Origin of the sequence: Chelatococcus sambhunathii (genome assembly GCF_001418005.1) — a bacterium.
Lineage (GTDB): Bacteria > Pseudomonadota > Alphaproteobacteria > Rhizobiales > Beijerinckiaceae > Chelatococcus_A > Chelatococcus_A sambhunathii.
This window is the reverse complement of record NZ_LIOL01000004.1, coordinates 222,719-331,574: the sequence shown is the minus strand read 5'-3', so window position 1 is coordinate 331,574 and position 108,856 is coordinate 222,719. Positions and strand designations below refer to the sequence as shown.

Below are 108,856 nucleotides of genomic sequence, written 5' to 3'. Positions count from 1 at the left end.
CGGGTGGAGCGCCCCGGGCGAGGCGACGAGCGGGCTGTGCACCGGGCTCGGCCGGTTGAAGCCGGGGCGCTCGCCCGAGAGGCCGGTCAGCGCCGCACCGACTTCCGACAGGATGAGATCGCTCGCCGCGATGTCCCAGTCGTGGGCGTTGGCGGAGGCGATGCTGACGTCGAGGGTGCCGTCCGCGACCCGCGCGAGGCGAAGTGCCAGCGACGGGATCTTGGGCACCACGTCGATGGCGCCGAAGGAGGGCAGCAGGCGTTTGGTGAGCATGGCCGGGCCGGCGACGCGCATGGGCCCATGCGCTGACGCGGCCGCTGCCCTCAAGGGCAACGGCTCGCCGTTGCGCAGCGCCCCCCGGCCGCGCTGGGCCTCGTAGGTCACGCCGAGCGCCGGCGCGTGCAGGATGGCGGCGAGCGGCGCGCCGTCGCAGAGGAGGGCGATGGAGATCGCCCAGTCCGAGCCGCCCTGCATGAAGGCGCGCGTGCCGTCGATGGGGTCGACGACGAAGACCAAAGATTTCGAAAGCCGAGCCGGGTCGTCCGCAGTCTCCTCCGACAGCCAGCCGGCTTCCGGCATGGCGTCGCGCAACCGCTCGGCGATGAGTCGGTCGAGCGCAATGTCCGCCTCCGTCACCGGCGAACCGCCCGCCTTCGACCACACGTCGGCCCGCGTTGCTTGGCCGGCGCGGAAATAGGCGAGCGCCGCAAGGCCGGCCTCCCGCGCCGTCTCGCGAAGGAGGACGCGCAGCTTGGCAGCCATGTCCGGATGGGAGGCGAGCATCGTCCCCGCAGGCTCTCTTGACGTTCCTGGATGGCCGGTCTTGTAAAGGCCCCCCGCGACCGCTGCAATAGCCGGGCAACTTGATGGTGCAAACGCGCGCATGCCGGGCCGGGGCGCCCTCCGGTTGCGGAAAGGTTTCGTTGAGCATCCGCGCCGAAACGGGGCCGGCAAGAAGGCCTTAACCCAACCCGTTAAGGCCTTTGGGGTCGTGGGTGCGCAATAGTGACGACATAAGGCGCGAGTGCTCCGGACCAAGAGAGCGCCGCGCGGGAGCGTCAGAACAAGAGGCGTCGACATGGCGGCAGGCAAGAACTCGGCCGCCGGGGCGGGTTGCCATGGGCAACCCGCCGCCGGCGAAGCCATTTCCTTCAACGATATCGTGATGAGACTTCCTGGCGTCCGGGCGATCCTCCCCGCTGCCGCGGGTGTCTTCGCGGGGGTGGCGGTGCGCTTCGTGCCGGAGGAGGGTAATGCCGAGATGTTCGAACTCGTCCTCGTCGGCCACGACCGCCGGCGGGATCTTGTCATCGGCCGGTGGGATGACGGCGACATCGCCGCCGTTTGGCGCAGCGTCGCCGCGACCTCGGGTCTGCCGCTGCTGCTCGAGCGCGAGGATGGGGTCATCGTCTGTCCGCGGCCGCAGATCGGGCGGCTGCAACTCGGCCAGATCCGCATCCGCCGCCGTCACGGCCTGTTGAACGGCCGCCGGCCGCGTTTCCTCGTGCGGCGCAAGACCGGCAAGCCGCTGGTGCGCCCGGTACGGGTCCACGGCCGGGACATGATGGCGCGCGACTAACAGAATGCTCAGAGAACGACGCGCAAGAGGGCGTCGGCGGCGAGGCCGAGGGCGAGGATCAGCCCGGCGTCGCGGTTCGACTTGAAGAGCCGCAGGGCTTTATGCGGATTGTCGAGCTCGATCGACCGCACCTGCCAGGCGAGGTGCAGCGCAAAGGCGCCGACCGCGACGAAGGCGATAAGCCCGCCGCCCGCAACATGTGCCGCAAGCCCGACCAGCACCACCGCCACCGCATAGCACACTGCGACGCCTGTCGCCGCCTCGCTGCCGAAGAGCCGTGCCGAGGACTTGATGCCGGCGATCGGATCGTCCTCGATATCCTGCAGGGCGTAGATCGTGTCGTAGCCCACGGTCCAGGCGATGGCCGCCGCATAGGCGAGATAGGCGGGTGCCGCGAGCGTGCCCGTCACCACCGCCCAGCCGATCAGGCCGCCCCAAGCGAAGGCGAGGCCGAGCACGAGCTGCGGCATCGACATGAAGCGCTTCATGAACGGGTAGAAGGCAACCGGGACGAGCGACAGGAAGCCGATGAGGATGGCGAAGCCGTTGAACTGCAGCAACACGGCGAGCCCGACGAGCGCCTGCAGGGCGAGGAAGGCGACCGCCGCCGCGACCTTGACCTGGCCGGAGGGCAAGGGGCGCATCCGCGTGCGGGCCACCTTGGCGTCGAGGTCGCGGTCGACGATGTCGTTGTAGGTCGAGCCGGCTCCGCGCATGGCCACCGCCCCGACGAGGAAAAGCAGGGCGTACCAGAGGCTCGGGACGGTGTTCGTCGCAATGGCCGCGAGCATGAGCGACCACCAGCACGGCAGCAGCAGCAACCACCAGCCGATCGGCCGGTCGATGCGCGCGAGGCGCAGGTAGGGTCTCGATGCAGCCGGCGCGTAGCGGTCCACCCAATTGCCGGTCGCAGCATCGGCGACCGGCTGGTCGAGCGGCTGCGGCGCAGCGGTCATAGGGCGCCTTGGGGAATGCGCATCGGCCCGGTGAGGATATCGCCACCGCCGCCGCCGAGGAGCCCCTGCTCGCGCGCCTGCTTTTCCATCTGGGCCTGCTTGGCCGCGACGCTGCAGGCCTGGCCGCGCACCTTGGTCACGTTGCCGTGATCGGCCTTCAGCCCGTCGATGAAGTTCTGCGGGATCTGGCACCAGTCCTTGTTGGCCTCGACCCACTTCATCGTTTCGTTGCCGTTGTTGGCCAGCCGGCCGAGCAGAGCGCAGGCATCCGCTGCCTTCGGCTGCTTGCCGAGCTTGTTGACGCGCTCGACGATCGACTTGCGTTCGTTGAGGAAGCTCGTGATCTGCTCGCAGCCGGAGGCCTGCGCGGCTGCCGGAGAGGCGCCGAGGCCGATCGTGAGTGGAGCACCGACCACCGCTGCGGCCATCACGCCCATCGTGAGACGCGCCCGAAAGCTGCGTGCCATGACTGTCTTCCTTCCCGCTGACGGCAGGCCGACCGGATAGGCGCCCGCCGCGACACATTCAGCCGCCACCCGGCAGTACGAGCGGACATTGCTGCCGCGTCTTCAGGTCCGCCGCCGGCAGCTTGCCCATAACAGGCAATTGTGGCGGCTTTGCTCGCGGGTGGCGTTCAAGCCGACTTATCACGTATTGCTGGGGCATATCCAGCCGGGGGAGATCAAAATTGTCTGACGTTTCCGCACGTGCGCCGCGCCTGTTCGTCGATTGCCCGCTGGCCGAGGGGCGGATGGTGCCGCTCGACAAGGCTCAGGCCAACTACATCGGCAACGTGCTCAGGCTCGGCGCCAACGCCGACGTCCTCGTCTTCAACGGACGCGAAGGGGAGTGGCATGCGAAGGTCCTCGCCGGCCGGCGCCGGCCGGAAGCGCTCGCGATCGTCACCCGCCTGCGCCCCCAGCCGACGCCGGGCGACCTCCACTATCTCTTCGCGCCCCTGAAGCATGCCCGGCTCGACTACATGGTCCAGAAGGCGGTGGAGATGGGCGCCACGGCCATCCGCCCGGTGATTACGCGCCACACCCAGGTGAGCCGCGTCAACATCGAGCGCATGCGTGCCAACGCCATCGAGGCCGCGGAGCAATGCGGCATTCTCACACTGCCCGAGATCACCGAGGCGCAGCCGCTCGCCGCGGCCATCGCGGGCCTCGAGCCGGAACGGCTCGTCGTCTTCTGCGACGAGGCCGCGCCCCTTGCTGATCCGCTCGCGGCCCTCGCACGCGCTCGGCGCGGGCCGCTTGCCGTCGTCATCGGCCCGGAAGGGGGCTTCGGCGAGGAGGAACGCGCGCTGATGGCGCAACGCGAGAACGTGCTGATCCTGTCGCTGGGGCCGCGGATCCTGAGGGCGGACACGGCTGCGGTCGCGGCGCTCGCGCTCGTTCAGGCCAGCATCGGCGACTGGGGGCCGCGCGCCTGAGGCGGTTTTGTGGGGACAGTGGCGGGCGGCAGCAGCGTGCTCCCGAGTGTTTCCCCATTCCGGACCGATGATGGCGCGATTCGGTGGTCTCGGAAGGATGGGTGGATGGATTGCGGCTACGGCTTCGGCATCGAGGAGGAATATTTCCTGTGCGACGCGCTGTCGCGTCGCCCCCGGCGCAAGTCGGCGCGCGCCTTCCTCGACGAATGCAAGGTCAGGATCGGCGAAGCGGTGCGCACGGAGATGCTGCAGAGCCAGATCGAGGTCGCGACGCCGCCCTCGACCACGATGGGCGAGGCCCGGGCCGCGCTCGCCGGGCTCAGGCAGGAACTTGGCGCGCTCGCCCGCAACCACGGCCTCGTCATCGTGGCTGCCGGCACGCACCCCACGGCCGTCTGGGCTCACCAGCGCCACACGGATGCCGAGCGCTACGACCGGCTGATGCGGGACCTGCAGATGCTGGGCACGCGCAACATGCTGTGCGGCCTGCATGTTCACGTGGCGGTGCCCTGCCCGGAGCGGCGTGTGAACCTCATGGGCCGGCTGTTGCCCTTCGTGCCGCTGCTGCTTGGCCTCTCGACCTCGTCCCCGTTCTGGCAGGGACGGCGCACCGGGCTGCTCGGCTATCGGCTAGCCGCCTATCGCGAATTACCGCGCACCTGGCTGCCGGACCTGTTCGCCGATGCCGCCGACTACCGCCGCTACATCGATGCGCTCGTCGCCGCTGGCGCCATCGCCAACGAGAGTTTCGTCTGGTGGGTGGTGCGGCCGGCGGCCCGGCTCGGCACCCTGGAGCTGCGCGTCAGCGACTGCTGCACCAGCCTCGACGATGCCATCGCCATCGCCGCGCTCTATCGCGCCCTCGTGCGTCATCTCGACCGCAACGTGAATGTCATGGCGGGCCTCTCCGGAGCCGACCGGGCCATCGCCGCGGAGAACTGCTGGCGCGCGCAGCGCTACGGCGTGCACGGCTCGCTCGTCGACGAGGCCGGTGGCGGCGCCCGCAGCTTCGGCGAGGTGCTGGAGGATGTCATCGCGCGCGTCGCGGAGGATGCCGCGGCCCTCGGCTGCGAGACGGAGATCGCCCACACGCGCACCATCGTCAGCCGCGGCACGAGCGCCGACCGGCAACTCGCGCTTTACCTCGACGGCGTCGGCCGCGGGCTTGATAAGCACGCCGCGCTTGTCAGCGTGGTCGATTGGCTGGTGAGCGAAACCGTGAACGTCGCAGCCGCGTGAGATGGCTCCGCCCAGATCTCGCCACGATTGTTGTGCGGGAGCATTGTCGGGGCGGGACGGGCAGCCTATCTAGAGCCGACCTCGAACCCCAGCGCCGCCTCGCCGCGGCGTCTCTTGAGAAAGACAGCGCATGGCTCGCGACGTGTCCGACACAACCCCCATCGGCTCGCGCGACGATCTCGTCGCCTACCTGGAAGCCGGCTGCAAACCCAAGGACGCGTGGCGGATCGGCACGGAACACGAGAAGATTCCCTTCTACACCGCCGATCTGGCGCCGGTGCCCTACGAGGGCGAGCGCGGTGTGCGGCGGCTGCTGGAAGGCATGCAGGGCCTGCTCGGCTGGGAGCCGATCATGGAGGACGACCACCCCATCGGCCTCTACGACGTGACCGGCGGCGGTGCCATCTCGCTCGAGCCCGGCGGGCAGTTCGAGCTCTCCGGCGCGCCGCTCGAGACCGTGCACCAGACCTGCTGCGAGTTGCACGCCCACCTCGCCCAGGTCAAGGAGATCGCGCGCCCGCTTGGCATCGGCTTCCTCGCCCTCGGCATGAGCCCCAAGTGGACACGGGAGGAAACGCCCGTGATGCCGAAGAGCCGCTACGGCATCATGCGCCGCTACATGCCCGAGGTCGGCAGCCTCGGGCTCGACATGATGTTCCGCACCGCCACCGTGCAGGTGAATCTCGATTTCGGGAGCGAGGCGGACATGGTGAAGAAGCTGCGCGTGGCGCTGGCGCTGCAGCCGCTTGCCACCGCGCTCTTCGCCAATTCCCCATTCACCGCGGGTCGGCCCAACGGCTTTCTCTCCATGCGTTCGCATATCTGGCTCGACACCGACCGCGACCGCACGGGCATGCTGCCCTTCGCCTTCGAGGACGGCATGGGCTTCGAGCGCTATGTCGACTGGGCGCTCGACGTCCCCATGTATTTCGTCAAGCGGGACGACACCTACCATGACGTCGCCGGCGCCTCTTTCCGCGACCTTCTCGCCGGCCGGCTGCCGCAGCTGCCCGGCGAGCGGGCGACGATGTCGGACTGGGCGAACCACCTCTCGACGCTCTTTCCCGAGGTGCGCCTCAAGCGCTTCCTCGAGATGCGCGGCTCCGACGGCGGACCGACCGGCATGCTCTGCGCCGAGCCGGCCTTCTGGGTCGGCCTGCTCTATGACGAGGACTGCCTGACGGCCGCGTGGGACGTCGTGAAGGGCTGGAGCGCGGCGGACCGGCAGGCGCTGCGCGAGGCGGCCCCGCGGCTCGGCCTTGCCGCGACGATTGCCGGGCGCAGCCTCGCTGAAATTGGCCGCGAGGTGCTGGCCATCGCCCGCACCGGTCTCGCCCGCCGCGGGCGGCTCAATGCGGACGGGCGCGACGAGACGCATTTCCTCGCCCCGCTCGACAGGATCGCCGGGGAAGGGCGCACGCTCGCCGAGGACCTCCTGGTCCGTTACCACGGGCCTTGGCAGGGTTCGGTCGATCCCGTCTTCTCCGAATACGCCTACTGACCGGGCAGGGCCCCACGGCCTCTCCCGCGGCCCGACCATCAGCGCCGCGCATGGCTTGCATCAGCCCTCCGCATTGGTCGGGCCATGCGGAGGCCGCTAGCATGGGCGGCGCATATGGAGCCAGGCCTTGCCTTCCAGCGAAACGACCATTTCCAGTGTGCCGGCGGGTCGCCAGGGCCTCGCGGGCGGCACGCTTGCGCTCTACGCCCTGCTCGTCTTCTGCTGGGGCACGAGCTGGTATGCCATGAAACTGCAGGTCGGCGTCGTCGCGCCGGAAGTATCGATCGTCTGGCGCTTCCTCATCGCGGCGCCGGTGATGCTGGCCTGGGCTGCCGCGCGCGGCATGCGCCTTCGCTATCCGCTCGCCGACCACGCCCGCTTCGCGCTGATGGGCGTGCTGATGTTCTCCACCAATTTCATCCTCGCCTATTACGGCGCGGGCCTGCTGACGTCGGGTCTCGTGTCGGTGGTGTTCTCGCTCACCTCCATCATCAATCTCATCCTCGGCGCGCTCCTCCTCGGCCAGCCCATCGAGGGGCGGGTGGCGCTCGCGGCGCTGATGGGGGCGGGCGGCGTCGGCCTGATGTTCCTGCCCGACCTTGCCGCCGCGCAGGGCGCGTCCGGTGTGCTCGCCGGCCTCGGCTTCAGCGCCGCGGCGACCTTGTGCTTCTGCCTCGGCAACATGGTCTCGGCCCGTTTGCAGAAGCGGCGCATCGCGGTCCTGCCCGCCTCGGCCTGGGGCATGTTCTACGGCACGGCCTGGGCCGCCGTTGTCGCCGGGATGACCGGGGCGACCTTCACCGTGGAATGGACGGCGCGCTATCTCGGCTCGCTCGTCTTTCTCAGCCTCTCGGCCACGGTGCTGGCCTTCTTCGCCTACCTGACGCTCCTCGGCCGCATCGGCGCGGCGCGCGCGGGCTACGCGACGGTGATGTTTCCGGTTGTCGCGCTCGGCGTCTCCACACTGCTCGAGGACTATGTCTGGTCGCTCGCGGCGCTCGCCGGCCTCGTGCTCGTGCTCGCCGGTAATCTTGCCGTGCTGACGCGCCCGGTCCGCCCGCCCGACGATTAACCCCCGGTTCACCCTGCCGTGACGCCCGCCCCGCCGACCATGCCGGTGTTAACCTCCCGGTGAGGCCGCCCCGCCAAGCTGCAGGGCAAATGGAGGCGGTCATGCTGAAGGCGTTTCTGAAGGACGAGAGCGGTTCGACGGCGGTCGAATACGGCCTCATCGCGCTCTTCGTGATGCTGGGCATCGTCGTCAACGCCTCGCTGATCAGCGACAGCCTGTCGCGGATCTTCGCCGACACCCATTCCGGCCTGATGCAGTAGCGGCCACTATTCCGCCGCCTGCAGGCGGTTGACGTTGAGGTTGTCGAGGCTCTGGATGATGTGTTCGCCGAGCGCATTGGCGAGCGCCGTCGGGTCATGATGGTTGCGAACAAGGCCGATCTTGCACGCCGGCAGCGCCGGCATCCCGTCCGAGGGGCCGAGCACCCGCATGCCGGGCCTGACCGCGCTCTCCGGCAGCACGGAGACGGCGAGGCCCGCGAGCACCGCGGCCCCCACGGCCGTCGAGTTCCAGCTGGAATAGAGCACGCGGAAAGGCCGCCCGGCCTTTTCGAGCGCCTCGGTCGCGCTCTGCCGCCAGTTGCAGTTCGGTCGCCCGAGGGCGAGCGGGACGGGCGTCTCGTCATGCACGCAGTGGCGCGCCGACGTCACCCATAGCAATTGCTCGACGCGGATGATCTCGGCCGAATAGTTCTTGCCGTCGACGTGGGTGATGATGGCAAGGTCGATGTCGCCGGAATTGACCCGTTCGACCAGCATCGGCGTCGGCTCGCAGACGACCGTCACCTCCACCTTCGGGTTGGAGCGCGAGAAACGCGCCAGGATCTCTGGCAGGTAGCGGTCGGCGTAATCGTCCGGCACGCCGAGCCGCACGCGGCCCGCAAGGTCGACGTCGCCGAAGCTCGCGAGACACTCCATGTTCAGCCGCACGATGCGGCGGGCATAATCGAGCAGCCGGTCCCCGTCCTCGGTCAGGCGCGAATAGCGCCCGTCACGCTCGAAGATGGCCCGCCCGAGCCGTTCCTCCAGGCGCTTCATCTGCATCGACACGGCGGACTGCGTCTTGTGCACGAGGTCGGCCGCCTTGGTGAAAGAGCCAGTATCGGCAATGGCGACGAAGGTGCGCAACTGATCGATGTCGAGCATATGGGCCATGGCGTCGCTCCTCCATCCGGGTGAACGATATTCAATCACACCCTGTGATGTTTGCAATCATAAACATTCGTTTCAATGATTGGATGGATTGCGTCATAGTCTCCTCGAGTTCACGCATTCGCAGACTGTTCCGCGTCGGTGGCCGCCCTCGAAGGGGCGGATCCGCGACGGGTCCCTTTTATGGGCCGCGGAGCGGCAGCGTGAGCATTCACTGCTGGAGGATGACGATGAGCGAACTGATGACGCCGAAGGGGACGTTCGCCCCGACGAGTGCCCCGACCCTCGGGACCGCCGGCGCGCGTCGCGCCGATCGGAGCCTCTGGGACAGGGTGAAGGCCGCCGCGCGGGCGCTTCTCCATCGCCGGTCGGTCTACCGCCTCGCCGAGCTCGATGACCGCACGCTGAAGGACATCGGCCTCTTGCGGACGGATATCGACAGCGCCCTGGCGGAGCCCTTCTACCGGGATCCGACAACCCTTCTCGCCGAGAGGGCCTATCATCGACGTGCGCGCGCAAGAACCACGGCTCTGGTGAATCTCGCGCGCGAGCGCTCGGAGCGGGACGCTGAGGACGGCAACGCCATGACGGACGATGCGCCCGAGGGCGCCCTCGTGACGGCGCAGATTCACCGCATCACCTGGTCGCGCCTGCAGGGCCGTACCCGCCGGAGCGCCCTAAAGCCCGCCGCCATCCAGCCGCCGGCAGCCGGCGCCTGCTGCTGACGGGCTCCTGCCGCGGGCGCTCCGCTCCTCTCCGGGGCGCCCGCGGGCGCGGGGATCACCCGCGGTTCCTGGAGAAGCTGTCGAGAATGGCGCGCATGGTGGCGATCTGCTGCTCCTGGATGTCGCGCCCGGCCTCGAACATCCGGCCGATCGTCTCGCGATCGAACGGCGCGACGGGCTGCTCCGGTTCGGACGCGGCCCGCTCGGCACGTGTGTCTGCGGCACCCGCGGGCCTGCCGGCGAGGCCGCCGAGAAAGGCGTGGAACAGCTCTTCGTACGGGTTGCGTGGCTCGGGCGGAGCGCTCGGCTCCTCGCGCTGCTGAGGCTGCGCCGCCGGCGGGAAGCCCGGCATGCCGGGCAACGCGCCGCGCTGGATCATCTCGCTCAACTGCCCGAAGAGATCGGGGCTGCCGGAGGGCGGCCGTCTGTCGGCCGAGGTCTCAGGCGCTCCGAACATCCTGCCGAACTGCTCGAGAATGCCGCCGAAGCCCTGATTGCTGGCGCCCTTCGCCAGCCCGCCCATCAGCATGGCGGCGAGGATGGGCAGCATCTTCCTGATGATCTCCTGGCTCACGCCGCTGACGGCAGCCGCCTGTGCGGCGACCTGACGGCTGATATCCGGCGAGCCGAAGATCTGCGCCAGCACATCGTTGCCCTCGCTGCGGCCTTTGGGCGAGAAGGCCTGCGCCGCGTCCTCGAAGGGCGCGCGATAGCGCCCGCCGCTCATGAGGCCAAACATGCCCATGAGGCCGGATGGATCCTGGCTTGTGCGCTGCAGGCCCACCGTGAAGGCCGGCAGGAGCGCCTCGACGGCCCGCTCGACCTCCTTGTTGGACAGGCCGAACTGCCGGGCGATGTTATCGAAGGCCGTGCCGCCCTGGGCCGACTGGATGATCTCGAACAGGTTGAACATGGCGCGCTCCTCCCGGTCGCCTCTCGTGGGCGTGGCTGCAAGCTCCGACTCTAGAGGCTGTCGCCCGCGCCCGATAGACCGCAGGAGCGGTGCGGCGGCAGGTGGCGGCTCGTCGCCTCGCAGTCATTTGAGAAAGGGCGACGCCGCCTCGCGTCGGCGCTGGCCCTGCTCGGCACTATGACGGCCCGGCTCATACTGGTGGACGACGACCGCGTGCGGCAGGTCGCCTCCGCGGGCGTTAAAGCGCGGCGTGAAGCCCTCGATCAGGATGGCCTCGAAGGAGGCGAGCAATGTGTTGAGCGCAGCGTCGGGGGCGGAGGGAGGGCCGGCCGGCAGCATCCAGATCGGGTTGAGCCGCTGCTCGTCCGCCATGCGTGTGAGCGGAGAGCGTTCCGTATCGAGAAAGCCGAACCAGGAGAACAGCGACCAGCCGTTCCGATAGATGCCGCGGCTGTGGGCGGCGAGCCGGTCGCCGATGGTCTGCCCGCCGGTCGTGTTCCGGCGCGCAAGCCCCGCCTGGCCTGCATAGACCGGCTGCAGGGCCTCGCTGTAGAGGATGTAGACACCCTTCTGCCGATAGAAATTCATCTGGATCGTCTCGAGATCGATGTTGCTCCTCTTGTTTCCCTTGCCGAGCCAGCCCTGCGGTTGGCCGAGAAGCTGCCGGCTGTTCCAGTCGACGGCATGTTTGCGCCAGAAAAGGCCGTAGAACTTGATAAAAACATTCAGCTTCGTGGCCTCTGCCCGACCATCTTCGCAACTGTGCATCATCCGAAAAGGTCCACCTCAGACAATTTCCAAGCGGGACGAGCTTCGTGGTGCGAAGTTAACATCGGGCAATTTCGCGAAAATGGCGCCTGTACCCCGGGGCCCTCGCTCAACTGCGCCTTCGGTGGCGGCAAACCGTGTGATCTGCGCCAAAGTTTCCGGTTGCGCCCGCGCGGACGTCGTCCCCGAGATCCGGCCTGCATGCCGACCGCTGCCGTGCCATTGGCCCGTGGCTATCGCCGGGCAAGAAGCCCAATCGTCCAGAACGCGGTGAGGATGCCGGCGAGGCCGAAGACGACCGCGCCGAGGGAGATGCCGACGAGGATGCCTTCCGGTCCGCCGAGATGGGCGCCGGCGAGGGCGAAGGGCACCGTGCCGGCGGTCGCCTTGGCCCAGTTGAAGCCGGTCGACAGCAGCGGAAAGCCGAGATTGTTGAACGAGGCATTGGCCACGAACAACAGACCGTTGAACAGCCACAGGAAGCCGCTGATGACGCAGAAGAAGGCGACGAGACGCCCCGTCTCCGTGCCGCCAACGTTGAACAGCATCGGCACGGCATCACCGACGAGGGCGAGCGTCAGCCCCATGGTGCCGACATAGACGACGACGAGGGACAAAGCGTCGCGCAGGATGCGGCGCATGCGGTCGAAGCGCCGCGCGCCCCAGTTCTGTCCGAGGATGGGCCCGACGGCGCCGGACAAGGCGAAGACAACGCCGAAGCACAGCGGCACCAGCCGGTCGACGATGGCCACCGCCGCCATGGCCTCGTCGCCGAAACGTGCCATGACGCTGGCGACGAAGGCGTTCGACATCGGCGTCGCTACATTGGCGAGGATGGCCGGCAGCGCGATGGCGAGCATCGGCCTGATGTCGGCGACGACATGGGCGAGCCGCGGCCGCGCGAGGAGGCCGTGGACGTGGCCCGCCCCGTGGAGCCCCACCGCCAGGAAGACGAGGCGCGACAGCGCCGTGGCGGTCGCCGCGCCCTCGACGCCCCAGCCGAGGCCGAGGATGAGGACGGGGTCGGCCACCGCCGTCACGAGCCCGCCCGACAGCGTCACATACATCGAGCGGCGCGCGTCGCCGACGGCGCGCAGCACGCCCGAGAGTGCCATGCCGAGGCCCATGAAGACATTGGCGGGCAGCGCGATCATGAGGAAGCGGATGGCCGCGTCCTGCGCCTCGCCATCGGCGCCGAGCAGGGTGAGCAGGGGGCCAAGGAAGGGCAGGGCGCCGAGGCCGACAAGGCCGGCGATGACGCCCGTCTGCACCATGGCCGAGGCCGCGAGCCGCCGCGCCCGCTCCCGGTCGCGCGCGCCGAGGGCGCGCGACACGAGGGCGCCGACCGCGATCATGAGGCCGATGTTGATGGAGGTGGCGAAGAAGAGGACGATGGTGGCGAAGCCGACGCCGGCGGTGAGCGCAGGCTTCCCAAGCCAGGAGATGTAGAGGAGCGACAGGAAGTCGACGACGAAGACGGCGACGAGCCCGACAGCCCCGGCGGCCGTCATCACGAGGACGTGGCGCAGCGTCGAGCCTTGCGTGAACTTTCCGGCTTAGCTGCCTACGGACGCCGGGCCGGGACCGGCACGCTCGCGCTGTGCGGCGTCGCCCGTCTTCGCACCATCGATGCTCACGGACGCGCCTCGGCGTCGGCGACGAGGTCGCGCGTCTCGGCGCTGAGGCCGGCCGCCTTGCGCTTCGGCGGCGTCAGCGGCTCGGGCTTCACCTTCACGCCGTGCAGCAGATCCTGCCCGCCGAGTAGGCCGTCGCTCCGCTGCAGCACGAGCCGGGCGATGTCGCGCCGGCGCACGTCCTCGGTCACGAGCCGGGCCGCTTCCGCGTCGACCCCGAGCTCCTCGAGCGTGGCGCGGCCGAATTGCAATGCCGATTCGAAGGTCTCGCGAAGCTGGAAGTCGACCTCGCGGTTCATGAGCGCGATAGCATGCGGCCGGTCGATCGCGCGCACGAAGGTGCGGGCGCGCGGGAACTCCGCATGGACGATCTCCGCAATCTTCAGGGCGGCGGCCGCGTCGTCGACGCAGACGCAGACGACATCTGCCGAGCCTGCCCCCGCCGCACGCAGCACGTCGAGGCGCGTGCCGTCGCCGTAGTAAACCTTGAAGCCGAAGCGGGCTGCGCTGCGGATGCTGTCGATGTTGCGGTCGATCACCGTCACGTCGGCCCCGTTCGCGAGCAGCACCTGGTTGACCACTTGGCCGAAGCGGCCGAAGCCGATGACGATGACGCTGCCTCCGGCCTCGCCGGCGGGCAGGTCGTCCGGCGCCGGCTCCTCGCCCCCCGACCTGAGGGCGAGCTGGCTCTCGATGAGCTTGGCGAACAGCGGCCCGAGCAGCATGGTGAGGGCGGCGAGCGCCGTGATGACCTGCACGCGCTCGCCCGTCAGCAGCCCCACCTCGCCGCCCAGCGGCACAAGGACGAAGGAGAACTCGCCTGCCGGGGCGAGCAGGGCGCCGATGCGCAGCGCATCCGGCCAGGAGGAGCCGAAGCCGCGGGCGAGAGCGGCGGCGATAAGGCTCTTGCCGATGACGAGCGCTGGCGCAAGGACGAGGAGCAGCAGCGCGTTCTGCCGCACGTAGTTCGCATCGAGCGACATGCCGACGCTCATGAAGAAGAGGCCGAGCAGCAGGCCGCGGAAAGGCTCGATGTCGGCCTCGAGCTGGTGGCGGAAATTCGACTCGGCAAGGAGCACCCCGGCGAGGAACGCGCCCATGGCCATGGACAGGCCGACCTGTTCCATCAGCATGGCGGCGCCGAGCACGACGAGGAGCGCGGCGGCGGTCATGACCTCGCGGGCGCCGCTTGCGGCGAGCAGCCGGAACAGCGGATTGAGCAGATAGCGGCCGACGATCACGACCAGCGCGACGGCGGCAAAGGCCCGCGCGCAGGCGCCGGCCGCGCCCGCCAGCGCCTGGCCGCTGCCGAGCGCCTCGGTGTTGGCGAGCAGCGGCACGAGCGCGAGGATGGGGACGATGGACAGGTCCTGGAACAGCAGGATGGAGAAGGTGCGCTGGCCATAGCGGGTGGCGAGGTCGCGCCGCTCCTCGAGCACCTGTAGCGCGATGGCCGTTGCGGACAGAGACAGCGCAAGCCCTGTGACGATCATGCCGCGCGCGCTGTGGCCGAGCAGGGCGGCAACCGTCGCGATCAGCGCACAGGTCAGGACGATCTGCGCCAGCCCGAGGCCGAAGATGTCGCGTCGCATGGCGAAGAGGTTCGATATCTTCAGTTCGAGGCCGATGATGAAGAGCAGCAGCACGACGCCGAGCTCGGCGACGCCGCGCACGTTCTCCGCCTCGCCGACGAGGCCCATCACCGATGGGCCGATGACGATGCCGGCGATGAGATAGCCGAGCACGGCGCCGAGCCCGAGCTTGCGAAAGAGCGGCACGGCGATCACGGCCGCGGCGCAGAAGGTCAGGATCGGCGGCAGGAAACTCGCATGTTCGGCGGCGTCGGCCATGGGAAACTCTTGGCTGGCCCGCGGCCGTGGCGATCCGGCCCGATGCGAGCAGAGGCAACTGTCGACCGGCGTCTGGCTAGGCATCCGCAAGGGACCATCGCCGGAGCGGAACTCATGAACAACTAGAGCGCGCCGAGCGCAAGGGGAATGTCGGCGGAGGATACAGGCCGAGAGAGGCGAACAGACGCGGGTCGAGCGCAGGTCGCGGAAGCCAACCGCTCTTCTCTCGCCCTCCGCGACGTTTCGGAGAGGTGAGCAGCCCCGCTGGGCCATTTGGTCACGCCATAGGCGTATCCGGCACAAGGCCCGGCGGCATGGCCTCACACCAGAGCGAGGCGGTTGAGTGCGCGCCGCAGGCCCTCGGCACCGTCGAAGACGTGACCCTCGAGGCCGGCCTTCACCGCCCCCGCGACGTTCCACGGCTTGTCGTCGGTGAAGAAGGCCTCCTCAGGGGCGACGCCGAACTCGGCGCACAGGCGCCGGTAGATCTCAGGATCGGGCTTCTTCGTGCCGAAGCGGGCCGACACGAACACCCGGTCGTCGACGAGGTGGCGCAGCCCCGGGAACAGGCGGTCGATCTCCTCGCCGGTGAGGAAGCCGTTGTTGGTGAGCACCGCGACGGTCGCCTTCTCCTTCACGCGGGCGAGCAGCGCCAGGCTGTCGGGGAACGGCACCATGCCGAGGCGGCGCGCCTCCACCCATTCGTCGCGCGTGATGGCATAGCCCAGGCGCTCGCCGAAACCGGAAAGATAGGTCTCGGCATCCATCGCCCCGGCGTCGGCCCGGTCCTCGAAGCCGCTCGCCCAGATATCCGTCAGGATCTCGTTGATGCTCCGCCCCGACAGGCGCGACAGCTCGGCGAGGCGCCGGTCGCGGTCGTAGTGGCACAGCACGTCGTCCATGTCGAAGATGGCGAGGCGGATGGGGGACGGCATGGCTCGGTCGGATCGTCAGGGGCTGCAGCTTCCGTCGCGCGTCGTCGCAGCGGCGATGCCGTTCTTGACATGAGTACCCGCCTGCCGCCACATCCCCCGCACGATCGTGACCGGTGTTTCGATGAGCGTTGCTGAAAAGCCACCCCTGAGCGTGTTGATCTGTGCCCCGCGCGGCTTCTGCGCGGGCGTCGTGCGCGCCATCGATGCCGTCGAGAAGGCGCTTGCGCTCTACGGACCGCCGGTCTACGTGCGCCACGAGATCGTCCACAACAAATACGTTGTAGAGAGCCTGCGCCGGAAAGGCGCCGTTTTCGTCGACGAGCTCGACGAGATCCCGCCGACGAGCGCGCCCGTCATCTTCTCGGCACACGGCGTGCCCAAGGCGGTGCCCGAGGATGCCGGGCGGCGCAATTTCTTCGCCATCGACGCCACCTGCCCCCTGGTCACCAAGGTGCACCGCGAGGCGGAGGTGCACTTTCGCCGCGGCCGCCACGTGGTGCTCGTCGGCCATGCCGGCCATCCGGAGGTCGTCGGCACCATGGGTCAGTTGCCCGAAGGTGCGATTTCCCTCGTCGAGACGGTGGCCGATGTGGCAGCCTTCACGGCCCCCGATGACGGCGGGCTCGCTTATGTGACGCAGACGACGCTGTCGGTCGACGACACGCGCGAGATCGTCGAGACGCTGAAGGCGCGCTTTCCCGCCATCGTCGGTCCACACAAGGAGGACATCTGCTATGCGACGACCAACCGCCAGGAGGCGGTCAAGCGCGTCGCCCCGCAGGTGGACGCGATGATCGTGGTGGGCTCGCCCAACTCGTCGAACTCGCAACGCCTGCGCGAGGTGGCGGAGCGGGCTGGCTGTCCGGCCGCACGCCTCGTGCTGCGCGCCGACGACATCGACTGGTCGATCTTCGGCAACATCCGCCGCCTCGGGCTGACTGCGGGCGCCTCTGCGCCGGAGGTGCTGGTGGAGGAGATCATCGACGCCTTCGCCGAACGCTATGCGGTCAGCGTCGAGACGGTCTCGACGGCGGACGAGAGCGTCTTCTTCCCCCTGCCGCGCGAATTGCGCGGGGAAGCGGCGGAGTAGGCGCGTGGCAGTCTATACCGAGGTTGCCGACGAGGAACTCGCCGCCTTCGTCGCCCGCTACGACATCGGCGCGGTGCTCGCCGTCAAGGGCATCGCCGAGGGGGTCGAGAACTCCAACTTCCTGCTGCACACCGAGCGCGGCTTCTACATCCTCACCCTCTACGAGAAGCGGGTGAAGGAGGAGGACCTGCCGTTCTTCATCGGTCTCATGCGCCATCTCGCCCAGCGCGGCATCACCTGCCCCCAGCCGGTTCTGAACCGGGAGGGGGAGGCACTCGGCCGCCTCGCCGGGCGGCCCGCGGCCATCGTCACCTTCCTCGACGGCATGTGGGTGAAGCGCCCGACGGCCGGCCATTGCGACGGTGTCGGCAAGGCGCTGGCGCGCCTGCATCTGGCCGGCGCCGATTTCGCGATGCGGCGCGAGAACGCGCTGTCGCTGCCCGCGTGGCGGCCGCTGTTCATGCAGGCGGACGGGCGGGCCGACACGGTCTCGCCCGGCCTTGCCGCGCGCACGCTTGCAGCCCTCGACGATCTGGAACGCACCTGGCCGGTAGGCCTGCCGGGCGGCGTCATCCATGCCGATCTGTTTCCGGACAACGTGTTCTTCATCGCCGGCCGGCTGTCCGGCCTCATCGACTTCTACTTCGCCTGCACGGACGCCTTCGCCTACGACCTCGCCATCTGCCTCAACGCCTGGTGCTTCGAGGCGGACGGCTCGTTCAACCTGACGAAGGGCCAGGCGATGCTCACGGCCTATGAGCGCGTGCGCCGGCTCGAGGACGCCGAGGTCGCGGCGCTCCCCATCCTGTGCCGGGGCGCGGCCCTGCGCTTCATGCTGACGCGGCTCGTCGACTGGCTCGACGTCCCCCCGGGGGCGCTGGTGAAGCCGAAGGACCCGCTCGAATACGACCGCAAGCTCTCGTTCCACCGCCGTGTCGCGAGCGCGGCCGAATACGGCCTCGCCCGATGACCCGGGACAGGGTGGCGATCTATACGGACGGTGCCTGCTCGGGCAACCCTGGCCCCGGCGGCTGGGGCGCGCTCCTCGTCTATCAGGGCAAAGAGAAGGAATTGTCGGGCGGCGAGCCCGAAACGACCAACAACCGCATGGAGCTGATGGCGGCCATCATGGCGCTCGAGGCCCTCAAGCGCCCCTGCGCGGTCGACCTCTTCACCGATTCGCAATATGTGCGCCACGGCATCACCCAGTGGATGCACGGCTGGAAGGCCCGCGGCTGGAAGACGGCCGACAGGAAGCCGGTGAAGAACGAGGATCTCTGGCGCCGTCTCGACACGGCCCGCCAGCGCCACGACGTCACCTGGCACTGGGTGCGGGGCCACGCCGGCCACCCGGAGAACGAGCGCGTCGATGCCCTCGCGCGCGCCGGCATGGCACCGTTCAAGGGGCTGGAGCCGGTCCGGCAGTAGGCACTGGCTTATCGGTGGGTCCCTGGGCCCGCATCCACGCGGCGCGCCGGTGGATCACGCGTTCATGCCCCCTGCCGACTGCCCACCAGCGGCAGCCGACTGTCTTTCCGATTGGGCAAAAATTGCAGCCCCAAAACGACACATTGCACCATTAACCACGTTCAACCTCGCCTTTACCGATCGTCTGCATGATCCGGTTCGTCAGTAGCGTAACCGGTAAAGACGACATGGGTATTTCGCGTACCGGTGCCGTCGGCGCCGCGCCCCGGATCAAGGTCTCGCGTACCGGGGCGCCCGCGCCGTCGGGTCGGGTGAACAGGGCAGGCGTGCCCCTCGACCGGATCATCCTCGACGATTGTCTCGCCGGGCTGTACAGCCTGCCGGACGAGAGCGTCGACCTCGTCTTCGCGGATCCGCCCTACAACCTCCAGCTCGAGGGGGCGCTGACGCGTCCCGACAACAGCCTCGTCGATGCCGTTGACGACGACTGGGACAAGTTCGGGAGCTTCGCCGAATACGATGCCTTCACACGTGCCTGGCTCGCCGAGTGCCGGCGCGTGATGAAGAAAAACGCGACGCTTTTCGTCATCGGCTCCTACCACAACATCTTCCGCGTCGGCACGGCGCTGCAGGACATCGGCTTCTGGATCCTCAACGACGTCGTGTGGCGCAAGGCCAACCCGATGCCGAACTTCCGCGGCCGCCGCTTTACCAATGCGCACGAGACTCTGATCTGGGCGGCACGCGGGCCCGAGGCAAAGAACTACACCTTCCACTACGAGGCTCTGAAGGCGGGCAACGAAGACACGCAGATGCGCTCGGACTGGTTCATCCCGCTGTGCACCGGCGAGGAGCGCCTGAAGGACGCCGACGGACGCAAGCTGCACCCGACGCAGAAGCCCGAGGCGCTGCTCGCCCGCGTGCTGCTCGCCGCCACCAACCCGGGCGACGTGGTGCTCGACCCCTTCTTCGGCTCCGGCACGACCGGGGCCGTGGCCAAGAAGCTCGGCCGCCATTTCATCGGCATCGAACGCGAGCCGGCCTATGCCGCCGCCGCCGAGGCACGGATCGCCGCGGCGCAGCCCGTCGATGCCGCGGCTTTTGCCGCCGCCCCGGCCAAGCGCACCGAGCCGCGCGTGCCTTTCCTCGCAGCCGTCGAGGCCGGTCTCGTCGCGCCCGGCACCGTGCTGACGGATGCGCGGCGCCGCTGGCGGGCGACGGTGCGCGCCGATGGCACGCTGAGCGTCCCGCCGGCCGTCGGCTCCATCCACAAGATCGGCGCCCTCGTGCAGGGGCTGCCGTCCTGCAACGGCTGGACCTTCTGGCACGCCGAGCAGAACGGCGAACTCGTTGTCATCGACACCTTCCGCAGCGCGCTCAGGGCGGCCATGGCGGAGGCCGCCTGAGGCACCCGTTGCCGGGGCGGCGAGACGCCCGGCACATCCTGCCCGTTGACATTCCACCCCCCGCCGCGCACTCCCCGGCCTCATCGTTCGGCTGCCGCCAAGAAGAGGTCCAACAACAGGGTGTCCGGACGCCTGGCAGTAGGGCGGCAGCTGCAGCCGCCATCACAGGGAGGAGAATGGGAATGCTCGCTTTTCTCGACGACCTTCTGTGGGGGAAGGTTCTCGTCGTCGGCCTGATTGCCCTCGGCCTTGTCTTCAGCGTCGGCTCGCGCTTCGTGCAGTTCCGCTATTTCGGGCGCATGTTCGGCGTGCTCGGCGAGGCGGTGCGCCGGCAGCCGGGGCATCTCAGTTCCTTCCAGGCGCTGATGCTGAGCGTTGCCGGGCGGGTCGGCGCTGGCAATATCGCGGGCGTGGCGGTGGCCATCACGCTCGGCGGGCCCGGCGCCATCTTCTGGATGTGGATCGTCGCGCTCATCGGCATGGCGACGAGCTATTTCGAGTGCACGCTCGCCCAGCTCTACAAACAGCCCGAGCCTGACGGCAGCTATCGCGGCGGGCCGGCCTTCTACATCGCCCGCGGCCTCCGGCAGCGCTGGCTCGCCATGGTCTTCTCGGTGCTGCTGCTCGTCACCTTCGGCTTCGGCTTCAACGCAGTGCAGTCCTACACGGTCGCCACCTCCCTGGCCGATTCGTTCGGCATCGCCCCGCACTGGACGGGGGCGGCGCTGACCGTGGTGCTCGGCATCATCATCTTCGGCGGCGTCAAGCGCATCGCCCAGGTAGCCGACGTGCTGGTGCCGGTGATGGCCGGCGGCTACATCCTGCTCGCGCTCTTCGTGGTCGTGACCCATCTCGGCGAAGTGCCTGCCGTCTTCGCGCTCATCGTCAAGAGCGCCTTCGGCCTCGAGCCAGCCATCGGCGGGGGCATGGGGGCGGCCATCCTCCTCGGCGTCAAGCGCGGCCTCTTCTCGAACGAGGCGGGGCTCGGCAGCGCGCCGAACGTTGCGGCCGTCGCCCATGTGCCGCACCCTGCCTCACAGGGCATCGTGCAGGCGTTCAGCGTCTTCATCGACACCATCGTCATCTGCAGCTGCACCGCTTTCATCATCCTCCTGTCGCCGGCTTTTGCGCCGGGCGGGGAGCCGGCGGGCGTTGCGCTCACCCAGCAGGCGGTGGCGGGTTTCGTCGGCGAATGGGGGCGGATCTACGTCAGCATCGCCCTGATGCTCTTCGTCTTCACCTCGATCATCTATAACTACTACCTCGGCGAGACGAGCATCGACTTCTTCTCCGGCAACGATATCACCGTCTTTACCGTCTTCCGCATCATGGTGATGGCGCTCGTCTTCTGGGGATCGGTGCAGGATCTCAGCACCGTCTTCGCCTTCGCCGACATCACCATGGGCCTGCTCGCCGTCGTCAACCTCGTCGCCGTCGCGCTCCTGTTCCGCACCGGCCTGCGCGTCATGCGGGACTACGACCGGCAGATTGCCGAGGGCATCGACAACCCCGTCTTCGATTCGAGCCGCTTCCCGGATCTCGACATCGACCGCGAGGTCTGGCCGGCGCGCGGCTGACGAGCCACGCCTTTGCCATCGTGGCGCTCCACGATAGCACTTCAACGAGCTTGCGGAGGTGGCCATGACGACGGAACGGCAGGGCAAGGCACGCATCATCCCCTTCCTGCGCTATCGCGATGCGCAGAAGGCTATCGGCTGGCTGTGCGAGGCCTTCGGCTTGGCCCGCCATGCGGTCTATGAGGATGAGGTCGGCAAGGTCGCCCATGCCGAGCTGTCCTACGACGGCGGCTTCATCATGCTCGGCGAGATGAAGGACGACGCCCTCGGCATGCGCACGCCGGCCGAGCTTGGCGCCGTCAACCAGGGCATCTATGTCGTCGTCGACGATGCCGACGCCCATTATGCCCGCGCGAAGGCAGCCGGCGCCGAGATCGTCCTCGACATCAAGGACCAGCCTTACGGCTCGCGCGAATACACGGCCCGCGACCTCGAGGGGAATCTGTGGAGCTTCGGCACCTACGCGCCGCAGGCGGAGTGACGGAAGACGCGGCGATGCCCTCACGGGCATCGGCTTCTTGCGCTGGTTCCCGGCTCTCGCCTGCGCTTCGCGCATGCGGGCCGGAAAACAAGGGCGTGCTTTGAGAGGAACCTCGTTCCCTAGAGGAACCTCGTTCCCCGAACGCATGGAGCGAAGCGGAAGGCGAGCCGGGGTCCATCGCGCGAAGCCGAGCCGAGGGCTCGCCTCATGTCTATCGCCACGCCACGTACTCCGCGCCGATGACGGCGCTCAGCCCCCCAGCGCCTTCTCCAGCACCTTGCGCATGACATTGGGCAGCGCCTCGCCGGCAAGATCGTGCCGGGGCACCCAGCGCCCGCCGGCGGGCGGCGCGGTATCGATGCCGAACGTCGCCGTGAAAACGGCGAGCTCCAGCGGGAAATGCGTGAAGACGTGCCGCACCGTGCCCGGTGCCCGGCGCCAGGGGCCCGCCAGCGGCGCGTCCCGCAGCGCCTCGCTGATTGCGTAATCGTGCCGCCAGTCGCTCACCGGCACTTCAGCCATGCCGCCGAGCAGGCCCTTCGGCGGCCGCGTGCGCAGGAGCACGCGGCCGTCCGCACGCAGCGCGACGAAGGCCGCGCCGCGGCGCAGCCGCCCGGTGGTTTTCGTCTCCTTGCGCGGGAAGGTCTCGGCCAACGCCGCGGCGCGGGCGCGACATGGCAAGGCGAGGGGGCAGAGGACGCAGGCCGGCTTCTTCGGCGTGCAGATGGTGGCGCCGAGGTCCATCAGCGCCTGGGCGAAGTCGCCCGGCCGGCGCTGCGGCACCATCGCCAGCGTCAGCTCCCGGATGAGCGGCTTGGCGCTGGGCAGCGGCTCCGTGACGGCGTGGAGGCGGCTCATGACGCGCTCGACATTGCCGTCGACGGCGACCGCGACCTTGCCGAAGGCGATCGCCGCGATCGCCCCGGCCGTATAGGCGCCGATGCCCGGCAGGGAAAGAAGCGCCTTCTCCTCGGCGGGAAAGCGCCCGCCGTGCACGGCGACGACCATCTTGGCGCAGGCATGCAGGTTGCGGGCGCGCGAATAATAGCCGAGGCCCGCCCAGGCCTGCATCACCGCCTCCTGCGGCGCCTGCGCCAGCGCCTCGACGGTTGGGAAGCGGGCAAGGAAGCGCTCATAATAGGGCTTCACGGCCGTCACTGTCGTCTGCTGCAGCATGATCTCGGACAGCCAGACGCGGTAAGGGTCCGGCGTCTCGCCGGGCAGGGCCCGCCAGGGCAGAATGCGCCTGTGGCGGTCGTACCACGCCAGCAGCGCGGCGGCGCTTTCGGTGCTGTCGGTCTTGGAGGGCGCGTCGAGGACGGATACCATGGCCCCTCTCATAACCGGCCGCCCGCGCGGCGCAAGCATCGGCATCAGATTCCATGGCGGCTCCCAAGCACCTGTCCGACCTCGTCGAGCGCTGCATTGCTCCGGCGCTTGCCGCGCAAGGCTTCGCCTCCTCGGACATAGTCCTCGCCTGGCCGGAGATCGTTGGCGAGCGCCTTGCCCGCTTCACCGAGCCGATGCGGCTCGAATGGCCGCGCCGCCACCGTCACATGGCGCCCGACGAGCGCTCCGAGCCGGCGACGCTGGTGGTGCGCGTCGCCTCGAGCTTCGCGCTCGACCTGCAGCACATGGCCCCCGTCGTGGTCGAGCGCGTCAACGCTCATTTCGGCTGGCGCTGCGTCGGCCGCCTCGCCCTGCGCCAAGGGCCGCTCGCGCGTCCGGCGCCGCGCCAGCCCGCGCCGGCCGTCGACGAGGCGACTCGGGCGAGCGTCGCCCGCGATATCGGCGACGTCGCGGACGACAAGCTGCGCGCGGCGCTGGAGCGGCTCGGCTGCGCCGTCCTGTCGCAGGGGCGGGACACAAAGGCGTGAAAGCCGGGCGGCCACGTATCTCTTGCCACATTCGCCGCCGTCCTTATGGTGTCGCGACCTTTCGGCCGGGCATCTTCGCCGGCGGTTCATTCGGGAGACTGACGAGATGACGACCAGGCGTCGTGTGATCCTGAACCTGGCGGCTGGCGCCGTTGTCACCGCCCTCGGCGGGCTGGTCGCCCTGCCGGCACTCGCCCAGTCCTTCAGCCCGAGCGACCTCGACGTCGCCGGTCCGCTCGGCGATGTCACCCTCGGCAAGGCGGACGCGCCGGTCACCATCATCGAATATGCGTCGGTGACCTGCTCGCACTGCGCCACCTTCCATGCCAACACCTTCCCGACCCTGAAGGCGAAATACATTGATACGGGCAAGGTGCGCTTCATCCTGCGCGAGTTCCCGCTCGATCCGCTGGCCACCGCCGGCTTCATGCTGGCCCGCTGCGCCGGCAACGACAAATACTACCCCGTCACCGACATGCTGTTCGACAAGCAGCAGGTGTGGGCCTTCTCCGACAAGCCGCTCGACGCGCTGCTGCAGCTCATGAAGCAGGCGGGTTTCACACAGGAAAGTTTCGAGGCCTGCTTGAAGGACCAGAAGGTCTATGATGCCGTGAACGCGGTGAAGAACCGCGGGGTCGAGACCTTTGGCGTCAACGCCACGCCGACCTTCTTCATCAATGGCCAGAAGCAGTCGGGGGCGCTGACTGTTGAGGAACTCGACAAGATCCTCACGCCTCTCGTTGGCGGCTGATCGGGCCGCGCCGGCCGCGCGCCTGCGCGCCACCGGCCTACACGTTTCCGCAGGTTCCCCCCCATGAAGCTCACGCGCCTCAGGATCGTGGGCTTCAAGTCCTTCGTCGAGCCGGCCGATTTCCATATCGAGCCGGGGCTGACGGGCGTCGTCGGCCCGAACGGCTGCGGCAAGTCGAACCTCGTCGAGGCCCTGCGTTGGGTGATGGGCGAGAGTTCGCACAAGTCCATGCGCGCCTCGGGCATGGATGACGTCATCTTCGCCGGCTCCGGCAACCGGCCGGCGCGCAACAGCGCCGAGGTCACGCTTACCATCGACAATGGCGAGCGCATCGCGCCGGCCGCCTTCAATGACGCGGATACGCTCGAGGTGTCGCGCAAGATCGTGCGCGAGTCGGGATCGACCTATCGCATCAACGGCCGCGAGGTGCGTGCCCGTGACGTGCAGCTCCTCTTTGCCGATGCGGCAACCGGCGCCCGTTCGCCGGCCATGGTGCGCCAGGGCCAGATCGGTGAGCTGATCGCGGCCAAGCCCCAGGCGCGCCGCCGCATTCTCGAGGATGCCGCTGGCATCGCCGGCCTGCACACCCGGCGCCACGAGGCCGAGTTGCGCTTGCGCGCGGCGGAGGACAACCTGCAGCGTCTCGAGGACGTGCTTGGCGAGATCGGTGGGCAGATCGACGGCCTGCGCCGCCAGGGCCGGCAGGCGCAGCGCTATCGCGCGCTCTCGGCCGACATCCGCAAGCTCGAGGCGATGCTGGCGCTGATCGCCTATCGCGAGGCGCGTGACCAGGCGGCCGCCGCCGAGCGGGAGCTGGAGGCTCAGGTGCGCGACGTCGCCGAGGCGACGCGCGTGCAGGCCGAGACGGCGCGGCTCCAGGCCATCGCCGGGCACGAGATGCCGAAGCTGCGCGAGGCTGCCGCCGCGGCGGGCGCCGCGCTGCAGCGTCTCGTCAACGCCCGCACCGAGCTCGACAACGAGGAGCGCCGGGCCAGGGACCGCGCCGCCGAACTGGTGCGCCGCAAGGCCGAGCTCGACCGTGACCTTGCGCGCGAGACGGCGCTCGCCGCCGATGCCGCCGCCTCCGCCGAGCGCCTCGGCGAGGAGGATGCGGCCCTCGCCGCGGAGGGCGAGGACGGTGCCGTCCTCGTCGAGGAGGCGCAGGCCGCGCTCGTCGATCTCGATAGCGACCTCGTCGAGGCCGAGGCGGCGCTCGCTGCCCTGCAGCAGCAGGTGTCGGACCTCAACGCCCATCGTGCCGGCCTCGAACGGGCCGAGCGCGAGGAAGCCGCCCGGGCCGAGCGCCTGGCCGGCGAGCGCCGGCGTATCGAGGCCGAGCGCGCCGCGCTCGACACCGAGGGCACCGAGCCGGAGGCGATCGCCCGTCTCGCCGAGGAGCTCGCGATCGCCGAGGAGCGGCTGGAGGAGACGGAAATCGCCGCCGCCGAGGCGCGCGAGACCCTGGCCGCCGCGCGCGAGGCCGAGGCCCGCCTGCGCGGTCCCGCGAGCGAGGCAGGCCGCCGGGCCGACCGGCTGGAGGCGGAGGCGGCGACGCTCGCCAAGCTCTTCGCCGCGCCCGCCGAAGGCACCTTTGCCCCGGTTGTCGATGCGCTCGCCGTCGACAAGGGGTTCGAGGCGGCGCTCGGCGCCGCGCTCGGCGACGACCTCGACCTGTCGACGGATCCGGCCGCACCCTCCCGCTGGACGAGCCTTGTTGCTGCCCCGGACGATCCGGCCCTGCCGGCGGGGACGCGGCCCCTTGCAATGTATGTGCGGGGCGTGCCCGAGCTTGCGCGGCGCCTGTCCCAGATTGGTCTCGTCGCGGAAGCGGATGGCGAGCGCCTCAGCCGGGAGCTGAAGCCGGGCCAGACGCTCGTCTCGTCCGACGGCGCGGTCTGGCGCTGGGACGGCCTCGTCGCCGAAGCCGGTGCGCCAACCGCAGCCGCGCGCCGCCTCGCCGAGCGCAACCGGCTCAACGACCTTGTCGCCGCCGCCGCTGCGGCGCGCGAGGAGGCGGAGGCGCACCGCGCCGGGCTCGACCGCGCCCAGGCGGCGATTCGCGAGGCGGCCCAGCGCGAGGGAGATGCGCTCGAAGCGGCGCGCAGTGCACGGCGCGCTCTCGATGGCGCGCGCGAGCAGCTCGCCGCCGCCGAGCGCCGGGCGGCACAGGTTGCGACCCGCCGCTCCGCCCTCGACGAGGCGCTGAGCCGCATCGTCGCCGACGAGGAGGAGGCGCGCCGCCGGATCGCGGAGGCGCGGGAGGCCTTGGCGCGTAGCGGCGATGTCGCTGCGGTCGAGAAGGACGTGCTGGAGGCGCGCACCCGGGTCGCCGAGCGGCGCAGCGCCGCCGCCGAGGCCCGCGCCGCCGCCCAGACGCTGCAGCGCGAGGCCGAGCTGCGTGCCCGCCGGCGCGAGGCCATCGCCGCCGAGGTCCGGGCCTGGAAGGAGCGGCGCACGCGCGCGCTGTCCGCCATCGGCGAGATCGAGCACCGGATCGCGGAGACGGTGATCGAGCAGGCTACACTGGCGGAGGCGCCCGAAGATTTCGAGTTGCGCCGCCGCGCGCTCGTGGCCGAGATCGAGGCGGCGGAGGAGCGCCGGCGCGAGGCGGGCGATCAGCTGGCCGAGGGCGAGACGAAGCTCGCCGAGGCCGACAGGGCGGCCCGGGCGGCGCTGGAACAGCTGTCGGCGGTGCGCGAGGCGCGGGCCGGAACGGAAGCGCGGCTCGAGGCGGCGCGGGCGCGCCTGGCCGATGTCGTGCGTCACATTGGCGAGGCCCTCGATTCGACTCCCGCGGGGCTGCACGAGCTAGCGGGCGTCGTCGCCGATGCCGCCCTGCCGCCGGCCGGTGACGTCGAAGGGCGCGTCGCCCAGCTCAAGGCCGACCGGGAGCGGCTCGGTGCCGTCAACCTGCGTGCCGACATCGAGCTCGAGGAGGCGGAAGGCAAGCGCGAGGCGCTCGTCAAGGAACGCGACGACCTGACCGAGGCCATCCGCCGCCTGCGCCAGGCCATTGCCAGCCTCAACAAGGAGGGGCGGGAGCGCCTGCTTGCCGCTTTCGACGTGGTCAACGGCCATTTCCAGCGCCTGTTCACGACGCTGTTCGGCGGCGGTTCGGCCGAATTGTCACTTGTCGATTCCGACGATCCGCTGGAGGCCGGGCTCGAGATCTTCGCACGCCCCCCCGGCAAGAAGCCGCAGGTGATGACGCTGCTTTCGGGCGGCGAGCAGGCCCTCACCGCGACGGCGCTCATCTTCGCCGTCTTCCTCACCAATCCCTCGCCCATCTGCGTGCTCGACGAGGTCGATGCCCCGCTCGACGACGCCAATGTCGAGCGCTACTGCGATCTCCTGCAGGACATGGTGCGTCAGACGCAGACGCGCTTCCTCGTCATCACTCACAATCCCATCACCATGGCGCGCATGAACCGGCTCTTCGGCGTGACCATGGCCGAGCGCGGCGTCTCGCAGCTCGTGTCCGTCGATCTTGCGGCCGCCGAGCAAATTCTGGAGGCGGTTTGACCCGGCAATTGGCGCGCCGATTGTTCATGAGTGGTGGCAAATGGCCGTCTGGATCGGAATTTTCCTTGAATATCAAATAATTGATTGTTTCTGCCGCATTCTTGACAGGGGTGGGGCACGACAATATGGTGCGCCCGGCTTCCAGGCCGGATTTTCGGTGCACTTTCAACCGCACGGGAGGATCGCGTGGCGAAACCCGACGAGCGGAAGGATGGTGCCGGAAAGCCGGCCGACGGTGGACCGGCCGATCTTTCGGCAAGGCTCAGGCATCTGGATGAAGGGCTCCGGCGCGTTGCCGCCCATCAGCCGAAGGATGTGGAGCCTGCGTCGGGGTCGATGTCGAACCAGAGCGCACTCGGGCAGGCCTTCCGCCTGTCCGCCGAGTTCGTGTCGGGCGTGATCGCCGGCGGACTGCTCGGTTGGATCATCGATCGTCTGGCCGGCACGGCACCGTGGGGTCTGATTGTCTGCCTCCTGCTCGGCTTCTGCGCCGGCATGCTCAATCTGGCGCGCGCCTCCGGCGCGTTCCCCGGATGGGGCGGGAAGAGCGGACAGAAGTGACGTTTCCAAGGCCCGTCGGCGTCCGCCGCCGGGCGATCCGCGCAGGGACAGAAGGTCGGCGATGGCTGCGAACCCGATCGAGCAGTTCGAGATCAAGAATCTCATCCCCCTCGGCAATATCGGCGGGCAGGAGATCGCCTTCACGAACTCGGCGCTCTTCATGGTCGGCGCGGTGGCGCTGATTACGCTCGGCTTCACGGCCGCGACGGCGGGCCGCTCGCTGGTGCCGGGCCGTGCCCAGGCGGCGGCCGAGATGCTCTACGAGTTTGTCGCCAACACGCTGCGGCAATCGGCGGGCGAGAAGGGGATGAAGTTCTTTCCCTTCGTTTTCTCGCTCTTCATGTTCGTGCTGACCTGCAACATGCTTGGCATGATCCCGGGCTTCTTCACGGTGACGAGCCATGTCATTGTCACCTTTGCCCTGGCGATCCTCGTCATCGGCACCGTGATCGTCTACGGTTTCGTCAAGCACGGCACCCACTTCCTCGGGCTCTTCGTGCCCTCGGGCGTGCCTGCTTGGCTGCTGCCATTCATGGTGGTGATCGAGCTCATCTCCTTCCTGTCGCGCCCTATCTCGCTGTCGCTGCGTCTGTTCGCGAACATGCTCGCCGGCCACGTGGCGCTCAAGGTCTTCGCCGGGTTCATCGTCGCCCTCGGTGGTCTGGCCGCCAGCGGCGGCATGACGGGCGTTCTCGGCGTTGCGGGGGCGGCGCTGCCGCTCGCGATGGCGGTGGCGCTCACGGCTTTCGAGTTCCTCGTCGCCTTCCTGCAGGCCTATGTCTTCACGATCCTGACCTGCATCTACCTTCACGACGCGTTGCACCCGGGGCACTGACAGGGCGCGTCGGTAGTCTTGAAACCAGCCTCATACGAACCTCAGGAGACCTTGTGATGGATCCCGTTGCTGCGAAGTACATCGGCGCTGGCCTCGCCTGCCTTGGCATGGGGCTTGCCGCCATGGGCGTGGGTAACATTTTCGGCAACTACCTGTCGGGCGCCCTGCGCAACCCGTCGGCCGCCGATTCGCAGTTCGGCCGCACCTTCATCGGTGCCGCTCTCGCCGAAGGTCTCGGCATCTTCGCGCTCGTCGTCGCGCTGGTCCTGCTCTTCGTCGCGTAACGCGGCTGAGCCGACCTGCCGATCAACGGGTTGGAAGGGCGCCTCGTGCGCCCTTCGCTTGAGAGACTGAACCGCCATGGCTCAACCGATCACCGCGCATGCTGAAGTGCCAGGCATCGAGGGCGAAGGTGCGAACTTCCCGCCTTTCGACGTCAATACCTTCGGCTCACAGCTCCTCTGGCTGGCGATCACCTTCGCCGTCCTCTATCTGCTGATGTCGCGGGTGATCGTGCCGCGGCTCTCCGGCATCCTGGAGGATCGCCGCAGCCGGATCGCCGGTGACCTCAGGATCGCCGCTGAATCGAAGGCTCGAGCCGAGGAGGCCGGCGAGGCCTACGAGAAGGCGTTGGCAGAGGCGCGCGGCCGGGCCCAGGCTTTGGCGCAGGAGACGCGCGACAAGCTCGCGGCCGAGACGGCGGAAAAGCGCGCTGCGCTGGAGGCGGAGCTGGCGCGCAACCTGGCCGATGCCGAGGCCCGCATCACTGCGGGCAAGGAGAAGGCCATGGGCAATGTCGAGGCCATCGCCAGCGATGCCGCGGCGGCTATCGTCGAGCGCCTGACGGGTCAGGCCCCGGCGAGGGACGCGGTGGCAACGGCCGTCGGCAAGGCCATGGCGCAGTGAGGGCGGTCTGATGCTCCAAAACACCACCTTCTGGGTCGCCGTCGCCTTCGTCATCTTCTTCGCGATCGTGTTGCGCGCCGGCGCACACAAGATCGCCGGCAAGGCGCTCGACGAGCGGGGCCACCGTATCAAGGCCGAGCTCGAGGAAGCGGCTCGCCTGCGCGGCGAGGCCGAGGCCCTGCTCAAGGAGTACGAGGCCAAGCGTCAGGCGGCCGAAGCCGAGGCGGCGGCTATCGTGACGAGCGCCCGTGAGGAAGCGGAACGCGTGGCCAAGGAGGCGCATGAGCGGGTCGCCGAGTTCGTCGCCCGCCGCACCGCCGCCGCGGAGGCCAAGATCGCCCAGGCCGAGGCCCAGGCTGCTGCCGAAGTCCGTGCCGCTGCGGCCGACGCTGCCGTCAAGGCGGCCGAGCAGATCCTGCGCGATACGGTCAAGGGCAAGCTGGCCGAAGACATCTTCGCCAAGGGGCTCGGTGAGGTGAAGGGCAAACTCAACTGAGCCCTCGGGACGGATCAACGATCGAGCGGCCGCCTTCGGGCGGCCGTTCCTTTTGGGGCCATGCTCTGATCGATGCAGCTATGGGAAGAAACGTCACGCGGGATAGGGCATGCCTTGATCGCGCCGCCGCCCTGTGGATTGATGGCCCCTCCATCGCTCGGGAGACGGTCATGGCACGCACGGCTCGCCGCATCGCGGTACTGCTCGTCACGGGCACAACCTTCGCCGCGGGGCTCTCGGCTGCCGCCACTGCCGACGAGCGCATGCAGCTGCCCCCGCCGTCACGTGGGGATTCGGTCGGCCATTGCGCCGTCCACGGCCCGGGCTTCGTGCAGATCGCCGGTACGAGCACCTGCGTGCGCCTCGGCGGGCGGGTGCGAGCCGAGGGGGTCACTCGCAACGGGGCGAGCGGCACCATGACCGGCGGGCGCGCCACGCTCGACGTGCGCGTGCCGACCGGTCTCGGCCCCATGCGTGGCTATGTCAGCGGCACGGTGAACGGGAACTGAGCCCGCGATTTCACTCCCCCCTTGCGGGGAGGGGTAGGGGTGGGGGCGCAGCATGCAGGAGGCCGTGTTCTGCGTCACGACCCTGCCCCCTCGCCCCTCCCCGCAAGGGGGAGGGGAGAAGACGCCCGGCTCAGGGGCGAGGTGACAGGCCGCCGACGGCCTACTCCGCCGCTTCCGCGACCGGCGCGGGCGCCGTCCAGCGCAGCACCGGCTGGCGCGCCGCACGGGTCTCGTCGAGGCGCCGGCGCGGGGCGTGATAGGGGGCCCCGGTGAAACGTGCCGTGTCCCCGTCGCGCACGGCGAAGGCGAGGTCGCGCAGCGTGGCGATGAAGAGGTCGAGGGAGGCCTTCGATTCGCTCTCCGTCGGCTCGATCAGCATGGCCCCGTGCACGACGAGCGGGAAATAGACCGTCATCGGGTGGTAGCCCTCGTCGATCATCGCCTTGGCGAAGTCGAGCGTCGTCACCCCCGTGCCCTTGAGCCAGGCATCGTCGAACAGCACCTCGTGCATGCAGGCGCGGTTGCCGAAGGGCAGCGACATCAGGTCCGCGAGGCATGCGCGCACATAGTTGGCGTTGAGCACCGCATCTTCCGAGGCCTGCTTCAGCCCGTCCGCCCCGTGCGAGAGCATGAAGGCGAGCGCGCGCACGAACATGCCCATCTGGCCGTGGAAGGCCGTGAGCCGCCCGAGCGGGGACTGGTCCGATACCGCCGCGTGCTCGACGAGCGAGAAGCGCCCGTCATCGAGCCTCACATAGGGCAGGGGGGCGAAGGCAGCGAGCCGGTCCGACAGCACCACCGGCCCCGCGCCCGGCCCGCCGCCGCCGTGCGGCGTCGAGAAGGTCTTGTGCAGGTTGATGTGCATGGCATCGACGCCGAGGTCGCCGGGCCGCGCCTTGCCGACGATGGCGTTGAAGTTCGCCCCGTCGCAGTAGAAATAGCCGCCCGCCTCGTGGATGACGCGAGCGATCTCGACGACATCGCGCTCGAAGAGCCCGCAGGTGTTCGGGTTCGTCAGCATGATGGCGGCGGTGTCGGGCCCCGCGAGCTTCGCCACCTCGGCCGGATCGACCGTGCCATCCTCTCGCGCCGGCACCGCCTTCACCGTGAAGCCGATGAGCGCGGCGGTGGCGGGATTGGTGCCGTGGGCCGAATCGGGCACCAGCACGACGTTGCGCGTGGCCGTCTCGCCCCGAGCCGCGATGGCCGCCTTGATCGCCGCCATGCCGGCGAGTTCGCCATGCGCGCCGGCCTTGGGCGACAGCGTCACGGCCGGCATGCCGGTCAGTTCCTTCAGCCAGTGGGCGAGTTCATCCATGAGCGCCAGCGCCCCCTGCACGGTGGAGGCTGGCTGCAGCGGGTGGATGTCGGCAAAGCCCGGCAGCCGCGCCATCCGCTCGTTGAGGCGCGGATTGTGCTTCATGGTGCACGAGCCGAGCGGGAAGAGACCGGTGTCGATACCGTAGTTCTTCTGCGACAGGCGCACGTAATGGCGCATCGCCTCCGGCTCCGAGAGGCCGGGCAGGCCGATGGTGTCCTTGCGCTTGAGGCCGCCGAGGCGGTCAGCCACGGGCGCCGGCTCGTCGAGATCGACCCCGATCACATCCGTGCGGCCGAACTCGAAGATCAGCGGCTCCTCCTGCTGGAGGGCGCGGTTGCCGGTGAAGGTCGGGTGGGCACTCTCAACAGCCGCGCCCGGCGTGGTGGGACGTCCCTGGCGATTCAGCATCACAGCACCTCCGTAAGGGCGGCGACGAAGGCGGCCCGGTCGGCGTCGGTGTTCACTTCGGTGGAGGCGACGAGGAGGAGGTCGTCGAGGCCGGCACCTGGCAGGAGGCGCGGCACCGGCACGCCGGCGAGCACGTGGTGGTCGGCCATCGCCTCGACCACGGCGGCGGCTGGCTTGGGCAGCCGCAGCGTGAACTCGTTGAAGAAGGTCTCGTTGAGCACCTTCACGCCCGGCACGGCGGCGAGCGCCTCGGCGAGCTTCACCGCATTGGCGTGGTTGACGCGGGCCAGGCGCGTCAGCCCGGATTCGCCGAGCAGCGACATGTGGATGGTGAAGGCGAGGCAGCACAGACCCGAGTTGGTGCAGATGTTCGACGTCGCCTTGTCGCGGCGGATGTGCTGCTCGCGCGTCGAGAGCGTCAGCACGAAGCCGCGCCGCCCGTCCGCGTCCACCGTCTCGCCGGCGAGGCGGCCCGGCATCTGGCGCACGAACTTCTGCCGCGTGGCGAAGAGGCCGACGTAGGGCCCGCCGAAGGACAGGGCGTTGCCGATCGACTGGCCCTCGCCGGCGACGATGTCGGCGCCCATGGCGCCGGGCGCCTCGACGAGCCCGAGCGACACGGCCTCGGTGAAGACGGCGACGAGGAGCGCGCCGTGGGCATGCGCCTTGTCGGCGACGGCCCTGAGGTCGCGCAGGTTGCCGAAGACGTCCGGCGTCTGCACGACGACGCAGGAGACGCTGTCGTCGATGGCGGCGAGAAGGTCCTCGGTGGCGGTGACGTCCGGCGGGAGGCGCACCACCTCGTCACCGGCGAGGTCGGACAGCGTCGTCATCACCTCGGCATAATGCGGGTGAATGCCGCCGGAGAGCACGGCCTTGCGCCGCCGCGTCACGCGGTGGGCCATCAGCACGGCTTCTGCCGCGGCGGTCGAGCCGTCGTACATGGAGGCATTGGCCACCTCCATGCCGGTCAGCATGGCGACCTGCGTCTGGAACTCGAAGAGATACTGCAGCGTGCCCTGCGCGATCTCCGGTTGGTAGGGCGTGTAGCTCGTCAGGAATTCCGAGCGCTGGATGAGATGGTCCACCGTTGCCGGCACATGGTGCTTGTAGGCGCCGGCCCCGATGAAGAAGGGCACGGACGAGGCCGACACGTTGCGTGCCGCCATGGCGCCGAGGTGGCGCTCCACCTCCATCTCGCCCTTGGCGCGCGGCAGGTCGGCCGGGGCCGCCATGCGCATGCGCTCGGGAATGTCGGTGAAGAGCTCATCGACGGTGGCGACGCCGATGCGCGCGAGCATTTCGCGGCGGTCGGCGTCGGTTAGCGGTAGATAGCGCATGCGGCTTCGTCCCAATCGCCCGTTTCGGGTCAGGAAATCGACTTCAGATAGTCGTCGTACTGCTGTTCGGTCATCAGCCCGTCGAGCTCGCCGGCATCGCTCAGCTTGATCTTGACGAACCAGCCGTTGCCGAGCGGGTCCTCATTGACGGTGGCGGGCGTTTCCTCGATGGCGCCGTTGACGGCAACGACCTCGCCGGAGACCGGCGCATAGACCTCGCTCGCCGCCTTGACGCTCTCGACGACGGCTGCCTCGGCCCCCTTCGTCAGCGCCTTGCCGACACTGGGCAGCTCGACGAAGACCACATCGCCCAGCTGGCTCTGGGCATAGTCGGAAATGCCCACCGTGCCGGTGTCGCCCTCGACGCGGATATATTCGTGGTCCTTGGTGTAGTAGGTGGTCATGTCTCGTTTCCCTGAAAGCCGGTGCGGCCCCTGCGAGCCACGTCTCAAGTCAGCGCTTGTAGCGGTGCGCCACGAAGGGCATCGGCACGACCCGTGCCGGAATCTCCTTGCCGCGGACGAGGAGGGTGAGCGCCGTGCCGTCGCGCGCGAAGTCGCTCGCCACATAGCCCATGGCGACGGGGGCGCCGAGTGTGGGCCCGAAGCCACCGGACGTCACCTCGCCGACGAGTTCACCCGCCGCGTCCTTGATCTCGGTGCCCTCGCGGGCCGGCATGCGGCCCTCGGGCAGGAGGCCGACGCGCTTGCGCAGCGGCCCGTGCGCCAATTCCTCCATGATGCGGTGCGAACCGGGGAAGCCACCCTCCTGCCGCCGGCGCCGCTGGATCGACCAGGCGAGCGCCGCTTCGACCGGCGACGTCTCCTCGTTGATGTCATGGCCATAGAGGCACAGCCCTGCCTCGAGGCGCAGCGAATCGCGCGCGCCGAGCCCGACGGGCGCGACCTCGGGCTCGGCGACGAGCAGGTCCCACAGCGCGCCGGCTCGGTCGGCCGGCACCGAGATCTCGTAGCCGTCCTCGCCCGTATAGCCGGAGCGCGACACATGGCAGGCGATGCCCGCCACCTTCATCGCGGCGGCGCTCATGAAGGCGAGGCTCTCTGCCTCCGGCGCATGGCGGGCAAGCACGGCCTCGGCCTCCGGGCCCTGCAGGGCGAGCAGGGCACGGTCATCGAAGACCTCGAGCCGTATCCCATCGGGCAGGTGGTGCCGGATGTGGCGGATGTCGGCATCCTTGCAGGCGGCGTTAACGACGAGGAGCAGGCGGCCATCGCCGTCGGCCGGCCGCGTCACCATCAGATCGTCGATGATGCCGCCCTGGTCGTTGAGAAGCTGGGTGTAGCGCTGCTGGCCGGGCGCCAGGCCGAGGATGTCGGCCGGCACGAGGGCCTCGAGGGCGCGCGCGACGCTTTCATGGTCAGGCCCCGCGAGGGCGATCTGGCCCATGTGCGACACGTCGAACAGCCCGGCAGCTTTGCGCGTGTGCTGATGCTCGGCGATGATGCCCTTGGCATATTGCACCGGCATGTCATAGCCGGCGAAGGGCACCATGCGGGCGCCGAGTTCCACGTGCCGGCTGTGCAGCGGCGTATGCCGGAGCGGGCCTGAGCCCGGGGATGAAGACGCCATCGACGGTTCCTCGCGCGACAGGGTTCGCGATCGGGCAAATGCCCGCTCGCGCCCCCTCTGTCCGGGAACCTGAGAGATTTCCCCGGCAAGGCCGGGTTACCCCCTTCGGTGGGGCCTGCCGCTGGGCAGGCCCGCTCTCCAGAGTGTCAGCTCCCGCGCGGTCCTTGGGCCTGAGCGTGTCCGGGGCGGTTGCGCCTTCGGCGTCGCGCACGTGCCAAGCACGCGGCGAACTCTCCCGCGGGGATCATCGACGTTGACCTGCCAGTCATGAAGCGGGACGCCCGTCCTGTCAACGGGCGCCGTGCGGCCCCGCGACAGGGCGTGCTCCGCCTCCGGCGATCAGCGCCGGCGCGCGCCGCGCGTCGGGGCCGCCTGGGCCGGGCCGCGGCCGAAGCCGACCTCGATGATGACATTGTCGCCCGTGGCGTCGGGTGGCAGGGTGAAGCCTTCCTCCACGAACAGGAACTCGCCCTGCGTCTCGCCGCGCGTCACGGTGGCGGACACAGTGCGCGTGCGCGAGGCATAGACGCGGTTGCCTTCGCGAATCGTCACATGGAAGGGGGATGAGAAGGTGCCCGGCGCGCCGGCCGGGCCGAGGAGGGCAAGGCCCTGCACGCCGACCTTGATGGTCATGCCGCCGCCCGGCAAGGCCGTGCACTCGCGCGCGGTCTCGGAAATGGTGAGCTGGTAGCGCAAGCCTGCATTGCTCTCACCGCCCGCGCGCACGGCCGCGCCGCCGTCCGACACGAAGACATAGGGGCAGATCACCTCGTCCGGCGGGGCTTCGCGCCGCTCTGGCAAGGTGGTGCTGCCATAGCGCAGGAGATTGCCGAGCGAGGAGCCGCCGCCCTGGGCCGCGCCGCCGTCTCCGGAGGTTGAACTGCATGCCGCAAGCAGACCCGCGAGGGAGACCAGCAAAACCGAAGAGCGCATCGCTTCCACCCGTCTTTGATTCATGTGTCCGTGCTGCTGCTCCCGTTCAGGGCAGCTTGTCGAAGCCGGCGCCGAAGCCTTCGAGCGACACCGGGATGCCGATGCCCTCCTCCGGCGTCTGGAAGACGACGAAGGTCGCCGTCTTGCCGCCGCGCAACTGGCCGAGCAGGTTGTCGTCCATCACCACCTCGGCGATACAGCCCGTGTTGAGGCAGCGCACGAACCCGGCCCGGCCGATATCTGTCTCGTCGATCTTGAGGCCGAGGCCTGCCGGCAGCAGCACGCCCAGCGGCGCCACCACCCGCAGCAGCCGGCTCTGGCCATCGGCTGTCTTGAGGACGATGACCACCAGCGTCACGTTGGGCCGATCCTCGGCCGCGACGCTCTGCACGATGGCACATTGTTCCTTTTGCGCGCCGGGCGGCGTCTCGCAGCGCGTCTGCCAGTGGCCGGTCGTATCCTTGACGGCGCCCTGGGCAAGGGCTGCCAGCCCGCCCAGAAGGGTGCCCGCGAGCACGACGGCCATGGCTGCGGCGCGGGGCAGGAAACGCGGGGCGGGTGAACGGCGCAACATTCGCGTGGCTTTCTCTCGAAACGGTTCGGGCCGGATATTGCGGCCGCATGCGAACGATTCGCGCAGCCAGCGGCCGCGCCTGCGATAATCGCTGGAGGATGTTCCGAACACGCCTTGCCCGCAGCTGTCAAGAACGGCTGACCTGCACAGACGGCGCGCGGGGGCACTTTGGCGAAAGCGGCGCGAAAATGCGGGGAGAACGTGGCTCGCGCGTTTATGCCGCATGGAATGATTTTAACGACACCGTTGCGCCGCACGCCGGGTTGTGGTCTTTGCTCTGGATCAAAGACAGGGGGTGCGCCAAGCGCCGCCTGTCGTTTTGCGTACCTACGGAACGATGGCGGACGGTTCGTCGAGGCGAGAGACCGGGAACCGCGCCCCGCCGATCACGGGAGCTCCGGACGACCGATGCGGATCGATTTTCTTCGTTTTCGGCCCATGTTTGCGCTGACGCTCGCCTCCGCCGCGCTGGCGCAGCCGGCGCTTGCGGGCACGGGCCAGCCCTCGCCCTGGCAGATGACCTTCCAGACGCCGGTGACCGAGGTCGCCCGCTACATCGACTGGTTCCACAACGGTCTCCTGTGGCTCATCGGCGCGGTCGTGCTCTTCGTCCTGGCGCTGCTCATCTACGTGATGGTGCGCTTCAACGAGAAGGCGAACCCGACCCCCTCCAAGACGACGCACAACACGCTGATCGAGGTGGTCTGGACCGTGGTGCCGGTCCTCATCCTCATCGTCATCGCCGTGCCGTCCTTCCGGCTGCTCAAGCTTCAGCTCGTGCCGCCGCAGGCCGATGTCGTCATCAAGGCGACGGGCCACGCCTGGTACTGGTCCTATGAATATCCCGGCAACGAGGGCGAGAGCTTCACCTTCGACGCCAACATGGTGCCGGAAGACCAGTTGAAGCCGGGCCAGCCGCGGCTGCTCGCCACCGATAACGAGGTGGTCGTGCCGGTGAACAAGAACGTGCTGGTGCAGGTCACTTCGGCAGACGTCATCCATGCCTTTGCCATGCCGTCCTTCGGCATCAAGGTCGACGCCGTGCCGGGCCGCCTCAACGAGACCTGGTTCCGCGCCGAGCAGGAGGGCATGTACTACGGCCAGTGCTCCGAGCTGTGCGGGCAGAACCACGCCTTCATGCCCATCGCCATCCGCGTGGTGAGCGATGAGCAGTATGCCGCCTGGCTCGTGGAGGCCCGGCAGAGGTTCGCCGCAACCGATGCCCGCCCTGTGACGGTGGCGAGCCGCGCTCTCGCGGCCGAGTGATCCGTCGAACCGTCCCGGCCCATTCCGGCCGACAACAAGAAGCAATGGCCTGACGAGGAGCTGAGCAAATGGCTTCGCCGGCAACATCCCATCAAGCGCACGACCACGCCCACGATCATGCCCATGACCTGCCGCGGGGCTGGCAGCGCTGGATGAATTCAACAAACCACAAGGACATCGGCACGCTCTATCTGATCTTCTCGCTCTTTGCGGGTCTGGTCGGCGGAGCCCTGTCCATCGGTATGCGGCTCGAGCTCCAAGAGCCGGGCATGCAGTTCTTCTCCAACCCGCAGACGTTCAACGTCTTCGTCACCGGCCACGGCCTCATCATGGTGTTCTTCATGGTGATGCCGGCGCTCATCGGCGGGTTCGGCAACTGGTTCGTCCCGCTGATGATCGGCGCGCCGGACATGGCCTTCCCGCGCATGAACAACATCTCCTTCTGGCTCACGGTCGCGGCCTTCTGCCTGCTGATCGTATCGCTGTTCATGGAGGGGGCGCCCGGCTCGACGGGCTTCGGCGGCGGCTGGACGGTCTATCCGCCGCTCGCAGTGCAGGGTCATCCGGGCCCGGCGCTCGATTTCGGCATCCTGTCGCTGCACCTCGCCGGCGCTGCCTCGATTCTCGGCGCCATCAACTTCATCACCACGATCCTCAACATGCGCGCGCCGGGCATGACGCTGCACAAGATGCCGCTCTTCGCCTGGGGCGTGCTGGTGACAGCCTTCCTGCTGCTGCTGGCCCTGCCGGTGCTGGCGGGCGCCATCACCATGCTGCTGACGGACCGCAACTTCGGCACGACCTTCTTCGATCCGGCCGGCGGCGGTGACCCGATTCTGTACCAGCATCTGTTCTGGTTCTTCGGCCACCCCGAAGTGTACATCATGATCCTGCCGGCCTTCGGCATCATCAGCCATATCGTGTCGACCTTCGCCAAGAAGCCGATCTTCGGATATCTCGGCATGGCCTATGCGATGGTGGCGATCGGCGTCGTCGGCTTCATCGTGTGGGCGCACCACATGTACACGGCTGGCCTGTCGCTCGACACGCAGCGCTACTTCGTCTTCGCGACGATGGTCATCGCGGTGCCGACGGGCGTGAAGATCTTCTCCTGGATCGCGACGATGTGGGGGGGCTCCATTCGCTTCACCTCGCCGATGATCTGGGCGATCGGCTTCATCTTCCTGTTCACGGTCGGCGGCGTGACGGGTGTCGTTCTTGCCAACGCCGGCGTCGACCGCGCGCTGCATGACACCTACTATGTGGTGGCGCATTTCCACTATGTGCTGTCGCTCGGCGCGGTCTTCGCCCTCTTCGCGGGCTGGTACTACTGGTTCCCGAAGATGTCGGGCTACGTGATCCCGGACTGGATCGGCAAGCTGCATTTCTGGATCTCGTTCATCGGCGCGAACCTCCTGTTCTTCCCGATGCACTTCTCGGGCCTCGCGGGCATGCCGCGCCGCTATGCGGACTATCCCGACGCCTATGCCCACTGGAACCTGATCTCCTCGATCGGCTCCTACATCTTCGCCGTCGGCCTCCTGATCTTCTTCTACGGCGTGGCGCTCGCCTTCGTCCGTAAGCAGCAGGCCGGCGACAACCCGTGGGGCGCGGGCGCGACGACGCTGGAATGGACGCTGTCCTCGCCGCCTCCGTTCCACCAGTACGAGACGCTGCCGAAGATCACGAGCTCCGGCCACTGATCGTCCGGCAATGAAACAGGCGTGCGGCCGGGCAGGTCCCGGCCGCCGCTTCTCCGCCGGAGGCCGTAAAAGGCGGCCCCTCGCCGAGAAGCGAAGGCACCGACAGTGCCATTGAGTGACGAACCGAACGGGTAGGGCGTTATGGCGATGATCAGCGACCGACTGGCCGAGACGGGCCGCCGCGAGGCGGCCGGTGCGGCGCAGGTGTCGGTCTCCGGAGGCAGCGTCGGCGACTACATCGCGCTCCTCAAGCCGCGGGTTATGTCGCTCGTCGTCTTCACTGCCCTCGTCGGCATGGTGATCGCGCCCGGTCACGTCAACCCGGTGCTCGGCTTCGCCTCGCTGCTCGCCATCGCCATCGGCGCCGGCGCCTCCGGCTGCCTCAACATGTGGTGGGACGCCGACATCGATGCGGTGATGACGCGCACCGCCAGGCGCCCCATCCCGGCGGGCCGCATCGCGCCGGGCGAGGCGCTCGCCTTCGGCATCACGCTGTCGGTCGGCTCGGTGCTGGTGCTCGGTCTCGCCTCGAACTGGTTCGCGGCGGCCTTCCTCGCCTTCACCATCTTCTTCTACGCCGTCGTCTACACGATGTGGCTGAAGCGGGCGACGCCGCAGAACATCGTTATCGGCGGTGCGGCCGGGGCCTTCCCGCCCATGATCGGCGAGGCGGCGGTGACCGGCCACGTCAGCCTCGACGGGCTCGTGCTGTTCGCCATCATCTTCCTGTGGACGCCGCCGCACTTCTGGGCGCTCGCCCTCGTCAAGGCAGGCGACTATGCCCGCGCCGGCGTGCCCATGATGCCGAACGTCGCCGGTCCCGACGCGACGCGCCGGCAGATCATGCTCTACACGCTGCTGCTCGCCCCGGCGGGCCTTGCGCCGGTGGCGCTCGGCTTCGGCGGCGCGATCTATGCGACGGTCGCCGGCGTCACCGGGCTCGGCATGGTGGCGCTCGCCTGGCGCGTGCTGCGCCGGCGCGAGGGCGAGGCGGCCGTCAAGGCGGCGCAGCAGCTCTTCGCCTTTTCCATCCTCTACCTCTTCCTTCTGTTCGCGACGCTGCTCGCCGAGCAGGCGCTCGGTTTCGGCAGCCTTTTCGCCGGGTGGGGGCGCTGATGAGGGACAAGGACCGCACCGACGACAAGGAGCGCGCCGTGGAAGGGGGCCCGCCGAGGATGTCGCCCGACGAGGCGAGGCGCCGCCGCGGACGCAACATCGCGATCGCCGTCGTTCTCGGGCTGCTCGTCATCCTGTTCTACGCGATGACGATCGCGCGACTCGGCGAGAACGTCATGAACAGGCCGATGTGAGGGCTGGGGCATGAGCAGCAACGGACAGGACCCGAAGGTGAAGGCGGCCGTGCGCCGCACGGCCGTCATCTGCGCCGGCGTCGTCGTCGGCATGGTCGGCCTCGCCTATGCGTCCGTGCCGCTCTACGATCTCTTCTGCCGCGTCACCGGCTATGGCGGCACGCCCCAGATCAGTGACGGGCCGTCGGCGCGCCGCTCCGAGCGGGAGGTCACGGTGCGCTTCGATTCGAATGTCGCGCCGGGCATCTCCTGGCGCTTCACGCCCGAGGCGCGCGAGGTCACCGTCAAGCTCGGCGAGACGAAGACGGTGATGTACAAGTTCACCAACACGAGCGACCGTCCGACCACCGGCATCGCCACCTTCAACGTCCAGCCGGAACTGGCCGGGGCCTATTTCAACAAGATCCAGTGCTTCTGCTTCACCGAGCAGACGCTTCAGCCGGGTGAGACCGTGGAAGCGCCCGTCGTCTTCTATGTCGATCCCGATATCGTCAACGAGCGTGACATCGCGGACATCCGCACGCTCACGCTCTCCTACACCGTCTTTCCCGCCAAGGGTGGCGCGCCGGTGACGGCGGCCAGCCAGGCGGTGGACAAGCCAAGCCTCTGAACGCTTAACCTGCCCACGCGAGCAAGGACCGAGGGACCCGGAGACAACACAAATGGCCGAAGCTCACGCCAAGAATCACGACTACCATCTCGTCGATCCGAGTCCCTGGCCGCTCCTCGGTTCGGTCAGCGCCTTCGTTATGGCCTGCGGCGCCATCATGCTGATGAAGGACCTGTCGATGGCAGGCCTCAAGGCGGGGCCCTACGTCTTCGGCGCCGGCCTCATCGGCGTGCTCTACACCATGCTCAGCTGGTGGACCGACGTGGTGCGCGAGGCGGAGCGGGGCGACCACACCCGCGTCGTGCAGCTGCACCACCGCTACGGCATGCTGCTGTTCATCGCCTCGGAGGTGATGTTCTTCTACGCTTGGTTCTGGGCCTATTTCGACGTCAGCCTGTTTCCCGGCGAGGCCATCCAGTTCCAGCGTGCGGAGTTCACCGGCGGGCACTGGCCGCCGCAGGGCATCGAGACGTTCGATCCCTGGCACCTGCCGCTGCTCAATACACTGATCCTGCTCACCTCGGGCACGACGGTGACCTGGGCGCACCATGCACTGCTGCACAACGACCGCGCCGGCGTGAAGCAGGCCCTGTGGCTGACGGTGGCCCTCGGCGTGCTCTTCTCGATCGTGCAGGCCTACGAGTATTCGCACGCCGCGTTCGACTTCTCGGGCAACATCTACGGCGCCACCTTCTTCATGGCGACCGGCTTCCACGGCTTCCACGTCATCGTCGGCACCATCTTCCTTGGTGTCTGCCTGCTGCGCGTCTACCTCGGCCATTTCACGCCGAAGCAGCATCTGGGCTTCGAATTCGCCGCCTGGTACTGGCACTTCGTCGACGTGGTATGGCTTTTCCTCTTCGCCGCCATCTACGTCTGGGGTGCGGGTACGCCTGCGGCCCACTGACCCGCCGGCGGTGCACGCAGCCGGTGATGCGACACCAAGGGGCGGCCGCAGCCGCCCCTTTTACGTTAGAAGGGCGTCTGCGCGCCGAAAGGCGCGGATCATGGAGGATGAGACATGGCCCACGAAGACCACGCGCCGCAGTCGCCCGTCCCGACGGGCCTTGCCGGTCGTTGCCCCCGGTGCAGGCAGGGGCGCATGTTCAGTGGCTTCCTCACAGTCGCGCCGAAGTGCAACGCCTGCGGGCTCGACTTTTCCTTCGCCGATTCGGCGGACGGGCCAGCCGTCTTCGTGATGCTCATCGGCGGCTTCATCGTCTGCGGCTTCGCGCTGTGGCTGGAACTCGCCTACGAGCCGCCGTTCTGGATCCATCTCGTCGTGTCGCTGCCACTGGCGCTCGTCGTCTGCCTCGGCATGCTGCGCCCGCTCAAGGGCGTGCTCATCGCCCTGCAGTATCATCACAAGGCCGAGGAGGGCCGGCTGGAGAAATGATCGTGGCGGCACGCTGGCGCGGCCTCATCCTTCCCGGTGTCCTGACGCTCCTCGTGCTCGCGGTGCTCCTGTCGCTGAGCGCGTGGCAGTTCTCGCGCATGGGCTGGAAGGAGGCGCTGCTCGCCCGCATCGAGGCCCGCATCGATGCGGCGCCGGTCCCTGTCCCGCCGGAGGCGGACTGGCCGGCCTGGCGGGCGGACGAGGACGAATACCGCCGCGTCACGGTGGAGGGCCGCTTCCTGCACGACAGGGAGGTGCTCGTCCACGGCAACACCCCGCGCGACGAGCGCGGCCGCGTTTTCGCCGGCTACTACGTGCTCACCCCGCTCGCCCGCCCGGACGGCTCGATCGTCGTGGTGAACCGCGGCTTCGTGCCCCTCGGGAACCGCGATCCGGCGACCCGCGCCCCCGGCCAGGTCGAGGGCGAAGTGGTCGTGAGCGGCGTCATGCGCGCGCCGCAGGAGCGGGGCTGGTTCCTGCCCGCCGACGACCCGGCCAAGGGCGAGTGGTTCACGCGCGATCCGGCCGCGATCGCCGCCGCCTTCGGCCTCGCGCGCGTCGCTCCCTTCATGGTCGAGGCGGACGGGGCATCCAATCCCGGCGGCCTGCCGCGCGGCGGGCTGACGCGCGTGAGCTTCCCCAACAACCACCTCGAATATGCCCTGACATGGCTCGGTCTGGCCATCGGGCTTCTCGGCGTCTTCGCCGTTTTCGCCACAAAGCGGCTGAAGGGGACGTAGAGCTAAGGCGGGACGTGCGGAGAGTGCGCGGCATTCCCCTCCCCGCAAGGGGGAGGGGAGAAGGACTGCCCGGTTCCAGCCCCGCTAGCGTCGTCCTTGTCTCGCCATCCTTCGGGGCTTACTGTCCGCCGTCCCATGAGGAGATAGGTTCGGTGCTGCACGTCTCGACCCGCGGGGAGGCGCCCGCGATTGCCTTCAACGAAGCGCTTCTGGCGGGCCTTGCCCGGGATGGCGGGCTCTATGTGCCCGAGACCTGGCCGCAGTTGACGCGCGAGGCGATCGCCGCCCTGGCCGGCAAGTCCTATGCCGCCGCGGCGAACGAGATCGTCGGTGCCCTCGTCGACGGCGACGTACCGGCCGATGCCCTTTCGGCGATGATCGCCGAGGCCTATGCCACCTTCCGCCATCCGGCGGTGTGCCCGCTGAACCAGGTGGGCGACAATCTCTTCGTGCTCGAGCTGTTCCACGGGCCGACGCTCGCCTTCAAGGACGTCGCCATGCAGCTGCTCGCGCGGCTCATGGACCACGTGCTGAAGCAGCGTGGCGCCCGGGCGACCATCGTCGGGGCGACCTCCGGCGACACCGGCTCGGCGGCCATCGAGGCCTTCGCCGGGCTCGACCAGGTCGACGTCTTCATCCTCTATCCGCACGGGCGGGTGTCGGAAGTGCAGCGCCGCCAGATGACCACCGTCGCCTCGCCCAACGTGCACGCCATCGCGCTCGAGGGCACGTTCGACGACTGTCAGGGCATCCTCAAGGGCCTGTTCAACAATCACCGTTTCCGCGACGAACTGGCGCTGTCCGGCGTCAATTCCATCAACTGGGCCCGCATCGCGGCGCAGGTGGTCTATTACTTCACCGCCGCCGTCTCGCTCGGCGCGCCGCACCGGCCCGTCTCCTTCACCGTGCCGACGGGCAATTTCGGCGATATCCTCGCCGGCTATGTGGCGAAGCGGATGGGCCTGCCGGTGGGTCGGCTCGGTGTCGCCACCAACGTCAACGACATCCTCGTGCGCACCTTCGCCACCGGCCGCTACGAGACCGCCGAGGTGGCGGCCACCACCTCTCCGTCGATGGACATCCAGGTGTCATCGAATTTCGAGCGCCTGCTGTTCGAGGCCGGGGGGCGCGATGTTGCCGCTGTCCGGCGCATGATGACGGCGCTCGCCCAGTCTGGTGCCTTTACCGTCGAAGAGCCGCTGCTCGCCGCGATCCGCCGCGATTTCTTTGCCGGGCGGGCGGACGAGGCCGAAGTCGCGGCCGAGATCGGCACGACATGGCTCGAGGCCGGCTATCTCCTCGATCCGCATACCGCCGTCGGCATGGTGGCGGCCCGGCGGGCGCTGAAGGAGGATGCCGGGACGCCGATGGTCGTTCTGGCGACGGCGCACCCGGCCAAGTTCCCGGATGCGGTCGAGGCTGCGAGCGGCGTGCGCCCGCCGCTGCCGCCCCATCTGGCCGACCTCTACAGTCGGCCGGAGCGGTTCGACGTGGTCGCCAACGACATCGCCGCCGTCGAGACATTCGTGCGTGCGCGGGCCCGCGCCGCGCGGGGAGCCGCCGCATGAAGGCAGCCGCCGCAGCGGCCGGGGAGAACACACTGGGGGTTTCGACGCTTGCCAGCGGCCTGACAGTGGTGAGCGAGCGCATGCCGCACGTCGCCACGGTAGCGGTCGGCGTGTGGGTCGGCGTGGGAGCGCGCAACGAGCGGCCGCAGGAGCATGGCCTCTCGCATTTCATCGAGCACATGGCCTTCAAGGGCACCGAGAGCCGCTCGGCCCGCACCATCGCCGAGGCTGTCGAGGCGGCGGGCGGCGATTTCAATGCCGAGACAGGCATCGAGCACACCTCTTACACTGTCCGCCTCTTGCCGGAGGACCTTGATCTTGCGCTCGACATTCTCGCCGACATCCTGACCCGCTCTCGCTTTGCGCCCGAAGAGATCGCCCGCGAGAAGTCGGTGATCCTGCAGGAGATCAGCGCCGTCGAGGACACGCCGGAGGATCTCGTCAACGACCTGTTCATGAGCTGTGCGTTCTCCGGCCAGCCGCTCGGTCGTCCCATCCTTGGCACCGCCGAGAGCGTGCGCGGCTTCACCCGCGAACGGCTCGTCGGCTATCTTGCGCGGGAATATCGCGCCTCCCGCATGGTCGTCGCCGCGGCGGGGAGCGTTGACCATGCTCGCCTGGTCGCGGGTGTCGAGCGGCATTTTGCCGGCATCAGCGGCGGCCTGGGCTCCGTGACGGAACCGGCCCGCTTCACGCCCGGCGACTTGCGGGTCGAGCGCGCCATTGAGCAGGTGCAGCTCATGCTCGGCTGGCCGGGCAGGGCGCTTGGCGACGACGGACATTATGCCCTGCAGGTCTTCGCCAATCTGCTCGGCGGGGGCATGTCCTCGCGTCTCTTCCAGGAGGTGCGCGAGGAGCGCGGCCTCGCCTATGCGGTCGATGCCTTTCACTGGCCCTTCCTGGACACGGGTGTCTTCGGCCTTGCGGCCGGCACGGCGCCGGAGGATGTCGCCGAGCTCGTGCCGGTGGCGCTCGCCTGCCTGCGCGATGCGGCGCTCGCCGCAACGCCGGAGGAACTTGCCCGCGCGCGGGCGCAGATGAAGGTGGCGCTGCTCACGACGAGCGAATCGGCCATGGGCCGGGCGGATCAATTGGCACGGCAGATGCTGGCCTTCAGGCGCATCGTCCCGCGCGAGGAAGTCGTCGCCCGGCTCGACGCCCTGACGGTTGATGACATACGTGCCGCCGGTCGCAGCCTGCTAGAATGCCATCCCGTCGTCGTGGGGCTCGGGCCGGTCGCGGATCTGCCGGCGTCTGCCGCCGTTCAGGCGATGCTCGCCGGAAAGTGAACGCTATGGTGCTGTTCCGCTTCACGCCCCACAACGAGGCCCTGCCGGCCGTACGTGGCGACGGGCTGTACCTCAGGGCACCGCAGATGGCCGATTTTTCCCAGTGGGCCACCCTGAGGGCGGAAAGCCGCCGCTTCCTCGAGCCATGGGAGCCGCTGTGGCCGGCCGACGACCTGACGCGCAGCGCCTTCCGCCGCCGGGTGCGTCGCTACGCCCAGGAGATTGCCAGCGATACGGCCTATCCCTTCCTCATCTTCCGACAGGCCGACGACGTTCTGTTGGGGGGGCTGACGCTCGGCTTCGTGCGGCGCGGCGTCGCCCAGACCTGCACGCTCGGCTACTGGATCGGCGAGCGCCATGCCGGCCAGGGGCACATGACGCGAGCGGTGCGGGCCGCCGTCGGCTTCGCCTTCCGCAATCTCGCCCTGCGCCGTGTGGAGGCGGCCTGCCTGCCGTCCAACACGGCCTCCATCCGTCTCCTCGAAAAGGTCGGATTCAGCCGTGAAGGCTACGCCCGCCGCTACCTGTGCATTGCGGGCACGTGGCAGGACCATCTCCTCTATGCCCTGTTGAGTGATGATATCGTCTCGTGAGTGCGACAGAGGCCGGCCGGAGGGCGGGCGGCGTCGGGGCGCCGCCTTGCAGAGGGCGGCCCCGCGAGGCCTGTCTCGCCTCGTGCCGCGCCTCTTGCCCTCGTCCGGCCGGCCCGATACGACTGGGCGGCCTTCCGATGCGCTCATCCGCGAGATACCTGCGTTGCATTTCCTGCGTAGACTGACGCTTCTCCTGTCGGCCCTCGTCGCCCTTGCCGCCCTGACGGTGCCGGCGGGGGCGGTGGAGTCGGTGCGCGTCACGCTCGATGCCCAGGCCATCGACCTGATGCCCGCGGTCGAATTCTACAAGTCGGAAGGCGATCTTATCCAGATCCCCATCGCGCCGGGGCCGGACGGCATCGTCCGCCGCATCGCGGTGAAGGCGCGCGACGGCGGCACGCGGCCGGACTGGATGGTCTTTGCGCTCACCAACGACACGGACGAGCAGATCGACCGGCTGCTCGTCGCACCTCACTACCGCCTCGTCGGCTCCGGTGTCATCTGGCCCGATCTCGGCGCCTCCCGCATCACCGCCATCACGGCAAGCCAAGGCATCCGTCCCGAGCGCGAGGAGAGCTCCGACGCCGACATCTTCACGCTGACGCTCGACCCTGGCACGACGGTGACCTTCGTCGCCGAACTGCGCACGCCGAACCTGCCGCAGCTCTATCTGTGGGAGCCGGAGGCCTACAAGAAGAAGATCAACGGCCTCACGCTCTACAAGGGCATCATCATCGGCATCGCGGGGCTACTCGCCCTGTTCCTCACCATTGTCTTCGTGGTGAAGGGGGCCGTGATCTTTCCCGCGGCGGCGGCGCTCGCCTGGGCGGTGCTCGCCTATGCGTGCATCGATTTCGGCTTCCTGCAGCAGATCTTCCCGGCGACCTCCTCGGCGGACCGCATCTATCGCGCGGCGGCGGAGGCCGTGCTCGCCGCGACGCTGCTCGTCTTCCTCTTCGCCTATCTGAACCTCAACCGATGGCACGTGCGCTACAGCCACGTGACGGCCGGCTGGCTCGTCTTCCTCGCCGCGCTCGTGGGGCTCGCCGTCTTCGATGCGCCGGTCGCGGCCGGCGTTGCGCGCATTTCCATCGCGGCGGTGGCGGCCATCGGTTTCGCGCTCGTCATCCATCTCGCCAGCCACCGCTACGACCGGGCGGTGATGCTCATCCCCACCTGGCTCCTGCTGCTGGTCTGGGTGACGGCGGCGGCCTTCACCGTGCTCGGCCAGATCTCGCGCGACCTCGTGCCGCCGGCGCTCATCGGCGGGCTGGTGCTCATCGTCATGCTCATCGGCTTCACGGTGATGCAGCACGCCTTCTCGGGCGGCGCCATCGCGCAGGGCCTCGTCAGCGACACCGAGCGCAAGGCGCTGGCGCTCGCCGGGGCCGGCGACATCGTCTTCGACTGGGACGTGATGGGCGACAAGATCTACGTCAGCCCCGAGGTCGAGCTGCAGCTGGGGCTGAAGCGCGGCTCCCTCGAGGGGCCGGCCTCGGCCTGGCTCGACGTGATGCACGCCTTCGACCGCGACCGCTATCGCGCCACCCTCGATGCCGTGCTGGAGCAGCGGCGCGGCCGGGTGGTGCAGGACTTCCGCCTGCGTTCGGCGAGCGGCCAGTACCACTGGTTCAACCTCAAGGCGCGTCCCGTCGTCGGCTCCGACGGCGAGGTCATCCGCGTCGTCGGCACCCTGGCGGACGTGACGGACGCGCGCACGGCCGAGGAGCGGCTGCTGCACGATGCGGTGCACGACAACCTCACCGGCCTGCCCAACCGCGAATTGTTCTACGACCGGCTCGAGGCGGCGCTCGTCTACGCCCAGGGCGACGACGGCATCCGCCCGACGGTGATCGTGGTCGATCTCGACCGCTTCAAGCAGGTCAACGAATCGGTCGGCCTCTCGGCCGGCGATTCCATCCTGCTCACCATCTCGCGGCGGCTCGGGCGCCTCCTGCGCCCGCAGGACACGCTCGCCCGCATCTCCGGCGACGAGCTCGCCATCATCCTCGTCTCCGAGCGCGAGCCCGATCGCATCATCTCGTTTGCCGGCATGATCCGCCGGGCGGTCACGACGCCCGTGACCTTCGCCGAGCGCGAGATCTTCCTCACCGCCTCCATCGGCATCGCCCTGCACGATCCGCAGGCCGAGGCGCGCGGCGAGGAGATGCTGAAGAATGCCGAGATCGCCATGATCCACGCCAAGAAGCAGGGCGGGGATCGCATCGAGGTGTTCCGACCGACGATGCGCGCCGAGCGTTCCGACAAGCTCACCATCGAGAGCGACCTGCGCCGGGCGCTCGACCGCGGCGAGATGAAGGTCTTCTTCCAGCCCATCGTGCGGCTGGACGATCGGACGGTGGCCGGCTTCGAGGCCCTCTTGCGCTGGGACCATCCGCGCCACGGTCGTCTCGGGCCACACGATTTCATTCCCATCGCCGAAGAGACGGGGCTCATCGTCGATCTCGGTCTCTTCGCGCTGGAGCGCACGGCGCGTGAGCTCGCCGCATGGCAGCGGGCGCTCGATGTCGAGCCGCCGATCTTCGCCAGCGTCAACGTCTCGAGCCGCCAGCTCCTGCGGCACGACCTGCTGCACGACGTCAAGACCGTCCTCGCCCGCTTCGCCGTCCATCAGGGCTCGCTCAAGCTGGAGCTGACGGAGAGCCTCGTGATGGAGAACCCGGAATATGCGGCGCAGATGCTGGCCCGCATCCGCGACCTCGGGGCGGGCCTGTCGCTCGACGATTTCGGCACCGGCTATTCCGCGCTGTCCTACCTGCAGCGCTTCCCCTTCGACACCATCAAGATCGACCAGTCCTTCGTGCGGCAGATGGCGAACGGCGGGCGTCCGGTCATCCTGCGCTCCATCGTCACCCTGGCGCACGACCTCGGCATGGACGTCGTCGCCGAGGGGGTGGAGGACGAATCGGATGCCGTGGCGCTGCTGCAGCTCGGCTGCGAATACGCCCAGGGCTATGCCTTCGGCGAGCCGATGAGCGCGCTCGAGGCGCGCAAGCTTGTCGGCGCGGCGCACGAGGCGGCGTAACGTTCAGGGCTGACGAAGACGCTTCGGGATCGCCCGTCCGCTTGAGGTAGGGCTCGACCGCCAAGGTCTGCGCGGTTTGCAGCGCAAGGCCCGGTGCGCAACGCTCCCCTTCATGCCCGCGCTTGTCGCGGGCATCCACGCGTTGCGGCATTGCAATGTGAAAGGCGTGGATGGCCAAGCCCGGCCAGGACGATTGGAGCACGCGTTCCGGCGTCTGAGCGGGAGCGAGGCAAGCCGGCCTGACCAGCCGGTCCGGAGGACGCCCTAGGCGTGCCCGGCCTCGCCGGAGAGCATCCCCGGATCGATGCCGAGCATGCGTAGGGCGCGGTCGTATTTGGCTTCCAGCGGCACGTTGAAGATCAGTTCCGGATCGGCCGGGCAGTTCAGCCAGCCGTTGGCCTGGATCTCGCTTTCGAGCTGCCCGGCGCCCCAGCCGGCATAGCCGAGCGCCAGAAGGGCGCTGTGCGGGCCCTGGCCGCGGGCGATGGCACGCAGGATGTCGATCGTCGCCGTCAGGCAGATCTCGTCGTCGATGGGCAGGGTCGAATTGTCGATGAAGAAGTCGGGCGAGTGCAACACGAAGCCGCGTCCCGTCTCAACCGGCCCGCCGCGCAGCACGAGCACCCGGTCGCGCTGCGGCAGGCGGATCGCTTCCTCGGCATTGATGATGTCGAGCTGGACGAGGAGATCGGGAAAATTGAGCTCCGTCGCGCGCTTGTTGACGACGATGCCCATCGCGCCTTCTTCCGAATGGGCGCACACATAGATCACCGAACGCGCAAACCGCTCGTCCCGCATGCCCGGCATGGCGAGCAGCAACTGGCCGTCCAGATAATCCTTGCCGGTCTCGGCCGACTTTCGCTCGAGCGACATCAGCTCTCCTTCTCTCAACAACATGCTACGGCGAGCCCATAGCTTTTCAATGCTTTTTGCTGCCTCCTTGTTGCGCTTCACGGCTTCGTGGCTCGCCAGGAGCGCGGCAGGAGGGTATTCCGGCGCCATGTCGATCGGATGCTTCAAGGACGGGACGGCCGGCCGGGCCGCGATCATCTGCGGCGCGCTGGCACTGTCCGCCGCGTTGTTCGTCACGGCAGGCCTGGCGGGCCCTGCCGTCGCGGAACCCGCGCCTTCGGCGAATGCGAAGGGCGAGCGTTCCTCCATTGCGCTCCTCTCCGCCGGGCGCATGCCGGACGGAGCCTGGCGGGCCGGCCTGAGCATCGCCCTCGAACCGGGCTTCAAGACCTACTGGCGCGATCCAGGCGATTCCGGCGTGCCGCCGGTTTTCGACTGGTCGGGCTCGCGCAATGTCGCCCGCGTCGAGGTGGAATGGCCGGCACCCCGCCGCTTCTTCGACGGCGTCGGCTGGTCGATCGGCTACAAGGACGATGTCGTGCTGCCGCTGCGCGTCGTGGCGCAGGATGCCGGCGCGCCCGTCGTGCTCGATCTCAAGCTCGATTACGCGGTGTGCGAAAAACTCTGCATCCCGACGGGCGGCCACGTGGCGCGGGAACTCACCGAATCGGCTGAGGACGCGGCGGCGCTTGCTCCGTTCGTCGCCCGCGTCCCGCGGGAGGTCGCAGTGGGCGAGGAGGCCGCCGGCCTTGCGGTCGAGACTGCGGCCATCGAGCGCAAGGGGGACGACATCGCCGTCGTCGCCCGCATCGCGGGCGGCGGGCTGGAGGACGTCTTCGTCGAGGGCGAGAGCGGCTGGTACTTCGACAAGGCCGAGCTGACGCGCCAGGACGACGGCCGCACTCTTGCCCGCGTCCCGGTCGCCGACCGGCCGAAGGCGGCCGCGGGCCCAACGGCCGCGAAGCTCACGGTCGTCGGCAAGGCCGGCGCGATATCCGTTGCTGCGAGGCTCGACGCGGTGGCCAAGGCACGCTAACTCAGGGGGCAGCCTCTCGGCTGACTTTCCCTGGAAGGAGCGTTGTCATGGCCATTGCAGTTGGTGATCGCCTGCCGTCCGTAACCTTTCGCGTCATGACGCCCGACGGGCCGGCCGCGCGCACCACGGACGACATCTTCAAGGGCCGCAAGGTCGTTCTTTTCGCCGTGCCCGGCGCCTTCACGCCCACGTGCCACAAGAACCATCTGCCGGGCTTCCTCGCCAAGGCCGACGAGATCAAGGCCCGCGGCATCGATGCCATCGCGGTGACGGCTGCCAATGACGTCTTCGTCATGGATGCGTGGAGCAAGTCGTCAGGCGCCGAAGGCGTCATCGAGTTTCTGGCCGACGGCAACGGCGATTTCGCCAAGGCGGTCGGGCTCGCCTTCGACGGTTCGGGTTTCGGCCTCGGGACGCGCTCGCAGCGCTATTCGATGGTCGTCGAGGACGGCGTCGTCACGCAGCTCAACGTCGAGGACGCGCCGGGCAAGGCGGACGTCTCCGGCGCGGCGCACCTCCTCGCGCAGCTCTGACGCGAGGCCGGGCGGTTCCTTGTGAGGCGCCCGGCTTATTCCAACCGCATCGGCGCAAAGCTCATGCGGTGGAAGGGCGACGGCCCGTGCGCGGCAATGGCCTCGAGATGCCCCGGTGTGCCGTAGCCGGCGTGGGACGAAAAGCCATAGGCCGGGAACTGTCGGCACAACCGCGCCATCAGCCGGTCGCGCGTGACCTTGGCAACGATCGACGCCGCCGCAATCGAGGCGACGGTGAGGTCGCCCTTGATGACCGCCTCCGTCGTACAGGGGGCATCGGGCGGGCAGTCGTTGCCGTCGATGAAGGCATGCACCGGCCGCACCGGCAGGCCGCGCAGGGCCCGCGTCATGGCAGCCAGCGTCGCCTGGCGGATGTTGATGCTGTCGATGATGCGGGCCGGCACGCTCGCTACCGACACGGCCGCGCTGTCAAGGATGAAGGCATAGAGTACCTCGCGCCGAGCGGGCGTGAGCCTCTTCGAATCCGTCAGCCCCTCGGGGATGCGGTCGGGATCGAGCACGACAGCCGCCGCAACGACCGGGCCGGCAAGGGGGCCGCGGCCTACCTCGTCCACGCCGGCAACGGGCCAGAGGCCGCGCCGGCGGCAGTCTCCCTCGCGCAGGAAGGATGCCGACGCGAGGTCGGAACCTGCCGGCGAATCAGTATCGTCGATGCGCTTCATGCGGCCATCATGGCGCGCAGGCGCGCAGGCTCAAGGCTCGATTCGAGAAGGCTCGCCTGCGGGGGCTGCGAAAGCCGCCGTCAGTCCGGCAGCACCATCAGCCCGCGCGCGTCGAGCGGCATGAAGGGATTGAAGGCCACCTCCCACGGATGGCCGTCGGGATCGGCGAAATAGCCCGAATAGCCGCCCCAGTCCGCCTTGGTGCCTGGCTTCAGCAGGCGCCCGCCGGCGGCGACCGCGGCGTCGAGCGCCGCGTCCACCGCCTTCTCGTCCGGCAGGTTGATGGCGAGAGTGAAGCCGCCGAAGCCCGGTGGCGTCAGCGGGAGCTTCGCGTCCTCGGCGAGCTTGTCCCGGTCCCACAGGGCGAGCGCAACATTGTCGAGGGCGAGAAAGGTGATCGACGCCTCGTGGGCCCGCGCCTTCGGCCGCCAGCCGAGCTTCTCGTAGAAGCGCTGGCTGGCAGCGCGGTCCGTGACGCCGAGCGTGATGAGGTTGACGCGCGCAGGAACGGTCGCGGTCATCGGGCTATCCTTTCAGAAGAGGCTGAGCTGCTCGGCGCCGCGACGGGGCGGTGAGAAGAGGTCCGTCCTGAGCCGCGTGCGGCGCTTGTTGAAGCCGAGGCGCTCGGCGGCCATCTCGAAACGCCGGCCGATCATCCAGGCATAGGGACCGGAGCCCACCATGCGCTGGCCCCAGCTGGAATCGTAGTCCTTGCCGCCGCGCGTCGAGCGGATGAGCGACAGCACGTGCCGGGCCTTGTCGGGATAGTTGCTCATCAGCCAGTCGCGCACGATGTCGCGCACCTCGAGCGGCAGGCGCAGCATGACGTAGCCCGCCTCGCGCGCGCCTGCGGCATGCGTCGCGGCGAGGATGTTCTCGATCTCCGCATCGTTGACGGCCGGCACGATGGGAGCAACGAGCACGGTGACGGGGATGCCAGCCTCGCTGAGCCGGCGGATGGTGTCGAGCCGGCGCTGCGGCGTCGCCGCCCGCGGCTCCATCGTGCGGGCGAGCTTGGCGTCGAGCGTGGTGACGGAGATCGCCACCTTGGCGAGGCCCCGCGCCGCCATAGGCGCGAGGAGGTCGATGTCGCGCGTCACCAGGGCCGATTTGGTCACGATGCCGACCGGATGGCCGGTCCTGCCCAGCACCTCCAGGATGCCGCGCATGAGGCGGAACTTGCGCTCGATGGGCTGGTAGGGATCGGTATTGGTGCCGATGGCGAGCGTGCGTGGCACGTAGCTGGAGGCGGATAGTTCCTTCTCGAGCAACGCCGGCGCATCCGGCTTGGCGAAGAGCTTCGATTCGAAGTCGAGCCCCGGCGACAGGCCCATATAGGCGTGGGTCGGCCGGGCGAAGCAGTAGACGCAGCCGTGCTCGCAGCCGCGATAGGGGTTCACCGAGCGGTCGAAGGAGATGTCGGGCGAATCGTTGCGCGTGATGATGGTGCGCGCCTTCTCCGTCTGCACCTCCGTCTTGAACGGCGGCAGCTCGGCAAGGCCCTCCCAGCCGTCGTCGACATCCTCCCGGTGAGTCGGCTCGTAGCGCGCCACGGGGTTGCCGACGGCCCCGCGTCCGCGCCGCCGCTCCGGGTCGATGCGATGGCCGACAAGGGCGAGCGGATCCGCCGGGCCGACCTGCGGCACCTCCTTCAGCAGATCGCGCCCCCGGCCGGTGCGCGGCGGGGTGGCAGGGGCGGGTGAATGAGAGACGGCTCGGGCCCGCATGGGCGCCTCCGATTCCAGCAGCGATCATCGATTGAGAACATATAGAGAACAAAATTGTTCCCGTGTCCAGTGGTGGCTGTGGTCGAGGCGCAAGGTTAGCAACGGCACAAGCCGCGTGCCGAAACAGAAGCCGACGTTCGATCGTCTAGTCCTGGTTCTGCGGCGCTTCCGCAGCGTCGGCCGCGGTGCCGGGCGCCGCCGGCGGTTGGTCCCGCGCGGGTTGCGGTGGCGCTGGCATCGGCAAGGTGATCCCCTGTTGCCACGCATCGAGGCGGGCGTTGAGGCTGCTGACCGGCATATGCGAACCGGGGAAGACGCCTGGCTGTGGTCTGATCTCCTGCGGCATTCGCGTTCTCCTTTCGTCGTGCAGCGGAGCATCAAGAGGAGTGACGGGAGCGGCCATCGTCAAACGGGCGTGCCGAAAATCTCAATTCAAGGCTTGCCGGGTGGTGACAGCACCCACGGCACGGCTACGGAAAGGATCAGCAAGCCCGCGAAGGACATGTTCAAGACACGCCTCGCCCGGGGGTTGTCCATGGGGCGCGCGAGCAGCGAGCCGGCAGCAAGCCAAAGGATGTTGACGAGAACGACTGTCGCGAGCAGCAGCGTTCCCTTCAGCAACTGATCGCCGATGGTGCTGTCGGGCCAGACGGAATATCGCGAGAATGCAGCCGCCACGGCGACATAGGCCTTCGGGTTGGCCAGAGACAGGGTCGCGCCCGCATGCCAGCGAGGGGGACGCGCGGCCGATCCTGCGGCGGCCGTCCTCAGCGGCGGCGCCGTGGCGATCCGGTAGGCCAGGAAGATGAGATAGGCGCTCGCGGCAAAGGTCACGACCGGCGCGATCCGGGGAGAGGAAAGCACCGCCGCCCAGAGGCCCGAGCCGACCAAAGCCACGACGGCGACCATTCCGAGATCGAGCCCGAGCATGTACGGCACCACGCGACGCATGCCGAAGGCAGCCCCGAGCGCCGCCAGGCTGAGCGTGTTGGGTCCGGGGCTCCCGACGAGCGCGAGCGATGTCAGAAGAAACAGGAGTACGGCGTCCATGGGGCCTCCACTCGCGATCTTGGAGTTGGCCCAGGCGGACGGCGGAACAGTGCTGCGCTCCCCGATGGTTACCCATCTCATCCCGCCAGTCACACAGCACGATGCGAGCGTATCGGCCGCTCGCCCGGCGGGCAAGCCGCATGCATCGGGATGTTGGGCGCGGCTGGCGCCGGAGGGCTCGCGCCTGCCACCGAGGATTCGGGCCGTCCGTGGTCCTGCCGCTAAGACAGCGTGCCGCAGCGTCATGGCGAGGTGCCTGCGCTAGGCTTCCGGCATGATTTCCGTCCTGATCATGGCCAATGGCGATACGGAAGGGCTCGGCGCGACGCTGGCAGCTCTCGTGCCCGGCGTCGCGGCGGCGGTCGTGCGCGAGGCCATCATCATCGATTGCGGCGAGGACCGGAATGCCGCCCGCGTCGCGGAGGCGGTGGGCGCTTCGCTCGTGCGGGCCGGGGATGGCGAAGCCGGCTGGCGCGCGGGCGTGCACGAAGCACGTGGCCCCTGGCTGATGCTGCTCAAGGCCGGCGACGTGCCGACGGCGAACTGGATCGCCGTGATGGAGCGCTTCCTGCGCCGCGAAGGCGGCCAGACGACGGGCTTGTGGCTCGGCGGCTCATGCATCGTGCCGCTCGGCCGCTTGCGGCACGTGGCCCAGGGGCTGTTCGGCCGCGCGCCGCTCGGCCCCCGCATGCTGCTGTCGAAGGCTCATGTCGTCGCCGGCCATCGCCGGCCGATGATGCTGCCGGCGCTGCCGGTCGCCTTCGAGGCGGCCGGTTGAGACCGGGGCGTGATCCCCGTCCTTTCAGTTGCCGGTTCCACGCCTCAGGTGCTCGTCGAGCCGCGGCATGATCTCGACGAAATTGCACGGCCGTTGGCGATAATCGAGCTGCGCGGCGAGGATGCCGTCCCAGGCGTCCTTGCAGGCGCCGGGGGAGCCCGGCAGCACGAAGATGTAGGTTGCGCCCGCGACGCCCGCGGTCGCCCGTGACTGCAGGGTCGAGGTGCCGATCTTGTCGTAGGAGATGCGGTGGAAGACGGCCGAGAAGCCGTCCATGCGCTTCTCGAACAGCGGCTCGATGGCCTCGGGCGTCACGTCCCGGCCGGTGAAGCCCGTGCCGCCCGTGGTGATGACGGCATCGATGCCGGGATCGGCGATCCAGCCCTTCACGGTGGCGCGGATCTCGTCGATCTCGTCCGGCACGATGGCGCGGGCGGCAAGGCGATGGCCGGCCGCTTCGAGACGCTGAACCAGCGTATCGCCGGATCTGTCGTCGGCGAGGCTGCGCGTGTCGGATACGGTCAGCACGGCGATGGAGAGCGGAATGAAAGGGCGCGTTTCGTCGATACGGGACATGAGTCTGCCTGATGAGGTGGTGCCGGACCGTCAGGGCCTGCTTGCGCCGAAGGTATCGCACGCCTGCACGCGGCCTTCCTTGAGCCCGGTCATGAACCAGCGCACGCGCTGCTCGGACGAGCCATGGGTGAAGGTCTCGGGGACGGCATAGCCCTGGCCGGCCCTCTGCAGGCGGTCGTCGCCGATGGCCTCGGCCGCGTTCATCGCCTCCTCCACGTCGCCAGGCTCCAGCGCCTTCCAGCGCTGCTCGCTGTGATTGGCCCACACGCCGGCGAGGCAGTCGGCCATCAATTCGACGCGCACGGACAATTCGTTCGCCTGCCGCTGCGAGGCCTGGCGCTGCGCCTGCTGCACCTTGGGCAGGATGCCGAGCAGGTTCTCCACATGGTGTCCGACCTCGTGGGCGATGACATAGGCATAGGCGAAATCGCCGCCCGCGCGGAAGCGCCGGCGCATGTCGTCGAAGAAGCTGAGGTCGATGTAGACCGTCTGGTCGACGGGACAATAGAACGGCCCCATGGCCGCCTGCGCGAAGCCGCAGTTCGACCGGGTGGCGCCGGAGAAGAGCACCATGCGCGGGTTCTTGTAGGCGACGTTCACCTGCTGCGGCAGGACGGTCGTCCAGACGTCCTCCGTATTGCCGAGGATGGCGGCGGCGAACTGGCCGGCCTCGTCCTGCGGCGCGCCGCGCGTGCCCGGCTGCGACTGCTCGTAGGAGGAGCCGCCCGACAGCATCTCGGCCCCACCGATGAGGATGCGCGGATCGATGCCGAGCGCCCAGCCGATGAGGCCGAGCACGAGGATGGTGCCAATGCCGATGCCGCCGCCGCGTCCCCCGCCGGGGATGTGGAAGCCTCCACCGCCGCCACGCCGGTCCTCGACATTCTCGGACCGGCGGAAATCACCCCAGCGCATGTCTTGCCTTCCGTCGACGCCTCACTTGCCTGCAGCGGCAGGCCGACCAGCATAGCCCGCCCCGCCGCGCCGGCCAACGACCGGCTGCGCCATGCCGTGGCAGCGGTAAACGCCGCGCTAGTGGTAGCCCTCGCCCTCCTTCAGCTTGCCGCGGAAGGTCCAGTACACGAAGACCGTGTAGCCGAGGATCATGGGCAGGAGCGGCAGGGTCCCGATGAGGAGGAAGATCTGCGCCGCCGGCACCGCCGCGGTGTCCCACACCGTCAGGGTCGGCGGCACGAGATAGGGGAAATTGGAGATGGCGAGCCCGGCGTAGCACAGGAGGAAGATGCCGATCGTGCTGAAGAACGGCAGCGCCGTGCGCCCCTGGCGCATGCCGCGCCAGGCGAGCAGGCCGAGCACGGCCGTGGCCGCCGGCAGGAGCCAGAGGAAGTAGATGTTCGGCGCCGCGAACCAGCGGTCGGCGATGCGCTCGAACGAGGCCGGCGTCCAGATGCTGACGAGCGCCGCGCAGATGCCGACGGCGATGAGGAAGCCGGGCGCCAGCCGGCGGGCATGGTCGGCGGTCGGGCCCTCCGTCTTCATCATCAGCCAGCAGCAGCCGATGAGGCCGTAGCCGGCGACGACGCCGACCCCGCACAGCAGCGGGAACGGCGCCAGCCAGTCGAAGGAGCCGCCGGCGAACTCCCCGTTCTCCACCCTGATGCCCTGCAGGAGGCCGCCGAGGATGACGCCCTGGGCGAAGGCCGCGACGATGGAGCCGCCGGAGAAGGCGAGATCCCACATGCGGTGCCGGGGCTTCGACACCCAGCGGAACTCGAACGACACCCCGCGGAAGATGAGGGCGAGCAGCATCACGATGACCGGCAGGTAGAGCGCCGGCATGATGACGGCATAGGCCTGCGGGAAGGCGACCCACAGGCCGCCGCCGCCCAGGACGAGCCACGTCTCGTTGCCGTCCCAGAAGGGGGCGACGGAGTTCATCATCTCGTCGCGGCGCGCCTCCTCCTGCGTCGTGGGAAAGAGGATGCCCATGCCGAGGTCGAAGCCGTCGAGGATGACGTAGAGCGCGACGGCCGTGGCGATCAGCCCGGCCCAGATGATCGGCAGATACCACTCCATGGCACGCTCCTCATTGTCCGGGTTGCATGGCGGCGCGGGCCGCCTCCTCGGCTGCCGACAGCGGCCGGTTGGGCAGCCCCCTCGGCTCGGCGGCGACCTCCGGTGCCGGTCCCTTTACGATGAGCCGATTGATGTAGCGGATGCCCATGGTGAAAACGATGCCATAGACGACGAAGAAGAGCGCGAGCGTGAAGGCGACGGTCTCCATGGCGACTGGCGAACGGGCGTCGGCCGTGCGCAGGATGCCCGTCGCGACCCACGGCTGGCGGCCGATCTCGGCTACGAACCAGCCGGCGATGATGGCGATGAAGCCAGTCGGCCACGCCCATGACGCTGCCCGGAGGAATGTGCGGGAGGTGAACAGCCGGCCGCGCAGCCAGAGATAGCCGCCCCAGAAGGCGAGCCCGATCATGAGTAAACCGAGGCCGACCATGACGCGGAAGGAGAAGAACACCGGCACCACCGGCGGCCGGTCCTCGGACGGGAAGGCCTTCAGGCCGGGGTAGATGCCGTTCCAGTCGTGCGTGATGATCAGGCTGCCGAGATGGGGAATGGCGATCTCGAAGTCGTTCGATTCGGTCCGCTCGTTCGGCCAGGCGAAGAGGACGAGCGGGGCCACCTCGCTCTCCGGCCAGTGTCCCTCCATCGCGGCGAGCTTCACCGGCTGGTATTTGGCCGTCTTGAGGCCATGCGCATCACCGATGACGGCCTGCAGCGGCGCGAGGATCAAGGTCATGCCGAGACCCATGCCGATCATCGTGCGGCCATGACGCTCGTGCGCCCCGGCGAGCAGGTAGCGTGCGCCGACGGCGAGAACGACGATGGCCGTGGTGAGATAGGCCGCGGCCACCATATGCGCGAGGCGCAGCGGAAAGGTGGGGCTGAAGACGATGGCGAGCCAGTCGACCGGATAGGCGATGCCGTCGCGCACCTCGTGCCCGGTCGGATATTGCATCCAGCTGTTGGCCGAGATGATCCAGAAGGCCGACATGCAGGTGCCGACCGCCACCATGAGCGCAGCGAAGAAGTGCAGTGCCGGCGGCACCCGGTTCCAGCCGAAGAGCATGATGCCGAGGAAGGTTGCTTCCAGGAAGAAGGCTGTCAGCACCTCGTAGCCGATGAGCGGGCCGATGGTGTTGCCGACCACCACCGAGAAGCGGCTCCAGTTGGTGCCAAACTGGTAGGACAGCACGATGCCGGACACGACGCCCATGGCGAAGGACACGGCGAAGATCTTCGTCCAGAAGCGGGCGAGGGTGCGGTAATGCTCGTCGCCCGTATAGAGCCAGCGGCCCAGCAAAGTGGTGATGAAGGCGGAAAGGCCGATGGTGAAGGCGGGGAAAATGATGTGGAAGGTGACCGTGAAAGCGAACTGGATGCGCGCCAGCATCGTCGCGTCGAGATCCATGTCGTCACCTCCGGGGATCGTGCCTCGATTCGGAATGACGCGAGATATTACATCACAATTGTGCAGGTTTCGCCACGAAAGCACCGCCGGCCGCCGCGGCGGGCGGTTTCAGCCCCGGGGGGCGCCGGCCGTCTCGTCGAGCACCTTCCTCAGGGCGCGCAGGTCGCGCCACGCAAGCCGCTTCTGCGCCGGCTGGCGCAGCAGATAGGCGGGATGGAGCGTCGCGAGGGCCCGGATGGTGCGCCGGCCCGTCTCGTAGTCGAACCACTTGCCGCGCGTGCGCAGGATGCCTTCGCGCACTCCGAGCAGCGCCTGGGCCGACGGGCCGCCGAGGCAGACGAGCACGTCCGGGTCACACAGCTCGATCTGGCGCTCGATGAAGGGGCGGCATATCGCCGCCTCCTGCGGCGTCGGCGTGCGGTTGCCGGGCGGGCGCCACGGCACGATGTTGGCGATGTAGACGCTGCCGCGGTCGAGGCCGATCGCCGAGAGCATCCTGTCGAGCAATTGTCCCGAGCGGCCGACGAAGGGCTTGCCCTGGATATCCTCCTCGCGCCCCGGCGCCTCGCCGACCAGCATGACGCGGGCGCCCGGCGTGCCGTCGGCGAAGACGAGGTTCTTCGCCGTCGCCTTCAGGGCGCAGCCGTCGAAGGCCGCGAGCGCCTCGCGCAGCTCGTCGAGGCTGGTCGCCCCGCGGGCCGTGGCGCGGGCGGCAAGCGCCGTCTCGTCCGCCGAGGCCGCAGCGGCAAAGGCCGGAGCGGCCGGCTGCCGCGGCTCCGACGGCGCGGGGGCCGGGCGCGCCTGTTCCCCGCGCGGCTGCGGCCGGTCCGGCTCGGCGAAGCGGTCGTGCGGCGCCTCGTCGAGCGCCAGGTCGACGCCGGCATCGACATAGAAGGCAAGGAGCGCTTCGAGCGCTGCCTCGCGGGCTCCGATCTCGGCGGGAGGATGCGACATGCCGGCATTCTAGAGGCGCCACCGGCACCTTGCCAGTGCCGGATCGCCGCCGTCCTCCGCTTCGAGAGGTCGCGCCCGCAGTGCAACATGCAGTCTGGAACGGGTCGAAGACTTCGCGTATCGATGATTGCAGCACATATGGAATTGTTCGTATACAAATAAAAAATCCGCCGGGGTGCTGATAAGCCAAGGAGTGGCCTGATGGATCTGCCCGAACGGGAGCGAATGGACTACGACGTCGTCATCGTCGGCGCAGGCCCGGCCGGCCTTGCTGCTGCGATTCGCCTCAAGCAACTCGCTGCCGAGGCGGACCGGGACGTCTCCGTCGTCGTCGTGGAGAAGGGCTCCGAGGTCGGCGCCCACATTCTCTCGGGCGCGGTGATCGACCCCGTCGGCCTCGACCGGCTGCTGCCCGACTGGCGCGAGGATCCCGAGCGGCCGCTGAAGACGCAGGTTACAGCCGACCGCTTCCTCTATCTCGGCCCCGCGGGCGGCGTCAGGCTGCCCAATGCCCTGATGCCGCGGCTCATGAACAACCACGGCAATTTCGTCGGCTCGCTCGGCAATGTGGCGCGCTATCTCGCCGCGCGGGCGGAGGCGCTCGGCGTCGAGATCTATCCGGGCTTCGCCGCCGCCGAGGTGCTCTACGGCGACAAGGGCGAGGTCGTCGGCATCGCCACCGGCGACATGGGCGTCGGCCGGAATGGCGAGCCCAAGGCCGAGTTCACCCGCGGCATGGAGCTGCGCGGCAAGTATACTCTCCTCGGCGAGGGCGCGCGGGGCTCGCTGTCGAAGCAGGTCATCCGGCGCTTCTCGCTCGACGAGGGCCGCGAGCCGCAGAAATTCGGCATCGGGCTCAAGGAATTGTGGCAGATCCCGCCAGAGAAATTTGAGCCCGGCCTCGTCCAGCACTCCTTCGGCTGGCCGCTCGACAACAGCACCGGCGGCGGCTCCTTCCTCTACCACTTCGACGACAACCTGGTCTCGATCGGTTTCGTCGTGCACCTCAACTATTCGAACCCGACCCTGTCGCCGTTCGACGAGTTCCAGCGCTTCAAGACCCATCCGATGATCCGGGGCATGCTGGAGGGTGGCAAGCGCATTGCCTACGGCGCGCGCGCCATCACGGAAGGAGGCTTCCAGTCGGTGCCGAAGCTCGTCTTCCCCGGCGGGGCGCTCATCGGCTGTGCCGCCGGCTTCGTCAACGTGCCGCGCATCAAGGGCTCGCACAACGCCATCCTGTCCGGCATGCTCTGTGCCGAAAACGTCTTCGCGGCGCTTGGCCAGGGGCGGGAGCACGACGAACTCGCCGGCTACGAGACCGGCTGGCGCGGCTCCGATATCGGCCGCGACCTGCACAAGGTGCGCAACGTCAAGCCGTTGTGGTCGCGCTTCGGCACCATGGCGGGCGTCGCCATCGGCGGCATCGACATGTGGACGAACGAGCTCCTCGGCTTCTCGCTCTTTGGCACGCTCGGCCACGGCAAGCCCGATCACGCGACCTTGAAGCGAATCGACGAGGTCAAGCCGATCACCTACCCGAAGCCGGACGGCATCGTATCCTTCGACAAGCTCTCGTCCGTCTTCCTGTCCAACACCAATCACGAGGAGGACCAGCCGGTCCACCTCAAGCTGGCCGATCCCACGATTCCGGTGGAGCGGAATCTGCCGCTCTACGGCGAGCCGGCGCGCCTCTACTGCCCGGCGGCGGTCTACGAGGTGGTGTATGACGACGCGGCGGCGCGGACCAATCCCCGATTTGTGATCAACGCGCAGAATTGCGTGCACTGCAAGACCTGCGACATCAAGGACCCGGCCCAGAACATCACCTGGGTGACGCCGGAAGGCGGCGGCGGACCCAACTATCCGAACATGTGAGGCCATTCGGCATCGAGCCGTGGCCGTCGCGCCCGGCTCGATGCCGACGGGTCGTTCGTTTACCCGCCGCTATTGCCGATGCACCGCAAAAAGGTCATGTTGCGCGGTGATAGAAGAAGGCGCCGCGCTTCCCCCGCAAGCGGCGCAAGGGCGGCAAGAGAACACGTGATTCACATGACCTTCAGGCGCTTCTCGCGCATTGCCATTTCGGCTTGCTGCATCTTTTCCGTCATGGCCTTCGGGCAGCCGGGCACGCTCTCGGCCAAGGCTGAGGACGTGGAACTCGCCATCGACAGCCTGCCCGGGCCGGCCGAGAGCGTCGAGGGCAACTATCTTGCAGCAGTGGTCGCCGGATCGGCGCGCGACACGCGGGCGGCGGCGCTCTACTTCCGCGAGGCGTTGCGGGACGATCCCCGCAATCCGGAACTCCTGGAGCGCGCCTTCGTCGCGCTGCTCGCCAACGGCGATATGGAGGAGGCCTTCTCGGCCGCGCGCCAGCTGCTGCAGCGCGACGCCAACAACGGCCTTGCGCGCCTTGCCCTCGGTGTCGAGGCGATGAAGGCGCGGCGCTATGTCACCGCGCGCAAGTATCTCGGCAGCGGCGGGCGCGGCCGCGCGGCGGACCTGACGGCGACCCTGCTGTCGGCCTGGTCCTGGGTGGGCTCGGGCAACCTGCGCCGCGCGCTCGACACGGTCGAGCGGCTCAAGGGCGAAAATTCCTACAACGTCTTCCGCGACTATCACGCGGGCCTCATCGCCGCTGTCGGCGGCAATCGCCGAGAGGCGGAAAACCGGCTGAAGGCGGCCTACGACGTGGAGCGCACGACGCTGCGCGTCGTCGATGCCTACGGGCGGCTTCTGTCCGTGCGCGGCGAGGCGGAGGAGGCCCGGCGCGTCTATGAGGCCTTCGACCGGCTGCTCCCCCGCAACCCCATCGTGCAAGACGCGCTGCAGCGGCTCGAGGCCGGGGAGCGCCTGTCGTCGCTCATCGCCAACACCCAGGAGGGAGCGGCCGAGGTGCTCTACGGCCTTGGGGCTGCGGGCAACAGCCAAGGCGATGAGATTGCGGCGCTCATCTATCTGCGCCTTGCGACCTTCCTCGCACCGAAGCACGAGCTTGCCATCGTCACGCTCGGCGACATGCTGGAGCGGCTCAAGCAATATGCTTCGGCCATCGAGGTTTTCGAGACGATGCCGGCGAACTCGCCGCTCAGGTCGAGCATCGACATCCAGATTGCCGTCTCGCTGGAGCTCATGGGCGAGAAGGACAGGGCCCAGAAGCATCTCGAGGAACTGATCGCCGCCAATCCGGACGATGTCGAGGGCCTGATCGCGCTCGGCAACCTCCTGCGCTCGCGCAAGGACTTCGCCGCGGCGGCCGAGGTCTACACCCGCGCCGTCGAGGCCATCGGCACGCCCGACCAGTCGCGCTGGACGCTCTTCTACTTCCGCGGCATCGCCTACGAGCGCTCGAAGGAATGGCCGAAGGCCGAAGCGGACTTCAAGAAGGCGCTGGAACTCGCGCCCGAGAGCGTCGGCAGCGACCGGGCGCTCGTGCTCAACTATCTCGGCTATTCGTGGGTCGACCGGCACATGAACCTCGACGAGGCCTTCGAGATGCTGAAGCGGGCCGTCGAGCTCAGGCCGCGGGACGGCTATATCGTCGACAGCCTCGGCTGGGCCTATTACCGCCTCGGGCGCTACGACGATGCGGTGCGTGAGCTGGAGCGCGCCATCGAGCTGCGCCCGTCCGACCCCACGATCAACGACCACCTCGGTGACGCCTACTGGCGCACGGGCCGCAAGCTCGAGGCGAAGTTCCAGTGGAACCACGCGCGCGACCTCGACCCTGAGCCCGAGGACCTCGTCAAGATCCTCGAGAAGATCGAGAAGGGCCTGCCTGACGAAGAAAAGCCCGCGGCCGCCGAGGCCGTCGAGAAGCCGAAGAACGGCGGGTGAGTAGACGGGCTTTCGGATGACGGCGCCGTGGTACGTCTCCTTCTCCCGGCCGGCGGAGAGGGAGATGTCAGCGTCAGTACTCCCTCAGGAAATAGGAACCCGGCTGCAGTCCGATAACCGCTCATGACCGTGCAGCCGCACCTTCGTCCCACTCCCGCCGGCCATCTCCTCGTCGAGCGTGCGCCGGCCAAGGTGAACCTGTCGCTGCACGTCACCGGCCGGCGGGCGGATGGCTATCATCTGCTCGAAAGCCTCGTCGCCTTCGCCGGCTGCGGCGACCGCCTGTCGCTCGATCCCGTCCGGCCGCTCGGTCTCACGGTCTCCGGCCCGGGCGCGGAGGCCGCGGGTGGCGGGCAGGACAACCTCGTGCTGCGGGCCGTGCACCATCTCATGGCCCGGCGGCCGGGCCTCGTGGCCGGACATTTCCATCTCGACAAGCGCCTGCCGGTTGCGGCCGGCCTCGGCGGCGGTTCGTCCGACGCGGCGGCGGCGCTGCGCCTCATGGCGCGGCTCAACGGCCTCGGCCTCGACGACCCGGCCATCCGCGCCGCCGCCGTTGCGACGGGCGCGGACGTGCCCGTCTGCCTCGACGGCCGGGCGCGGGTCATGGCCGGCATCGGCGATCTCCTCGCACCGCCGCTCGGCCTGCCGCGGCTCTTCGCCGTCCTCGTCAATCCGCGCACGCCGCTGGCGACGGCCGACGTCTTTCGCGGCCTCGGGCTTCGTGCCGGTACGATGAGGGAGCCGACACTGCAGCCGGTGGCGCCGGCTGACGGATGTGGCCGGAGCGAGGTTCTCGCCGTGCTCGCCAAGGCGCGCAACGATCTTGAGGCGCCGGCGAGGACGCTGTCGCCGGCGATCGCGGAAGCTCTCGCCCTGCTGCGCAGCCTGCCGGAGTGTCGGCTCGCCCGCATGTCCGGCTCGGGCGCGACCGTCTTCGGCCTGTTCGACGATTGCCGTGCCGCAGCGCGTGGGCGCCGCGCGATCGCCGCCGCGCGCCCGGCGTGGTGGGCGCGCGCGACCTCTCTGCGCTGACGGTCAGTAGGCGCGGGCGATGCAGAAGGCGACGGCGTCGAGGAGCGCCGTCTTCATCGGCCCGTCAGGGAAGGTGGACAGCGCCTCGCAAGCAGCATCGCCATAGGTGCGGGCCCGCGCGATGGTGTCGTCGATGGCCCCGTGGCGGCGCATGATGCGCTGCGCCTCGGCGAGATCCTCGTCGCGCACCTCGCCCTTCTCCAGCGTGCGGTGCCAGAAGGCGCGCTCGGCCTCGTCGCCCCGCGCGAGTGAGAGCACGACGGGCAGAGTGATCTTGCCCTCGCGGAAGTCGTCGCCGACGTTCTTGCCGAGGCTGGCGCTGGAGCCGCCGTAGTCGAGCGCATCGTCGATGAGCTGGAAGGCGATGCCGAGACTGGTTCCGTAGCTGCGGCAGGCGGCTCGTTCGTGGGCCGGGCGGGCGGCGAGAATGGGGCCGACCTCGCAGGCGGCGGCAAAGAGCGCGGCCGTCTTCGCCTCCACCACGGCAAGATAGCCCTGCTCGGTGGTGGCAAGGTTCTTGGCTGCCGACAGCTGCCACACCTCGCCCTCGGCGATGACGGCCGCCGCATCGGCGAGCACGGCGAGCGCATCGAGCGAGCCGACCTCGACCATCATCTTGAAGGCCTGGCCGAGCAGGAAATCGCCGACGAGCACGCTCGCCTCGTTGCCCCACACCATGCGGGCGGCGAGCTTGCCGCGGCGCATGTCACTCTCGTCCACCACGTCGTCGTGCAGCAGCGTCGCGGTATGCATGAACTCGACGCTCGCGGCGAGCTTGACATCGCCGTCGCCTTCGTAGCCGCAGAGCTGGGCGGTGGCGAGCGTCAGCATCGGGCGCAGGCGCTTGCCGCCGGAAGAGATGAGATGGTTGGCGACCTCGGGAATCATCGCCACGTCCGAACCTGTCCGCGACAGGATCATCTGGTTGACGCGGGCCATGCCGGGGGAGACCAGCGCCACCAGCCTGTCTATACCGGTCTGCTCCCGCGTGCGCTCCTCCATGGGGACGACGACACCCACGCTCTCTTCCTCCAACTTGACGCCACCAGCAGCCGCGACAAATAGCGATATTTGCTGCACCTTGCACGCACCAATGACGGGCCGCAACGGGCCCCGTTGCCGCAAGGCGGGACCGGCCAGGCTCTCGGGCGCAGGAAGGCGGGGGAATGAAGGAACTCATGCGCACCAACGATATCGTGCTTTTGGGGGCTGCCGAGGCGCTTCTCAAGGCCGCCGACATCCCCTGTTTCGTCGCCGATGCGCATATGAGCATCCTCGAGGGATCAATCGGCGCCTTCCAGCGGCGCCTGCTCGTTGCCGATGACGAGGAGGTCCGGGCGCGCCGCCTTCTCGGCGATGCGGGGTTTGCGGCAGAGCTGCGCGATGCATGACGGGGAGCCGGCCGCTTGCGGCGACGTGACCGAGGATGCCATGCTCGACGGGCGCCTGCGGCTCGTGCAGCCTCGCAAGGGTCACCGGGCCGGGTCGGATGCCGTGCTGCTGGCGGCGGCGTGCGGTGCGGTGGGCGCGGAGACGGTGGCCGATTTCGGTGCCGGCGTCGGTGCCGTCGGCCTCATGGTCGCGGCGCTTCACCCGTCTTGCCGCGTCGTGCTCGTCGAGAACGATCCGGCGCTCGCTGCGCTGGCGCGGCGCAATGTTGTGCTCAACGGGTTCGAAGGCCGCTTCTCGGTATGCGAGGCCGATATCCTTGCGCCGGCCGCCATGCGGCGGAAGGCCGGACTGTCCGCATGTTCGGCCGATCTCGTGGCGACGAATCCGCCCTTCTGGCCCGCGGGGCGGGTGCGGAACTCGCCCGATGCGGCGCGCCGGGCAGCGCACGTCATGGCCGACGCCGCTCTTGTGGGATGGTTGCGCGCCGCTGCAGACGTGCTCGTGCCGGACGGACGCCTCGTTCTCATTCACCGGGCGGACGGGCTCGCCGGGCTCCTTGCGGCGCTGGCAGGCCGCTTCGGTGACATTGTCGTGCGCCCGGTCCACCCCCGCCCTGACAGGCCTGCCGTACGGCTGCTCGTCGCTGCCCGCAGGGGCAGTCGCGCCCCGCTGCGGCTGCTGCCCGGCTTCGTGCTCCACGAGCCGGATGGACGCTTCACGCCGGAGGCGGACGCCGTGCATCGGGGCAGGGCGTCCGTCGCGATGGGCTGATGGTCACCACCTGCGGCAAACGCGGCTCGGTCCCCAATCGGTGAAGACGGTGCGGCAGACGACGCGCGACCGCGGCGGCGGTCCCCAGTAGCGGCCGTCGCGCCAGCGATGCCCGCGCCAGTGGCGGCGGTGATATCGCGGGTGTCCCCAATAGCGGCGTGGCGGGCCGTAGTAGTACTGCACTTTCTCGACGCCTGTCGCCGTCGTGGCCAGCTGGCTGGCGCCCTGCGAGGTGGCGAGCGGGCTTGCCGCTGCCGGCTGGGCGGCCGTCAGGCCGAGAAGAGCGGCAAACAGCGCCGCTGCACCGATCCTGCTCATGCGGAACATCACTTCCTCCTTCCTCGCCGGCTTCGGGCGGAGCCTTTCCGGCGAAATCCCGGACATCATGGGTGATGGCACATGAACCGACGATGTATGGAAACATCCGCGCCTTGTTTCCCCCCGGGGGGCGGCTATGCTGGCGGCCCTGCACTGCCATCCCGCAAGGTGCCATGGTTTCAGCGCCCCTGTTTCTGAGACGCTTCCTGCCCGCACGCTTCCGCGCCCGCCAGCCGCTGGTACCGGTCGTGCGCCTGCAGGGCACCATCGGCATGCCCATGCCGCTGCGCTCCAACATCACCCTCGAATCCGTGGCGAGATCGCTCGAGACGGCGTTCGGCTTCGGCGATGTCGCGGCCGTGGCCCTCATCGTCAATTCGCCGGGTGGGTCACCGGTGCAGTCGCATCTCATCATGCAGCGTGTGCGCGCCCTGGCCGACGAGAAGGAAGTGCCGGTCTTCGCCTTCGCCGAGGATATCGCCGCTTCGGGCGGCTACATGCTTTTGCTCGCGGCCGACGAGATCTTCGCCGATTCCTTCTCGCTCGTCGGCTCCATCGGCGTCGTCTCGGCTGGATTCGGCTTCGACAGGCTCATTGAGCGCCTCGGCATAGAGCGGCGCGTCTACACGGCGGGCGACCGCAAGATGATCCTCGACCCGTTCCGGCCCGAGCGGCCGGAAGACGTGGCACGCCTCAAGGACATCCAGGCCGAGATCCATCGCAAGTTCATCGCCATCGTGCGCGAGCGGCGCGGCGCCCGCCTCCATGGCAGCGACGACGAGCTCTTTTCGGGCGCCTTCTGGTCGGCGCAGGAAGCCCTCGACCTTGGCATCATCGACGGCATCGGCGATCTCCGTTCGGTGATGCGCCAGCGCTTCGGCGACAACGTGCGCCTGCCGCTGGTCGCCGACCGGCGATCGCTGTTCTCACGTGGGCTCCTGGGCAGGTCTGAGGCCTCGGCCTTCGTCGATCCTGCCGAAGTTGTCGCCGCGCTGGAGGAGCGGGCGCGCTGGGGACGCTTCGGCCTTTAGAGGCCGCTCAGCGGTCGCGGCAGACCACCGGCTCCCCGTAGCCGCCATAGACCACCCGGATCGGCTTGAGGCACGGTGCGGTCTGCGACCGTCCGGAGCGGGAGACCGCCGGCGAGCCGTCGGTCTCCGTCATGACTGGCCCCCTGCCCATGGCGCTGACGGCGAGGGGTGTCAGCGCCGCGGAAAGCGCGGCAAGGGCGGTGATGGCGAGCAACGTGCGCATGGCGGGGGCCCCGATTTCCGATTGTTCAGCGCTGCGGGAGAGGTTGGCAGGCGTACCAGAGGGCATGGCCGTTGCGGTCATAGACGACGCGCAGCGGCATGCCGCAGCTATCGTCGGCGCTTGCGGCCTGCAGCTGCGGCGGTCGACGCGGCGGTACGCGCCTGTTGCAGGCCGCGCCCGGCTGGCAATTGGAACTGCTGGCGCGGGTGAGGCGGTCTCGCGCCAGGATGCGACGGTAGATCTCATGATCGTTGCCGCCCTCGCCGGAGCTGCCCAGGCCGCCGGCTCCGCCACCGCCGCCACCGCCCTGTCCGCCGCCGGCGGACTGGGCGAGGGTAGGGGACGCGGCGTTGAGGGTGAGCATCCCGGCGGCGCCTGTGGCGATGGCGAGGGCGAGCATGGTGGCCCGCGTGGTCTCCGTCATGGTCGTCATGGCCGTTCTCCGGTTCCGTAGGCGGTTCGTTCCGCCGACGACAGGAGCATGCCCTGCGCCTCGTCCTGGCGATGTGCGCCGCTGCACCTGGCCTGCAACCATGGGGTGAGCCGGGGGAAGGTGCCTTCATGCGCAGAGGAAGCCGTTGACTTGAAAGGTCTGGCGGCTAGGTTGCCGCGATCCCGCCTGCGGGCGGACGGATGTTCTCGATGAAGGGGCGGCGATGAGCGCGGCCGAACGGATGACTGATAGCCACATGAGCCCCGCGCGATCCTTCCAGGGGCTGATCCTCACCCTGCAGCGCTTCTGGGCGGAGCGCGGCTGCGTCATCCTGCAGCCCTACGACATGGAGGTTGGAGCCGGCACCTTCCATCCGGCGACGACGCTGAGGGCGCTCGGCCCCAAGCCCTGGCGGGCGGCCTACGTGCAGCCCTCACGCCGGCCTAAGGACGGGCGCTACGGCGAAAACCCCAACCGCCTGCAGCATTACTATCAGTTCCAGGTCATCCTGAAGCCGAGCCCGAAGGACCTGCAGGACCTCTACCTGCAGTCGCTCTATGCCATCGGCATCGATCCGGCGCTGCACGACATCCGTTTCGTCGAGGACGACTGGGAAAGCCCGACGCTCGGCGCCTGGGGCCTCGGCTGGGAGTGCTGGTGCGATGGCATGGAGGTGAGCCAGTTCACCTACTTTCAGCAGGTGGCGGGCTTCGAATGCGCGCCGGTGGCGGGCGAGCTGACCTACGGGCTCGAGCGCCTCGCCATGTATGTCCAGGGCGTGGAGAACGTCTACGACCTCAACTTCAACGGTGGCGAGGGGGCGAACAAGGTCACCTATGGCGAGATCTTCCTGCAGGCCGAGCAGGAATATTCGCGCCACAACTTCGAACATGCCGACACCGAGATGCTCTTCCGCCACTTCAAGGACGCGGAGGAGGAATGCCGCCGCCTGATCGCGGCGGGCACGGCGGGCGACGGCGACAACGACAGGCGCCACAAGCTCGCCCTGCCGGCCTATGACCAGTGCATCAAGGCGAGCCACGTCTTCAATCTGCTCGACGCTCGCGGCGTCATCTCGGTCACCGAGCGCCAGAGCTACATCTTGCGCGTGCGCGAGCTCGCCAAGGCTTGCGGCGCGGCATGGCTGGCGACGGAAGGGGGCGGAATGTGAGATACAACGTCCCTTGATTTCTCGACCGTCTGTCGTCATATCAGACATGCGGTCGAGAGGGCTGCCCTATGCGGTCCGCTGAACCAGGTGTTCACTCGGCTGCTTTTCTTATGCACATCCTCTATCTCGACGACGCCGGATCACCCAAGAATGCCGCCGAGCGACATTTCGTTCTGGCGGGGGTGAGCGTCTTCGAGCGCCAGACCTTCTATCTTGAAACCGAGCTCGACAAGCTCGCCGCGACGCTCGACCACCCCGAGCCGGAGAAGCTCGAATTTCACGGCAATCAGATTCTTGCCGGGCGCGGTTACTGGCGGAAATTTCCCCAGAGCCGTCGCCGCACCGTGCTGCTGGATGCGCTCGCCTGCGTTCGCAGGCTCTATGGGCAATGGGCGCTTTTCGGTGTTGTCGTCGATAAGGCAGCCGTGAGCCCCGAAGATCCGGTGGAATATGCTTTTGAAGAGATTGCATCTCGCTTTGACAAGACACTCCGGCGCATGCATCTCGACGGCAATTCCCAGCGCGGGCTCATCGTCTTCGACAAGTCGACAATGGAGACGCGCATTCAGGCGCTGACGACCGAGTTCCGATTTTCCGGGCATCGCAATGGCAAGTTACACAACCTTGCAGATGTGCCGTTTTTCGTCGACTCGGCTGCCTCGTGTCTCGTTCAGTTCGCCGATCTCGTGTCATATGCGCTTTGGCGCAGATACGAGAAAGACGACAGTGAATTTTACGACGTCATCGACGGCATGTTCGCTGCCGAAGGTGGTGTTACCCATGGCCTCCTCGTGAAGCGGCAAGATTGACGGAACTATGCCCGATCTTCTCCTCGAACTCTTCTGCGAAGAAATCCCTGCCCGCATGCAGCGCAAGGCGGCGGAGGACCTGAAGAAGCTCGTCACCGACGCGCTCGTCGAGCGTGGCCTCGTCTATGAGGGCGCCAGGGCCTATGTGACGCCGCGCCGGCTCGCCCTGCAGGTCGTCGGCTTGCCGGCCCGGCAGCCGGACGTGCGCGAGGAGAAGAAGGGCCCTCGCGTCGGCGCGCCCGAGAGCGCCGTGCAGGGTTTCCTGAAGAGCGCCGGCCTCGTCTCGCTCGACGAGGCGAAGGTCGTCACCGACCCGAAGAAGGGCGAGTTCTACGTCGCCGTCATCGAGCGCCCGGGCCGCGACACGCCCGAGGTCGTCGCCGAGATCGTGCCCGACGTCATCCGCAGCTTCCCCTGGCCGAAGTCGATGCGCTGGGGCAAAGCCTCCGCGGAGCCGGGCGCGCTGCGCTGGGTGCGGCCGCTGCACTCCATCCTGTGCACCTTCGGCCCCGAGACCGAGATGCCGGACGTGGTGCGCTTCGAGGTGGGCGGCATCGCCTCCTCGGACGTGACCTTCGGCCACCGCTTCATGGCGCCGGGCCTCATCCTCGTGCGCCGCTACGACGACTACGTCACGTCGCTGGAACAGGCCAAGGTCGTGCTCGACCTTGACCGGCGCAAGGACATCATCCTCAACGAGGCGAGGAATCTCGCCTTCGCGCAGGGGCTCGAGCTCGTCGAGGACGAGGGGCTGCTGGAAGAGGTGGCCGGCCTCGTCGAGTGGCCGGTCGTGCTGATGGGCTCCTTCGACGAGGACTTTCTCGCCGTGCCGCCGGAGGTGATCCGCGCCACCATCCGCGCCAACCAGAAATGTTTCGTGCTGCGCGACGGCAAGACGGGCAAGCTCGCCAACCGCTTCATCCTCGTGTCCAACGTCGAGGCGAAGGACGGCGGCGCGGCCATCGTCGCCGGCAACGGCCGCGTGGTGCGCGCCCGCCTGTCGGACGCCAAGTTCTTCTGGGAGACGGACAAGCGCACGAGGCTGGAAGACCGGCTGCCGAAGCTCGATTCGATCGTCTTCCACGAGAAGCTTGGCACCCAGGGCGAGCGCGTCGCGCGCCTCGCCGCGCTGGCGCGCGAGCTTGCCCCGATCGTCGGGGCCGATGCGGACAAGGCCGAGCGGGCCGCACGCCTCGCCAAGGCTGATCTCGTCAGCGAGATGGTCGGCGAGTTCCCCGAACTGCAGGGCCTCATGGGTCGCTATTATGCCACCGAGCAGGGCGAGGATGCGGCGGTCGCCGCCGCCGTCGAGGACCATTACAAGCCGCAGGGCCCGTCGGACCGAGTGCCGGACGCGCCGGTCAGCATCGCGGTGGCCCTCGCCGACAAGCTCGACACCCTCGTCGGCTTCTGGTCCATCGACGAGAAGCCGACCGGCTCGAAGGACCCGTATGCGCTCAGGCGCGCGGCGCTCGGCGTCATCCGGCTGGTGCTGGAGAATGGCGTCCGGCTGAAGCTCGTGCAGTTCCTCGACGATCTCGTCGTCGTCGGCCGGCTGACGTCGAGCTACGAATTGCCGGCCGGCACGCCGAAGGTCTCGACGCTCGAGGACCTCCTCGCCTTCTTCGCCGACCGTCTCAAGGTCTATCTGCGTGACAAGGGTGCGCGGCACGACCTCATCGATGCCGTCTTCGCGCTCGAGGGCCAGGACGACCTCGTGCTCATCGTCCGGCGCGTGGAGGCGCTCGGCCGCTTCCTCGACACCGAGGACGGCAGGAACCTGCTCGCCGGCTACAAGCGGGCCGCCAACATCCTGCGCATCGAGGAGAAGAAGGACGGGCGCAGCTACGGCGGGGCGCCCGACCTTGCGCTCATTGCCCGGGCCGGCCAGATCGAAGAGAAGGGCCTTGCCGTGGCGCTCGATGCGGCGCGGCGCGACGCCTCTGCAGCCGTTGCGCGTGAGGATTTTGAGGGCGCCATGCGGGCGCTCGCGGCGCTGCGCCCCGCGGTCGATGCCTTCTTCGACAAGGTGACGGTCAATGCCGAGGATCCCGCCCTGCGCGAGAACCGGCTGAAGCTGCTCAACGCCATCCGCGAGGCGACCCGCGAGGTGGCGGATTTCTCCAGGATCGAGGGCTGATCACCGAATGCCCTCGATCGCCGCCGGCATGGCCGGGCTTGTTCAACGCAAGGCGGGCTTGTCCGACTTGCGGCCCTTCCAGGAGACGCAACGCGCATGCGCGGTGCTGTTGCCATCCACGCCTTATGCGCGCCTGGGGCTGAACGCCCGCGAGCGCGGGCATGATGCGTGAGGGCGGTTCGGCGGACTGAAGGCCACCGCCGGAACAACCGGCGATTGCGCGGCGTTGCCTGTCGGGCTTGACACTACGCCCTGACAGGAGAGCGCCATGACCGCCAATCTCATCGTCATCCAGCCGCTGGTCGCCCTCATCGCCGGCGTGCTGATCCTCATCGTGCCGCGCTTGCTCAACTATATCGTCGCGCTCTACCTCATCCTCGTCGGCATCCTCGGGCTCTTCGGCGGCCGACTCTGATCAGGCCGGGCTGCGCCTGGGCGTGACGAGGAAGACGCCGCCGGCGATGAGCGCGAGGCCGGCGAGCATAGCGAGCGTCACCGTCTCGGCGAAGACCGCGACCGCGATGGCCACGCCGAAGCCGGCCGCGACATAGCCGATCTGGCTGAGATAGACCGGCCCTGCGACACGCTGCAGCTGGAAGTAAAGCACGTACATCAGCGCCGAGACGCCGACCTGCGCCGCGATGATGGCGCCGGACCCGCTCGCCGGTCCGCGTGCCAGGAGTTGCGTGCCGTTGACGGCCACGAAGGGCGAGAGCCACAGCGCGCCGGCGAGCAGCATGGCGGCGGCGAGCGCCATCGGCGCGGAGCCCTTCGGCCAGTAGAGCGTGCGATGCACATTGCCGAAGGCGACGGAGAGCGGCACCAGCAAAGCGGCGAACAGCCAGGCCGGCGAGGTGCCGTCGGCCCGCGCGATCATGTTGGCGACGACGAGCGCCGTGCCGAGGCAGCCGAGCACCAGTCCCGCGATGCGCTTGCCGGACGGCGCGTCGATCCTGACGGACACGGCGAGGGCGTAGGTGATCAGCGGCGACAGGGCATAGGGCACCGAGGCATAGGCTGCACCTGCCCGGGCCGCCACCTCGAAGCCGATATAGTTGGGTGCCGCGACGGCGAGAAGGCCGGCGAGCGCGTAATAGACGAGATGTTCGCGCGTCAGGGCCGGCCGTTCGCCGCGGGCGGCGGCGAGCACAAGCAGCACGACGCCCGCGCCGAGCGCCATCCAGAAGGCGAATTCCGGCCCGGTGATGCCGATGGCAGCGGCGCCCTTGGCAAGATTGACCGTCAGGGCGATGAGAAAGCCGACGCTGACGAGCAGCGCGAGTGCGGTGGACATGCGGGTTCCTCGAGCAGTGCGTCGTCGGGCGCCCTTGCGCAGGGCGGCCACGGACGGCAGAATATCTTTGAGTTAATAATCTTGAATTCAAGATAACTGTCAAGCGGGTGAAACGGGATGGACGAGGCGATCGGGCCAGAGCGTGCGGAGCGCATCGCGGAGCAGTGGCGGCGGGAGCGGCCGGACATCGACCCTTCGCCGATGGTGCCGCTCGGCCGGCTGTCGCAGGCGGCGCAGCTGCTCTCCGAGCGGCTGGCGGCGGTGTTCCGCGATCACGGCCTCGGCCGGGGGGATTTCGACGTGCTCGCCTCGCTGCGCCGCTCCGGGGCGCCCTATGCGCTGACGCCGACGGCGCTGTGGTCGCAGCTCATGCTCACCTCCGGCACCATGACGAGCCGTCTCGACCGGCTGGAGAAGAACGGTTTCATCACGCGCGAGCCGTCGCCGCAGGACCGACGTGCCGTGATCGTCCGCCTGACGGACAAGGGGCTCGCCACGGTCGATGCGGCCGTGGTCGACCATGTCGCCAACGAGCGGCGCATCCTTTCCGCCTTCTCGCCCGGAGAGGTCGAGCAACTGTCCGAGCTTCTCGCCCGCCTCATCGCCGCGCTGGGCCGGGTGGAGGAGGGCGCGCCTGCGGCGAAAGCGCGCAATGCGGAGCCGCCGTCAAAATCGATTTGAGGGGCAGCGGCAGGAACTCACCCGTCCTTCGGCGCATTGCCTTTTGCGCCCGGATGGGCCAAGCCTTCAGCGCCTGTGCTGCAGGCGCGAAGAGTGACCACGAACGGGGTCGGTGATGACGAAATGGGTCTACACCTTCGGCGATGGCACGGCCGAAGGCGAGGCGGGGATGCGCAACCTCCTCGGCGGCAAGGGCGCCAACCTTGCGGAAATGTCGAACCTCGGGCTGCCGGTGCCGCCCGGCTTCACCATCACCACCGAAGTCTGCACCTATTACTACGATCACGAGCGCAGCTATCCCGGCGACCTCGCGGCCCAGGTCGAGGAGGCGCTCGCCCATGTCGGCCGCCTGACCGGCAAGACCTTCGGCGATGCACGCAACCCGCTGCTCGTCTCGGTCCGCTCCGGCGCCCGCGCCTCGATGCCGGGCATGATGGACACCGTGCTCAACCTCGGCCTCAACGACGTCACGGTCGCTGCCGTCGCCGCTGCGGCCGGCGATGCGCGCTTCGCCTGGGACAGCTACAGGCGCTTCATCACCATGTATTCGGACGTCGTCCTCGGCGTGGAGCACCACCATTTCGAGGAGGCGCTGGAGGACTACAAGGCCCGCAAGGGCTATGACCTCGACACGGATCTCCTCGCCGAGGACTGGCAGGTGCTCGTCGCCCGCTACAAGGAGATCGTGGCGAAGGAACTCGGCAAGCCCTTCCCGCAGGATCCGAAGGAGCAGCTGTGGGGCGCCATCGGCGCCGTCTTCGGCTCCTGGATGAACAACCGCGCCATCAAGTACCGCGAGCTGCACGCCATCCCCGCCTCCTGGGGTACGGCCGTCAACGTGCAGGCGATGGTCTTCGGCAACCGCGGCGAGACCTCGGCGACCGGCGTCGCCTTCACCCGCAACCCCTCGACGGGCGAGAAGGAGCTCTACGGCGAGTTCCTCATCAACGCCCAGGGCGAGGACGTGGTGGCGGGCATCCGCACGCCGCAGGACATCACCGAGAAGGCGCGCCTCGCCTCCGGCTCCGACAAGCCGTCGATGGAACAGGCGATGCCGACCGCCTATGCGGAGCTCGTGCGAATCTACGAACTGCTCGAGCGCCACTACCGCGACATGCAGGACCTCGAATTCACCGTCGAGGAAGGCAAGCTGTGGATGCTGCAGACGCGCTCGGGCAAGCGCACGGCGAAAGCCGCGCTCAAGATCGCGGTCGATCTCGCCAGCGAAGGCCTCATCTCGCGCGAGGAGGCGATCACGCGCATCGATCCGCTCGCGCTCGACCAGTTGCTGCACCCGACCATCGACCCCAAGGCAGAGCGCCGCGTCATCGCGAGCGGCCTGCCGGCTTCGCCCGGCGCGGCTTGCGGCGAGATCGTCTTCTCGTCCGAAGACGCGGAGGAGGCGAAGAAGGCCGGTCGCAAGGTGATCCTCGTGCGTGTCGAGACGAGCCCGGAGGACATCCACGGCATGCACGCGGCCGAGGGCATTCTCACGACCCGCGGCGGCATGACCTCGCATGCCGCCGTCGTCGCTCGCGGCATGGGCAAGCCCTGCGTCTCGGGCGCCGGCTCCGTTCGCGTCGACTACCGGAACGGTGTGATGCTCGCCGCCGGCCAGACCTTCAGCAAGGGCGACGTCGTCACCATCGACGGCTCGACCGGCCAGGTGCTCGCGGGCGAGGTGAAGATGCTCGAGCCCGAGCTCTCCGGCGAGTTCGCCACCCTCATGAGCTGGGCGGACGGCGTGCGCCGCATGAAGGTGCGGGCGAATGCCGAAACGCCGCTCGACGCGAAGACCGCGCGCAACTTCGGCGCCGAGGGCATCGGCCTGTGCCGCACCGAGCACATGTTCTTCGACGGCGACCGCATCGTCGCCGTGCGCGAGATGATCCTCGCGGATGACGAGGCCGGCCGCCGCGCCGCCCTCGCCAAGCTCCTGCCCATGCAGCGGGCCGATTTCGTCGAGCTCTTCACCATCATGCAGGGCCTGCCGGTGACGATCCGGCTGCTCGACCCGCCGCTGCACGAATTCCTGCCGCACACCGACGCGGAAATCGCCGAGGTGGCCGCGAGCCTCAAGGTGGACGAGGACAAGCTGCGCCGCCGCGCCAGCGAACTCTCCGAATTCAACCCGATGCTCGGCTTCCGCGGCTGCCGCCTCGCGGTACGCTATCCCGAGATCGCCGAGATGCAGGCGCGGGCCATCTTCGAGGCGGCGGTGGAAGCCGGCAGGCGCACGGGCGAGCCCGTCGCCGTCGAGGTCATGGTGCCGCTCGTCATGACGCGGGCCGAGCTCGACCTCGTCAAGGGCCGCATCGACGCCATGGCCGCGGCTGTGAAGGCCGAGACTGGGGTCGCCGTGCCCTATCAGGTTGGTACCATGATCGAGCTGCCGCGGGCCGCGCTGCGCGCCGGCGAAATCGCCGAAACGGCGGCCTTCTTCTCCTTCGGCACCAACGACCTCACCCAGACGACACTCGGCATCAGTCGCGACGACGCCGCGTCCTTCCTCGGCACGTACACGGCCGGTGGCATCCTGCCCGCCGATCCCTTCGTGACGCTGGACCAGGAGGGCGTCGGCGAACTCGTGAAGCTCGCGGCCGAGCGCGGCCGGGCGGCGCGCTCCGACCTCAAGCTCGGCATCTGCGGCGAGCACGGCGGCGACCCCGATTCGATCCGCTTCTGCGAGGGCGCCGGGCTCGACTACGTCTCCTGCTCGCCCTACCGCGTGCCGATCGCTCGCCTTGCGGCGGCGCAGGCGGCGCTCGGCACGAGGGCGGCGAGCCAGGCCTGACGGCGTCATGGCGCAGGGCGGGGCGAGGAAGAGAGGCGCAGGCCGACCGCAGGAGGTGGCACGGCGGCGTCCCCTCGCCGAAACCGTCTCGCCCCCGCGCGCGAAATGGCGCCGACGCCTCGCCATCCTCTATTTCGGCGACAGCCGGCCGAGCTTCTGGTTCCGGCTCGGGCTGATCGGCTTCGATGCGGTCACCATCCTTTATTTTCTGATCGCCACGGTCATCTATCCGGAAGGGGACCGCCACTGGATCGATTATCTCGTGGCGGCGGTGCTGACCGTCGACTACGCGGCACGCATGGCGATCGCGCCGACGCCCTGGCGGTTCCCGCTGCGCGGGGCCTCGCTTGTCGACGCGATCGTCATCTTCTCGCTCGTGGTGCCGGTGCTCGCCAACAACTTCGCGTTCCTGCGCCTCCTGCGCATCTCGCGCTTCCTGCAGTCGCCCTACATGTCGCGCGAAATCACGGCGATCTTCCCCGCCTACCGCGAGAACGAGGAGGCGGTGAGGGCGAGCGTCAACCTCGCCGTCTTCATCCTGATGATCACGTCGGTCGTCTTCGTGTGGGAATACGGCCGCAACCCGGGCATCAACAACTATCTCGACGCCCTCTATTTCACCGTCACAACGCTGACGACGACCGGCTTCGGCGACATCATCATGACCGATACGGTCGGGCGGATGCTGACCGTGGTCACAATGGTTGTCGGCGTCGCCATGTTCGTGAACCTCGCGCGGGCTCTGTTCCGGCCCACGAAGGTCTATCACGCCTGTCCATCCTGCGGGCTCGAGCGGCACGATGCCGACGCGGTGCATTGCAAGCACTGCGGGCGCGTCCTCAACATCGCCTCGGAGGGGTTTTCCGACTGACCGTCCGCTTTGGCACAGATCGCTCGGGCGCCGCTTAACCGTCTCTCAACGTTACGACGCGATAACTTTTCGGGAGAGGGGCGGGCATTTGCCTGTGGCGGAGCCGCAACGCTTGTCCGTCCTTGCCTGGTGGTCATGAGCGGCGTTGGGTGACATGCGTTTGCGTCGTGTGCGTTGGCGACGGTCGAGAATGGCGTGGATCTGCGGCACGGTGGCGCCGTGGGCGCTCGCCGGCGGCATGCTCGTCTCCTTCACCGCGAGCGCCGGGCAGGACCTGTCGAGCGGCATCAGCGCCGCTCCGCTCGCGCCCGTCCTCGCCCCCAGGCTCGGCAACCTCGTGCCGTCCTCCGCTGCGCTCGGCGAGGCGCTGCTGCGCGGGCCGGCCGGCGGCGCGGGCGATCTTTTCGATATCGCCGCTCTCGATCTGTCGGATCCGCAGCCGGATGATGCTGCGTTCGAGGCTCCGCCGCGCGACGAGATGAAGGCGGAGCCCCCGGGCTATCCGGAGGTCGATCGCAACCTCAAGGGCGATCCGCCGGTCGCCTTGCGGCCGAGCCTCAGCCGCCTCGGCCGCAGCGAGCGGGAAGGGCGCGCCGCCATGCTGTCGCGCATGCTGCTGTCGCGCGACGAGCGCCTGCTGCCCGCCACCATTCTCATGCCAGGCGCGCTCGACATCCCCTCGCCGGACGAGATGGTGGCTTTCGAGCCGTGGTCGAGCGAGAGCGACACGATGACCGAGCGCTCCTTCGCGCCCCGCTCGCCCGCGGTCGCAGCCAGCGCCGGCACAGGCATCACTGTCGTCGACGGTGCCACCCCCGCCGTCGCCCGCGCCGAGAGCCTCGCCTCTGCGACGCCGGCACCGGCGGATGCGACGCCCATGGAGATCGCCGGGGCGCCGGTGTCCTACGCCGCTGTGCGTGTCGGCGACGGCCTGTCGATCGTCGAGAAGAACGACGAGCGTCCGCAATATGCCGATCTGATCGATCCCGAGCGGATGTCGAGCGAGCAGCGCTGCCTCGCCGAAGCCATCTATTTCGAGGCCCGTGGCGAGAGCGAGGCGGGGCAGGCCGCGGTGGCCCAGGTGGTGCTCAACCGTGTGCGCTCGGGCCTCTACCCCTCCACCGTCTGCGGCGTCGTCTATCAAAACCGCCACCGCTACAAGGCGTGCCAGTTCTCCTTCGCCTGCGAGGGCCGCTCCCTGCGCATCACCGAGGCCGGCCCGTGGCGACGGGCGGTACGCGTCGCCCGCGAGGTCACGGAGGGCACGACCTATCTCGCCGATGTCGGCGGCGCGACGCACTACCACGCCGATTACGTGCGCCCGTATTGGGCCAAGCGCCTGAAGAAGAAGGACGTCATTGGCCGGCACGTCTTCTACCAGCTCCGGCCCGGCCAGCGCTGAGCGGCTTTACCTTAACAGCGCGTTATCGTTGCGCCGGCGCGGCTTTCGGCCTTTCGTTGCGGGAACAGGAACGCGCAACGGGCTCCAGGCCCGGCCGGAGGCGTCGATGATCGTGCATGTGAGAATTGCGGCACTCGCCGTCTGCCTTACCGCGCCCGGCGCGGCCCTCGCCGGCGGCTTCTATGAGCACGGCTGCCGCCATTGCGTCGTGATGGACGAGGAATGGCCCGTTGCCGCGTGGCGCGGTGGCGGTCCCAATGTCCATTATTCGGGTGGGGTGGTCTATGCCCAGGACTATTGGCCGGCACACCGCCCGTATCACCGGCATCGCATCGTCTCGAAATCGGCACCGCCGCGGATCATTTACGGCCCGCGGTAGCTTTTTGCCTTCGCTGCCCGGTGCGTGCGCCGCGGCGGCATTCCCTCCCCCCTTGTGGGGGAGGGTAGGGAGGGGGGCGCAAAAAGCCTGAGGCTGTGCTCTTGCGTCACGACCCCCACCCCCTGGCCCCTCCCTCAAGGGGGAGGGGAAACCTCAACCCGCAGCGTCCACGGCGATATCGAGCCCGATATCCAACACCGGCGCCGAATGGGTGAGGGCGCCGACGGAGATGGCGTCGACGCCGGTCTCGGCGATGGCGCGGACGCTTGTGAGGTCGACGCCGCCCGAGGCTTCGGTGCGCATGCGCCCGCCGACCATGGCGACCGCCTCGGCCAGCATGCCGGGCGCCATGTTGTCGAGCATGACGACATCCGCCCCTTCCGCGATAACCTCGGCGAGCTGGTCGAGCGTATCGACCTCGATCTCGATCTTGACGAGATGGCCGGCGGCGGCCTTTGCCGCCCGGAGCGCCGGTCGTACCCCGCCGGCGACGGCGATGTGGTTGTCCTTGATGAGGATGGCGTCGTCGAGGCCGAAGCGGTGGTTGAGCCCGCCGCCGCAGGCGACAGCATGTTTTTCCAGCGCCCTCAGCCCTGGCGTCGTCTTGCGCGTATCGCAGATGCGGGTACGCGTGTGCGCCACCTCGGCCGCATAGGCCGCGGTCAGCGTGGCGATCCCCGAGAGGCGGCCGAGAAAGTTGAGCGCCACCCGCTCGGCGGCGAGCACGGCGCGGGCGGGCCCGGCGACGGTGGCGATCGCCTCGCCGGCGGCGAGGGCGTCTCCGTCATGGCGATGCGCGGTGAAGCGGATGCGCTCATCCGTCAGCCGGAAGGCGGCCTCGGCTGCCGCGAGCCCGGCGAGGCGGCCGGCCCTGCGTGCCACAAGCTGCGCGGTGGCGGTGCGCTGCGCGGGAATGCACGCGGCGCTGGTGATGTCGCCGGCCCGGCCGAAATCCTCGATGAGTGCGGCGCGCACAATATCGATGAGGAGAAGGGGATTGCCGAATTGCATGGAAGTGTCCTCGTTGGCGCGTCAGACGGCTCGCCGCTGCCGCGGCACCAGGGCATCGTCGAGCGCGGTCATCGTCGTCAGGGTGCGCCGGGTACGGCCGGCGAGCGGCCGGTCGACGCGGTAGTGGCCGCCCCGGCTTTCCTCTCTGAGCAGCGCCGCAGCGGCGATCAGGAAGGCGCAATCGGCCATGGCGGCAAGGACGGGGTCCGCTCCGGCCCGCATGGGGCCGATCTCGGCGAGGGCCGCCGCAAGGCCTTCGCCGTCGCGCACGACGCCGACACGCTCCTGCATCGTCCGGCGCAAGGCGGCGATGGCGACTGGATCGGACGCTGCCGGCGGGCCCGGCGGCAAAGTGGTGATGGCGGCGTCGGCATGCCCTGCATCGTGCAACGCGCGACCGATGGCCTCCGCCGCCCGGGCGCCGAAGACGACGGCCTCGAGCAGGGAGTTGGAGGCGAGGCGGTTGGCGCCGTGCACGCCCGTCGCCGCCACCTCGCCGACGGCCCACAGACCGGGCAGGCTGGTGCGGCCCGAAAGGTCTGTCGCGAGACCACCCATGTGGAAATGGGCGGCGGGCGCAACGGGCAGCAGGTCGCGTGCGGGGTCGAGCCCGGCGGCGGCAGCGGCGGCATGGACGGTGGGGAAATGCGTTGCAAAGCCCGGGCCGGGCGCCGTGCGGCCATCGAGGAAGGCGCCCTCGCCGGCGAGGATGGCCGCCTGGACGGCGCGCGCCACGACGTCGCGCGGCGCGAGGTCGAGGGCCGGGTGCACGCCCTGCATCAGCCGGCGCCCGTCCCGGGTGACGAGCACGGCACCCTCGCCGCGCAGGGCCTCGGTCGCGAGCGGCGCGGGATCGCGGCCGATGGCGAGGGCGGTGGGATGGAACTGCACGAATTCCGGATCCGCGATGAGCGCCCCGTGCCGCGCTGCGACGGCAAGGCCGGCGCCGATGGCGCCGGGCGGATTGGTGGTGACCGCATAGAGGCCGCCGATGCCGCCGGTGGCGAGCACCGTGGCCGGGGCGGTGACGGCAAGGCCGGGCCCGCCATCGCGGGCGCGAAGGATCGCCCCGCGCACGCGCCCGCCCGTGACGATCAGATCGTCGAGCAGATGCCCCTCGATGACCGTGACCGACGGCGTGCGGCGGATGGCGGCGACGAGCGCCTGCATGACGGCAAAGCCGCTGCGGTCGCCATCGACGGCGAGAACGCGCGCGCGGCTGTGGGCAGCCTCGCGCGAGGGCTTCAGCCGGCCGTCGCCGGAACGGGTGAAGGGCACCCCGAGCGCGATGAGGTCGGCGATGCGCGCCGGGGCCTCCGCGCAGAGGACACGGGCCGCTTCTTCGACGACGAGCCCTGCTCCGGCGGCGATGGTGTCCTCGGCGTGCAGCTCCGGCCCGTCGTCCGCACCAACAGCCGCGGCGATGCCGCCTTGCGCCCAGGCCGAGGCCGCGCCTTCCCCGACCGGGCCGGGCGAGACGAGGAGGACGGGCCGCGGTGCCAGCCTGAGCGCGGTGAAGAGCCCGGCAAGGCCGGCGCCGACGATGAGAACGGGCGCGCTCACGGCGCCACCGCCGCGGGCCTTACGCCCAGCGCCACCATGCGCTCCACGGCGCGACGCGCGCGCATGGCGATGTCGGGATCGACCGTGACCTCGCCCGTCAGATCGCGCAGGCAGGCGTAGATCTTCGGCAAAGTGATGCGCTGCATGTGCGGGCAGAAGTGGCAGGGCCGCACGAATTCGACGTCCGGCACTTCAGCTTCGACATTGCCGGCCATCGAGCATTCGGTGACGAGCACGACGCGGCGCGGGCGCTCGCGCTTGACCCAGTCGATCATGTGCGCCGTCGATCCGGCGAAGTCCGAGGCCGCGACCACATCGGGCGGGCATTCGGGATGGGCGATGATGCGGACGCCCTCGTGCATCTCGCGCAGGGCGCCGATGTCCTCGGCGGTGAAGCGCTCGTGCACCTCGCAGGCGCCGTGCCAGGCGATGATCTCGACTTTCGTCTGCGCCGCCACATTGGCGGCGAGGTAGCGGTCGGGCAGGAAGATGACGCGCGGCGCGCCGAGGCTCTCGACGACGTGAACGGCGTTGGAAGAGGTACAGCAGATGTCGACTTCCGCCTTCACCTCGGCCGATGTGTTGACATAGGCGACCACCGGCACGCCGGGATAGCGCTGGCGCAGCAGACGGATGTCCGCAGCCGTGATCGATTCCGCCAACGAGCAGCCGGCCTCCCGGTCGGGGATCAGCACCGTCTTGTCCGGGTTCAGCAGCTTCGCGGTCTCGGCCATGAAATGCACGCCGCACTGCACGATCACGCGGGCCTCGACGCGGGCTGCCTCGCGCGCGAGCTGCAGGGAATCGCCCACGATGTCGGCGACGCAGTTGTAGATCTCGGCCGACTGGTAGTTGTGGGCGAGGATGACGGCGCCGCGCTCCCGCTTCAGGTCGTTGATCGCCTTGACATAGGGCGCATGCAGCGGCCACTCGGCCGGCGTGACGATGTGGCGCACGCGCTCGTAGAGATGGGCCGTGGCGCGCTCGACCTCCGGCGTGAAGGCAAGCGGTGAACCGTGGCGGATCGTCTCCCGGATCGCGACTTCCGCGTGCATGGCAGGTCTCCTTATATGCTCAAGTTGAGCATATTGATGGTACACAAATGACCGCCGAAGCGGTTCCTTATTTGCTCAATATGAGCATAACTATCTTAGCAGAAGTGGTCCGGACTGGCTAGGGAGAGCGGCTCGTGGGTCGTTCGTCGCCCGGGCGTACGCTCGTACCCCGGATCGCATTGCGCCATCGCTGCATGCATCCGGGACACGAGGTCTGTTCCCGAATTGTAGCGGCGTGCGACCCATTTTGCCCGCCGCTCTACTCCGCCGCGGCCACGACCGGACCGAGATCGCCGACGATGGCTTCCTCCAGCCGGGCGAGGGCATGGGCCGTGCAAGGGGCGATGTTGCGCCGGGCGATCATCCAGACGGCGAGGCGGGCGTTGAAATCGGAGACGTCGAGCACCTTGAGCTGGTCCCGCCAGGGGCTGGCGGTGACGAGGCGGGCCGGAACGAGGCCTAGGCCGATGCCACGCGCGACGAGCGACAGCTGTACATCGACGCCCCACAGTTCAACCGCCACATCGAGCGTGTGGCCGGTTGCGGCGAGCGCCCTGTCGAGCAGATGGCGGAAGCCGCAGCCGTCCGGATTGATGACCCAGGGATCGCCGGCAAGGGCGGCGATGGAAATGCGCCCGCTGGCCGGATGGTCGGCCCGCGCCACGACGACCACCTCCTCGGATGCGATGTGCCGCAGCGACAACTCCGGCAGATCGGCGGCGCTGCCGCGCCGCATGCCGATGACGGCGTCGAGCTCCTGGGCGGCGAGCTTGCCGATGAGCCGCTCCGTCCAGTCGACCACGACGACCAGTTTCGCCTGCGGCACCGTCCGCCGTACGGCATCGATGCCGAGACACAGTACCGAATCGGCGATGCCGCTGCTGATGCCGATGCGCAGCGGCGGCTTGATGCGGCTCGCGCGCAACTCGCTGGCGAACTGGTCGGCGGCGCTCACCACCTTGACGCCCTCGCGGTACGCGTGCTCGCCTGCCGCCGTCAGCCGGGCCGGCTTCTGCTCCCGGTCGAGCAACTGGGCATCGAGCTCCGCCTCCAGCCGTTGCAGGCGCCGCGTCACGGCTGGCTGCGTGATATTGAGACGGCTCGCCGCACGGGCGAGGGAACCCGTTTCGGCCACGGCGATGAGGGCGCGCAGGTCTTCGAGATTCATGCTATTTCATCATGTTTAAGATGATAAACATTCAATATCATTATCATGCCGGAAGCGCTAGCTTGCCGCACAAGCTGCGGCGCGTCGCGTCGCCCGTCTTCCGGAGCTTTCCATGACTCAAACGAGTGCCGTGTTGCGCGAAGGGCAGCGTGCCATCCCGCCGGAAATCATCGTTCTCGCCGGCTGCCTCATCGCCCTCATCACCTTCGGGCCGCGCGCGGCGGCGGGCCTGTTCCAGATCCCCATGACGGAGGCCTATGGCTGGGGCCGCGACGTCTTCAGCCTGGCGATTGCCGTGCAGAACCTTCTGTGGGGTCTCGGCCAGCCATTCGCCGGCGCCGTCGCCGACAAGTTTGGCGCCGTGCGGGTTATCTGCATCGGCGCGCTGCTCTATGCCGCGGGCCTCGTGGTGATGGCCTATGCAACCTCCGCGGGCCTGCTCAACCTCGGTGCCGGCATCATGATCGGCTTCGGCCTGTCGGGCTGCTCATTCAATCTCGTGCTCGGCGCGTTCGGCAAGCTCCTGCCGGAACGCTGGCGTCCGCTCGCCTTCGGTGCGGGCACGGCGGCGGGCTCCTTTGGCCAGTTCCTCTTCCCGCCCATCGGCAACGCCCTCATCCAGTCCTTCGGCTTCGAGATGGCGCTGATCGTCTTTGCGGCGAGCGTGCTGCTCGTCCTGCCCCTGTCGCTGGCGCTCGCAACCCGAGGCGCGGCGGCGACGGCGGCGGTCAATGCAGGGCCTTCGCAATCCATCGCGCAGGCGCTGGCGGAGGCCTTCCGTCACCCGAGCTATGTCTTCCTCGTGCTCGGCTTCTTCACCTGCGGCTTCCAACTGGCCTTCATCACGGCGCACATGCCGGCCTATCTGAAGGATACCGGGCTCCCGGTATGGGTCGGCGGCTGGACGCTCGCCGTCATCGGCCTCGCCAATGCGGTGGGCTCACTCTATTCGGGCTTCCTGTCCTCGCGCATGTCGAAGCGCTGGCTTCTCTCGCTCATCTATCTCGGCCGCTCGGTCGCCATCGCCGCCTTCATCCTCCTGCCGGCGACGCCGGTGACGGCGATCGCCTTCGGCATCACCATCGGCCTCCTGTGGCTGTCGACGGTGCCGCCCACCTCGGCGCTCGTCATGCTGATGTTCGGCACGCGCTACATGGCCATGCTCTACGGCTTCGCGTTCTTTTCCCATCAGGTCGGCGGCTTCCTCGGCGTGTGGCTCGGCGGCATCCTCTACGAGAGCATGGGCTCCTATACCTTTGTCTGGTGGCTATCGGTCGCGCTCGGCGTCGCCTCGGCGATCATCAACCTGCCCATCAAGGAGCGGCCGGTGGAGCGCCCGGTGCCGCAGGCGGCGTGACAAGAGGGCGCCGCTTCCCGCGTGATGCCGCTCGTCGCGGGCATTGACGCCGCTCGCCCTAGCCGAAGGGCTGAGGCGTGGCACACTTGCCCGTTGCCGCCGCCGCCGCGACACTGATGGCGACCGGGTTCCAAGGAGGAGAAGCGAGCATGGGTGAAATCAGGGCGATCCTCGTCGACAAGGATGCCGCCGGCGGTTACCGGGCGGCAGTGACGCGGCTCGACGAGGCCGATCTGATGGAGGGGGACGTCACCGTCCGCATTACCCATTCCACGGTCAACTATAAGGACGGCCTCGCCATCACCGGCCGCGCGCCGGTGGTGCGGCGCTTCCCCATGATCCCCGGCGTCGATTTCGCCGGCGTCGTGGAAAGGTCCGAGCACCCGGCGCTCAAGCCGGGCGACGCGGTTCTCCTCAACGGCTGGGGCTGCGGCGAGACGCATTACGGCGCCTATGCCGACAAGGCGCGGGTAAAGGGGGACTGGCTCATCCCGCTGCCCGCCGGCCTCTCCGCAGCCGAGGTCATGGCCGTCGGGACGGCTGGCTTCACCGCCATGCTGTGCCTGATGGCGCTGGAGAAGCACGGCGCGACGCCGGCCGACGGACCGGCCATCGTGACGGGTGCGGCCGGCGGCGTCGGCTCGACGGCCATCAGCTTTCTGGCGAGGGCCGGCTGGCACGTCATCGCCTCCACCGGCCGGCCCGAGGAGGCCGATTACCTCAAGGGCCTGGGCGCGAGCGAGATCATCGAGCGGGCGGAGCTGTCGGGGCCGGTGAAGCCGCTTGCCAAGGAGCGCTGGGCAGCGGGCATCGATTCGGTCGGTTCCACCACGCTCGCCAATGTCCTGTCCATGACGCGCTACGGCGGCGCCATCGCCGCCTGTGGCCTCGCCGGCGGCATGGACCTGCCCACCACGGTGGCACCCTTCATCCTGCGCGGCGTGGCGCTTCTCGGCGTCGATTGCGTGCTGGCGAGCCGCGAGCGCCGCATTGCCGTCTGGGACCGCATCGCCCGCGATCTCGACAAGGCAAAGCTCGCAACAATGACCGAGACCATCGGCTTCGACGACCTCATGCGCGTCGCCCCGGAGATTCTCGCCGGCAAGGTGCGCGGCCGCCTGGTGGTGGAGATGGGGTAGGGCGAAGCGCGACACGCTCCCTTCCCCCGCTTGTGGTGGCGAGGGCTGGGGGGGCGGTGCCGCCCGCGCGACGCGAAACGCCGCTAAGCTCTTATTTGACCGCCGCCTGCCTGCGGAGCCACCCCCTAGCCCCTCCCCACCACTGCGTGGGGGGAGGGGAACAGGACGGCGCCTGGCCTTTCCGCTATTCCGCCGGCAGCAGCTTCTCGCCCTCGATGACGATGCGGCGGCGGGCGATCTCGGCGCCGCAGAAATCGAGGAAGGCGCGCACCCTCGGAGAATGGCGCAGGTCCGGATGGGTCAGCAGCCACAGTCCGGCGGCAAATTCCGGTGCCGGGGCCGTCAGCCGCACGAGGGCCGGGCGCGTGTCGGCGATGAAGCAGGGCAGGTGGCCGATGCCGATACCGGCTTCGACCGCTTCGGCGAGGCCGAGCACCGTGTTGAGCTTGTAGACGATCCGCTCTGCGGGCACCTTGTCGCGCACGTAGCGCGCAACGTGCATCGTGGAGAAGTTGTCGCCGAGCGCTACCCACGGCCGCTCGAAGAGGGCGAGAAGATCGAGATCGCGCCCGCCGTCGGGAAAGGCCTCGCGCCGACCGTAGAGCGCCCAGTGGATGGAGGCGAGGCGCCGGCCGACGAGCGTCTCCGGCGGATTGTCCGTGGCGCGGATAGCGATATCGGCATCGCGCTTGGAGAGATTGAGCGCCTGGTTGCCGATGACGATGTCGAGCCGGATGTTGGGATAGGCTTCGCGGAAAGCGGCAAAGACCGGCGTCAGCAGGTGCATCAGCAGCGTGTCGTTGGTGGTGACGCGCAATTCGCCGGCCGGCGAGACGGCGCAGCCGGCAAGGCGCATGGAGACGCCGGCGAGATCCTCCTCGATGCGCTCGGCCAGCGCCGTGATCTCCTCGCCCGGCGGCGTCGGCGCATAGCCGGCCCGGTGCCGCTCGAACAGCTTGACGCCGAGCAGGTTCTCCAACTGGCCCAGGCGGCGAAACACCGTCGAATGGTTGATGCCGAGCCGCTCGGCGGCTCCGGCCATGCCTTTCGCTTCGGCGATGGCCTTCACGAGGCGGATGTCGTCCCAGGCGATCTGATGGACGGCGGCCGTGGAGACGAGGGTGGTTTCGGTCGGCATCCTTGCGCCCGTGCAATCTTCAGCTTGCGATCATACTGCTGGCTTTGCGCGGCGGGAAACCCAAAATCCCCCTCACGTTGTACTACCAGAAAACCTAAAGACCCGGAGCCTCTTCGTGATCGATCCCCGCACCGCGCCCTATGGGCTGTTCCTGTTGCGCGTTTCCCTCGGCCTTATGTTCATCGCCCACGCGCTCCTGAAGTATGTCGTCTTCACCATCCCCGGCTTCGCCGGCTTTCTCGGCCAGGTTGGCTTTCCCACCTTCTTCGCCTGGCCGGTCTTTCTCGCCGAGCTCATCGGCGGCACCGCCCTCATTCTCGGCCTTTATGCCCGCTATGTCTCGGCTGCGCTCGTGCCGATCCTGCTCGGCGCGCTGATGGTGCACGTGCCGAACGGCTGGCTCTTCACGGCGCCGAACGGCGGCTGGGAATATCCCGCCTTCCTCGTCGTCGCCGCTGCCGTTCAGGCCCTTGCGGGTGATGGTGCCTTCGCCCTCAAGGCCTCGCCTTCCCCGATCGCGGCGCGGCCCGTTGCGGCACGCTGATCCGCCCCGCGTGCAAACCCGTCCGACAATCATGAGAGGAATGTCGCCATGACCAAGGTTCTCGTTCTCTATTATTCGTCCTACGGCCACATTGAGCAGATGGCGCAGGCCGTGGCCGAGGGCGCCCGGGCAGCCGGCGCCGAGGTCGTCGTCAAGCGCGTGCCGGAACTGGTGCCGGCGGAGGTGGCCAAGAACGCCGGTTTCAAGCTCGACCAGCCGGCGCCGGTCGCCACGGTGGAGGAACTGGCCGACTACGACGCCATCATCTTCGGCACGCCGACCCGCTTCGGCAACATGACGGCGCAGATGCGGAACTTCCTCGACCAGACCGGCGGCCTGTGGGCCAAGGGCGCGCTCATCGGCAAGGTCGGCTCGGTCTTCACCTCCTCCGCCACCCAGCACGGCGGCCAGGAATCGACCATCCTGACCTTCATCCCCACACTGATGCACCACGGCATGGTCGTCGTCGGTCTGCCTTATTCCTTCGCCGGCCAGAGCGGCCTCGACGAGATCAAGGGCGGCTCGCCCTACGGCGCTTCCACCATCGCCGCCGCCGACGGCAGCCGCCAGCCCTCCGCCGTGGAGCTGGAGGGAGCCCGCTTCCAGGGCCGCCATGTCGCTGGGATCGCAGCCAAGCTGAAGGGCTGAGCGTTTCGCAGAGGCTGCGTGAAAAGGCCCGGCTCGGCCGGGTCTTTTTTATCGCGGCGCCGCCGCCCGCCGCAGCCGGTCGTTGATGGCCTCGCCAAGGCCGTGTGCCGGGATGGGGACGATCGCGATGGCCGGCACCCGGGCATCGTCGAGCCCGCGCAGGTGGGCGAAGAGATTGGCGGCCGCCTCCACGAGGTCGCCACTTTCGCTGAGATTGCGGATGGCGCCTGCGGTCTCTATTCCCGGCGGCCGCTTGCGCCCGAAGAGGAGGGCGCCTTCTCCCGGCCGCACCTCCTCGGCATCGAGGCGCACCATCGCCCGCGGGGCGTAGTGGGATTCGAGCATGCCCGGCGCGAGTGGCGCCTCCTCGTCCGTCGGGGCGGCTCCGTCGAGGAGCTTGCGCCCCAGCACCTCTTCGATGGCCTCGCGCGGCACGCCGCCCGGGCGCAGCAGGCGCATCTCGCCGTCGAGGCAGGAGATGATGGTCGATTCGAGCCCGACATTGGTGCCGCCGCCGTCGATCACCGCGTCGATGCGGTCGATGAGGTCGGCGAGCACATGGTCCGCGCGGGTGGGGCTGATGCGGCCTGAGCGGTTGGCCGAGGGCGCCGCCACCGGGCGGCCGACGAGCGTGAGCAGATCCCGCGCCAGTGGCAGGCCGGGCACACGCAGCGCAACCGAATCGAGTCCCGCCGTCGCCAGGTCGCAGATGCGCGACATCTCCGCCCGCGGCACCACCAACGTCAGCGGCCCGGGCCAGAAGGCCGCCGCGAGCCGCGCCGCATCCGGTCCGAACACCCCCTCTCGCTCCGCTGCCGCAATATCCGGCAGGTGCGATATGAGCGGGTTGAAGGAGGGGCGCTCCTTGGCGGCGTAGATGCCGGCCACCGCCCGCGGGTTTGTCGCGTCCGCTCCCAGGCCGTAAACCGTCTCCGTCGGGAAGGCCACGAGGCCGCCGAGCCGCAGCAGGTCGGCGGCGCGCGACAGGCCGCCGGCGTCGGCCGTCAGCAGCTCGGTGACGCGTTGCCCATGCCCGTCTTGGGACGCGACGGGCGTTGATCGATCATCGTTCACGTTTAAACTATCTCTGGTCTTGCCTGCCTGCCTTTGACGCGGCTTATGATGCGCGTCAACGGGCCGCGTGGCACGCACTAAATGCGCGGCCTCAAATGGCCGCACGGACAAGACGAGGGAGCGGCGATGACCTATCGGGCACCGGTCGAGGATCTGGCCTTCACCATGCGGCACGTGGCCGGGCTCGAGGAGAGCATCGCCGAGGGGCTCTATCCCGACCTCTCCGTGGAACTCGTGGAGCAGGTGCTGGAGGAGGCCGGGCGCTTCGCCTCCGAGCGCATCGCGCCGCTCAACGCGCCGGCGGACCGGAGGGGTGCCCACTTCGCCGACGGGCAGGTGACGACGGCTCCGGGCTGGAGGGAGGTCTACAGGGCCTGGGCCGAGGCGGGCTGGAACGCGCTGCCCTGCGATCCCGAATGGGGCGGCCAGGGCCTGCCGACCCTGGTGCAGACCGCCTGCGTCGAATTCTGGAACGCCTCCTGCATGTCCTTCGCCCTCGGCCCGCTGCTCACGGCCGGCGCTGTCGAGGCCCTGACGGCCCACGCCAGCGAGGACCTGAAGCGGCGCTATCTCGAAAAGCTCGTCTCCGGCGAGTGGATGGGCACCATGAACCTGACGGAGCCGCAGGCGGGCTCCGATCTCAATGCCGTCAGGACGCGCGCCGAACGGGCGGGCGACGGCACCTATCGCATCACCGGATCGAAGATCTTCATCACCTACGGCGAGCACGACCTCACCGACAATATCGTGCATCTGGTGCTCGCCCGCCTGCCGGATGCGCCGCCCGGAACGCGCGGCATCTCGCTGTTCCTCGTGCCGAAGTTCTTCGTCAACGACGACGGCTCGCTCGGCGCGCGCAACGACGTGCGCTGCCATTCCATCGAGCACAAGCTCGGCATCCACGCCTCGCCCACCTGCACCATGGTCTACGGCGATGCCGGCGGCGCCGTCGGCTGGCTCGTCGGCGAAGAGAACCGCGGCCTCGCCTGCATGTTCACCATGATGAACAATGCCCGCCTCGCGGTCGGCGCCCAGGGCGTCGCCATCGCCGACCGGGCCTATCAGCAGGCCTTGTCCTATGCCCGCGAGCGCCGGCAGGGGCGGGCACCCGGCGCAGGGGAGGGCATGAGTCCCATCGCCGACCATCCGGACGTGCAGCGCATGCTGCTCACCATGAAGGCGACGACCCACGCTGCGCGCGGCATCTGCCTGATGACGGCGGCCGCCATCGACCGCAGCCGCCTCGCGCCGGATGCCGAGGCCCGGCGCAAGGCGCACGAGTTCGCCTCCCTGCTGACGCCCGTCGCGAAGGCCTTCTCCACCGACATCGGCTGCGAGGTCGCGTCGCTCGGCGTGCAAGTGCACGGCGGCATGGGCTTCATCGAGGAGACCGGCGCCGCCCAGCACCTGCGCGATGCGCGTATCGCGCCGATCTACGAGGGCACCAACGGCATCCAGGCCATCGACCTCGTCATGCGCAAGCTGCCCCTGGCCGACGGCACCACCGTGCGCGGCGCCATCGCCGAGATGCGCAAGGTCGGCACCCGGCTCGTCGCGAGTCGCGACGAGGCCTTCGGCGCCACGGCGGCGCGGCTGCGCGAGGCTGTGGAGGCGCTCGACGATGCCACCTCATTCCTCCTCAAGGCGCTCGCCGGCCACAGCCTGGCTGACGCACTCGCCGCGGCGACGCCCTATCTGCGCCTCTTCGGCATAGCCCAGGGCGGCACGGCGCTTGCGATGGCCGCGCTCGCCGCAAGCGAGGCGCGCGCCGCCGGCGACGCCAACCCGGCCCACGCCGGTCGCATCGCGCTCGCCCGCTTCTTCGCCGAGAACATCGCCACCGGCGCCCGCGGCCTGGCGCAGACCGTGATGACGGGCGCGTCCGCGCTCGCCGACGCCGAGGCCGCCCTCGCGGGCTGAGTGGCGTGGCGGACGGTCCCCTCTCCGGCCGCATCTGCGTCGTCGCCGGCGCGTCCCGCGGCGTGGGGCGCGGCATCGCCCGCGGGCTTGCGGAGGCTGGGGCGACGGTGATTGTGACGGGCCGCTCGAGCGAGGCCGGCCCGCGCACCGACGGGCGACCCGAAACCATCGAGGAGACGGCGCGCCTCGTCGAGGCGCTCGGCGGCCGGGGCCATCCCTATCAATGCGACCATACGGTCGAACGCGAGGTCGACGGTCTTGCCGCCTGGACGCTGCGCCGCTTCGGCCGCGTCGATCTCGTCGTCGATGCGGTGTGGGGCGGCAACGAGGGCTACGACGGCGAGCGCTATCCCGACGGCTCGGCCTGGGGCACGCCCTTCTGGCGCCGGCCAGCGGCGCGCCTCGGCACCGTGTTCGAGACCGGCGTCTATGCCCAGCTCCTCCTGGCGAAGGCCTTCGCCCCGGCCATGGTGGGCGCCGGCTCCGGCCTTCTCGTTACCGTGCTCTTCGACGACGGCGGCGCCTATCTCGGCGATGTCTTCTATGACCTCGCCAAGGCATCGATGGCGCGACTGACGTTCGCCATGGCGAACGAGCTGGCCCCCCATGGCGTGACCGCGCTCGCCCTGTCGCCCGGTTTCGTGTGCACCGAGCGCGTCGCCGGCTCTCCCCTGGCGGCGGAGGCGGGCGAAACCCCGCTCTATGCCGGCCGGGCGGTGGCGGCGCTCGCATGTGATGCCGGCATTGTTCGCCATGCGGGCAACATCCTCCATGTCGGGGATCTCGCCGGAGCCTATGGCTTCACCGATGCGGACGGCCGCCGCCCGCCGCGCTATTCCATCAACAACAAAGCCGAAGACGGGGAGACCTGAGCCATGTCATTGTCGGGCAAGACCTTGTTCATCACCGGCGCCTCGCGTGGCATCGGCCTCGCCATCGCGCTCAAGGCCGCGCGGGACGGCGCCAATGTCGCCATCGCCGCCAAGACGGCCGCGCCCCACCCCAAGCTGCCCGGCACCATCTTCACCGCCGCCGCCGAGATCGAGGCGGCGGGCGGGCGGGCGCTGCCGCTCGTCGTCGACGTGCGCAACGAGGAGGAGGTGGCTTCCGCCATCACCCGGACGGCTGAGACCTTCGGCGGCCTCGACATCGTCGTCAACAACGCCAGCGCCATCCAGCTCACCGGCACGCGCGACACCGACATGAAGCGCTTCGACCTGATGCACCAGGTCAACACGCGCGGCACCTTCATGGTGTCGAAATACGCCATTTCCCATCTCGAGAAGGCTGACAACCCGCACATCCTCATGTTGTCGCCGCCGCTCGACATGAAGGAGAAATGGTTCGCGCCGCACCTTGCCTATTCCATCGCCAAATACGGCATGAGCCTGTGCGTGCTCGGCCTCGCCGGCGAACTGCGGCCCAAGGGCATCGCGGTCAATGCGCTGTGGCCGCGCACGACCATTGCGACGAGCGCCGTCCGCAACCTCCTCGGCGGCGAGGCGATGGTGGAGGCGAGCCGCACGCCCGAGATCATGGCCGATGCGGCCTATGCCGTCTTCAACAAGCCCGCACGCAGCTTCTCGGGCCAGTTCCTCATCGACGACCTCGTGCTCGCCGCCGAGGGCGTCACTGATTTCGAGCAGTACCGCGTCGATCCCTCGAAGCCCCTGATGCCGGATTTCTTCGTGCCGGACGACACGCCCCCGGTGCCGGGCTCGACGCATTGAGCGCACAGCGGCGCTCCTGCCATGGAGCACACGATTCGTCATACCCTCCCCCCTTGTGGGGGAGGGTAGCGAGGGTGATACAGCCTGGAAGCCGCTCATCGTTTGTCACGACCACCACCCCCGGCCCCTCCCCGCAAGGGGGAGGGAGTCAGGGCGCGCGCCGGATTTCGCCTCCGCCCCGAAATGCGATAGAGAGCGGCCGTAACAGGCTTTCGGAGCGCAGAACATGATCGTCGTCTACCGCATGGTCGATCCCATGAAGCTTGACGACGCCAATGTCTGCCGGCTCGAGCGGCAGGTGCTGCCGCCGGGCGAGACCCTTCCGGCCGATGCGGTCTGGATCGATCTCGTGGCGCCGACCCGCGAGGAGGATCGCCTCGTCGAGCAGCACCTCGGCATCGAGATCCCGACCCGCGAGGACATGGAGGACATCGAGCCCTCCGAGCTGCTCTACAGCGAGAACGGCGCGCGCTACATGACGGTGCGCCTGCTCTTCGCCGCCGACAGCGACGAGCCGGACATCACGGCCGTCACCTTCATCCTCAAGGGTTCTGCCCTCGTCACCGTGCGCTATGACGAGCCGCGCGCCTTCGCCATGTTCGCCAACCGGGCCGGCAAGCAGGGCGGCTGCGGCGCAAGCGCCGAGGAGGTCTTCGCCGGCCTCATCGAGACCATCATCGACCGGCTGGCCGAGGTCCTTCAGGCGGCCGGCAGCAGCATCGACAGAATTTCCCACGCCGTCTTCGACGTGGCCGACAAGATGACCGGCCGCCATGGCGAATACCAGAAGACCCTGCGCGACCTCGGCCGTTACGGCACGCTCATCTCCATGAGCCGGGAGAGCCTCGTCTCCATCGAGCGGCTGCTGCTGTTCCTCTCCGTTGTCTACCGCGCGACGCGCGTGCCGGTGGAGTTGCGCGAGCAGGTGCGCACGACCCTGCGCGACCTGCAGTCGCTGGAGGAGCACGCGACCTTCCAGTCGGGCAAGATCCAGTTCCTGCTCGATGCGACGCTCGGCCTCGTCAACCTGGAGCAGAACAACATCATCAAGCTGTTCTCGGTCATGGCCGTGGTCTTCATGCCGCCGACGCTCATCGCCTCGATCTACGGCATGAACTTCAAGGACATGCCGGAGCTCGAGCTGTGGTTCGGCTATCCCGTCGCGCTCGTCGCCATGGTGGTCGCGGCCATCGCGCCCTACCTCTTCTTCCGCTGGAAGCGGTGGCTGTGAGGGCCGCTCGCGGCGAGAGTTCCCGCTAGCCTCGTCCCCAATGGGCCATGAGCCGGTCGATGGTGCCCTGCATCTCGGTGTGGCTGAAGCTGCGCCAGTCGCGCCCCTCGGTGCGGATGAAGCTGGCGGCGGCCTCGATCATGCGCCGCAGCAGGGAGGACGAGGCGGCCGCAATCGCCGCGCGTTCCTCGGCCTCGCCGGCCTGTTTCAACGCGCGGATGGTGCTGGTCACCACGTCGTCCATGGCTAGGCGCAGGTTCTCGAAGGCGAGGCGCCGCTCGGGTGCCAGCGCCTCGTAGGCCCTCAGCGCGTCGTCCGCGAAACGCAGCTGCGCATGTTTGGCGAAGTGCTGCCGGTAGCTGCGCGGCTGCCATTCGTCGAGCGTTTCCATCAACTCGGCATCGTCTGCCGCGAGCTCGACGATCATGAGCACTTCATTGTACTGGTTGAGGAAATCGGTGGACAGCGACGGCGCGGGCTCCGCCGCGAAGGGCATGCCGCCGTCGACGTTCCCCTTGCCCATGGACATGACTGCTGCCACCCCCGACCCCCGTCTTGCCTGTGCACAACGCGCCATTGTGCCCGCAGCCGCCTTGCCCCTGCCGGCGCCGCTACGAGACTGTGGCAGCATCAGGCAAACAAATTCGTAACGGTCAGGATCCATGTGCGGCCGCTTCGCACTGACGCTCTTTCCCGAAGAGGTGCAGTCGCAGTGCGGCTATGAGGAACAGGTCGAATTTCCACCGCGCTACAACATCGCCCCCACGCAGCCCGTCGCCGTCGTCACGGTCGATGCCGCGGGCCGGCGGCATTTTTCCCTGATGCGCTGGGGCTTCGTGCCGGCCTGGACGAAGGACCCGGCGGCGATTCCGCTCCTCTTCAACGCTCGCGGCGAGACGATCGGCGAGAAGGCCGCCTTCCGGGCCGCTGCCCGCCATCGCCGCTGCCTCGTGCCGGCGAGCGCCTTTTACGAATGGCGCCGCGACGGCGCGAAGAGAACGCCGTTCATGATCGAGCGCGCCGACGGCCGTCTCATGCTCTTCGCCGGCATCTGGGAGACCTATGCGAGCCCGAACGGCAGCGAGATCGATACCGTTGCCATCGTGACCACGGACGCCAACGGCACACTCGCGGCGCTGCATCCGCGCATGCCGGCGATCATCGCTCCGGACGATGCCGAATTGTGGCTCGACTGCACCCAGCCCGGCCTCGCCGCGCTCGGCCTCGTGCGGCCGGCGCCGGACGACCTCCTGACCATGCGCCCCGTGTCGCAGAACCTCAACGACGCCCGCCGGGACGACGGGACCGTGCAGAGCCCGGCGGGCGAGGCCGTGTCAACCCCCGCATGCCGCCCTGAGAAAGGCGGGCGCAAGCGCCCGCCAAACGTCCAGCTGTCATTGTTCGACGAGGATGTGTGAGGCGCGTCAGATGCGCCGGCAGACGCGCTCCACCGTGCAGCGCGGCGGGCCGCGACGCACCCAGCGCACCTCCTTCTCGCACACGCGGCGCGGGCCGACGCCGGGGCGATGCACCGTGCGGCAATTGGTGACGACCTCGCGCACCGGCCTCGGCTGGGTGCACACACGCTCCGACCGGCAGACGGTCCGCGCTTCCGCCGATGTCACGGCCGGGCCGGAGAAAGTGACGAAGGCGGCCGCCGCCGCGCCGAGGACGAAGGACAAGGAGCGTTTCAGGGAAAAGGGCTGGAAGGAAACAGACGGCATTACAAATCTCCGCATCGCGAATCATGGGGCATTTCTGCCTGTCGCCGGGGCCCATGAAACATCTGGCAAGATGAACGGACGATGTACGCCGGCCTCCTGTCCTATCGTTCCTGTCGTTCCGTCGGGCGCCGGCCCGGATCGAGCCATTTCTCCATGTAGAGGCGCGGCTGGGCCTCGAAGCCGAGCTGCTCGTAGAAGCGCTGGACGGCCTCGTTTCCGGCCCTTACGAGGAGGTTGAGCTTCCACACGCCGCGCGCCCTCAGCCAGTTCTCCGCGGCCGCCATGATGGCGCGGCCATGGCCGGCGCCCCGCTCCGCCGGGTCGACCGCGACATAGTAGACGACGCCCCGGTGCCCGTCATGGCCGACCATGCAGGCTGCGACGATGGCGCCGTCCGCCCTGCGCAGCACCAGCACCTCGCCATGGCCCGACGAGCGGCAGAAGGCGATGTCCTCGGCCGGGTCGTTCCACGGCCGCGTCAGGCCGGCCGCCTGCCACAGGGCGATGACGGCCGGCAGCTCCGCCTCGGCCATCGGGCCGGCCGCGAGCGGGGTCGTCACAGCATCGCTCCGGGATTGAGGAGGCCTTCGGGGTCGAGCGCCGCCTTGAGCTTGCGCATGAGATCGAGCGCGACCGGGTCCTTGACGGCGGGCAGCAGGTCCCGCTTGAGGCGGCCGATGCCGTGTTCGGCCGAGATCGAGCCGCCGTGCCGGAGCACGATGGCGTGCACGGCCTCGTTCATCTCCTCCCAGCGGGCGAGGAAGCCCTGTTTGTCGGCGCCCACGGGCTGGCTGACGTTGAAATGCACGTTGCCGTCGCCGAGATGGCCGAAGGGCAGGGGGCGGCAGCCCGGCACCAGCGCCTCGGCGGCAGCCGTCGCTTCCTCGAGAAACTGCGGCACCAGGGCCACCGGCACGGCGATGTCGTGCTTGATCGAGCCACCCTCGTGCCGCTGCACCTCGGAGAGCGCCTCGCGCAGCTTCCAGAAGGCGTTGCGCTGGTCGAGGCTTGCCGCGATCGCCGCGTCGTCGACGAGGCCGCGCTCGAGCGCCGCCGTCAGGATGCGCTCCATCGCGTCGTCGAGCCCGGCTTCGGCGGCCGAGGACAATTCCATCAGCACATACCAGGCGTGCGGCTCGCCGAGCGGGTCGCGCGTGCCGGGCGCGTGCCGCAGCACGAATTCGAGCCCGAGGCGGGGCAGGAACTCGAAGGTGGTCACGGCGCCGCCCGCCTCGGCCTTGGCGAGGGCGAGCAGGTCGAGCGCCGCCTGCGGCGAAGAAAGGCCGCAGAAGGCGGTGGTCCGCCCCTGCGGGCGCGGAAAGAGCTTGAGCACTGCGGCAGTGACGATGCCGAGTGTGCCCTCCGATCCGACGAAGAGGTTCTTGAGGTCGTAGCCGGTGTTGTCCTTGCGCAGCTTGCCGAGGCCGTTCCAGATACGCCCATCCGCCAGCACCACCTCGAGCCCGATGACGAGGTCGCGCGTGTTGCCATAGGCGATGACGGCGGTGCCGCCGGCATTGCTGGCGATGTTGCCGCCGATCGTGCAGGAGCCTTCCGAGGCGAGCGACAGGGGAAAGAGCCGGTCGGCCGCCTCCGCCGCCTCCTGCGCCCTGAGCAGGGTGACGCCCGCCTCCACCGTCATCGTGTCGGTCAGCGCGTCGACCTCGCGGATCCTGTCGAGCTTCTGCAGGTTGAGCGCCACCATCGGCCGACTCGCATCCGGGATCTGCCCGCCGACGAGGCCGGTGTTGCCGCCCTGCGGCACCACCGCGATGCCCGCCGCGCGGGCACGGCGCACCACCTCGGCCACCTCCTGCGTCGAGCCCGGCCGGACGACGGCGAGCGCCTCGCCGCGGAAGAGGTCGCGCGGCTCGCGCAGGAAGGGCAGGATGTCGTCAGGGGCGGTGAGCACGTTGCCCGGGCCGATGACGGCGGCGAGCCCCGCCAGAAAATCCTCGTTGGTCCCCTTGCTCACGGGCGCCCTCCCTTGCCTTTGTTCTTGTGCTTCTGCTTCGCCGGACGCGTGAAGACGCCGACGACCTCCACATGATGGGTGTAGCGGAACTGGTCGACCGGCACGACCCGGGTCAGGTGCATGCCCGCCTCGACCAGGATGCGGGCATCGCGCGCGAAGGTGCCGGGATCGCACGAGACGCAGACGGCGAGCGGCACCCTGGACAGCGCGATCTGCCGCGCCTGCGCCTCTGCCCCCGCCCGGGGCGGATCGAGGACGACGGCGTCGAAGCGCTCGAGCTCCAGCGGCAGCAGCGGGCGGCGGAAGAGGTCGCGCACCTCCGTGGTGACCGGCTTCAGCCCTTGCGTGTTGCGTAGGGCGCGCTGCAGCGCGGCAAGGGCGTCGGCGCCGTTCTCCACGGCATGCACCTTGGCCTGCCGCGCGAGGCGCAGGGCGAAGGGGCCGCAGCCTGCGAAGAGGTCTGCCACATGGCGCGCGCCGGCGCAGGCCTCGGTCACGAGGGCGGCGAGCGCCGCCTCGCCGGCGGCTGTCGCCTGCAGGAAGCCGCCGGGCGGCGGCACGACCGCAGCGGGCCCCATCGCGACGGCGGGCGGGCGGCGTTCGATGAGGATCTCGCCGTGCAGCGACAGGCGCGCGAGGTCGAGCGTGCGGGCCGCCTCGACGAGCGCCATGCTCAGCCTGTCGTCGGCCTTGCCGAGGCCGCGGATATCGATGTCGAGCCCGCCGAGCGTCTCGGTGGCCTGGATGTCGAGCGGCTTGCCGCGCGGCAGGAGAAGGGCCGCGAGCGCCCGGGCCTTCTCCGGCGCTGCGGCAAGGCCGGGCGCCAGCACCGGGCATTGGGCTATGGGAACGAGCGCATGGCTGCGCGCCGCCATGAAGCCGACGGCGGCCTTGCCCTCGATCAGGCGGGCATGAAAGGTCACGCGCCGCCGCCCGGCGCCGTGTGCATCGACGAGCGGCATGACGTCGGTCTCGATGCCGGCATGGGCGAGGGCCTGCACGACGATGTCGCGCTTCCACGCCCCGTAGAGTTGCGGCGCCAAGTGCTGCCCGGCGCAGCCACCGCAATGGGCAAAGAGCGGGCATTCGGCCGTCTGCCGGTCGGGCGATGCGGTCTCGACGCTGACGAGCCGGCCGCGCTCTCCGTCCACCTCGGCGGTGACGACCTCGCCGGGCAGCGCGAAGGGCACGTAGACCGGCCCCCGCGGCCCCTCGGCGACGCCGTCGCCGCGGGCGCCGAGGCGGGTGATGGTCAAGGTTTCAGCCACGGCGTGCCCCGATCAGATATTCCACGTTGCCGTCTCCCCCGGCGATGGGGGAAGCCATGGTGCCGAGGACGGTGAGCCCGAGATCGCGCATGAGCCCGGCGATATCTTCCACCACCGCCTCGCGCACGGCTTCTTCGCGCACGATGCCCTTCTTGAGATGCCCTCGGCCGGCCTCGAACTGCGGCTTGACGAGCGCGACGAGATGGCCGCCGTCGGCGATGCGGTCCGTGACCGCTGGCAGGACGAGCTTCAGCGAGATGAAGCTGACATCCGCCACGAGGAGGCCGACCGGTTCCGGCACCTCGGCCGCCGTCAATCGCCGCGCGTCGCACCCTTCGAGCGAGACGACGCGCGGATCGGCGGCAAGGCGCGGGTGCAACTGGCCATGACCCACGTCGACCGCATAGACCTTCGCCGCGCCACGGGCGACGAGCACCTCGGTGAAGCCGCCGGTCGAGGCGCCGATATCGAGGCAGACACGCCCGGCGGCATCGATGGCGAAGGCATCGAGCGCCGCCGCGAGCTTGACGCCGGCCCGCGACACCCAGGGGTGCGGCGCCTCCGCCGCGATCGCCGCATCGACCGGCAGCGCGTCGGACGCCTTGCGCACGGGCCGCCCGTCGGCGGTCACGCCCCCGGCGGCGATGGCCGCCTGCGCCTTGGCGCGGCTGTCGAAGAAGCCACGTTCGACGAGAAGAAGATCGGCGCGTCTACGCATGGGCTGAGCTTATGCGGCGAGCGCGGAGCGCACGTCCGTCTGCGAGAAGTCGTTGCCCTTATAGAGCAGAGGCGCGTCGAGCGACATGGCGAGCGCATAGGACGCACAGTCGCCGAGGTTGAGCCGTGCCGGATGGCCGGAGCCGCGGCCGAAGCGACGGTAGGCGTCGCTCGCGAGATTGGACTGAGCCGTATCGAAGGTGTGCAGGACGAGGTTGGCGCTGGTGAGCAGATTGCCGAAGGGGACGAAATAGCGAGCATCGCCTCGCCGCAGCAGGACGACCCGTGTTTCATAGACCGTTACAGCCGAGACGTAGCGGGCGCCGGCGCCATAGAGCGCCAGAGCGAGCGCTTCGGCTTCCGGCTCATTGGTGAGCATGGCGATGAAGGCCGACGTATCGACGACGATCATTCCTGCTCGCCGTCGTCAAGTTCGCCCCACAACTCGTCGAAATCACGTTTTGTGATCTTCGGCAGCGGACCGAGGCGGCGGACATCCTCCTGAATCACGCGCAAAGCGGCCATCTGGCGCGCGATTTCCTTCTCCCGTTCCTCCCGCGCCTGTTCGAGGCGCATCTCGAGCGCCTTGCGCACGGCTTCGGTGATCGTCTCGCCGGTGAGCGCCGCGACCTCGCGGGCGAGACGCTCCGTCTCGGCGGATTTGATGTTGAGGGCCATGGCCGTTTCTTCCTATCTCAGGATAGGAAGAATAGGCGCGCAAGGAAGATGCGACAAGGGTTCTTCCTTGGCGGCAGGGCGAGCGGCGCTTGAGACCAAGGACCGGCTTGCGCCTTGGGAGCGCACCCATGCCGCGACGCCTTGCGCGAGATTGAAAAAGGGCAACGGCCGGGCAGGCCCGGCGAGGAGGCGAGGGAAGCCGGCCGTGCTCCCGCATGGGCGGGTGCCGTCGCCGCAGGCAACCCCGGCCAGACGGCCGCCTTCGCGACATCTTGCGCATGACGCCGGATCGCCTTGCGCTTCGCTTCAGGCGTCCGGCGACTGCGGGCGCTCCCGCGGTCTCGGCCTTACGCCCTCATCGCGGCTGCATCGGTGCCGAGTGCGGAAAAGACCGTCGCCACGATGCCGGCGGCGTCGAGACCGGCCGCGGCATACATCCGCTCGGGCTTGTCGTGGTCGATGAAGACGTCCGGCAGCACCATCGGGCGCACCTTGAGCCCGTGGTCGAGCACACCGGCGCGGGCGAGCAGATGCAGCACCTGCGTGCCGAAACCGCCAATGGAGCCTTCCTCCACCGTGACAAGGCATTCGTGCTCGCGGGCGAGACTGAGCACGAGTTCGGTATCGATCGGCTTGGCGAAACGCGCATCCGCCACGGTGGTGGCAAGGCCTCGCGCCTCGAGTTGCTCGGCCGCCCTGAGGCATTCGGCGAGCCGGGTGCCGAGGGAGAGGAGAGCGACGCGCCCCCCTTCGCGCAGGATGCGTCCGCGGCCGATGACGAGCGGCACCCCGCGCTCGGGCATGTCGATGCCGACGCCCTCGCCGCGCGGATAGCGAAAGGCGATGGGCCCGGCGTCATGGGCCGCGGCCGTCGCCACCATGTGCACGAGTTCGGCCTCGTCCGCCGCGGCCATCATGACCATGTTCGGCACGCAGCCGAGAAAGGCAATGTCGAAGGAGCCGGCGTGGGTCGGCCCGTCGGCGCCGACGAGCCCGGCCCGGTCGAGCGCGAAGCGCACCGGCAGGTTCTGGATGGCGACGTCGTGCACGATCTGGTCGTAGGCGCGCTGCAGGAAGGTGGAATAGATGGCGCAGAAGGGCTTGTAGCCCTCGGCCGCAAGCCCCGCCGCAAAGGTCACGGCGTGCTGCTCGGCGATGCCGACGTCGAAGGTGCGTTGCGGAAAGGCCTTGCCGAAGAGGTCGAGCCCCGTGCCGGACGGCATGGCCGCGGTGACGGCCACGATGCGCTCGTCCGCCTCAGCCTCGCGCACGAGGCTCTCGGCGAAGACCTTCGTATAGCTCGGTGCATTGGCCTTCGGCTTCGCCTGCGCGCCGGTGACGACATCGAAGGTGACGACGCCGTGATACTTGTCGGCGGCGGCCTCGGCCGGGGCATAGCCCTTGCCCTTCTGCGTCACGACATGGACGAGGATCGGCCCCGCCTCGGCATCGCGCGCGTTCTTCAGCACCGGCAGCAGATGGTCGAGGTTGTGGCCGTCGATGGGGCCGACATAGTAGAAGCCGAGCTCCTCGAAGAGCGTGCCGCCCGTCCAGAAGCCGCGGGCGAATTCCTCGGCGCGCTGCGCCTTCTCGTAGAAGAACTTCGGCAGCCGCTTGGCGAGCTGGTTGCCGGCCTCGCGCAACGTGCGATAGGCGCCGCCCGAGACGAGGCGGGCGAGATAGGCTGACATGGCCCCGACCGGCGGGGCGATGGACATGTCGTTGTCGTTGAGGATGACGATGAGCCGCTCGTTCATCGCCCCGGCGTTGTTCATGGCCTCGTAGGCCATGCCGGCCGACATCGCCCCGTCGCCGATGACGGCGACGACGTGGCGCCGCTCGCCCTTGAGGTCGCGCGCCACCGCCATGCCGAGCCCGGCGGAGATGGAGGTGGAGGAATGGGCCGCGCCGAAGGGGTCGTATTCGCTCTCGGCGCGCTTGGTGAAGCCGGACAGGCCGCCGCCCTTGCGCAGGGTGCGGATGCGCTCGCGCCGCCCGGTCAGGATCTTGTGCGGATAGGCCTGGTGGCCGACGTCCCAGATGAGCCGGTCATGCGGCGTCTCGAAGACGTGGTGCAGCGCCACCGTCAGTTCCACCACGCCGAGCCCGGCGCCGAGATGCCCGCCGGTCACCGAGACGGCGTCGATCGTCTCGGCGCGCAACTCGTCCGCGACCTGACGCAGGTCCGTCTCGGGCAGGCGGCGCAGGTCCGCGGGCGTCTTGATGGTATCGAGCAGCGGCGTATCGACGGGCACGGCAATCGTCCTCGCGCGCGGGTGTTACGGGTTGGCTGCAACCGGACATAGGGCCTTGTCCGGCGCGGGTCAAAGGCGCCGCTGCCGCGTCCCTCACATCTCGGGCAGGGGAATGAATTCGTCGTCGCCCGGCACGCCGGCGAAGCGGCCCAGCTTCCAGTCCTCCTTTGCCTCCTCGATGCGCTCCTTGCGCGAGGAGACGAAGTTCCACCAGATGTAGCGCTTGCCGTCCATCGGCGCCCCGCCGAGCATGAGGAAGCGGGCCGGCGTCAGGGCGGTGATGGTGATGGCATCGCCCGGCTTGAAGACGAGCAGGCGGTGAGCCTCGAAACGGTCGCCGGCAATGTCGATCGCGCCCGAGACGGTGTAGATCGCCCGCTCCTCGGCGACCGGATCAAACGGAATGCTGGCACCGGCGGCGAGCGCGACATCAGCATAGACCGCCTCGCTCGCCGTGGCGACGGGCGAGGTCGCGCCGAAGAGCGTGCCGGCGACGATGCGCACGTGCTTGCCCTCGCCGACGATGTCGGGCAGGGCGTTCTCGTCGTAATGGTTGAAGGCGGGGGTATCCTCCTCCCGCTCGGCGGGCAGGGCGACCCAGCTCTGGATGCCGGCGAGGTGCCCGCCGCGGACGCGCTCCTCGAGGCCGGTGCGTTCGGAATGGACGATGCCGCGGCCGGCCGACATCAGGTTCACGGCGCCCGGCCGGATGATCGCCTCGCTGCCGAGGCTGTCGCGGTGCACGATCGCCCCCTCGAAGAGATAGGTGAGGGTGGCAAGGCCGATGTGCGGATGCGGCCGCACGTCGAGCCCGTCGCCGACGGCGAAATCGGCCGGCCCCATCTCGTCCCAGAAGATGAAGGGGCCGACCATGCGCCGGCGCACAGTCGGCAAGGCACGGCGCACGGCAAAGCCGCCGATGTCCGACACCCGCGGCACGATCACGAGATCCACCGCATCGCAGGACGGCGCATCGCCGGCCACGGGGTCCTTGCCACGAAGCCAGCTCATTGCCCCCTCCTATCGTGAAGGATCAGCCCTCGACGTCGAGCGGCTCGCTGCCGGGTTTGCCGTCGGGCCCCATGGTGATCTTCTCGATGCGCGCCTCGGCCTTCTTCAGGAGCGCCTCACAGTGCTTCTTCAGCGCTTCGCCCCGTTCGTAGATCGCGATCGATTCGTCGAGCGGCACGTTGCCCTTCTCGAGCCGGTCGACGATCTCCTCGAGCTCCTTGAGCGCGCGCTCGAAGGGGAGGGTCGCGATATCGGACGGCGCGTGGTCGCTCATCGTGCATTCCTCGGGGACATGTGCTCCAGATGAGGGTTATCGCGTTCCCTTCGGCTGGAGGCAACCCCATCAGGGTTGAAGCAGCCGCAGGTTGCACGCCGAAGATGGGTGCTCCTTCCGCGCAACGCTTCACGAAACCGTGTCATTGGCGACCGGCGTGCCGCCGCCGCCCCGGCGCAGCAGCTTCTGGTAGGCGAGGCCGATGCCGACGAGCACCAGGCCGAGGCCGATGAAGGACAGGGCCCGGAGCACGCCCTCGAGACTCGACAGGTCG

112 protein-coding genes and 2 riboswitches (2 of these 114 cut by a window edge) are annotated in these 108,856 nt (G+C 68.9%); of the genes, 62 read left to right on the top strand and 50 right to left on the bottom strand.

Features of this window, described 5'->3' with window-relative positions:
* On the bottom strand, nucleotides 1–783 hold the 5' portion of the coding sequence (locus tag ASC46_RS10660; protein WP_055459281.1) for a 3'(2'),5'-bisphosphate nucleotidase CysQ. The gene continues 39 nt to the left of window position 1, outside the view; the window shows 783 of its 822 coding nt (coding positions 1–783); it begins with the start codon at nucleotides 781–783; its stop codon lies beyond the left edge, outside the window.
* Nucleotides 784–1,078: 295 nt separating this feature from the next.
* Here ASC46_RS10660 and ASC46_RS10655 point away from each other — a divergent pair, with 295 nt between their 5' ends.
* Nucleotides 1,079–1,579 carry a DUF6101 family protein gene (locus tag ASC46_RS10655; protein WP_055459280.1) on the top strand — a complete coding sequence of 167 codons (501 nt, stop codon included), beginning with the start codon at nucleotides 1,079–1,081 and terminating at the stop codon, nucleotides 1,577–1,579.
* A gap of 8 nt (nucleotides 1,580–1,587) precedes the next feature.
* Here the strand turns inward: ASC46_RS10655 and ubiA are convergent, their stop codons facing one another.
* The gene (ubiA, locus tag ASC46_RS10650) at nucleotides 1,588–2,535 is read right to left on the bottom strand and encodes a 4-hydroxybenzoate octaprenyltransferase (RefSeq protein WP_055459279.1); all 948 of its coding nucleotides are present in this window, start codon (nucleotides 2,533–2,535) and stop codon (nucleotides 1,588–1,590) included.
* Nucleotides 2,532–3,002, bottom strand: a complete 471-nt coding sequence (locus tag ASC46_RS10645; RefSeq protein ID WP_055459278.1) for a hypothetical protein — start codon at nucleotides 3,000–3,002, stop codon at nucleotides 2,532–2,534. Before ASC46_RS10645 ends, ubiA begins: the two co-directional genes overlap by 4 nt.
* 221 nt (nucleotides 3,003–3,223) lie before the next feature.
* Between ASC46_RS10645 and ASC46_RS10640 the strand changes: the two genes are divergently transcribed.
* The 5 genes from ASC46_RS10640 (at nucleotide 3,224) to ASC46_RS20840 (ending at nucleotide 8,045) form a co-directional block, all read left to right on the top strand.
* Nucleotides 3,224–3,973 carry a 16S rRNA (uracil(1498)-N(3))-methyltransferase gene (locus tag ASC46_RS10640; protein WP_055459277.1) on the top strand — a complete coding sequence of 250 codons (750 nt, stop codon included), beginning with the start codon at nucleotides 3,224–3,226 and terminating at the stop codon, nucleotides 3,971–3,973.
* Between the two features lie 105 nt (nucleotides 3,974–4,078).
* Complete coding sequence (locus ASC46_RS10635; RefSeq protein WP_055459276.1) at nucleotides 4,079–5,212, top strand: carboxylate-amine ligase; 1,134 nt, start codon at nucleotides 4,079–4,081, stop codon at nucleotides 5,210–5,212.
* 130 nt (nucleotides 5,213–5,342) lie between these two features.
* A complete protein-coding gene (locus ASC46_RS10630; RefSeq protein WP_055459275.1) occupies nucleotides 5,343–6,713 on the top strand; it encodes a glutamate--cysteine ligase in 1,371 nt (456 codons plus the stop codon).
* 127 nt (nucleotides 6,714–6,840) lie between these two features.
* Complete coding sequence (locus ASC46_RS10625; RefSeq protein ID WP_245280523.1) at nucleotides 6,841–7,785, top strand: DMT family transporter; 945 nt, start codon at nucleotides 6,841–6,843, stop codon at nucleotides 7,783–7,785.
* 101 nt (nucleotides 7,786–7,886) lie between these two features.
* A complete protein-coding gene (locus ASC46_RS20840) occupies nucleotides 7,887–8,045 on the top strand; it encodes a Flp family type IVb pilin (protein WP_245280522.1) in 159 nt (52 codons plus the stop codon).
* A gap of 6 nt (nucleotides 8,046–8,051) precedes the next feature.
* Here the strand turns inward: ASC46_RS20840 and ASC46_RS10620 are convergent, their stop codons facing one another.
* Nucleotides 8,052–8,939: a LysR substrate-binding domain-containing protein gene (locus ASC46_RS10620; protein WP_055459273.1), complete on the bottom strand. Its 888-nt coding sequence runs from the start codon at nucleotides 8,937–8,939 to the stop codon at nucleotides 8,052–8,054.
* Nucleotides 8,940–9,166: 227 nt separating this feature from the next.
* On the opposite strand from ASC46_RS10620, the gene ASC46_RS10615 reads away from it, so the two are divergent.
* Nucleotides 9,167–9,661, top strand: a complete 495-nt coding sequence (locus ASC46_RS10615; protein WP_055459272.1) for a DUF1127 domain-containing protein — start codon at nucleotides 9,167–9,169, stop codon at nucleotides 9,659–9,661.
* Between the two features lie 55 nt (nucleotides 9,662–9,716).
* Here the strand turns inward: ASC46_RS10615 and ASC46_RS10610 are convergent, their stop codons facing one another.
* The 5 genes from ASC46_RS10610 to ASC46_RS10590 all read right to left on the bottom strand — a co-directional run bounded on the left by ASC46_RS10610 (nucleotide 9,717) and on the right by ASC46_RS10590 (nucleotide 15,761).
* On the bottom strand, nucleotides 9,717–10,574 hold the full coding sequence (locus ASC46_RS10610) for a DUF937 domain-containing protein (RefSeq protein WP_055459271.1): 858 nt from the start codon (nucleotides 10,572–10,574) through the stop codon (nucleotides 9,717–9,719).
* Between the two features lie 123 nt (nucleotides 10,575–10,697).
* Nucleotides 10,698–11,345, bottom strand: coding sequence for a GIY-YIG nuclease family protein (locus ASC46_RS10605; RefSeq protein WP_055459270.1), 648 nt, complete (start codon nucleotides 11,343–11,345; stop codon nucleotides 10,698–10,700).
* A gap of 230 nt (nucleotides 11,346–11,575) precedes the next feature.
* Nucleotides 11,576–12,853, bottom strand: coding sequence for an MATE family efflux transporter (locus ASC46_RS10600; protein ID WP_096335354.1), 1,278 nt, complete (start codon nucleotides 12,851–12,853; stop codon nucleotides 11,576–11,578).
* Between the two features lie 122 nt (nucleotides 12,854–12,975).
* Entirely contained in the window at nucleotides 12,976–14,826 is a 1,851-nt protein-coding gene (locus ASC46_RS10595; RefSeq protein WP_055459268.1) for a monovalent cation:proton antiporter-2 (CPA2) family protein, read from the bottom strand.
* Between the two features lie 320 nt (nucleotides 14,827–15,146).
* On the bottom strand, nucleotides 15,147–15,761 hold the full coding sequence (locus ASC46_RS10590) for an HAD family hydrolase (RefSeq protein WP_055459267.1): 615 nt from the start codon (nucleotides 15,759–15,761) through the stop codon (nucleotides 15,147–15,149).
* Nucleotides 15,762–15,882: 121 nt separating this feature from the next.
* Here ASC46_RS10590 and ispH point away from each other — a divergent pair, with 121 nt between their 5' ends.
* The 6 genes from ispH (at nucleotide 15,883) to ASC46_RS10560 (ending at nucleotide 21,743) form a co-directional block, all read left to right on the top strand.
* A complete protein-coding gene (gene ispH / locus ASC46_RS10585; RefSeq protein ID WP_055459266.1) occupies nucleotides 15,883–16,851 on the top strand; it encodes a 4-hydroxy-3-methylbut-2-enyl diphosphate reductase in 969 nt (322 codons plus the stop codon).
* Nucleotides 16,852–16,855: 4 nt separating this feature from the next.
* Nucleotides 16,856–17,821: a homoserine kinase gene (locus ASC46_RS10580; protein ID WP_055459265.1), complete on the top strand. Its 966-nt coding sequence runs from the start codon at nucleotides 16,856–16,858 to the stop codon at nucleotides 17,819–17,821.
* Nucleotides 17,818–18,279, top strand: coding sequence for a ribonuclease HI (rnhA, locus tag ASC46_RS10575; RefSeq protein ID WP_055459264.1), 462 nt, complete (start codon nucleotides 17,818–17,820; stop codon nucleotides 18,277–18,279). Before ASC46_RS10580 ends, rnhA begins: the two co-directional genes overlap by 4 nt.
* Before the next feature lie 227 nt (nucleotides 18,280–18,506).
* On the top strand, nucleotides 18,507–19,685 hold the full coding sequence (locus tag ASC46_RS10570) for a site-specific DNA-methyltransferase (RefSeq protein WP_055459263.1): 1,179 nt from the start codon (nucleotides 18,507–18,509) through the stop codon (nucleotides 19,683–19,685).
* Nucleotides 19,686–19,867: 182 nt separating this feature from the next.
* Nucleotides 19,868–21,262, top strand: a complete 1,395-nt coding sequence (locus ASC46_RS10565; protein ID WP_055459262.1) for an alanine/glycine:cation symporter family protein — start codon at nucleotides 19,868–19,870, stop codon at nucleotides 21,260–21,262.
* A gap of 64 nt (nucleotides 21,263–21,326) precedes the next feature.
* Nucleotides 21,327–21,743 (top strand): VOC family protein, encoded by a 417-nt coding sequence (locus ASC46_RS10560; RefSeq protein WP_055459261.1) that lies wholly within the window; start codon nucleotides 21,327–21,329, stop codon nucleotides 21,741–21,743.
* 249 nt (nucleotides 21,744–21,992) lie between these two features.
* Here the strand turns inward: ASC46_RS10560 and mutY are convergent, their stop codons facing one another.
* A complete protein-coding gene (mutY, locus tag ASC46_RS10555) occupies nucleotides 21,993–23,072 on the bottom strand; it encodes an A/G-specific adenine glycosylase (protein ID WP_055459260.1) in 1,080 nt (359 codons plus the stop codon).
* A 53-nt stretch (nucleotides 23,073–23,125) separates the two neighbouring features.
* Here mutY and ASC46_RS10550 point away from each other — a divergent pair, with 53 nt between their 5' ends.
* From ASC46_RS10550 to ASC46_RS10510, 9 genes are all read left to right on the top strand, one after another.
* Nucleotides 23,126–23,620 (top strand): DUF721 domain-containing protein, encoded by a 495-nt coding sequence (locus tag ASC46_RS10550; RefSeq protein ID WP_055459259.1) that lies wholly within the window; start codon nucleotides 23,126–23,128, stop codon nucleotides 23,618–23,620.
* A gap of 106 nt (nucleotides 23,621–23,726) precedes the next feature.
* On the top strand, nucleotides 23,727–24,371 hold the full coding sequence (locus ASC46_RS10545) for a DsbA family protein (protein ID WP_055459258.1): 645 nt from the start codon (nucleotides 23,727–23,729) through the stop codon (nucleotides 24,369–24,371).
* 63 nt (nucleotides 24,372–24,434) lie between these two features.
* A complete protein-coding gene (locus tag ASC46_RS10540) occupies nucleotides 24,435–27,893 on the top strand; it encodes a chromosome segregation SMC family protein (RefSeq protein ID WP_055459257.1) in 3,459 nt (1,152 codons plus the stop codon).
* A 186-nt stretch (nucleotides 27,894–28,079) separates the two neighbouring features.
* Complete coding sequence (locus tag ASC46_RS10535) at nucleotides 28,080–28,454, top strand: AtpZ/AtpI family protein (protein WP_055459256.1); 375 nt, start codon at nucleotides 28,080–28,082, stop codon at nucleotides 28,452–28,454.
* A gap of 61 nt (nucleotides 28,455–28,515) precedes the next feature.
* Nucleotides 28,516–29,289, top strand: coding sequence for a F0F1 ATP synthase subunit A (locus ASC46_RS10530; protein ID WP_055459255.1), 774 nt, complete (start codon nucleotides 28,516–28,518; stop codon nucleotides 29,287–29,289).
* A 56-nt stretch (nucleotides 29,290–29,345) separates the two neighbouring features.
* Nucleotides 29,346–29,573 (top strand): F0F1 ATP synthase subunit C, encoded by a 228-nt coding sequence (locus ASC46_RS10525; RefSeq protein ID WP_019403690.1) that lies wholly within the window; start codon nucleotides 29,346–29,348, stop codon nucleotides 29,571–29,573.
* A 76-nt stretch (nucleotides 29,574–29,649) separates the two neighbouring features.
* Nucleotides 29,650–30,195: a F0F1 ATP synthase subunit B family protein gene (locus tag ASC46_RS10520; RefSeq protein ID WP_055459254.1), complete on the top strand. Its 546-nt coding sequence runs from the start codon at nucleotides 29,650–29,652 to the stop codon at nucleotides 30,193–30,195.
* A gap of 10 nt (nucleotides 30,196–30,205) precedes the next feature.
* Nucleotides 30,206–30,691: a F0F1 ATP synthase subunit B family protein gene (locus tag ASC46_RS10515; RefSeq protein WP_055459253.1), complete on the top strand. Its 486-nt coding sequence runs from the start codon at nucleotides 30,206–30,208 to the stop codon at nucleotides 30,689–30,691.
* Between the two features lie 170 nt (nucleotides 30,692–30,861).
* Nucleotides 30,862–31,200, top strand: coding sequence for a porin (locus ASC46_RS10510; protein WP_055459252.1), 339 nt, complete (start codon nucleotides 30,862–30,864; stop codon nucleotides 31,198–31,200).
* 160 nt (nucleotides 31,201–31,360) lie between these two features.
* On the opposite strand, the gene gcvPB is transcribed toward ASC46_RS10510, so the two are convergent.
* From gcvPB to ASC46_RS10480, 6 genes are all read right to left on the bottom strand, one after another.
* Nucleotides 31,361–32,929, bottom strand: a complete 1,569-nt coding sequence (gene gcvPB, locus ASC46_RS10505; protein WP_055459251.1) for an aminomethyl-transferring glycine dehydrogenase subunit GcvPB — start codon at nucleotides 32,927–32,929, stop codon at nucleotides 31,361–31,363.
* On the bottom strand, nucleotides 32,929–34,269 hold the full coding sequence (gene gcvPA, locus ASC46_RS10500; protein ID WP_055459250.1) for an aminomethyl-transferring glycine dehydrogenase subunit GcvPA: 1,341 nt from the start codon (nucleotides 34,267–34,269) through the stop codon (nucleotides 32,929–32,931). Before gcvPA ends, gcvPB begins: the two co-directional genes overlap by 1 nt.
* A gap of 29 nt (nucleotides 34,270–34,298) precedes the next feature.
* On the bottom strand, nucleotides 34,299–34,673 hold the full coding sequence (gcvH, locus tag ASC46_RS10495; protein WP_055459249.1) for a glycine cleavage system protein GcvH: 375 nt from the start codon (nucleotides 34,671–34,673) through the stop codon (nucleotides 34,299–34,301).
* Nucleotides 34,674–34,722: 49 nt separating this feature from the next.
* Complete coding sequence (gene gcvT, locus ASC46_RS10490; protein WP_055459248.1) at nucleotides 34,723–35,859, bottom strand: glycine cleavage system aminomethyltransferase GcvT; 1,137 nt, start codon at nucleotides 35,857–35,859, stop codon at nucleotides 34,723–34,725.
* A gap of 148 nt (nucleotides 35,860–36,007) precedes the next feature.
* Nucleotides 36,008–36,107: riboswitch (glycine riboswitch) on the bottom strand.
* 91 nt (nucleotides 36,108–36,198) lie between these two features.
* Nucleotides 36,199–36,792 (bottom strand): hypothetical protein, encoded by a 594-nt coding sequence (locus tag ASC46_RS10485; RefSeq protein WP_055459247.1) that lies wholly within the window; start codon nucleotides 36,790–36,792, stop codon nucleotides 36,199–36,201.
* Nucleotides 36,793–36,838: 46 nt separating this feature from the next.
* Nucleotides 36,839–37,366 carry an invasion associated locus B family protein gene (locus ASC46_RS10480; RefSeq protein ID WP_055459246.1) on the bottom strand — a complete coding sequence of 176 codons (528 nt, stop codon included), beginning with the start codon at nucleotides 37,364–37,366 and terminating at the stop codon, nucleotides 36,839–36,841.
* Nucleotides 37,367–37,804: 438 nt separating this feature from the next.
* On the opposite strand from ASC46_RS10480, the gene coxB reads away from it, so the two are divergent.
* The 12 genes from coxB (at nucleotide 37,805) to ASC46_RS10420 (ending at nucleotide 50,887) form a co-directional block, all read left to right on the top strand.
* Entirely contained in the window at nucleotides 37,805–38,632 is an 828-nt protein-coding gene (coxB, locus tag ASC46_RS10475) for a cytochrome c oxidase subunit II (RefSeq protein ID WP_055459384.1), read from the top strand.
* A gap of 68 nt (nucleotides 38,633–38,700) precedes the next feature.
* Nucleotides 38,701–40,335 (top strand): cytochrome c oxidase subunit I, encoded by a 1,635-nt coding sequence (ctaD, locus tag ASC46_RS10470; protein ID WP_055459245.1) that lies wholly within the window; start codon nucleotides 38,701–38,703, stop codon nucleotides 40,333–40,335.
* Between the two features lie 141 nt (nucleotides 40,336–40,476).
* Nucleotides 40,477–41,451, top strand: a complete 975-nt coding sequence (locus ASC46_RS10465) for a heme o synthase (RefSeq protein ID WP_055459244.1) — start codon at nucleotides 40,477–40,479, stop codon at nucleotides 41,449–41,451.
* A complete protein-coding gene (locus ASC46_RS10460; protein ID WP_055459383.1) occupies nucleotides 41,451–41,645 on the top strand; it encodes a hypothetical protein in 195 nt (64 codons plus the stop codon). Before ASC46_RS10465 ends, ASC46_RS10460 begins: the two co-directional genes overlap by 1 nt.
* Nucleotides 41,646–41,655: 10 nt before the next feature.
* The gene (locus ASC46_RS10455) at nucleotides 41,656–42,255 is read left to right on the top strand and encodes a cytochrome c oxidase assembly protein (RefSeq protein WP_055459243.1); all 600 of its coding nucleotides are present in this window, start codon (nucleotides 41,656–41,658) and stop codon (nucleotides 42,253–42,255) included.
* Between the two features lie 52 nt (nucleotides 42,256–42,307).
* On the top strand, nucleotides 42,308–43,162 hold the full coding sequence (locus tag ASC46_RS10450) for a cytochrome c oxidase subunit 3 (protein WP_055459242.1): 855 nt from the start codon (nucleotides 42,308–42,310) through the stop codon (nucleotides 43,160–43,162).
* Nucleotides 43,163–43,276: 114 nt separating this feature from the next.
* Complete coding sequence (locus tag ASC46_RS10445; protein ID WP_055459241.1) at nucleotides 43,277–43,651, top strand: DUF983 domain-containing protein; 375 nt, start codon at nucleotides 43,277–43,279, stop codon at nucleotides 43,649–43,651.
* On the top strand, nucleotides 43,648–44,391 hold the full coding sequence (locus tag ASC46_RS10440; RefSeq protein WP_055459240.1) for an SURF1 family protein: 744 nt from the start codon (nucleotides 43,648–43,650) through the stop codon (nucleotides 44,389–44,391). Before ASC46_RS10445 ends, ASC46_RS10440 begins: the two co-directional genes overlap by 4 nt.
* 152 nt (nucleotides 44,392–44,543) lie before the next feature.
* Nucleotides 44,544–45,959 carry a threonine synthase gene (thrC, locus tag ASC46_RS10435; protein ID WP_055459239.1) on the top strand — a complete coding sequence of 472 codons (1,416 nt, stop codon included), beginning with the start codon at nucleotides 44,544–44,546 and terminating at the stop codon, nucleotides 45,957–45,959.
* Nucleotides 45,956–47,248, top strand: a complete 1,293-nt coding sequence (locus ASC46_RS10430; protein ID WP_055459238.1) for a M16 family metallopeptidase — start codon at nucleotides 45,956–45,958, stop codon at nucleotides 47,246–47,248. The genes thrC and ASC46_RS10430 overlap by 4 nt, the downstream gene beginning before the upstream one ends.
* Nucleotides 47,249–47,253: 5 nt before the next feature.
* Complete coding sequence (locus ASC46_RS10425) at nucleotides 47,254–47,841, top strand: GNAT family N-acetyltransferase (protein ID WP_055459237.1); 588 nt, start codon at nucleotides 47,254–47,256, stop codon at nucleotides 47,839–47,841.
* A gap of 172 nt (nucleotides 47,842–48,013) precedes the next feature.
* Complete coding sequence (locus ASC46_RS10420; protein ID WP_055459382.1) at nucleotides 48,014–50,887, top strand: EAL domain-containing protein; 2,874 nt, start codon at nucleotides 48,014–48,016, stop codon at nucleotides 50,885–50,887.
* A 264-nt stretch (nucleotides 50,888–51,151) separates the two neighbouring features.
* On the opposite strand, the gene ASC46_RS10415 is transcribed toward ASC46_RS10420, so the two are convergent.
* Nucleotides 51,152–51,760: a YqgE/AlgH family protein gene (locus tag ASC46_RS10415; protein ID WP_055459236.1), complete on the bottom strand. Its 609-nt coding sequence runs from the start codon at nucleotides 51,758–51,760 to the stop codon at nucleotides 51,152–51,154.
* Between the two features lie 127 nt (nucleotides 51,761–51,887).
* Between ASC46_RS10415 and ASC46_RS10410 the strand changes: the two genes are divergently transcribed.
* Both ASC46_RS10410 and ASC46_RS10405 read left to right on the top strand, forming a co-directional pair.
* On the top strand, nucleotides 51,888–52,775 hold the full coding sequence (locus ASC46_RS10410; protein WP_055459235.1) for a protein-disulfide reductase DsbD domain-containing protein: 888 nt from the start codon (nucleotides 51,888–51,890) through the stop codon (nucleotides 52,773–52,775).
* A 47-nt stretch (nucleotides 52,776–52,822) separates the two neighbouring features.
* Entirely contained in the window at nucleotides 52,823–53,308 is a 486-nt protein-coding gene (locus ASC46_RS10405; protein ID WP_055459234.1) for a peroxiredoxin, read from the top strand.
* A 35-nt stretch (nucleotides 53,309–53,343) separates the two neighbouring features.
* On the opposite strand, the gene ASC46_RS10400 is transcribed toward ASC46_RS10405, so the two are convergent.
* The 5 genes from ASC46_RS10400 to ASC46_RS10380 form a co-directional block, all read right to left on the bottom strand.
* Nucleotides 53,344–53,991 carry a ribonuclease HII gene (locus tag ASC46_RS10400; protein WP_055459233.1) on the bottom strand — a complete coding sequence of 216 codons (648 nt, stop codon included), beginning with the start codon at nucleotides 53,989–53,991 and terminating at the stop codon, nucleotides 53,344–53,346.
* Nucleotides 53,992–54,071: 80 nt separating this feature from the next.
* The gene (locus ASC46_RS10395) at nucleotides 54,072–54,512 is read right to left on the bottom strand and encodes a VOC family protein (protein WP_055459232.1); all 441 of its coding nucleotides are present in this window, start codon (nucleotides 54,510–54,512) and stop codon (nucleotides 54,072–54,074) included.
* A 12-nt stretch (nucleotides 54,513–54,524) separates the two neighbouring features.
* Nucleotides 54,525–55,718: a PA0069 family radical SAM protein gene (locus tag ASC46_RS10390; RefSeq protein WP_169790100.1), complete on the bottom strand. Its 1,194-nt coding sequence runs from the start codon at nucleotides 55,716–55,718 to the stop codon at nucleotides 54,525–54,527.
* Nucleotides 55,719–55,863: 145 nt separating this feature from the next.
* The gene (locus tag ASC46_RS10385; RefSeq protein WP_055459231.1) at nucleotides 55,864–56,064 is read right to left on the bottom strand and encodes a hypothetical protein; all 201 of its coding nucleotides are present in this window, start codon (nucleotides 56,062–56,064) and stop codon (nucleotides 55,864–55,866) included.
* 86 nt (nucleotides 56,065–56,150) lie between these two features.
* On the bottom strand, nucleotides 56,151–56,768 hold the full coding sequence (locus ASC46_RS10380) for a LysE family translocator (RefSeq protein ID WP_055459230.1): 618 nt from the start codon (nucleotides 56,766–56,768) through the stop codon (nucleotides 56,151–56,153).
* Between the two features lie 21 nt (nucleotides 56,769–56,789).
* A riboswitch (ZMP/ZTP riboswitch) is annotated at nucleotides 56,790–56,871 on the bottom strand.
* A 171-nt stretch (nucleotides 56,872–57,042) separates the two neighbouring features.
* Here ASC46_RS10380 and ASC46_RS10375 point away from each other — a divergent pair.
* A complete protein-coding gene (locus ASC46_RS10375; RefSeq protein ID WP_055459229.1) occupies nucleotides 57,043–57,546 on the top strand; it encodes a glycosyltransferase family protein in 504 nt (167 codons plus the stop codon).
* Between the two features lie 24 nt (nucleotides 57,547–57,570).
* On the opposite strand, the gene moaB is transcribed toward ASC46_RS10375, so the two are convergent.
* The 5 genes from moaB to ASC46_RS10350 form a co-directional block, all read right to left on the bottom strand.
* A complete protein-coding gene (moaB, locus tag ASC46_RS10370) occupies nucleotides 57,571–58,122 on the bottom strand; it encodes a molybdenum cofactor biosynthesis protein B (RefSeq protein WP_055459228.1) in 552 nt (183 codons plus the stop codon).
* A gap of 30 nt (nucleotides 58,123–58,152) precedes the next feature.
* Nucleotides 58,153–59,037, bottom strand: a complete 885-nt coding sequence (gene ypfJ, locus ASC46_RS10365) for a KPN_02809 family neutral zinc metallopeptidase (protein WP_055459227.1) — start codon at nucleotides 59,035–59,037, stop codon at nucleotides 58,153–58,155.
* 117 nt (nucleotides 59,038–59,154) lie between these two features.
* Entirely contained in the window at nucleotides 59,155–60,159 is a 1,005-nt protein-coding gene (gene cydB / locus ASC46_RS10360; protein WP_055459226.1) for a cytochrome d ubiquinol oxidase subunit II, read from the bottom strand.
* 10 nt (nucleotides 60,160–60,169) lie between these two features.
* Complete coding sequence (locus ASC46_RS10355; RefSeq protein WP_055459225.1) at nucleotides 60,170–61,567, bottom strand: cytochrome ubiquinol oxidase subunit I; 1,398 nt, start codon at nucleotides 61,565–61,567, stop codon at nucleotides 60,170–60,172.
* A 108-nt stretch (nucleotides 61,568–61,675) separates the two neighbouring features.
* Entirely contained in the window at nucleotides 61,676–62,521 is an 846-nt protein-coding gene (locus tag ASC46_RS10350; protein ID WP_055459224.1) for a uracil-DNA glycosylase, read from the bottom strand.
* A 201-nt stretch (nucleotides 62,522–62,722) separates the two neighbouring features.
* Between ASC46_RS10350 and ASC46_RS10345 the strand changes: the two genes are divergently transcribed.
* The 3 genes from ASC46_RS10345 (at nucleotide 62,723) to ASC46_RS10335 (ending at nucleotide 67,393) form a co-directional block, all read left to right on the top strand.
* Nucleotides 62,723–64,399, top strand: a complete 1,677-nt coding sequence (locus ASC46_RS10345) for an electron transfer flavoprotein-ubiquinone oxidoreductase (RefSeq protein WP_245280521.1) — start codon at nucleotides 62,723–62,725, stop codon at nucleotides 64,397–64,399.
* A gap of 174 nt (nucleotides 64,400–64,573) precedes the next feature.
* Nucleotides 64,574–66,358, top strand: a complete 1,785-nt coding sequence (locus ASC46_RS10340) for a tetratricopeptide repeat protein (protein ID WP_055459223.1) — start codon at nucleotides 64,574–64,576, stop codon at nucleotides 66,356–66,358.
* A gap of 123 nt (nucleotides 66,359–66,481) precedes the next feature.
* A complete protein-coding gene (locus ASC46_RS10335) occupies nucleotides 66,482–67,393 on the top strand; it encodes a 4-(cytidine 5'-diphospho)-2-C-methyl-D-erythritol kinase (protein ID WP_055459222.1) in 912 nt (303 codons plus the stop codon).
* Between the two features lie 3 nt (nucleotides 67,394–67,396).
* On the opposite strand, the gene ASC46_RS10330 is transcribed toward ASC46_RS10335, so the two are convergent.
* Nucleotides 67,397–68,413, bottom strand: coding sequence for a polyprenyl synthetase family protein (locus ASC46_RS10330; protein WP_055459221.1), 1,017 nt, complete (start codon nucleotides 68,411–68,413; stop codon nucleotides 67,397–67,399).
* 146 nt (nucleotides 68,414–68,559) lie between these two features.
* Between ASC46_RS10330 and ASC46_RS10325 the strand changes: the two genes are divergently transcribed.
* Both ASC46_RS10325 and ASC46_RS10320 read left to right on the top strand, forming a co-directional pair.
* On the top strand, nucleotides 68,560–68,784 hold the full coding sequence (locus ASC46_RS10325; RefSeq protein WP_055459220.1) for a putative signal transducing protein: 225 nt from the start codon (nucleotides 68,560–68,562) through the stop codon (nucleotides 68,782–68,784).
* The gene (locus ASC46_RS10320) at nucleotides 68,777–69,556 is read left to right on the top strand and encodes a tRNA1(Val) (adenine(37)-N6)-methyltransferase (protein ID WP_055459219.1); all 780 of its coding nucleotides are present in this window, start codon (nucleotides 68,777–68,779) and stop codon (nucleotides 69,554–69,556) included. Before ASC46_RS10325 ends, ASC46_RS10320 begins: the two co-directional genes overlap by 8 nt.
* Nucleotides 69,557–69,559: 3 nt before the next feature.
* On the opposite strand, the gene ASC46_RS10315 is transcribed toward ASC46_RS10320, so the two are convergent.
* Nucleotides 69,560–69,883 (bottom strand): hypothetical protein, encoded by a 324-nt coding sequence (locus ASC46_RS10315; RefSeq protein WP_055459218.1) that lies wholly within the window; start codon nucleotides 69,881–69,883, stop codon nucleotides 69,560–69,562.
* A gap of 164 nt (nucleotides 69,884–70,047) precedes the next feature.
* Here ASC46_RS10315 and ASC46_RS10310 point away from each other — a divergent pair, with 164 nt between their 5' ends.
* Complete coding sequence (locus ASC46_RS10310; RefSeq protein WP_055459217.1) at nucleotides 70,048–70,905, top strand: S49 family peptidase; 858 nt, start codon at nucleotides 70,048–70,050, stop codon at nucleotides 70,903–70,905.
* A gap of 7 nt (nucleotides 70,906–70,912) precedes the next feature.
* On the opposite strand, the gene ASC46_RS10305 is transcribed toward ASC46_RS10310, so the two are convergent.
* Nucleotides 70,913–71,128 carry a hypothetical protein gene (locus ASC46_RS10305; RefSeq protein WP_055459216.1) on the bottom strand — a complete coding sequence of 72 codons (216 nt, stop codon included), beginning with the start codon at nucleotides 71,126–71,128 and terminating at the stop codon, nucleotides 70,913–70,915.
* Nucleotides 71,129–71,153: 25 nt separating this feature from the next.
* The gene (locus ASC46_RS10300; protein WP_055459215.1) at nucleotides 71,154–71,561 is read right to left on the bottom strand and encodes a hypothetical protein; all 408 of its coding nucleotides are present in this window, start codon (nucleotides 71,559–71,561) and stop codon (nucleotides 71,154–71,156) included.
* A 256-nt stretch (nucleotides 71,562–71,817) separates the two neighbouring features.
* Between ASC46_RS10300 and ASC46_RS10295 the strand changes: the two genes are divergently transcribed.
* The 5 genes from ASC46_RS10295 to ASC46_RS20835 all read left to right on the top strand — a co-directional run bounded on the left by ASC46_RS10295 (nucleotide 71,818) and on the right by ASC46_RS20835 (nucleotide 76,096).
* Complete coding sequence (locus ASC46_RS10295) at nucleotides 71,818–72,732, top strand: glycine--tRNA ligase subunit alpha (RefSeq protein WP_186438029.1); 915 nt, start codon at nucleotides 71,818–71,820, stop codon at nucleotides 72,730–72,732.
* A 110-nt stretch (nucleotides 72,733–72,842) separates the two neighbouring features.
* Nucleotides 72,843–73,541 carry a DUF3800 domain-containing protein gene (locus ASC46_RS10290; RefSeq protein WP_072249477.1) on the top strand — a complete coding sequence of 233 codons (699 nt, stop codon included), beginning with the start codon at nucleotides 72,843–72,845 and terminating at the stop codon, nucleotides 73,539–73,541.
* A gap of 7 nt (nucleotides 73,542–73,548) precedes the next feature.
* Nucleotides 73,549–75,681, top strand: coding sequence for a glycine--tRNA ligase subunit beta (gene glyS, locus ASC46_RS10285; protein ID WP_055459214.1), 2,133 nt, complete (start codon nucleotides 73,549–73,551; stop codon nucleotides 75,679–75,681).
* A 7-nt stretch (nucleotides 75,682–75,688) separates the two neighbouring features.
* Complete coding sequence (locus ASC46_RS21240; protein WP_157672329.1) at nucleotides 75,689–75,853, top strand: hypothetical protein; 165 nt, start codon at nucleotides 75,689–75,691, stop codon at nucleotides 75,851–75,853.
* Between the two features lie 96 nt (nucleotides 75,854–75,949).
* Nucleotides 75,950–76,096, top strand: a complete 147-nt coding sequence (locus ASC46_RS20835; protein WP_019401147.1) for a DUF3096 domain-containing protein — start codon at nucleotides 75,950–75,952, stop codon at nucleotides 76,094–76,096.
* Here the strand turns inward: ASC46_RS20835 and ASC46_RS10280 are convergent, their stop codons facing one another.
* Nucleotides 76,097–76,975 (bottom strand): DMT family transporter, encoded by an 879-nt coding sequence (locus ASC46_RS10280; RefSeq protein ID WP_055459213.1) that lies wholly within the window; start codon nucleotides 76,973–76,975, stop codon nucleotides 76,097–76,099.
* Between the two features lie 117 nt (nucleotides 76,976–77,092).
* Here ASC46_RS10280 and ASC46_RS10275 point away from each other — a divergent pair, with 117 nt between their 5' ends.
* The 5 genes from ASC46_RS10275 (at nucleotide 77,093) to ASC46_RS10255 (ending at nucleotide 83,102) form a co-directional block, all read left to right on the top strand.
* The gene (locus tag ASC46_RS10275) at nucleotides 77,093–77,656 is read left to right on the top strand and encodes a MarR family winged helix-turn-helix transcriptional regulator (RefSeq protein WP_055459212.1); all 564 of its coding nucleotides are present in this window, start codon (nucleotides 77,093–77,095) and stop codon (nucleotides 77,654–77,656) included.
* A 115-nt stretch (nucleotides 77,657–77,771) separates the two neighbouring features.
* Complete coding sequence (gene ppdK, locus ASC46_RS10270) at nucleotides 77,772–80,450, top strand: pyruvate, phosphate dikinase (protein ID WP_055459211.1); 2,679 nt, start codon at nucleotides 77,772–77,774, stop codon at nucleotides 80,448–80,450.
* Between the two features lie 55 nt (nucleotides 80,451–80,505).
* Entirely contained in the window at nucleotides 80,506–81,321 is an 816-nt protein-coding gene (locus ASC46_RS10265) for a potassium channel family protein (protein ID WP_245280520.1), read from the top strand.
* Nucleotides 81,322–81,511: 190 nt separating this feature from the next.
* Nucleotides 81,512–82,723 (top strand): cell wall hydrolase, encoded by a 1,212-nt coding sequence (locus tag ASC46_RS10260; RefSeq protein WP_055459210.1) that lies wholly within the window; start codon nucleotides 81,512–81,514, stop codon nucleotides 82,721–82,723.
* Between the two features lie 106 nt (nucleotides 82,724–82,829).
* A complete protein-coding gene (locus ASC46_RS10255) occupies nucleotides 82,830–83,102 on the top strand; it encodes a hypothetical protein (protein ID WP_055459209.1) in 273 nt (90 codons plus the stop codon).
* A gap of 153 nt (nucleotides 83,103–83,255) precedes the next feature.
* Here the strand turns inward: ASC46_RS10255 and nadC are convergent, their stop codons facing one another.
* The 4 genes from nadC to ASC46_RS10235 all read right to left on the bottom strand — a co-directional run bounded on the left by nadC (nucleotide 83,256) and on the right by ASC46_RS10235 (nucleotide 87,899).
* Entirely contained in the window at nucleotides 83,256–84,113 is an 858-nt protein-coding gene (nadC, locus tag ASC46_RS10250) for a carboxylating nicotinate-nucleotide diphosphorylase (RefSeq protein WP_055459208.1), read from the bottom strand.
* 21 nt (nucleotides 84,114–84,134) lie between these two features.
* On the bottom strand, nucleotides 84,135–85,676 hold the full coding sequence (locus ASC46_RS10245) for an L-aspartate oxidase (protein ID WP_055459207.1): 1,542 nt from the start codon (nucleotides 85,674–85,676) through the stop codon (nucleotides 84,135–84,137).
* Entirely contained in the window at nucleotides 85,673–86,731 is a 1,059-nt protein-coding gene (gene nadA, locus ASC46_RS10240) for a quinolinate synthase NadA (protein WP_096335353.1), read from the bottom strand. The genes ASC46_RS10245 and nadA overlap by 4 nt, the downstream gene beginning before the upstream one ends.
* Before the next feature lie 259 nt (nucleotides 86,732–86,990).
* On the bottom strand, nucleotides 86,991–87,899 hold the full coding sequence (locus ASC46_RS10235; RefSeq protein WP_055459206.1) for a LysR family transcriptional regulator: 909 nt from the start codon (nucleotides 87,897–87,899) through the stop codon (nucleotides 86,991–86,993).
* 112 nt (nucleotides 87,900–88,011) lie between these two features.
* Between ASC46_RS10235 and ASC46_RS10230 the strand changes: the two genes are divergently transcribed.
* On the top strand, nucleotides 88,012–89,256 hold the full coding sequence (locus ASC46_RS10230) for an MFS transporter (RefSeq protein WP_055459205.1): 1,245 nt from the start codon (nucleotides 88,012–88,014) through the stop codon (nucleotides 89,254–89,256).
* Between the two features lie 149 nt (nucleotides 89,257–89,405).
* Nucleotides 89,406–90,395 carry an acrylyl-CoA reductase (NADPH) gene (acuI, locus tag ASC46_RS10225; RefSeq protein WP_055459204.1) on the top strand — a complete coding sequence of 330 codons (990 nt, stop codon included), beginning with the start codon at nucleotides 89,406–89,408 and terminating at the stop codon, nucleotides 90,393–90,395.
* Between the two features lie 184 nt (nucleotides 90,396–90,579).
* Here acuI and ASC46_RS10220 read toward each other — a convergent pair whose 3' ends face one another.
* On the bottom strand, nucleotides 90,580–91,533 hold the full coding sequence (locus tag ASC46_RS10220; RefSeq protein ID WP_055459203.1) for a LysR family transcriptional regulator: 954 nt from the start codon (nucleotides 91,531–91,533) through the stop codon (nucleotides 90,580–90,582).
* A gap of 115 nt (nucleotides 91,534–91,648) precedes the next feature.
* Here ASC46_RS10220 and ASC46_RS10215 point away from each other — a divergent pair, with 115 nt between their 5' ends.
* Both ASC46_RS10215 and wrbA read left to right on the top strand, forming a co-directional pair.
* Entirely contained in the window at nucleotides 91,649–92,077 is a 429-nt protein-coding gene (locus ASC46_RS10215) for a DoxX family protein (RefSeq protein ID WP_055459202.1), read from the top strand.
* Nucleotides 92,078–92,125: 48 nt separating this feature from the next.
* Nucleotides 92,126–92,725 (top strand): NAD(P)H:quinone oxidoreductase, encoded by a 600-nt coding sequence (wrbA, locus tag ASC46_RS10210; protein WP_055459201.1) that lies wholly within the window; start codon nucleotides 92,126–92,128, stop codon nucleotides 92,723–92,725.
* A gap of 48 nt (nucleotides 92,726–92,773) precedes the next feature.
* Here the strand turns inward: wrbA and ASC46_RS10205 are convergent, their stop codons facing one another.
* Nucleotides 92,774–93,799, bottom strand: a complete 1,026-nt coding sequence (locus tag ASC46_RS10205) for an L-threonylcarbamoyladenylate synthase (protein ID WP_425349117.1) — start codon at nucleotides 93,797–93,799, stop codon at nucleotides 92,774–92,776.
* Between the two features lie 126 nt (nucleotides 93,800–93,925).
* On the opposite strand from ASC46_RS10205, the gene ASC46_RS10200 reads away from it, so the two are divergent.
* From ASC46_RS10200 to ASC46_RS10185, 4 genes are all read left to right on the top strand, one after another.
* Nucleotides 93,926–95,719, top strand: a complete 1,794-nt coding sequence (locus tag ASC46_RS10200) for an acyl-CoA dehydrogenase family protein (RefSeq protein ID WP_055459200.1) — start codon at nucleotides 93,926–93,928, stop codon at nucleotides 95,717–95,719.
* A 5-nt stretch (nucleotides 95,720–95,724) separates the two neighbouring features.
* A complete protein-coding gene (locus tag ASC46_RS10195; RefSeq protein ID WP_055459199.1) occupies nucleotides 95,725–96,591 on the top strand; it encodes an SDR family NAD(P)-dependent oxidoreductase in 867 nt (288 codons plus the stop codon).
* A gap of 3 nt (nucleotides 96,592–96,594) precedes the next feature.
* Nucleotides 96,595–97,449 carry an SDR family oxidoreductase gene (locus ASC46_RS10190; RefSeq protein WP_055459198.1) on the top strand — a complete coding sequence of 285 codons (855 nt, stop codon included), beginning with the start codon at nucleotides 96,595–96,597 and terminating at the stop codon, nucleotides 97,447–97,449.
* A gap of 226 nt (nucleotides 97,450–97,675) precedes the next feature.
* Entirely contained in the window at nucleotides 97,676–98,680 is a 1,005-nt protein-coding gene (locus tag ASC46_RS10185; protein ID WP_186438030.1) for a magnesium transporter CorA family protein, read from the top strand.
* 25 nt (nucleotides 98,681–98,705) lie between these two features.
* Here the strand turns inward: ASC46_RS10185 and ASC46_RS10180 are convergent, their stop codons facing one another.
* On the bottom strand, nucleotides 98,706–99,203 hold the full coding sequence (locus ASC46_RS10180; protein WP_063189593.1) for a hypothetical protein: 498 nt from the start codon (nucleotides 99,201–99,203) through the stop codon (nucleotides 98,706–98,708).
* 139 nt (nucleotides 99,204–99,342) lie between these two features.
* On the opposite strand from ASC46_RS10180, the gene ASC46_RS10175 reads away from it, so the two are divergent.
* Entirely contained in the window at nucleotides 99,343–100,098 is a 756-nt protein-coding gene (locus ASC46_RS10175; RefSeq protein WP_055459196.1) for an SOS response-associated peptidase, read from the top strand.
* A 6-nt stretch (nucleotides 100,099–100,104) separates the two neighbouring features.
* On the opposite strand, the gene ASC46_RS10170 is transcribed toward ASC46_RS10175, so the two are convergent.
* The 11 genes from ASC46_RS10170 to ASC46_RS10120 form a co-directional block, all read right to left on the bottom strand.
* Nucleotides 100,105–100,404: a hypothetical protein gene (locus tag ASC46_RS10170; protein ID WP_055459195.1), complete on the bottom strand. Its 300-nt coding sequence runs from the start codon at nucleotides 100,402–100,404 to the stop codon at nucleotides 100,105–100,107.
* Nucleotides 100,405–100,505: 101 nt separating this feature from the next.
* A complete protein-coding gene (locus ASC46_RS10165) occupies nucleotides 100,506–100,937 on the bottom strand; it encodes a GNAT family acetyltransferase (protein ID WP_055459373.1) in 432 nt (143 codons plus the stop codon).
* Between the two features lie 23 nt (nucleotides 100,938–100,960).
* Complete coding sequence (locus ASC46_RS10160; protein WP_055459194.1) at nucleotides 100,961–102,379, bottom strand: FAD-binding oxidoreductase; 1,419 nt, start codon at nucleotides 102,377–102,379, stop codon at nucleotides 100,961–100,963.
* The gene (locus ASC46_RS10155; RefSeq protein WP_055459193.1) at nucleotides 102,376–103,647 is read right to left on the bottom strand and encodes a class I SAM-dependent RNA methyltransferase; all 1,272 of its coding nucleotides are present in this window, start codon (nucleotides 103,645–103,647) and stop codon (nucleotides 102,376–102,378) included. The genes ASC46_RS10160 and ASC46_RS10155 overlap by 4 nt, the downstream gene beginning before the upstream one ends.
* Nucleotides 103,640–104,365, bottom strand: coding sequence for a TlyA family RNA methyltransferase (locus tag ASC46_RS10150; protein WP_055459192.1), 726 nt, complete (start codon nucleotides 104,363–104,365; stop codon nucleotides 103,640–103,642). Before ASC46_RS10150 ends, ASC46_RS10155 begins: the two co-directional genes overlap by 8 nt.
* A 9-nt stretch (nucleotides 104,366–104,374) precedes the next feature.
* Nucleotides 104,375–104,776: a type II toxin-antitoxin system VapC family toxin gene (locus ASC46_RS10145; protein ID WP_055459191.1), complete on the bottom strand. Its 402-nt coding sequence runs from the start codon at nucleotides 104,774–104,776 to the stop codon at nucleotides 104,375–104,377.
* Nucleotides 104,773–105,042 carry a type II toxin-antitoxin system VapB family antitoxin gene (locus ASC46_RS10140; RefSeq protein WP_019401460.1) on the bottom strand — a complete coding sequence of 90 codons (270 nt, stop codon included), beginning with the start codon at nucleotides 105,040–105,042 and terminating at the stop codon, nucleotides 104,773–104,775. The genes ASC46_RS10145 and ASC46_RS10140 overlap by 4 nt, the downstream gene beginning before the upstream one ends.
* A 347-nt stretch (nucleotides 105,043–105,389) precedes the next feature.
* Complete coding sequence (gene dxs, locus ASC46_RS10135; RefSeq protein ID WP_082464786.1) at nucleotides 105,390–107,297, bottom strand: 1-deoxy-D-xylulose-5-phosphate synthase; 1,908 nt, start codon at nucleotides 107,295–107,297, stop codon at nucleotides 105,390–105,392.
* 93 nt (nucleotides 107,298–107,390) lie between these two features.
* Entirely contained in the window at nucleotides 107,391–108,308 is a 918-nt protein-coding gene (locus ASC46_RS10130; RefSeq protein ID WP_055459189.1) for a pirin family protein, read from the bottom strand.
* Between the two features lie 22 nt (nucleotides 108,309–108,330).
* Nucleotides 108,331–108,582, bottom strand: coding sequence for an exodeoxyribonuclease VII small subunit (locus ASC46_RS10125; RefSeq protein WP_055459188.1), 252 nt, complete (start codon nucleotides 108,580–108,582; stop codon nucleotides 108,331–108,333).
* Between the two features lie 129 nt (nucleotides 108,583–108,711).
* Nucleotides 108,712–108,856 carry the 3' portion of a DUF2339 domain-containing protein gene (locus ASC46_RS10120; protein WP_141659676.1) on the bottom strand. The gene runs 2,741 nt beyond the window's last position, so the window shows 145 of its 2,886 coding nt (coding positions 2,742–2,886); the start codon falls outside the window, past its right edge — the gene reads right to left on this strand; it ends in the stop codon at nucleotides 108,712–108,714.

What these genes read in the sequence shown, in the direction of transcription:
- ASC46_RS10655 (WP_055459280.1), top strand. Translation starts at nt 1,079, where the DNA reads ATGGCGGCAGGCAAGAACTCGGCCGCCGGGGCGGGTTGCCATGGGCAA.
- ubiA (WP_055459279.1), bottom strand. Translation starts at nt 2,535, where the DNA reads ATGACCGCTGCGCCGCAGCCGCTCGACCAGCCGGTCGCCGATGCTGCG.
- ASC46_RS10645 (WP_055459278.1), bottom strand. Translation starts at nt 3,002, where the DNA reads ATGGCACGCAGCTTTCGGGCGCGTCTCACGATGGGCGTGATGGCCGCA.
- ASC46_RS10635 (WP_055459276.1), top strand. Translation starts at nt 4,079, where the DNA reads ATGGATTGCGGCTACGGCTTCGGCATCGAGGAGGAATATTTCCTGTGC.
- ASC46_RS10630 (WP_055459275.1), top strand. Translation starts at nt 5,343, where the DNA reads ATGGCTCGCGACGTGTCCGACACAACCCCCATCGGCTCGCGCGACGAT.
- ASC46_RS20840 (WP_245280522.1), top strand. Translation starts at nt 7,887, where the DNA reads ATGCTGAAGGCGTTTCTGAAGGACGAGAGCGGTTCGACGGCGGTCGAA.
- ASC46_RS10620 (WP_055459273.1), bottom strand. Translation starts at nt 8,939, where the DNA reads ATGGCCCATATGCTCGACATCGATCAGTTGCGCACCTTCGTCGCCATT.
- ASC46_RS10615 (WP_055459272.1), top strand. Translation starts at nt 9,167, where the DNA reads ATGAGCGAACTGATGACGCCGAAGGGGACGTTCGCCCCGACGAGTGCC.
- ASC46_RS10610 (WP_055459271.1), bottom strand. Translation starts at nt 10,574, where the DNA reads ATGTTCAACCTGTTCGAGATCATCCAGTCGGCCCAGGGCGGCACGGCC.
- ASC46_RS10605 (WP_055459270.1), bottom strand. Translation starts at nt 11,345, where the DNA reads ATGATGCACAGTTGCGAAGATGGTCGGGCAGAGGCCACGAAGCTGAAT.
- ASC46_RS10600 (WP_096335354.1), bottom strand. Translation starts at nt 12,853, where the DNA reads ATGACGGCCGCCGGGGCTGTCGGGCTCGTCGCCGTCTTCGTCGTCGAC.
- ASC46_RS10595 (WP_055459268.1), bottom strand. Translation starts at nt 14,826, where the DNA reads ATGGCCGACGCCGCCGAACATGCGAGTTTCCTGCCGCCGATCCTGACC.
- ASC46_RS10590 (WP_055459267.1), bottom strand. Translation starts at nt 15,761, where the DNA reads ATGCCGTCCCCCATCCGCCTCGCCATCTTCGACATGGACGACGTGCTG.
- ispH (WP_055459266.1), top strand. Translation starts at nt 15,883, where the DNA reads ATGAGCGTTGCTGAAAAGCCACCCCTGAGCGTGTTGATCTGTGCCCCG.
- rnhA (WP_055459264.1), top strand. Translation starts at nt 17,818, where the DNA reads ATGACCCGGGACAGGGTGGCGATCTATACGGACGGTGCCTGCTCGGGC.
- ASC46_RS10570 (WP_055459263.1), top strand. Translation starts at nt 18,507, where the DNA reads ATGGGTATTTCGCGTACCGGTGCCGTCGGCGCCGCGCCCCGGATCAAG.
- ASC46_RS10565 (WP_055459262.1), top strand. Translation starts at nt 19,868, where the DNA reads ATGCTCGCTTTTCTCGACGACCTTCTGTGGGGGAAGGTTCTCGTCGTC.
- ASC46_RS10560 (WP_055459261.1), top strand. Translation starts at nt 21,327, where the DNA reads ATGACGACGGAACGGCAGGGCAAGGCACGCATCATCCCCTTCCTGCGC.
- mutY (WP_055459260.1), bottom strand. Translation starts at nt 23,072, where the DNA reads ATGGTATCCGTCCTCGACGCGCCCTCCAAGACCGACAGCACCGAAAGC.
- ASC46_RS10550 (WP_055459259.1), top strand. Translation starts at nt 23,126, where the DNA reads ATGGCGGCTCCCAAGCACCTGTCCGACCTCGTCGAGCGCTGCATTGCT.
- ASC46_RS10545 (WP_055459258.1), top strand. Translation starts at nt 23,727, where the DNA reads ATGACGACCAGGCGTCGTGTGATCCTGAACCTGGCGGCTGGCGCCGTT.
- ASC46_RS10540 (WP_055459257.1), top strand. Translation starts at nt 24,435, where the DNA reads ATGAAGCTCACGCGCCTCAGGATCGTGGGCTTCAAGTCCTTCGTCGAG.
- ASC46_RS10530 (WP_055459255.1), top strand. Translation starts at nt 28,516, where the DNA reads ATGGCTGCGAACCCGATCGAGCAGTTCGAGATCAAGAATCTCATCCCC.
- ASC46_RS10525 (WP_019403690.1), top strand. Translation starts at nt 29,346, where the DNA reads ATGGATCCCGTTGCTGCGAAGTACATCGGCGCTGGCCTCGCCTGCCTT.
- ASC46_RS10520 (WP_055459254.1), top strand. Translation starts at nt 29,650, where the DNA reads ATGGCTCAACCGATCACCGCGCATGCTGAAGTGCCAGGCATCGAGGGC.
- ASC46_RS10515 (WP_055459253.1), top strand. Translation starts at nt 30,206, where the DNA reads ATGCTCCAAAACACCACCTTCTGGGTCGCCGTCGCCTTCGTCATCTTC.
- ASC46_RS10510 (WP_055459252.1), top strand. Translation starts at nt 30,862, where the DNA reads ATGGCACGCACGGCTCGCCGCATCGCGGTACTGCTCGTCACGGGCACA.
- gcvPB (WP_055459251.1), bottom strand. Translation starts at nt 32,929, where the DNA reads ATGCTGAATCGCCAGGGACGTCCCACCACGCCGGGCGCGGCTGTTGAG.
- gcvPA (WP_055459250.1), bottom strand. Translation starts at nt 34,269, where the DNA reads ATGCGCTATCTACCGCTAACCGACGCCGACCGCCGCGAAATGCTCGCG.
- gcvH (WP_055459249.1), bottom strand. Translation starts at nt 34,673, where the DNA reads ATGACCACCTACTACACCAAGGACCACGAATATATCCGCGTCGAGGGC.
- gcvT (WP_055459248.1), bottom strand. Translation starts at nt 35,859, where the DNA reads ATGGCGTCTTCATCCCCGGGCTCAGGCCCGCTCCGGCATACGCCGCTG.
- ASC46_RS10485 (WP_055459247.1), bottom strand. Translation starts at nt 36,792, where the DNA reads ATGCGCTCTTCGGTTTTGCTGGTCTCCCTCGCGGGTCTGCTTGCGGCA.
- ASC46_RS10480 (WP_055459246.1), bottom strand. Translation starts at nt 37,366, where the DNA reads ATGTTGCGCCGTTCACCCGCCCCGCGTTTCCTGCCCCGCGCCGCAGCC.
- coxB (WP_055459384.1), top strand. Translation starts at nt 37,805, where the DNA reads ATGTTTGCGCTGACGCTCGCCTCCGCCGCGCTGGCGCAGCCGGCGCTT.
- ctaD (WP_055459245.1), top strand. Translation starts at nt 38,701, where the DNA reads ATGGCTTCGCCGGCAACATCCCATCAAGCGCACGACCACGCCCACGAT.
- ASC46_RS10465 (WP_055459244.1), top strand. Translation starts at nt 40,477, where the DNA reads ATGGCGATGATCAGCGACCGACTGGCCGAGACGGGCCGCCGCGAGGCG.
- ASC46_RS10460 (WP_055459383.1), top strand. Translation starts at nt 41,451, where the DNA reads ATGAGGGACAAGGACCGCACCGACGACAAGGAGCGCGCCGTGGAAGGG.
- ASC46_RS10455 (WP_055459243.1), top strand. Translation starts at nt 41,656, where the DNA reads ATGAGCAGCAACGGACAGGACCCGAAGGTGAAGGCGGCCGTGCGCCGC.
- ASC46_RS10450 (WP_055459242.1), top strand. Translation starts at nt 42,308, where the DNA reads ATGGCCGAAGCTCACGCCAAGAATCACGACTACCATCTCGTCGATCCG.
- ASC46_RS10445 (WP_055459241.1), top strand. Translation starts at nt 43,277, where the DNA reads ATGGCCCACGAAGACCACGCGCCGCAGTCGCCCGTCCCGACGGGCCTT.
- ASC46_RS10440 (WP_055459240.1), top strand. Translation starts at nt 43,648, where the DNA reads ATGATCGTGGCGGCACGCTGGCGCGGCCTCATCCTTCCCGGTGTCCTG.
- ASC46_RS10430 (WP_055459238.1), top strand. Translation starts at nt 45,956, where the DNA reads ATGAAGGCAGCCGCCGCAGCGGCCGGGGAGAACACACTGGGGGTTTCG.
- ASC46_RS10425 (WP_055459237.1), top strand. Translation starts at nt 47,254, where the DNA reads ATGGTGCTGTTCCGCTTCACGCCCCACAACGAGGCCCTGCCGGCCGTA.
- ASC46_RS10415 (WP_055459236.1), bottom strand. Translation starts at nt 51,760, where the DNA reads ATGTCGCTCGAGCGAAAGTCGGCCGAGACCGGCAAGGATTATCTGGAC.
- ASC46_RS10410 (WP_055459235.1), top strand. Translation starts at nt 51,888, where the DNA reads ATGTCGATCGGATGCTTCAAGGACGGGACGGCCGGCCGGGCCGCGATC.
- ASC46_RS10405 (WP_055459234.1), top strand. Translation starts at nt 52,823, where the DNA reads ATGGCCATTGCAGTTGGTGATCGCCTGCCGTCCGTAACCTTTCGCGTC.
- ASC46_RS10400 (WP_055459233.1), bottom strand. Translation starts at nt 53,991, where the DNA reads ATGAAGCGCATCGACGATACTGATTCGCCGGCAGGTTCCGACCTCGCG.
- ASC46_RS10395 (WP_055459232.1), bottom strand. Translation starts at nt 54,512, where the DNA reads ATGACCGCGACCGTTCCTGCGCGCGTCAACCTCATCACGCTCGGCGTC.
- ASC46_RS10390 (WP_169790100.1), bottom strand. Translation starts at nt 55,718, where the DNA reads ATGCGGGCCCGAGCCGTCTCTCATTCACCCGCCCCTGCCACCCCGCCG.
- ASC46_RS10385 (WP_055459231.1), bottom strand. Translation starts at nt 56,064, where the DNA reads ATGCCGCAGGAGATCAGACCACAGCCAGGCGTCTTCCCCGGTTCGCAT.
- ASC46_RS10380 (WP_055459230.1), bottom strand. Translation starts at nt 56,768, where the DNA reads ATGGACGCCGTACTCCTGTTTCTTCTGACATCGCTCGCGCTCGTCGGG.
- ASC46_RS10375 (WP_055459229.1), top strand. Translation starts at nt 57,043, where the DNA reads ATGATTTCCGTCCTGATCATGGCCAATGGCGATACGGAAGGGCTCGGC.
- moaB (WP_055459228.1), bottom strand. Translation starts at nt 58,122, where the DNA reads ATGTCCCGTATCGACGAAACGCGCCCTTTCATTCCGCTCTCCATCGCC.
- ypfJ (WP_055459227.1), bottom strand. Translation starts at nt 59,037, where the DNA reads ATGCGCTGGGGTGATTTCCGCCGGTCCGAGAATGTCGAGGACCGGCGT.
- cydB (WP_055459226.1), bottom strand. Translation starts at nt 60,159, where the DNA reads ATGGAGTGGTATCTGCCGATCATCTGGGCCGGGCTGATCGCCACGGCC.
- ASC46_RS10355 (WP_055459225.1), bottom strand. Translation starts at nt 61,567, where the DNA reads ATGGATCTCGACGCGACGATGCTGGCGCGCATCCAGTTCGCTTTCACG.
- ASC46_RS10350 (WP_055459224.1), bottom strand. Translation starts at nt 62,521, where the DNA reads ATGTCGCATCCTCCCGCCGAGATCGGAGCCCGCGAGGCAGCGCTCGAA.
- ASC46_RS10345 (WP_245280521.1), top strand. Translation starts at nt 62,723, where the DNA reads ATGGATCTGCCCGAACGGGAGCGAATGGACTACGACGTCGTCATCGTC.
- ASC46_RS10340 (WP_055459223.1), top strand. Translation starts at nt 64,574, where the DNA reads ATGACCTTCAGGCGCTTCTCGCGCATTGCCATTTCGGCTTGCTGCATC.
- ASC46_RS10335 (WP_055459222.1), top strand. Translation starts at nt 66,482, where the DNA reads ATGACCGTGCAGCCGCACCTTCGTCCCACTCCCGCCGGCCATCTCCTC.
- ASC46_RS10325 (WP_055459220.1), top strand. Translation starts at nt 68,560, where the DNA reads ATGAAGGAACTCATGCGCACCAACGATATCGTGCTTTTGGGGGCTGCC.
- ASC46_RS10320 (WP_055459219.1), top strand. Translation starts at nt 68,777, where the DNA reads ATGCATGACGGGGAGCCGGCCGCTTGCGGCGACGTGACCGAGGATGCC.
- ASC46_RS10315 (WP_055459218.1), bottom strand. Translation starts at nt 69,883, where the DNA reads ATGTTCCGCATGAGCAGGATCGGTGCAGCGGCGCTGTTTGCCGCTCTT.
- ASC46_RS10310 (WP_055459217.1), top strand. Translation starts at nt 70,048, where the DNA reads ATGGTTTCAGCGCCCCTGTTTCTGAGACGCTTCCTGCCCGCACGCTTC.
- ASC46_RS10305 (WP_055459216.1), bottom strand. Translation starts at nt 71,128, where the DNA reads ATGCGCACGTTGCTCGCCATCACCGCCCTTGCCGCGCTTTCCGCGGCG.
- ASC46_RS10300 (WP_055459215.1), bottom strand. Translation starts at nt 71,561, where the DNA reads ATGACGACCATGACGGAGACCACGCGGGCCACCATGCTCGCCCTCGCC.
- ASC46_RS10295 (WP_186438029.1), top strand. Translation starts at nt 71,818, where the DNA reads ATGAGCCCCGCGCGATCCTTCCAGGGGCTGATCCTCACCCTGCAGCGC.
- ASC46_RS10290 (WP_072249477.1), top strand. Translation starts at nt 72,843, where the DNA reads ATGCACATCCTCTATCTCGACGACGCCGGATCACCCAAGAATGCCGCC.
- glyS (WP_055459214.1), top strand. Translation starts at nt 73,549, where the DNA reads ATGCCCGATCTTCTCCTCGAACTCTTCTGCGAAGAAATCCCTGCCCGC.
- ASC46_RS21240 (WP_157672329.1), top strand. Translation starts at nt 75,689, where the DNA reads ATGCCCTCGATCGCCGCCGGCATGGCCGGGCTTGTTCAACGCAAGGCG.
- ASC46_RS20835 (WP_019401147.1), top strand. Translation starts at nt 75,950, where the DNA reads ATGACCGCCAATCTCATCGTCATCCAGCCGCTGGTCGCCCTCATCGCC.
- ASC46_RS10280 (WP_055459213.1), bottom strand. Translation starts at nt 76,975, where the DNA reads ATGTCCACCGCACTCGCGCTGCTCGTCAGCGTCGGCTTTCTCATCGCC.
- ASC46_RS10275 (WP_055459212.1), top strand. Translation starts at nt 77,093, where the DNA reads ATGGACGAGGCGATCGGGCCAGAGCGTGCGGAGCGCATCGCGGAGCAG.
- ppdK (WP_055459211.1), top strand. Translation starts at nt 77,772, where the DNA reads ATGACGAAATGGGTCTACACCTTCGGCGATGGCACGGCCGAAGGCGAG.
- ASC46_RS10260 (WP_055459210.1), top strand. Translation starts at nt 81,512, where the DNA reads ATGGCGTGGATCTGCGGCACGGTGGCGCCGTGGGCGCTCGCCGGCGGC.
- ASC46_RS10255 (WP_055459209.1), top strand. Translation starts at nt 82,830, where the DNA reads ATGATCGTGCATGTGAGAATTGCGGCACTCGCCGTCTGCCTTACCGCG.
- nadC (WP_055459208.1), bottom strand. Translation starts at nt 84,113, where the DNA reads ATGCAATTCGGCAATCCCCTTCTCCTCATCGATATTGTGCGCGCCGCA.
- nadA (WP_096335353.1), bottom strand. Translation starts at nt 86,731, where the DNA reads ATGCACGCGGAAGTCGCGATCCGGGAGACGATCCGCCACGGTTCACCG.
- ASC46_RS10235 (WP_055459206.1), bottom strand. Translation starts at nt 87,899, where the DNA reads ATGAATCTCGAAGACCTGCGCGCCCTCATCGCCGTGGCCGAAACGGGT.
- ASC46_RS10230 (WP_055459205.1), top strand. Translation starts at nt 88,012, where the DNA reads ATGACTCAAACGAGTGCCGTGTTGCGCGAAGGGCAGCGTGCCATCCCG.
- acuI (WP_055459204.1), top strand. Translation starts at nt 89,406, where the DNA reads ATGGGTGAAATCAGGGCGATCCTCGTCGACAAGGATGCCGCCGGCGGT.
- ASC46_RS10220 (WP_055459203.1), bottom strand. Translation starts at nt 91,533, where the DNA reads ATGCCGACCGAAACCACCCTCGTCTCCACGGCCGCCGTCCATCAGATC.
- wrbA (WP_055459201.1), top strand. Translation starts at nt 92,126, where the DNA reads ATGACCAAGGTTCTCGTTCTCTATTATTCGTCCTACGGCCACATTGAG.
- ASC46_RS10200 (WP_055459200.1), top strand. Translation starts at nt 93,926, where the DNA reads ATGACCTATCGGGCACCGGTCGAGGATCTGGCCTTCACCATGCGGCAC.
- ASC46_RS10190 (WP_055459198.1), top strand. Translation starts at nt 96,595, where the DNA reads ATGTCATTGTCGGGCAAGACCTTGTTCATCACCGGCGCCTCGCGTGGC.
- ASC46_RS10185 (WP_186438030.1), top strand. Translation starts at nt 97,676, where the DNA reads ATGATCGTCGTCTACCGCATGGTCGATCCCATGAAGCTTGACGACGCC.
- ASC46_RS10180 (WP_063189593.1), bottom strand. Translation starts at nt 99,203, where the DNA reads ATGGGCAAGGGGAACGTCGACGGCGGCATGCCCTTCGCGGCGGAGCCC.
- ASC46_RS10175 (WP_055459196.1), top strand. Translation starts at nt 99,343, where the DNA reads ATGTGCGGCCGCTTCGCACTGACGCTCTTTCCCGAAGAGGTGCAGTCG.
- ASC46_RS10170 (WP_055459195.1), bottom strand. Translation starts at nt 100,404, where the DNA reads ATGCCGTCTGTTTCCTTCCAGCCCTTTTCCCTGAAACGCTCCTTGTCC.
- ASC46_RS10165 (WP_055459373.1), bottom strand. Translation starts at nt 100,937, where the DNA reads ATGGCCGAGGCGGAGCTGCCGGCCGTCATCGCCCTGTGGCAGGCGGCC.
- ASC46_RS10150 (WP_055459192.1), bottom strand. Translation starts at nt 104,365, where the DNA reads ATGCGTAGACGCGCCGATCTTCTTCTCGTCGAACGTGGCTTCTTCGAC.
- ASC46_RS10145 (WP_055459191.1), bottom strand. Translation starts at nt 104,776, where the DNA reads ATGATCGTCGTCGATACGTCGGCCTTCATCGCCATGCTCACCAATGAG.
- ASC46_RS10140 (WP_019401460.1), bottom strand. Translation starts at nt 105,042, where the DNA reads ATGGCCCTCAACATCAAATCCGCCGAGACGGAGCGTCTCGCCCGCGAG.
- ASC46_RS10130 (WP_055459189.1), bottom strand. Translation starts at nt 108,308, where the DNA reads ATGAGCTGGCTTCGTGGCAAGGACCCCGTGGCCGGCGATGCGCCGTCC.
- ASC46_RS10125 (WP_055459188.1), bottom strand. Translation starts at nt 108,582, where the DNA reads ATGAGCGACCACGCGCCGTCCGATATCGCGACCCTCCCCTTCGAGCGC.